Here is a 114,444-nt window from a genome sequence, read left to right as displayed (position 1 = left end):
CCTTCGGCACCCGGCTGATCGCGTACGACCCCTACATCCAGCCGGCCCGCGCCGCGCAGCTGGGCGTCCGCCTGGTGGGGCTGGAGGAGCTGCTGCGGGAGAGCGACTTCATCTCTATCCACCTGCCCAAGACCCCGGAGACCGTGGGCCTGATCGGCGAGAAGGAGCTGGCGATCGTCAAGCCGGGCGTCCGGATCGTCAACGCCGCCCGCGGCGGCCTGGTCGACGAGCAGGCCCTGGCCGACGCGATCGCCGAGGGTCGGGTCGCCGGCGCCGGCGTCGACGTGTACGCGAAGGAGCCGTGCACCTCCTCGCCCCTGTTCGCCTTCGACAACGTGGTGGCCACCCCGCACCTGGGCGCCTCCACGAACGAGGCGCAGGACAAGGCCGGCCTGGCCGTGGCCAAGAGCGTCAAGCTTGCGCTCCAGGGCGAGTTCGTGCCGGACGCGGTGAACGTGCAGGCCGGCGGCGTGGTCGCCGAGGACGTCCGGCCGCTGCTGCCGCTGGCCGAGAAGCTCGGCCGGGCCTTCACCGCGGTGGCCGGCGGGGTGGCCGCCACCGTCACCGTCGAGGTGCGCGGCGAGATCGTCACGCACGACGTGTCGGTCCTCAAGCTCGCCGCCACCAAGGGGCTGTTCAGCTCCGTGGTGGAGGAGCAGGTCACCTACGTCAACGCGCCGCACCTGGCCGCCGCGCGCGGGGTCGAGGTGGCCCTTGCCACGCAAGCCGAGACGGTCGACCACCCCAGCCTGGTGACCGTGCGCGGCGCGCTGCCGGACGGCCGGACGGTCAGCGTCTCCGGCACGGTGACCCACACCGGCACCCGTGACGTCATCAAGCTGACCGAAGTGGACGGTTTCGACGTGGAGATCGGCGCGGAGGGCATCCTGGTCTTCCTGCGCTACGTCGACCGGCCGGGCGTGGTCGGCACCGTCGGCACCCTGCTCGGCGCGGCGGGGGTGAACATCGCCGCCATGCAGGTCGCCCGCCGGGAGGCCGGTGGCGAGACGCTGATGACGCTCACCGTCGACCAGGCCCTCGGCGCCGACCTGCTCAGCTCGGCCGCCGACTCGATCGGTGCGGTCTCGGCCAGCGCGGCCGACCTGCGCGACGAGTAGTCCACACACGACGAACCCGGGGCCCGGCCGCATGGCCGGGCCCCTCGTCGTGACCGCGCGGGATCAGGTCCGGACGCGGGTGGGCGGCGGGTAGACCGTGCCGTCCTGGGCGTCGTAGAGCATCAGGTCATGCTCGCCGGCCAGCCGCTCGATGTCGAGCAGCACCTGGTCCTCGCAGGTCGGGACAAGGTTCATCTCGACGTGGTCGCTGGCCGCGTGCAGTGGGGCGACTTCCCACGGGGTGCCCGGGCCGGCAGGCCGGTCGGGATACGCGGCGGTGATCGCCCGGTAGAAGCCGACCACCCTCGGGTCGGGGTGCCGCTCGCCGTGCCACCCCTCGCGGCACCGCTGCACCGCCGCCCGCACCTGGTCGGGTGTGGCCCCGGGGGGCAGGGCCCACACGCTCAAATCGAAACTCACGGCGGACAGCGTGCCATTCCCGGCACCGGTCCGTCATCTCTGCCCGCCGCAGGTCGACCGATCGACTGCGGATTCGGGGGCGGAGATGGTCCGCTGTGGAGACTCTTGCGTCGAGTTGCGTCGATTCGCTAGCGTACTCGTGCGGTCACTGGCTGAGTTGAGACTCCGGCCCGTCTTCGGGTGGCGCGGTCGGGCGTCCGGCCCGCCGGTCCGCACCCCTCGATTGCGCGAGCCACGCGCACTCGTCGCTGACCGGCCCTCACGGTCGTTGCCGAGACCGTGGGGGCCGATCGCGTCTTGCGTCCTCAGTCGAAGGTGGGGCGACGAGGGCGGGCCCAGGAGCTCACCGTCGACTCTGGGCGAAGATCACCCGGTAGTCCGAGCCGTTGCGGAACCAGGCCAGCCCGGCCGGCCCGGCGGCGTAGAGGGCGGTGGCGTAGGCGTCGGCCACCGCGAGGTCCGGGCCCACCACGGTGGCGGCGAGGAGTTGGTCGGCCGGCTCGCCGGTGTGCGGGTCGACCACGTGCCCGCGGCGTCCGGTCACCCCGGAGGTGCCCACCGCGCCGGCCGTCATGTCCAGCATCAGGGGCGCGCGGTGCGCGTCCGTCGGATGGTGCACGGCGACCCGCCACGGACCGCCGTGCGGCGCGTGGCCGCGCACGGTGAGGTCGGCGCCGCTGAGCAGGGCGTAGTTGTGGACACCGGCCGCGCGCAGCCGGGCCGCCGCCCGCTCCACGGCCCAGCCGCCGAGCAGGCCGCCCGGGTCGAAACCGCCCGGCACCGCCCAGGCGTCGAACCACCCGTCGGTCGCCGCCCGCATGGCGGCGCAGCGGTCCACCAGGTCGGCCAGCGGAGGGTACGACTCGGGGCTGATCTCGCCCCGGCGCAGCTTCGACACCAGGCTGTCCGGTTGGTTCGGCCCGTACGTGAGGTCGATGGCGCGCAGCTCGGCGACCGCGTCCCCCAGCGCCTCCCCGACGCCCCGACGCCCCAGCCAGTCGGGCGCGTTGAGCAGCAGCGAGTATTCGGCGGTCGAGGTGCGGATGGTGTGTCGGACGCTGATCCGGTCGACCGCGGTGCCGCCGGCCCGGTCCAGCCGGTGGCTGCGGGCGCCGAGGCGCAGGTCGGGGCGGCTGAGGAGGGAAGACTGGTTGATCCACCGGGTCCGGGGCTGCTCGTCGGCCCACCGGGCCCGTCGCCGCTCGTCGATCATTCTCCGACCCTAAGCAGTGGAGTTGACCGCACCATGAGTGCCACCTGGGAGCCTGCTGAGCATCCGAAATCCCGGATACTGGAAGACGCGTACCGGGGGGCGGGACGGCGGCGTACCGTTGCGCAGAACGACGAGGTTAGGAGCGCAGGTGGCACGGATCGCGGTGGTGGCCGGGGACGGGATCGGACCCGAGGTGGTCGGGCAGGCCCGCAAGGTCATCGACGCCGTGCTTCCCGGTGTGACCGCCACCGAGTACGACCTCGGCGCAGCCCGCTACCACCGTACCGGTGAGGTGCTGCCCGACTCGGTCCTCGACGAACTGGCCGGGCACGACGCCATCCTGCTCGGCGCGGTCGGCGACCCGACGGTGCCGCCGGGGGTGCTGGAGCGCGGCCTGCTGCTGAAGCTCCGCTTCGCGTTCGACCAGTATGTCAACCTGCGCCCGTCGCGCCTCTGGCCAGGCGTACCCGGGCCGCTGGCCATCGTGAAGCCGGGCGAGGTCGACCTGGTCGTGGTCCGCGAGGGGACCGAGGGCCTGTACGCCGGCGCCGGTGGCTCGCTGCACCGGGACACCCCGGCCGAGGTGGCCACCGAGGAGAGCCTGAACACCCGGCACGGCGTCGAGCGGGTGATCCGGGACGCCTTCGCCCGGGCCCGCCGTCGCGAGCGGCGCAAGGTAACCCTGGTGCACAAGACCAACGTGCTGACCCACGCCGGCTCGCTCTGGGCCCGTACCTTCGAGGCCGTCGCGGCCGAGCACCCCGACGTGGCCACCGAGTACCAGCACGTCGACGCCGCCGCGATGTTCCTGGTCACCCAGCCCCAGCGGTACGACGTGGTGGTCACCGACAATCTCTTCGGCGACATCCTCACCGACATCGCCGCGGCGGTGACCGGCGGCATCGGGTTGGCGGCCAGCGGCTGCATCAACCCCGAGGGGCGGTATCCGTCGATGTTCGAGCCGGTGCACGGCTCGGCGCCGGACATCGCCGGCCAGGGCGTCGCCGACCCGGTCGCCGCGGTGCTCTCCGCCGCGCTCCTGCTCGACCAGCTCGGCCACGCCGACGCCGCCGCGCGGGTCACCGACGCCGTCGCCACCGAGCTGGCCAGCCGTACGCCGGGGGCGCCGCTGCGCACCGAGGAGGTCGGCGATCGGCTCGCCGGCTACGCCGTAGCCTGACCAGGGCCGTCACCGCGGCCCGGAGATCGGGCCGCGCCAGAACCGCATCCGGGCCCGGTCCACCCGATCGCCCGCACCGCCATCGGATGTGTTCGATGTGTCGGGGCGGAGCTATCCGCTGAACGACCGTTCGGGGTAAGTTTCTGGCACCAATGACGTCGGCGTGCGGTGGCGCATGCCGTGGACCCGCAGGGAGGTCAGCGCGATGAGTGGTGGTGACAAGCTCGATTTCGAGATCCGTCCGAATCCCGTGCCGGTATCCGCCGCCGACCGGGCCGCCCTGCTGGCGAACCCCGGCTTCGGCCGGGTGTTCACCGACCACATGGTGACCATCCGGTACGCCGACGGCAAGGGCTGGTACGACGCCCGGGTGGAGGCGCGCGCGCCGATCCCGATGGACCCGGCCGCCGCCGTCCTGCACTACGCGCAGGAGATCTTCGAGGGGCTGAAGGCGTACCGGACCGCGGACGGGGGCGTGACCCTGTTCCGTCCGGAGGCGAACGCGGCCCGCTTCGTCGCGTCCGCCCGGCGGCTGGCGATGCCCGAGCTGCCGCCGGAGGCGTTCGTCGAGTCGCTGCGCCGACTGGTCGAGATCGACAAGGACTGGGTCCCGCAGGACGAGGAAGGCAGCCTCTACCTGCGGCCGTTCATGTTCGCCAGCGAGGTCTTCCTCGGCGTCCGGCCGGCCAACGAGTACCTCTACGCGGTCATCGCCTCCCCGGCCGGCGCCTACTTCACCGGCGGAGTCAAGCCGATCACGGTCTGGGCCTCCCCGGACTACACACGGGCGGCGCCGGGTGGCACCGGCGCGGCCAAGTGCGGCGGCAACTACGCCGCCTCCCTGGTCGCCCAGGCCGAGGCGATCGAGGCGGGCTGCGACCAGGTGGTCTTCCTGGACGCGGTGGAGCGGCGCTTCGTCGACGAGCTGGGCGGTATGAACGTCTTCTTCGTCTACGACGACAACACCCTGGTCACGCCGCCGCTGGCCGGCACTATCCTGCCCGGCATCACCCGGGACGCGGTCCTCACCCTGGCCGCCGAGTCCGGGCACCGGGTGGCGGAGCGGCCAGTCAGCTTCGCCGACTGGCAGGCGGACGCGGCCAGCGGCCGGCTGCGCGAGGTGTTCGCATGCGGCACCGCCGCCGTCATCACCCCGATCGGCGGGGTGCGCTTCCCCGACGGGGAGTTCCTCATCGGCGGCGGCGAGCCGGGACGCTCCACGATGGCCCTGCGGAAGCAGCTGGTCGACATCCAGCGCGGCCGCGCCGAGGACCCCCACGGCTGGGTGCACCGGGTGCTCTGATCTGAGCTGGGGTGGTCAGCGGCAGGGCGGGTTCCTGCACTGCGCCCCGATCCCACCACCCCGGTCCATTACTGGAGTCGGCTTCCCGACCTGGACCTGAGCAGTCGTAGCGTGCCGGCCCCGGCCAGATAGGCGATGAGCGCCGGGACTGGCACGCCGAGCGGTTCGGGGGCCGACTCCGGCGTGCGGGCGTTGATCGTCACGCCCAGTACGAGCAGACCGAAGCCGGTGACGGCGAACGTCATGGGCAGCGCGCGGGCGAGCCCCCAGCCGGGTGGCCCGCCCCCGCGCCGCGGCCGTCGGTGGCCGGACCGGGCCTCGACCGGTCCGAAGATCGCGACCAGCCCGGTCAGCACCACGATGAGCATGAGCAGCCAGGGCACCCGCCAGGCGAACCAGGCGAGGGAGGACACCGGCGGGGTGGGCAGCCGGTGCAGCGTGTCCAGGAGAGCGATCAGCAGCACGGCCGCGGTCAGGTGCCAGAGAAACACGGTGAGGACGACTGAGTTGACCGCGACCACCGCCTTCCAGAGGCGCCGCCGGCGCAGCCACCGCTCCGCCTGGTCCCGCAGCAGCAGGATCAACCCGAGTTGGGCGGTGGCGGCGGCGAGCAGCGCCACGGTGGGTGGGGAGGAGTTGTTCAGCCGCTCACCGGGCACCGCGAGCATGGCCACGGGGTACGGGCCGAGCAGGGTCAGCAGCGCCAGCGCGGCGAGCCCGCCGCCGAGGAACGCCAGGGCCGCCCGACGGGTCATCGGCAGCTGGCGTGTCCACAGCCCCCGTCGCTGTGGGGCGTCGTCGGGCCGGAGCCGGGTGTCGTACCAGGCGAAGCCGAGCTGGTGGATAGCCAGCCAGCCCAGCACGTAGTTCCCCTGTGCCAGGATGTCCCGCCCGGTCAGCCGAGCCACGTCACCGAGCGCCACGAGCGGGACCAGCGCCACCGCCACCGCGAGGCCGAACCGGCGGTGCAGCGCGTACATCGCCGGGGCCAGCGGGACCACGACGAGGTAGGCGCCGAGGAACCACAGTGGGATGGTGGCGAACCAGACCACGATCCGGATCTCCACCGGATCGGTGCCGTGCAGCCGGCCCGCCAGGGCGGTGCCGGCGAGCACCACCAGCAACACCGTGGTGGGCGGGACCAGGCGTGCGCTGCGGTCCAGCAGCCATCCGGTGACGGTTCCGCCGTGCCGCAACCGGCTGGTCAGCGACGCCGCGTTGGCGAAGCCGCCGACGAGGAAGAAGACCGGTATCACCTGCACCACCCAGGTGACCGGGTACGCCCAGGGCATGTCGGCGAGCGCCGAGTGCCCGGTGGGACGGCCGGCGGGGTCGTGGCCGATGACGGCAATCGCCCAGTGGCCGAGCACCACCGTGATGATCGCCAGGGCGCGGAGCAGATCGATGTAGCGTTCCCGCCCCGCCGGTGTCCGCTCGGCGAGCCGCTGCAGGCGGCGCATGAGATCACGTTACCGGGTCAAAGGGGCCCGGCCGGCACCGTCGACGACAGTGCCGGCCGTCACCTCTTGTCCCCGGGGAGCGCCTCGGCGGCTCAGTCGAGCAGGTGGGCGCGGAGGGCGGCCAGCTGGGCGTCGGTCACGCCGGCGTGGTGGAGGTAGGCCTCGACCGAGCCGTACCCCTCGCGCAGCTCGGTGAGGAAGAGGAGCATCGCCTCGGCGGGGGAGGCGAGGTACGGCGGCGGGAGTTCCGCGGCCTCGGGGGTGGTGGCCGCCACCCAGGCGCTGAAGCGTTCGGATGCCTCGGTGCTGAGCGCGTAGTCGGCGGCGATGTCGCCGTCGGCGACGCCGAGCACGGCCAGGGTGAGGCCGCAGACGATCCCGGTGCGGTCCTTGCCGGCCACGCAGTGCACCACCGCCGGGGCGTTCGCGCTGTCGGCGATCAGGCCGACCGCCTCGGCCAGCCCGGCGGTGCCGGTCCGCGCCAGATCGGCGTACCGGTCGGCGAGGTAGCGGGCCAGGCTGGTGCCCGGCAGGTACATCTGCTCGGCCCAGTCCTGGTGCTCCGGGTGGATGTGCCGGTAGGTCAGACCCGCGTAGGCGGGCACCCGGCCGTCCCGCGCCACCTCCGAGGGGCGGCGCAGGTCGATGACGGTACGGATGCCGAGGGCGGCGAACGCCGCCTGGTCGGTCTCGTCGATCCGGTGCAGCGAGTCGGAGCGGAAGAGCCGGCTCCGGCACACGGTCCGCCCATCGTGGCCGGTCAGGCCGCCGACGTCGCGGAAGTTGAACAGGGCGGGGAAGGGGTTCCGGTGAGGGGTGTCCGTGGCATCCACCCCTGACACGGTAACGGCCGGCGGGGCCCCGATGTGCCCCGCCGACCGTCAGCTGCGGGTGCCCTCCGTCACCGGGCGGTACCCGGCGGGATCGACGAATAGGTGTCGTCGTAGTACCCGCCGAGCTTGTCCCGGTACACCGGATCCGAGTCGGTGGACACGTCGTACTCGGGCGCGGCCTTGATCTGGTCCCTGCTCCGGTCGACGTGGACCTTCCGCTCGTCGTGGTCGACGTGGTTGACGGTGCCGGCCGGCAGCATGACCTTCTTGCCGAGGATCCACGGTCCGGTGTCGACCACCAGGTAACTGGAGTTCACCTCGTGGCTGGCCTGGTCCACCTTGCCGATACCGCCGTCGTTCGCCTGCACCTTGTAGCCGACCAGGTCGACGCCGGACACCCCGGCGTCGTCCCGGTAGCTCCACGGATAGAAGCGCCCCGCGGGGGTGCCACCCGCGAAGGCGCCCCGACCACCCGGGGTCAGCGGGTCCGGCGTCCCGTGGGTCGTTCGAGGGTCGAGTGGCTCCATGGCGTCCACTCCCTTTCTCGACTTCTCGGGGGATGTGTCCTGTCGACCCCTTCGTACCCGGCTGTGGGGATCGCTACACCGGCGGCTCAGGCCAGCGCGGCCTCCGCGTCGAGGGCCACCGCGGCGGCGTGCACGACGGCCGCGATTCGCAGCCCCTCGTGCACCTGCTCACGGCTGAACCCGGCGGCACGCAGGGTCTTCTCGTGCGACTCAAGGCAGACGCCGCAGCCGGTGATCGCCGAGACGGCGAGGCACCAGAGCTCGAAGTCGCCCTTGTCCACGCCCGGCCTGGCGATGATCTGCATCCGCAGCCGGGCCGGCAGCGACGCGTACTGCTCGTCGCCGATCAGGTGCTTGGCCCGGTAGTAGATGTTGTTCATCGCCATGATCGTGGCGGCGCCCTTGGCCGCCTCGATCGCCTCCGGCGTGAGGTGACCGGCCGCGTCGGCGGCGATCTCCCTCAACACCGACGGGTTGCGGGCCGCCACCGCGCAGGCCAGGGCGGTGCCCCAGGCCTGCTCCGGCCTGAGGGTCGAGGTGGCGATGGTGGAGCCGAGGTTGAGCTTGATGTCCTTGGCGTACCCGGGCAGCGCCGCCTTGACCGCGTCCAGGCCCACCGTCAGGCCCCGGTGCCGACGAGCAGCGCCTTGGCGTCCAGCGTCGCGCCGCCCTTGTTCCAGTTGCACGGGCAGAGTTCGTCGGTCTGGAGCGCGTCCAGCACCCGCAGCACCTCGGAGACGTTCCGGCCGACCGAGCCGGCGGTCACCATCGCGAACTGGATCTCGTTGCTCGGATCGACGATGAAGGTGGCCCGCTGGGCGACCCCGTCCTCGCCGAGCACGCCGCAGGCGGCGGTCAGCTCGCGCTTGATGTCGCTCAGCATCGGGAAGGGCAGCTCGCGCAGGTCCGGGTGGTCCTTGCGCCACGCGTAGTGGACGAACTCGTTGTCGACGGAGACGCCGAGGACCTGGGCGTCCCGGTCGGCGAACTCGTCGTTGAGGCGGCCGAACTCGGCGATCTCCGTCGGGCAGATGAAGGTGAAGTCCTTCGGCCAGAAGAAGACCACTCGCCACTTGCCCTCGTGGGACTTGTGGTTGATCGTCTCGAACGCCTTGTCGGCGTCGAGCGACACGCAGGCGGTGAGTTCGTACTCGGGGAAGCGGTCACCGACAGTGAGCACAGGTCCTCCTTGACAACGGCTCGTCAGCGGCGCGAGGCCGGTAACTGGATCAGTTCCAGATTCTTCCGCAGCGTTGTTTCCCCTCGTCGGCGGTCGGATGGCTTGTGAAGTTGATCACCGGGCGGCGTGTTCTGCCCCGACGCCTCCCCCGATCAGGTACTTCCACCCTCCGTCACCGTCCCGACATGTGGATTGTGCCTCCCAAAAGCGGGACCGGGGTGGCAGAGTACGGACCGTGACCAGCTTCGTCCTGATTATTGGCAACTAGCGCGCCGGCTTCCCTCTCGCCGAGCGCGCAGACCTCCCGCATCCGCGGGGGGTCTTTTTGTTGCTCCCCTCAAGGCTCGAGAAGAGGACTCCATGACCTTCCAGGTTTACGACACGACGCTGCGCGACGGCGCCCAGCGCGAGGGGCTCAGCTACTCGGTGGTCGACAAGCTGGCGGTGGCCCGCCTGCTCGACGACCTCGGGGTCGGCTTCATCGAGGGCGGCTGGCCGGGCGCGGTGCCCAAGGACACCGAGTTCTTCCAGCGTGCCGGTACCGAGCTGCGGCTCAAGCACGCGATCCTGGTCGCCTTCGGGGCCACCCGCAAGGCCGGGGTGGCGGTCGAGACCGACCCGCAGGTGCGCGGGCTGCTCGACGCCGAGACGCCGGCGGTGGCGCTGGTCGCCAAGGCGGACCTCCGGCACGTCGAGCGGGCGCTGCGCACCACCGCCGGCGAGAACCTCGCGATGATCCACGACACGGTGCGGTTCCTGGTCGCCGAGGGGCGGCGGGTCTTCGTCGACGGGGAGCACTTCTTCGACGGCTACCGGCACGACCCCGCGTACACCGCGGCGGTGCTGGAGACGGCGCTGGCCGCGGGAGCCGAGCGGTTCGTGCTCTGCGACACCAACGGCGGGATGCTGCCGTCCCAGGTCACCGCCGCCATCGCCGACGTCACCGCGCGCACCGGTGTGGCGCCGGAACTGCTCGGCATCCACTGCCAGAACGACACCGCCTGCGCGGTGGCCAACACCATCGCCGCCGTCGAGGCCGGCGTCCGGCATTTCCAGGGCACCGCCAACGGGTACGGCGAGCGCCCCGGCAACGCCGACCTCTTCGCGGTCGTCGCCAACCTTCAGCTCAAGCTCGGGCTGCCCGTCCTGCCGGAGGGCTGCCTGGAACAGATGGTGCGGGTCTCGCACGCCATCGCCGAGATCGCCAACATCGCCCCCGACACCCACCAGGCGTACGTCGGGGCCGCCGCCTTCGCCCACAAGGCCGGGCTGCACGCGAGCGCGATCAAGGTCGACCCGTTGCTCTACAACCACGTGGACCCGTCGGTGGTGGGCAACGACATGCGGATCCTGGTGACCGAGATGGCCGGGCGGGCCAGCGTCGAGCTCAAGAGCCGCGAGCTGGGCCTGGACCTGTCCGGCCATCCGGAGGCCCTGTCCACGGTCACCAGGCGGGTCAAGGAGCTGGAGGCCGGCGGCTGGTCGTTCGAGGCCGCCGACGCCTCGTTCGAGCTGCTCGTCCGCTCCGAGCTGCCGGGCCGGGCCGCACCCAGGCCGTTCGCGCTGGAGTCGTACCGGGTGCTGGTCGAGCACCGCGAGGACGGCGCGGTGGTCTCCGAGGCCACCGTCAAGATCCGGGTACGCGGCGAGCGGGTGATCGCCACCGCCGAGGGGAACGGCCCGGTCAACGCCCTGGACGAGGCGCTGCGGGTGGCGCTCGTCCGGCACTACCCGGAGCTGCGCGACTTCGAGCTGGCCGACTACAAGGTCCGCATCCTGGAAGGCAGCCACGGCACCGGCGCGGTGACCCGGGTGCTGGTGGAGACGGCCGGCGCGGGCCGCGACTGGACCACAGTCGGCGTCCACCCGAACGTGGTCGAGGCGAGCTGGCACGCCCTCGTCGACGCCCTCACCTACGGCCTCTCCCGGGCCCGGGTGTAAGGAGGGGCCCCTTGTTAACACCCGTCTGTTAACAAGGGGCCCCTCCTTACACGGCGGGCAGGCGTAGTTCGGCGAGGACGGCCCGGTGGTCGCTGCGGGGCAACGGGTACACGGCCACCGAGCGGACCGCGATGCGCCGGTCGGCCAGCACGTGGTCGATGGTGACCGGCGGGATCAGGTCGCCGTCGTACGGGCCCCAGGTGCCGAGGAGCCCGGCGCCGGCCGCGTCGGCGGCGTCGACGTACCCGGTGGCGATCAGGTCGCGCAGCGGGGCGTGGTCGAGGGTGGCGTTGAAATCCCCGGCCAGGATGCTCAGCCGCCCCCGCGGGGTGGCCGGCGGCTGCCCGCGTAGATCGGTCCGCCAGTCCGGCACCACGTCGACGGAGTATGGGGCGGCCGGATGCGCCGACTCCACCCGCACGGGTGGCGCGCCCGGCACCGCCAGCGTCCCGTACGCCTGGGTGAAGAGGAAGCCCTGGTTGCGCCGGAACCCGCCGTCGCTCAGCGGAAAGCGCGCGTACACCCCGGAGCCGGTGGTGCCGACCTCCGGGTTCAGCACCCGGTACGGCAGCAGGTCGGCCAGCCCGTGGCGGTCCAGCTCGGCCGCGATCTCCGGGGTGAACTCCTGCACCGTCAGCACCTCCACGCGCTGGTCGCGGACCAGGGCGATCAGCCGGCTCGGGGCGGCGCCGCCCTTGAGCAGGTTGGCGGTGAGCAGCCGCAGCATCGGGCCGTCGGCCGCCGGCTGCGCGGCGGCGACCGCGCGGGGCGCCACCGCACCGACCAGCACCAGCGCGGCGACCGCCGCGACCACCGCCGCCCCGCGCCGCCGCAGGGCGAGCGCCAGCACCAGCGGCACCAGGGAACCAGCGGCTACGTACGGCGTGAAGGCGACCGCCTGCACCATCGGTCCCCGGTCCGACCCGGCCAGCCGGAGCACCACCCAGGCTGCCGCGGGCGCGACGGCGAGCCAGCACACGACCGCCGTGATTTGGTTTGCCCGGGTGCCGGTCAGTCCCTCGCCCGTCGTCGTGGTCACGGCCGTCACCGTATCGCCCGGCGGCCGTGGCGATGCCCGCCATGGCCTTTTGTGAATGTCCGTCGACTCGCATTTCACAATTTCCGGAGGCGCCATGACCAGGCAAAACGCAAATCAGAGCTATTGACCGGCTGCTTTTTGCGGTGCTACCAACCACGTGACTGGTCAGGTGTTCGTCGGCGGGTCGGCTTGACCTGGGGCGTTCGAGTTGGATCATGGTTGGGTGTCCGGAACGCCGTCCATCGTGGAGCTTCTTGAGCGGCTTGCGCGTTTGGAGGCCCGGGTCGCTGATCTTGAGCAGGACAACGTCAGGCTGCGGCAGGACAATGCGAGGCTGCGGCAGGAGAACGCGGTGTTGCGGGCGGAGAACGCGGATCTGCGGGCTCGGCTGGGGCAGGACTCGTCGAACTCGTCGCGGCCACCGTCGTCGGATGGGCTGGCCAAGCCGCCGGCGCCGAAGTCGTTGCGGACACGTTCGGGTCGGCGGCCTGGTGGGCAGCCTGGTCATGAGGGCCGCACGCTTCGGCAGGTGGATGACCCGCAGGAGCGGTTCGAGCACGAACCAGCCGGTTGTGGCGGGTGCGGCGAGGATCTGACCGGTGCGGTGGTGGCCGGGGTGGCGGTGCGGCAGGTGTTCGACCTGCCGGACATCGGTGTGCGGGTGACGGAGCATCGGATCGTGTCGCGTCGGTGCCGGTGTGGGCAGGTCACCGCCGGTCGGGCTCCGGACGGGGTCGATGCCCCGGTGCAGTACGGGCCGAGGGCTCAGGCTGCGGCGGTGTATCTGCAGCAGGCGTTGTTCGGGGCGCAGGCGCGGACCGCGCAGGCGATGACGGATCTGTTCGGGGTGCCGATGTCGGCCGGCGGGGTCGCCGCCGCGCACGCCCGCGCCGGTGACGCCCTGGCCGATTCGGAGTTCGTGGATCAGGTTCGTGACGTGTTGACCGACGCGAGCGTGGTGCACGTCGACGAGTCCGGGTTGCGGGTCGCCGGCAGGCTGCACTGGGTGCACGTGGCCACCACCGGGAAGCACACCCTCGTGTGGGTGCACCCGAAACGTGGCCGGGCCGGCATCGACGCCGGGCAGGTGATGGCCTCGATGACCGGGATCGCGGTGCACGACGCGTGGGCCCCGTACGACACCTACACCCCGGCCGGACACCAGTTGTGCTGCGCTCACCTGTTGCGCGAGCTTGCCGCCGCCACCGAACTGGCACCGCAAGCGGTGTGGCCACGGCAGGCGGCCGACGCGTTGCTGGCCCTCAAGACCGCCGCGGACACCGCCCGTTCCCACGGGGCATCCGGGATCGACCCCGGCCTGCTCGGCGAGCAGACCAGCCTGTTCCGCCAAGCCGCCCTCGTCGCGGTCAAGGACCACCAGCACGACACGTCCAAGACCGGCCGGAAACTGACCGCCCTCGCACGCCGGATGCGGGACCGGACCGGCGACTACCTGCGCTTCACGGTCGATCTGCGGTCCCCGTTCGACAACAACCGCGCCGAACAGCAGATCCGCATGGTCAAGATCCGGCAGAAAGTATCCGGGAGCTTACGCACCCTCGACGGAGCCCAGCAATTCGCGCTGATCCGCTCCTACCTCGCCACCGCGACCGCCCACGGCCGCAACATCATGACTGCCCTCACCGAACTCGCCGCCGGCCGACCCTGGCTACCCACCGCCGAAGCGACCACCTGACCAGTCACCCAACCACCTGGTTGCGACGTCTCAACTCTCTGTAGTAATCCCAGCTCAAGCCGGGTTCTCGTGGTGCATAGACAAGCCGATCCCCGATGGTCCGCTGTTCTTTTGCCCGGCTCTCCTGCGAAGTGAACCGACCCGTGTGTCGCGGGCCGGCCGTATCAGCACGGTCACAAAAGGGAGACCTGTAATGGCCACATTCGTCAGACGCAAGGCGACGGCGGTAGCACTCGGCGTCCTGACCCTCACCCTGGCCGGTGGGGGCATCGCGGCCGCCGCCCAACCGCCGGCGAAGGCTCCGATCGAGGCCGCCCAGCCCGCCGCTCGGCAGCCCGGCCACCAGCCTCCGGTGACCGCCGCCGAATCTCGGAAGGCGAAGGCCGAGATGCTGGCCACGCTCGCCGCGCCCGCCCCCGGCACGGTCGCCTGGGCCGTCGTCAGCAGCAACGGCACCCTGCTCCAGCACTCGGCCAACGTCACCGGCGCCTTCCGGTTCGCCAGCAACCTGCCGGGCCAGTTCGCGGGGCAGTATCAGGTGACGCTCAACTACGCCGCGAACCTCAAGGCGTACAACGCGACCATCGGCACGAACGACCAGAACAACGTCCCGCCGGGCGGCGAGATCTTTGTCGCGCCCCGTTACCTGATCTCCAGCGCCGTCTTCGTGCAGACCCGCAACTCCTCCGGCGGGTTCGCGGACAGGCCGTTCCACATCATCATCGCCAACTGATCCGCCCCGCCCCGCTGGCCCCCGCCTCGGCGGGGGCCAGCGTCATGCCCGCGTCAGGCGGGGCCCGGTCTGGGCCGGACTGCGTCGCTCGTACCCGTTGCCGCCCGGTCGAGGGAGTCGTCCCGGTCCGGCCCTGGAACGACCCGGCAGGGGCCCACAATCCGACGTTTGTCCGGCCGCCAGCACGGGAAGCAAGCACCGTGACGGACATCTCGGACACCCTGGCCAGCGTGCCCAGCCCGGTCGACGCCGACGCCGGCGGCGTCGAGCTGGAACAGACCCTATTCGAGGTGAAGCGCGTGATCGTGGGGCAGGACCGCCTCGTCGAACGCCTGCTCACCGCCCTGGTCGCCGACGGACACTGCCTGCTGGAGGGCGTGCCGGGAGTAGCCAAGACCCTCGCCGCGCAGACCCTCGCCAACGTCGTCGGCGGCACCTTTTCCCGCATCCAGTTCACCCCCGACCTGGTCCCCTCGGACATCGTCGGTACCCGCATCTACCGCGCCTCCACCGAAACGTTCGACGTCGAGCTGGGCCCGGTCATGGCGAACCTGGTGCTCGCCGACGAGATCAACCGCGCCCCGGCCAAGGTGCAGTCGGCGCTGCTGGAGGCGATGGCCGAACGGCAGGTCTCCATCGGCGGCCGGACCTGGCCGGTGCCCGAGCCGTTCCTGGTGCTCGCGACCCAGAACCCGATCGAGTCGGAGGGCGTCTACCAGCTCCCCGAGGCCCAGCGGGACCGGTTCCTCATGAAGATCGTCGTCGACTACCCGAGCGACGCCGACGAGCTGGCCATCCTCTACCGGATGAGCAGCGACCGGCCGACCCCGCGTCAGGTGCTCGACCCGGCCCGACTGCGCGAACTCCAGCGCCGCGCCAGTCAGGTCTTCGTCCACCACGCGCTTGCCGAGTACGTCGTCCGGCTCATCCTCGCCACCCGGGACCCGGGCCGGTTCGGGCTGCCCGAGATCGCGCCACTGCTGGCGTACGGGGCCAGCCCCCGGGCCACCCTCGGCCTGGTCGCCGCCGCCCGGGCCCAGGCGATGATCCGGGGCCGGGAGTACGTGCTCCCGGAGGACGTCCGGGACCTGGCGGTGGACGTGCTGTCCCACCGGCTGGTCCTCTCCTTCGACGCGGTGGCCGACGGGGTCTCCGCCGAAGCGGTGGTACGCCGGCTGGTCGAGGCGGTGCCGCCGCCCCGGGTCGCCGCCGGTCATCCCGAGACGGCGTCCGATCTGGCGGCGGCATGAGGCGCCGGGCCACCCCGATCCTGCCCGAGCCCGGCCTGGCGGATCTCGCCCCCGACCAGCGACTGCGTCGGCTCGAACTGGCCGTCACCCGTCGCCTGAACGGGCTGCTGCAGGGCCAGTACCACGGCCTGCTGCCCGGACCCGGCAGCGAGGTGTCCGGCAGCCGCGAGTACCGCCCCGGCGAGGACGAGGTACGCCGAATGGACTGGGCGGTCACCGCGCGGACCACCGTGCCGCACGTCCGCGAGGTCGACGCCGACCGGGAACTGACCACCTGGCTGCTCGTCGACGCCAGCCCCAGCATGGAGTACGGCACCGCCACACTGGACAAACGCGAACTCGCGGTGGCCGCCGTGGCGGCGGTCGGGTTCCTCACCGCGGGCACCGGCAACCGCCTCGGCGCGCAGGTGCTCGCCCCCGGGGGCGTACGCCGGTTCCCGGCCCGCGGCGGGCGGACCCACCTGCTCGGGCTGTTGCGCACCCTGCTCGGCGCGCCCCGGATCGGGGAGGCTGACGCCGCCGTCGCCCCGCCAACCCTCGTCGACGGGTTGGCCGGCGTGCAGCGGATGGCCATCCGGCGCGGTCTGGTGGTGGTCGTCTCCGACTTCCTCGACGGGCTGCCCGACGATCCGGACGCCGCCCCACCCTGGGAGCTGGCGCTGCGCCGGCTCGCCGTCCGGCATCAGGTGCTCGCGGTGGAGGTGACCGACCCGCGCGAGCTGGAACTGCCGGACGTCGGCCTGGTCACCCTGGTCGACCCGGAGACCGGCCGGCGCCGCGAGGTGTGGACCGGCGACCGGGCCCTGCGGGAGCGGTACGCCGAGGCCGCCGCCGCCCAGCGCGACCAGGTACGCCACGTGCTGCGCCGGACCGGGGCGACCCACCTGGCGCTGCGTACCGACCGGGACTGGACCGCCGACATCGTGCGGCACGTGCACCAGCAGCGACGGCTGGCCACCGCGCCCGCCTCGGCTCGGGGAGGTACCGCGTGACCTGGCAGTCGCCCGCCCGACTCTGGCTCCTGCTCGGCGTCGCCGCCCTCGTCTTCGGCTACCTGTCGATGCAACGCCGGCAGAGCCGGTACGCGGTTCGCTTCACCAACCTGCGTCTGCTGGACCGGGTCGCGCCGCACCGACCGGCCTGGCGCCGGCACGTGCCGGCGGGACTCTTCCTGGCCATGCTCGCGCTGCTGGTGGTCGGCTTCGCCCGGCCCAACGCCGAGGTACGGGTGCCCCGGGAACGGGCCACCGTGATGATGGCGGTGGATGTCTCCACCTCGATGCTCGCCACCGATGTCGACCCGGACCGGCTGACTGCCGCCAAACAGGCCGCCCGCCGGTTCGCCGACGGCCTGCCGAAGGAGTTCAACGTCGGCCTGGTCGCCTTCGCCGGCAGCGCGGCGGTGCTGGTCCCGCCGGGCACCGACCGGGACGCCCTGCACCAGGGGATCGGGCGGCTCGCCGAGGGCGTCACCGGCGTCCAGGGCACCGCGATCGGGGAGGCGATCAGCACCTGTCTGGGCGCGGTGAAGAGCCTGGACGCCAAGGCCGCCAAGGACCCGCCGCCGGCCCGGATCATCATCCTCTCCGACGGCGCGAACACCTCGGGGATGGACCCGATGGAGGCCGCCGCCCAGGCCGTGGCGGCCAAGGTCCCGCTGCACGCCATCTCGTTCGGCACTCCGTCCGGTTTCGTCGACCGGGGTGGGCGGGCCATCCAGGTGCCGGTCGACGGGCAGACGCTCAAGGCGGTGGCCGAGGAGACCGGGGGCCGCTTCCACGAGGCGACCAGCAGCGCCGAGCTGCGCGCCGTGTACGAGGACATCGGCACGTCCGTCGGCTACCGCAAGGAACGGCAGGACATCTCCGCCCGCTTCATCGGCCTGGGGCTGGTCTTCGCCATGGGCGCGGCCGCCGGATCCCTGCGGTGGTTCTCTCGACTGCCCTGAGCGCACCACCCACCCGGGATGTCGGCACGACACGTGAGGAGCCAGGTATGGCAGTGCAGACCGGACTAGGTGAGCCGCGCGGCCCGTGGTTCGTCTCGCCGGAGCTGGACCCGGACGGGCGCGGGCGCTGGGACGTACCCGGATCGCAGCCGGGCCCGGGGCGACGGAGCTGGCGCGGCCGGGTGCTCAGCGCGCTGGCGGTGGTGGCGCTCTCCACCCTGTCCGGGGCGGCGGCCGGCAGCTGGGTGGCCAGCCGCGACGCGCCCGATGCGGCAGCGGCCTCCGCGGGGCCGGTACCGGCGGAGCTGGTGACGGCCGCCGAGAAGACCGTGCCGGGGGTGGTCTCGGTGATGGTCGGCGGCAACGCCGCGTCGTCGGCCAGCGGCTCCGGCTTCGCCATCGACCGCGAGCAGCACATCGTCACCAACGACCACATCCTGGCCAAGGGCGGCTCCGGCCCGGTGACCGTGGAGACCTCCGACGGCCGCCGGTTCAACGCCGAGGTGGTGGGGCGGGAGCCGAACAGCGACCTGGCGGTGCTCAAGGTGCCCGCGTCGGCCGGGCTGTCGCCGCTGCCGCTGGCCAAGCCCAACGCCACCCGGGTCGGCGAGCCGGTGCTCGCGGTCGGTTCCCCGCTCGGGCTGGCGGGCACGGTGACCGCCGGTATCGTCAGCGCGCTCAACCGGCAGGTCCGCATCGGCAACGGCCGGCACACCGCGGTGCAGACCGACGCCTCGATCAACCCGGGCAACTCGGGTGGCCCGCTGGTCAACGCCCGGGGCGAGGTGGTCGGGGTGAACACGGCCATCGCCACGATCGACGGCAACGGCTCGATCGGCATCGGGTTCGCGATCCCGATCGACCAGGTGCAGCAGACCGCCGACACGATCATCGGCCGGGGCGGCTGACCGCCCGCCGCGGCGCTGGCCTGCGCGCCCCACCGGACCTTTCGGCTGGATCGGGTGAACTGTCGGATATCCGCCGTGGGACCATTGGGCAATGGAAATATTACGCTGAGTATGGATACTGGCGTGGGTGGAGCAAGCTGTCATCGCGGCCCTCCTCCTGGTGGGCCTGGTCATCGGCACCGCTGTCGGCGCGGCGTACGCCCGCGCGAAGCGTGGCTGGAAGGATTACCGAACCGCCCGGAACACCGTTCCCGGCGCCCGACGGACCGCCTGGCTGGCGACCCGCGCGGTCATCACCAAGGCGGGCGTGATCGCCCTGCTGCTCGTCGGCGCGGCCGCGTACGCGGCGGCCGGGTCGGACCACGAGCGGGCGGATCCCGCACCCACCCCGACCTCGACGCCCACCCCGAGCCACCCGGTCAGGCGCTAGCCTCTCCGCATGGACGACGGACTGCGGGTGACCGACCGGATCGTGGTTCCCGACGCCGAGCTGCGGGAACGCTTCTCCCGCTCGTCCGGACCGGGTGGGCAGGGCGTCAACACGGCCGACAGCCGGGTGGAACTCAGCTTCGACCTGGCCGGTTCGCCGAGCGTGCCCGAGCCGCTGCGCGCCCGCGCGCTGGAACGGCTCGCCGGCCGGCTGGTCGACGGCGTGCTGACCGTGGCCGCCAGCGAGCACCGGGCGCAACTGGCCAACCGGGAGGCCGCCCGCGACCGGCTGATCGCCCTGCTGCGCGAGGCGGTCGCCCCGCCGCCCAAACCCCGCCGTCCGACCCGCCCGTCCCGGGGGGCGAAGGAGCGCCGTCTGGCCGAGAAGAAACGCCAGTCCCAGCGCAAACGCGACCGGCGGGTGGACGGCGACTGACCGGCCGCGCCCGGAAAACGGTTTGTGGCCGACCCGGGCACCACCGACAATTCGCCCCGTGTCCGCCGACTTCTCCGTCAAGCCCACCCTCACCGGCGACCGGGTCATCCTCCGCCCGTTCGTCGACGACGACGTCGCCGCCTTCCAGGTCGCCATAGCCGATCCGGAGGTGGTCCGGCTGACCGGTAGCCCGCCGGGGGAGAAGTTCGACCTGAACCGCCTGCGGGCCTGGTACGGCAGCCGCAACAGCCAGACCGACCGGCTCGACCTGGCCGTGGTGGACAAGGCGACCGGGGAGTGCGTCGGCGAGGTGGTCCTCAACGAGTGGGACGGCCACAACCGCAGCTGCAACTTCCGTACGCTGATCGGCCCCGCCGGCCGCGACCGAGGGCTCGGCACCGAGGCGGTCCGGCTGATCGTCGGGTACGGCTTCGAGCAGCTCGGCCTGCACCGGACCTCGTTGGAGGTCTTCGCGTTCAACCCACGCGCCCGGCGGGTCTACGAGAAGGTCGGCTTCGTCGCCGAGGGGACGCTGCGCCAGGTGCTCCGCGACGGCGAGCGCTGGGTCCACGCCACCATCCCTCGGCGAGGTTTTCGGCCGGCCGTTCCCCGGACCGGTACCACGGTGGAACGACGCGGGCGCCTGGGAGAACGAACACTGGGCCACTGAGCACGAAACGCGTGCGGACATCCTGGATCTCTACCGGTCCGTCTGCGAACACTCGGATGCGACGATCAACGCCCTGCCCATCGACGCGCCTGGACACGTACCGTGGTGGCCAAGGCCAGACGTGAAGCTGTTCAACGTCATGATCCACATTCTCAACGAGGCCACCCGGCATGCAGGGCACGCCGATATCCTGCGCGAGCAGCTGGACGGCAGGACCGGGACGACGGCCGAGTACGAGAAACCGATCGACGCCGCGGCCCGCGAAGCCTACTGCGCGAAGGTCGAACAAGCCGTCCGGGCTGCTGACCCCTGCGCACCCGATCGCAGCTGCGCCTCGAGCTGAGCCAGCTCGAGGCGCCGCAATGACCAACTCCGTATGCGGCAACAGGTGGTCTCGCAGCCGGCAGTGACCACAACATGCCGCGCACGGAGTTGATCAAGAGGCATCGACTGGCACGAAAGGGCCGCCGCCGGGCCGAGCCCGATTCCTGGATTCCGCGCGCAGCCGGCCTCAGTCGAGCGCGGCGAGCAGCCGGGCCCGCAGCCCGGCAGCCCGCTCGGCGAAGCAGCGCTGGGCGGCGACGTATTCCGCCCGGCCCTCCGGGGTCTCCACCCGCACCGGCGGGTAGCCCAGGTCGGCCAGGTCGTAGGGCGAGGCGCGCATGTCCAACGCACGGATCTCGCGGGCCAGCGCGAAACCGTCCGCCACCAGCTCTGACGGCACCAGCGGAGAGAGCTTGTACGCCCACTTGTAGAGATCCATGTTGGCGTGCAGGCAGCCCGGCTGGTCCAACGCGTGCTGCGTCTCGCGGGTCGGGGTGAGCACGTTCAGCGGCCGGGCCGGCGCGGTGAAGAACCGGTACGCGTCGAAGTGGCTGCACCGTACGCCGCGCTCCTCGACGACGGCGGCGGTGGCCTCCGGGCCGAGCCGCAGCGGCCAGGCGTTGTGGCGTACCTCGTCCTGGGTCTGCCGGTAGACCATCGCCCACTCGTGCATCCCGAAACAGCCGAGGTGGGCCGGGCGGCCGGCGGTCGCCGCGAGCAGCGTACGGATCCAGGCGATCGACTCGGCGCGCCGCGCGCGTACCCGATCGGTGTCGAGGGTGAGCCCGGCGGTGGTGGCGCGGTAGTCCCGGCCGAACTCGGCGGGGTCCGCGTCGCGCAGCACCACTCCCGCACCCGGATGCCAGCGGCGTAGCTGGGCGGGGCGGTGCGAGTAGTAGGTGAAGAGGAAGTCCTCCACCGGGTGCTTCACGCCGCTGCGCCGGCGGGCCAGGTGTGGCGTCAGCCAGGCGTCCACCCGCTGCTCGTGGGCGCGCCGCCGGGCCTGCCAGTCGGCTGCGTCGAGCGCGGTGGCGGGGGCGAGGGCGACGGTCACGGACCCCAGGGTACGACCGCCGCCCCACCTCCGGTCAGGGCACGGTCACCCGGACGCCGGCGGAGAAGACGCCGCTGCGCAGCTCCAACTGCTTGGGCTGGTCGCTGCCGCGCACGGTGAAGACCAGCGGGAGGAGCACCCGGCTGCCCGCGGCGACCGGCTGGGCGAAGACGTCCCGCCCGAGGTTGGCGACCCGGGTGGCGTCCTCGTCGGCGGCGACCCAGTTGCCGCCCGGCAGGTACGCCCGTTGCAGCTGCCCGTGCCAGGTCTGTTCTTCCGACGTGAGGTTGCGCACCCCGACCGTGGCCAGGCACTGCCGGCCGCCCGCCGTGGCGGAGGGCAGTGCCCCGGCGCCGCAGGCCACGCGGTAGACGGTGAACTCGAACGCGGTCTCGCGCAGCGGGACGCCGACCGCACCGGTCACGCTCCGACCCATCCATGCGCCGCTGGTCGGCTGTTTGCCCGTGTCGATCGCGGCGACCCGCTGGGTGGCCGTCCACGCCCCCGCCCCGACCAGCCCGGCCAGCACCGCCGCGGCGACCGGGACCATCAGCCACACCGGCGGGGTGCGGCGCCGCCCGGCCCGGGCCGGCCGCGCCGGGCGCGGGTAGACCCTGCCGCGTTGCGCCGGGCCGGCCGTCCCACCGGCGATGGTCGGGGTGCCGGCGCTCGTCGCCGCCGTGCCGCTCGTCGCCGCCGTGCCGCTCGTCGCCGCCGTGCCGCTCGTCGCCGCCGTGCCGCCCGCCGCCGGGCCGGCCGTCGCCACGCCGGAGCGGCGCCGGCGGCGCCACCGCCACGTGAGCGTGCCGCCGGTGACAACCAGGAGCGCGGTCAGCGCGGCCGCCAGGATCGGCGGTCGCCGCCACACCGGTGGCGCCGCCGACACCTGCGTCGCGGGCGCCGCCGCGTCGGTCCAGGTCGCCGTCGCGCAGTCGTACGGCCGGGTGCCGTCGGTGCCGTACGCGCAGGCGGGTGCGGTCACGGACTGTCCCTGTGCGGCCGTGCTGAGGGCGGTGTTCAGGGTGGTGGTGCTGTGTGCCGGCAGCTTCAGCCGCCAGGTCACGTCGCCGGCCGTGGTCGAGCCGGACGCCGGAGTGGCCCGACCGCCGGCGGTCACCGTGGTCGCTTTCGACCCCGTCGGCAGCTCCTGCCGTACGATCGCCTCGACCACGTTGTTGCCGGCGTTGCGGATCTGGATCTGGTAGCCGGGCGCCGGGGTTTTCGCCGCGGTCATCGCCACGGTGACCGGCGGGGCCGACATCTGGATCGGTGCCGGTTTCCCGGGTGTCACCGCCGGTGGGGTCGCCGGAGTCCCGGTCGGGACGGGTGTGGCGTGTTCCACCGGGGCGGCCTGTGCCGCCGCCGGGGCCGGACTCGCGGGCGCGGCTGCCGCCCGGGGTGCCGCGGCGGGCAGGGCCGGTACGGCGGCGATGACCCCGAGGCAGTTCACGATCACGGCCAGGGACCTGTGGTGTCGCTTCGTTGCAGTCATAGGCCGAACCTCCCGGACCCGAAGCTATGGTCCCCGGCCCGCCGGGCGGGTACGAAGTGGGCATTCCCGCCACGGTCGGCGCGTGACGGCGTACCCTGGCGCGTCCGTGCCCGGCGATGACGTGGCGTGCCCGCGCAGGTCCGGGCGGGGCGGCGATAGATTGGCCGGGTGCGTATCGCTCGTTTCGCTCATGCCAAGGGAATGTCGTTCGGGGTCGTCGAGGGCGAGCCGGAGGCCGGGCCGCAGGGCCTGACCATCGCCGAGATCGAGGGGCACCCGTTCGGGCAGATCCAGTTCTCCGGCGCCCGCTGGGCGCTCTCCGACGTACGGCTGCTCTCGCCGATCCTGCCGAGCAAGGTGGTCTGCGTCGGCCGCAACTACGCCGAGCACGCTGCGGAACACGGCAGCGAGGTGCCCAAGGAACCGTTGCTCTTCCTCAAACCGTCCACCTCGGTGATCGGCCCACGGGACGCGATCCGTCTGCCGATCTTCTCCAAGCAGGTAGAGCACGAGGCGGAGCTGGCCGTGGTGATCGGGGCTCCGGGCGCGCGGCGCGCCGACCGGGCCGCCGCCGAACGGGCCATCTTCGGCTACACCTGCGCCAACGACGTCACCGCCCGGGACCTGCAGCGCTCCGACGGGCAGTGGACCCGCGCCAAGGGCTTCGACTCGTTCTGCCCGCTGGGTCCGTGGATCACCACCGGGCTGGACGTGGCCGATCTGGAGGTCCGGTGTGAGGTGGGTCGTAACCCGGAGGAGATGGAGGTACGCCAGCTCGGCCGGACCAAGGACATGGTCTTCGACGTGCCGGCCCTGGTGTCGTACATCTCTCACGTGATGACGCTGCTTCCCGGCGACGTGGTGCTGACCGGCACCCCGGCCGGGGTTAGTCCGCTCACCGACGGGGATACGGTCACCGTGCGGATCGAGGGGATCGGCGAACTCACCAACCCGGTGGTGCCGGTCGCCTGATGCGTCCTACGTCTCGTTTCCGCTGGTCAGGGGCGGTTCGAGGGATTGGATTTGGCCTGCCGGCACCGGGAGGGTAAAGTTCCTTCCTGGCGCCGCAAGGGGCCAATGGGGTATGGGGTAATTGGCAGCCCGACTGATTCTGGTTCAGTTAGTCTAGGTTCGAGTCCTGGTACCCCAGCGCAGCCGTGGATTCGCGAGAATCCCGGACGCTGGATTCTGGTGGAGTTCCGCTCCGCTCCTCCCGGTGAGGGGCGGCAAATGATCTCCGATAGAGTGCAGCTTCCTCGCCCTCGGCGAGGAAGCAGACAGTTCTGGCCCCGTCGTCTAGCGGCCCAGGACGCCGCCCTCTCAAGGCGGTAGCGCCGGTTCGAATCCGGTCGGGGCTACAGCGCGCACAGCCCGTCCCACCTGCTGGGGCGGGCTGTTTCGTGACCGTCCCACCACGTGGTCCGCGCCCGCCCGTCTTCAGAGCCCATTCCGCTCCTTGGTCTGCCGTCGGGCCGCCGTACCTGGGCGGCCGCGGGCATCCACCGGCTCGACCCCCGTCAGGAGGGCCGAGGGTGGTGCCGCTAGACTACTTCCGCACCGCTCGTCAGGGTGGTGAAGCAGGAAAAGTGCCTGGCCCCGTCGTCTAGCGGCCCAGGACGCCGCCCTCTCAAGGCGGTAGCGCCGGTTCGAATCCGGTCGGGGCTACCACTGAACGGCCCGTCCCACTTATGGGGCGGGCCGTTCGTCGTTCCCCACCCTCGACGCCCTGTGACCGGCTCCGGTTTGCGGCATGTGGCGGTGTCCGAGGTGCCGGACACCGCCACATGCGCGAATTGGAGCCAGAGCAATCACAGGCCGGAGAGGCGTTGGCCGGCCCGGACCACGGCCATGGCATGGCGCTCGCCGGGGCGGCGGCCGAGGCGTTCGATCGGGCCGGAGATGCTGATCGCCGCGATCACCCGGCCGGTGCGGTCACGGATCGGGGCCGAGACGCTCGCCACACCCGCCTCCCGCTCGGCGACGCTCTGCGCCCAGCCACGACGGCGTACCTCGGCCAGGGTGCGGCCGGTGAACTTCGACCGGGGCAGCAGCGGCATGACCGCCTCCGGCGGCTCCCAGGCGAGCAGGATCTGGGCCGCGGAACCCGCCGTCATGGGCAGCACCGAACCGATCGGCACGGTGTCGCGCAGGCCGCTGGCCCGCTCGGCGGCGGCCACGCAGATGCGCTCGTCGGCGCGGCGCAGGTAGAGCTGGGCGCTCTCGCCGGTGGCGTCGCGCAGCGCGGAGAGCAGTGGCTCGGCCGCGGTCAGCAGCACGTCCGGCGCGGCGTTGGCCAGTTCGCCGAGCCGGGGACCGGGGCGCCAGCGCCCCTGGGTGTCCCGGACCAGCATCCGGTGGATCTCCAGCGCCTGTGCCAGCCGGTGCGCGGTGGCCCGGGGCAGCTTGGTGCGTTCAACGAGTTCGGCCAGGCTGGCGCCGTCGACACAGGCGGCCAGGATGACCACCGCCTTGTCGAGAACGCCGACACCGCTCATACTGTGTCCCACAAGCCGAAACATACCTCCCAGAATTTAGGATGTCCAGATGGTGGGAGTCACTCAACCGAGGACCCTGGCCGAGAAGGTCTGGGACGCGCACGTCGTCCGCTCCGCCGCCGGCGAGCCGGACCTGCTCTTCATCGACCTGCACCTGCTCCACGAGGTCACCAGCCCGCAGGCGTTCGACGGGCTGCGCCTGGCCGGGCGCCGGGTCCGGCGCACCGACGTGACAGTCGCGACCGAGGACCACAACACCCCGACCGGGTACGACGACCCGGCGTTCCGGTCCCGGCGCGGCGACCTGCTCACGATCGCGGACCCCACCTCCCGCACCCAGATCGAGACGCTGCGCCGCAACTGCGCCGAGTTCGGCGTACGGCTGCACCCGCTGGGCGACGAGAACCAGGGCATCGTGCACGTCATCGGCCCGCAGCTGGGGCTCACCCAGCCGGGCATGACGATCGTCTGCGGCGACTCGCACACCGCCACCCACGGCGCGTTCGGCGCGCTCGCCTTCGGCATCGGCACCAGTGAGGTGGAGCACGTGCTGGCCACCCAGGCGCTGCCGCAGGCCCGGCCGAAGACCATGGCGGTGAACGTCACCGGCCGGCTCGCCCCGGGCGTCACCGCCAAGGACCTGGTGCTGGCGCTGATCGCGCAGGTGGGCACCGGCGGCGGGCGCGGCCACATCGTGGAGTACCGGGGCGAGGCGATCCGCGACCTCTCCATGGAGGGCCGGATGACCATCGCCAACATGTCCATCGAGTGGGGCGCCAAGGCCGGCATGATCGCGCCGGACGAGACCACCTTCGCGTACCTGAAGGGGCGGCCGAACGCGCCGCAGGGGGCGCAGTGGGACGCGGCGGTGGCGTACTGGAGGACGCTGCCCACCGACGAGGGGGCGACCTTTGACGCCGAGGTGACCCTGGACGCCAGCCGGATCACGCCGTTCGTCACCTGGGGCACCAACCCCGGCCAGGGGGCCCCGCTGGGCTCCGCCGTGCCGGACCCCGAGGAGTTCGTCAGCGAGCCGGAGCGGGCCGCCGCCCGCCGGGCCCTGGAGTACATGAACCTCACGCCCGGCACCCGGCTGCGCGACCTGGCCGTCGACGTGGTCTTCGTCGGCTCCTGCACCAACGGCCGACTGGAGGACCTCCGGGCCGCCGCCGACGTGCTGCGCGGCCACCAGGTCGCCGACGGCGTACGCATGCTGGTGGTGCCCGGGTCCGCCGCGGTGCGCGAGGCCGCGGAGGCGGAGGGGCTGGACAAGGTCTTCACCGACGCCGGCGCCGAGTGGCGCTTCGCCGGCTGCTCCATGTGTCTCGGGATGAACCCGGACACCCTGTCGCCGGGCCAGCGCTCGGCCTCGACCTCCAACCGCAACTTCGAGGGCCGCCAGGGCCGGGGCGGGCGTACCCACCTGGTGTCCCCGCCGGTCGCCGCCGCCACTGCCGTGGTCGGCCGGCTGGCCGCCCCCGCCGACCTGTAGAAGGGCAGCCGAGAGATGGACAAGTTCACCACCCACACCGGCACCGCCGTGCCGCTGCGCCATTCCAACGTGGACACCGATCAGATCATCCCCGCCGTGTACCTCAAGCGGGTGACCCGCACCGGTTTTGCCGACGGTCTCTTCAGCGCGTGGCGGGAGGATCCGTCGTTCGTTCTCAATGATCACTCCCATTCGGGGGCGTCGATTCTCATCGCCGGTCCCGAGTTCGGTACGGGTTCCTCCCGCGAGCACGCCGTCTGGGCGCTGCGGGACTGGGGCTTCCGGGTCGTGATCTCGCCCCGCTTCGGCGACATCTTCCGCGGCAACGCGCTCAAGGAAGGCCTCCTTCCGGTCGAGCTGGAATTGAAAGCCGTGGCGGAACTCTGGGATCTGGTGGAATCCGACCCGACCACCCCGATCACCGTCGACCTCACCGCCCGCCAGGTCCACGCCGGTGATGCCACCTGGGCTTTCCCGCTGGACGACCACAGTCGTTGGCGGCTGATGGAGGGCTTGGATGACATTGGACTCACCCTCCGCCACGAGGCCGAGATCGGCGCGTACGAGGCGTCCCGACCGTCGTTCCTGCCCTCGGTGGCATAGGCGTACGCCTGAGCCCACATCGCTTTTCGCCCCCACCGGTTCGCCGGTGGGGGCGAATCCGTTACGACACAAGGCCTTTTTTCCACCGAATGTTTGTGTCCCGGCAGCACAGGGCATACCGTGCGCGCAGAATGGCTCGCATCGAGTCAGTTGCACAATCGGGAGGAAGTCGTGAACAAGGCCGAGCTCATCGAGGCGCTCGCCGTTCGCCTGGGGGACCGGAAGACGGCGATGTCCGCGCTCGACGCGGTCCTCGCTGAGGTCCAGGCGGCGGTCACCAAGGGCGAGAAGGTGGCGATCACCGGTTTCGGAGCGTTCGAAAGGCGTATCCGGGGCGCCCGAACAGCGCGCAACCCGCGGACAGGCGAGGCGGTGAAGGTCAAGAAGACCTCCGTCCCGACCTTCCGCCCGGGTGCCGGGTTCAAGGAGATGGTGGCCAGCGGCAAGGTGCCGAAGGCCACCGCCGCTGCCAAGAAGATGACAGCGGCCGCCGCCAGGGCCACCGGCGCGAAGGCGACCGGGGCGAAGGCGACGGCGGCGAAGAAGACCGCTGCGGCCGGCGCCGCCAAGAAGACCACGGCGGCGAAGGCCACCAGGGCCGCCGGCGCCGCCAAGAAGGCCGCGCCGGCGAAGAAGGCTGCCGCGGCGAAGAAGGCCGCCCCGACCAAGAAGGCCGCCCCGACCAAGAAGGCTGCGGCGGCGAAGAAGACCACCGCCCCGGCCAAGAAGACCGCGGCGGCGAAGAGGACCACCGCGGCGGCCAAGAAGGCACCGGCGAAGAAGACCACGGCGGCCAAGAAGACCACTGCCGCCAAGAAAGCACCGGCGAAGAAAGCGCCGGCGAGGAAGACCGCCGCGCGGCGCTGACCGTACCGGCAGAAAGGGCGCCCACCGCTCGCGGTGGGCGCCCTTTTCGTGCCGTACGTCTTCGCGCCCGTGGCCGATCCGCTGTGGGGGGACGCGGTGCGGCCCCGCGCCCCGGGCACCCGCGGCGGTTAACAAGGGGCCCCTGCTCTACCGGAGGCGTTAAGAAGGGGCCCCTCCTTACAGGCGGTCGGCGGTGAGCAGGCGGTCGTCGGCGAAGGCGAGCAACCAGGCGCCGCCCTTGGGGGTGGTGAAGTCGTCCGCCCGGCCGGTCAGCCGTTCCAGCATGCCCGGGATCACCTTGCCCTGGCTGCACACCGCGACCGACTCGCCGGCGACGGCCAGGGCGGTGAGGCGGGCCGCTGCGGCGAGGGCGCACTCGTCCGGCTGCTGGCCGGGCTTCGGCTCGTCCAGGTCACCGGTCACCTCGATCGGCAGGTCCAGTAGGGCGGCCGCCGGATCCAGAGTCTGCACGCAGCGGCGGGCCGAGGCGGCGAGCAGCCGTACCGGGCGGACCAGGGCCACCAACTCGGCCAGCGCCCGCGCCTGGGCCAGGCCCTGCGCGTCCAGCGGTCGGCCGTTGTCCGGGCCGGTCCAGGTGCCCCGCTTGCCGGCGTGCGCGTGCCGGACCAGCAGCACGGTGTTGGTCACCGGCGGCAGCGCCGCGAACGCGGCGATCACCTCGGCGTCGTGCGGATAGCTGACCTGGCGTACCGCCTCGTCGACCCCGAGCCAGCGCACCTCGTCGACCTCGGTGTCCGGCTGGAAACCGCCGCTCGCGGCGGCCCGCATGGACCAGTAGTCGACCGCCTTCGGCCGCCCTTCGCTGCGGTACCGGACCGTGGGCAGGCGTACCTGGGGCACGGCCCGGACGTCGGTCTCCTCGGCGACCTCGCGGACGGCGGCCCGCAGCGGGTGTTCCCCGGTGTCCAGCTTGCCCTTGGGCAGCGACCAGTCGCCGTACCGGGGGCGGTGCACCAGGCAGACCTCGACGCCGTTCGGCCCGGGGCGCCAGGCCACCCCGCCCGCGGCCCGGATCCGCACCGGCTCCTCGTCCGTCATCCGCCCACCGTAAGCCCGGTCCGAACCGGCCGTCGCCCGCTCAGCCCGCCGTCCCGCCGATCCGGTGCAGCAGCAGGTCCTGCAGGTGGGTCAGCGGCTCGTCCTCGGTGCCGGTACGCCGGCTCCAACTGCCGTCTCCGGCCAGCTCGAACGCGTCCACCTCTGGGCCGAACGCGGCGGTCAGCACGTAGTCGAGCTCGGCCCGGGCCACCGGGTCGCTCACCTGCACCAGCGCCTCGACCCGGCGGTCCAGGTTGCGGTGCATCAGGTCGGACGAGCCCATCCAGAACTCGGCGTCGCCGTTGTTGCCGAACCGGAAGATGCGCGAATGCTCCAGGAACCGGCCGAGGATCGAGCGGACCCGGATGTTCTCCGACAGCCCCGGCACCCCGGGACGCAGCGTGCACATGCCCCGGATCAACAGGTCGATGTGCACGCCCGCCTGGGAGGCCCGGTAGAGCGCGTCGGTGATCTCCTCGTCCACCAGGGCGTTCACCTTGAACTGCACGAGGCCCGGCATGCCGAGCCGGACGTGGGTGATCTCCCGCTCAATCCGCTCGATCAGGCCGCTGCGGATGCCCTGCGGGGCCACCAGCAGCCGTCGGTACGCGGTCTGCCGGCTGTAGCCGGTGAGCACGTTGAACAGGTCGGTCAGGTCGGCGCCGATCTCCGGGTCGGCGGTGAGCATGCCGAAGTCCTCGTAGGTCCTGGCGGTTTTGGGGTGGTAGTTGCCGGTGCCGATGTGGCAGTAGCGGCGGATCTGGTTGCTCTCCTGGCGTACCACCAGGGCGGTCTTGCAGTGCGTCTTCAACCCGACCAGGCCGTAGACGACGTGGCAGCCGGCGCGCTCCAGGGTGCGGGCCCAGCCGATGTTCGCCACCTCGTCGAAGCGGGCCTTCAGCTCCACCAGCACCACCACCTGCTTGCCGGCGGCGGCCGCGTCGACCAGGGCGTCGACGATCGGGGAGTCCCCGCTGGTGCGGTACAGGGTCTGCTTGATGGCCAGCACGTCCGGGTCGGCGGCGGCCTGCTCGATGAAGCGCTGCGCGCTGGTGGCGAACGAGTGGTACGGGTGGTGCACCAGCACGTCGCCGTCCCGCAGGGTGGCGAAGACGCTGCGCGGCACCTCGCCCTCGGTGAGGCGCGGGTGGGTGGCCGGCACGAACGGCGGGTCCTTCAGCTCGGGGCGGTCGGCCTCGCCGTACACCTGCAAGAGCGCGGAGAGGTCCAGCAGGCCGGGCACCCGCAGCACCTCCTGGTCGTGCATGTCCAGCTCGCGGACGAGCAGCTCCAGCATGTGGTCGGTGATCGAGGCGGCGACCTCCAGCCGGACCGGCGGGCCGAAGCGGCGCCGGGCCAGCTCCCGTTCCAGGGCTTGGAGCAGGTCCTCGTCGCGGTCCTCGTCCACCTCGACCTCGGCGTTGCGGGTGACCCGGAACAGGTGGCACTCCACCACCTGCATCCCGGAGAAGAGCTGCCCGAGGTGCACCGAGATGAGGTCCTCCACCGGGATGAACCGGATGCCGGGGGCGTCCCGGGACACCCGGACGAAGCGCGGCACGTTGTTGGGTACCTTCACCCGGGCGAACAGCTCCGAACCGCCGTCCGGGTCGCGCACCGAGACGGCGAGGTTCAACGACCGACCCGAGATGTACGGGAACGGGTGCGCCGGGTCCACCGCGAGCGGGGTGAGCACCGGGAAGATGTGCTCCCGGAACCAGGTGCGCAGCCGCTCCCGTTCCGGGCCGTCCAGCTCGCTCCAGCGCAGGATCCGGACGTCCTCCTCGGCCAGCCTCGGCAACACGTCGTCGACGAAGCAGGCGGCGTGCCGGGCCACCAGGTCGGCGGCCTTCTCCGCGATCAGTTCCAGCTGGGTACGCAGCGGCAGCCGGTCCCCACCGCGTACCGGCAGCCCGGCGGAGAGCCGGCGCTTCAGGCCGGCCACCCGCACCATGTAGAACTCGTCCAGGTTGCTGGCGAAGATGGCCAGGAACTTCACCCGCTCCAGCAGCGGGGTACGCGGATCCTCGGCCAGCGCCAGCACCCGGGCGTTGAAGTCGAGCCAGGAGAGTTCCCGGTTGAGGAACCGGTCCTCTGGCAGCCGCTGCCCTGCCGCGCGCTCGGCGTACGGGCCCGGGCCCTCGACCGGGTCGAGTGATTCCTCGAGGCCGGCGGAGGCAGCCGCGACGTCCAGGTCGGCCGGGTCGACGGCGAGGTCCTCCTCGGGCGCGCGGACCCGACGGAACCGGCCGTCGGTGCCCCGGGGCCGGACGCCGTTGCGGGGCGCCCCGGGGCCGGGGAGGTGCTGGGTGCTCTCGGGCTGCTCGCGAGGGGTGCTCACCACCTCATGATTCCCCGATTCCGGTGAACGGAAAATGAACTCGGGCCAGGTTGCTCAGGCCATCGTCGGCAACGTCACGCGGACGATCTCACCCGCGGCGTCCCGCTCGACCCGGACCCGCTGGCCGAGCCGGAGCAGCCGCAGCCCGGACGCGTCGAAGGCGCGGGCCGGGAAGGGCAGCTCGGTGCCGTCGTCGAGCAGCAGCATCCCGCTGCGGGTCGACGCGTCGTAGGTGGCCACCGTGCCCTGCATGCCAGCACCGTACCCGACGCCTCCGTCGAGCAGCGCCGCCGTGCGCGGACCCGGACCCAGCCGCACGGCGGCGGCCAGGTCGGCGGCGGTGTCCACGTCCCGGCGCAGGGTCGGCCAGTCGCCGCGTAGCGGCATTGCCCCGTGCGCCGCGTGCGCCGCCGCCGAGCCCACCCCGAACCGCGGGTCCAGCGGCACGTTGGCCGGCGCGGCGAGCAGCACGGTGCCGCTGCCCGGGGCGTCGGCCACGAACCCGCGTACCCCCGGCGGACCGGCCGGGACGGCCCGGAGCGCCGCGGCCAGCTCGGCCGGGCGCAGCGCCGGCAGGTCGGCGGTGAGGCCGGCCACGGCGGCGCGCGGGCCGGCGACCGCCGCGCCGCGCCGGAACGCGCCGTTCAGCCCTTCGGCCGGGTCCGGCACAGTCCGTGCGCCGGCCGCCGTCGCCTCCGCCGCCACCCGCGGGTCGTCGCTGACCACGAGAATCTCGCCCACGGCCGGGCAGGCCCGCACCGCGCGGACCGTATCGGCCGCCAGAGCCAGCGCCAGCTCCTCATGGGGTACGCCGGGCAGCGCGCCCCGCAGGCGGCTCTTCGCCGCCCCGAGGCGCTTCACCGGCACCACCACGGTCCAGGTCGGCTCGGGCACGTGACCATCCTGCCAGTCGGACGGCGGTACCCTCACTGGCCGGACCCAGGGCGAGCAGGCATGATTTCGTCGCGGGCGTGGGTGTGGTCGCGAGGAGGAGACAAGGTGGCGGGGCGCAAGGTGGGGTTCTGGCCACGGTTGGCCGTGGTGCTGGTCAAGCCGGTGCTTTGGGTCTGGACGCGGCGCACCTGGCGGGGGATGGAGCACCTGCGTCGGGACGGCGGCATCATCATCGTGCCGAACCACATCTCGCACGCTGACCCGTTGGTCTCCGCGCACTTCATCTACGACTCCGGGCGCTGGCCGCAGTTCCTCGGCAAGGCCAGCCTGTTCCGGGTGCCGGTGATCGGCTGGATCCTGCACCGGTGCCGGCAGATCCCGGTGGAGCGCGGCACGGTCGAGGCGGCCCGGTCACTGGACAAGCTGGTCGCGGCCGTACGCGAGGGCGGCGCGGTGGTGATCTACCCGGAGGGGACCACCACCCGCGAACCGGACCTCTGGCCGATGAAGGGCAAGACCGGGGCGGCCCGGCTGGCGCTGGCCACCGGCGCGCCGGTGATCCCGGTCGCCATGTGGGGGCCGGAGAAGCTGTTCGACCCGCGCACCACCCGGCTCGGGCTGCGCCCGCGGATCCCGGTGACCGTGGTCGCCGGGCCGCCGGTCGATCTGAGCCGGTGGGCGGGCGCCACGCCGACCCGGGCCGTCTTCGAGGAGATGACCGACGAGATCATGCTGCGGATCCGCGACATGGTCGCCGAGATCCGCGGCGGCACCCCACCACCGCTGTGGGAGCGCCCCGCCCGGAACCGTACCCGTAGCCGCGAGGCTGGAGAATGAGCGAGCGTAGCGAGCGAATCAGCCAGCTCAGCGCGCTGGTGTCTCATGGCGTCGCCGACCATAGGGAGGCGACGGCGTGAGCGGGCATGTCGCGGTGCTGGGGGCGGGATCGTGGGGGACCACGTTCGCCAAGATCCTCGCGGACGCCGGCCGGGACGTGACGATCCTGGCCCGGCGGTCGTCAGTGGCCAAGGCGATCCGGACCGAGCGCCGCAATCCGGACTACCTGCCGGAGGTACGACTGCCCGACCGGGTCACCGCGACCGGGGACGCCGAGGAGGCGATCACCGGGGCGGAGGTGGTGGTGCTCTCCGTGCCGTCGCAGACGCTGCGCGGCAACCTCGCCGCGTGGACCCCGTACCTGCACCCCGACGCCACGCTGGTCTCCCTGATGAAGGGCATCGAGCTGGGCACCACCAAGCGGATGAGCCAGGTGATCATGGAAGCCGCGGGGGTGCCGGCCGACCGGGTGGTGGTCGTCTCCGGGCCGAACCTGGCCCCCGAGATCGCCGCCGAGCAGCCCGCCGCGACCGTGGTCGCCGGCACCGACAGCCGCCGGGCCACCCTGGTCCAGTCGTCGATCCGGACGTCCTACTTCCGCCCGTACACGAACGACGACGTGATCGGCTGTGAGCTGGGCGGGGCGGTGAAGAACGTGATCGCCCTGGCGTACGGGATCGCCACCGCGATGGGCTTCGGCGACAACACCCGGGCCATGCTGATGACGCGCGGCCTGGCCGAGACCGCCCGGCTGGGCGTGGCGCTCGGCGCCGACCCGATCACCTTCGCCGGTCTGGCCGGCATGGGCGACCTGGTCGCCTCCTGCTCCTCCCCACTGGCCCGCAACCGCACCTTCGGCGAGCACCTGGGCCGGGGGGAGACGCTGGAACAGGCGCAGGCGGCCACCCGGCAGACCGCCGAGGGTGTGAAGAGCTGTCTGGCCATCCGGGACCTGGCCCGGGCGCACGGGGTGGAGATGCCGATCACCGAGCAGATCGAGCGGATCTGCCACGAGGGGATGGATCCGCGGCTCGCCGTGGACGCCCTGATGAGCCGGACCGCGAAGCCCGAGTCGTACGAGTGAGGCGGCCATGAGCGAGCGGAGCGAGCGAATCATCGGGCACTGTGCGGTCGAGCCTCAGGCGGCCGCCGAGCGAGCGAGGCGGCTGCATGAGCGACTGGGGTGACGGCACCCGCAGCGTGCACGCCGGGCTGCCCGCGCCGGCACCGGGGGAGCCGTTCCTGCCCGGGCCGGTCTTCGCCGCGCCGTACCACCTGGACCCGTGGCAGGGGCCGGCGGCGACGCCCAACGGGTACGGCCGGCCGGACAACCCGACCCGGCGGCTGCTGGAGGCGGCCGTCGGTGAGCTGGAGGGCGGGGACTGTCGGGTCTTCGCCAGTGGTCAGGCGGCCATCACCGGGCTGCTGCTGGCGCTGCTGCGCCCCGGCGACACGGTGCTGCTCCCCGCCGACGGCTACTTCCCGGTGCGCGCGTTCGCCACCGACACCCTGGCCCGCATCGGGGTACGCGTCGGCTTCGTGCCGACCGCCGGCCCGTACCCGTCGTTCTCCGGTGTCCGGCTGGTGCTGCTGGAGACCCCGGCGAACCCCGGCCTGGACGTGGCCGACGTGCCGGCGTTGGCCGCCGCGGCGCACGCCGCCGGGGCCCTCGTTGCGGTCGACAACACCACCGCCACTCCGCTCGGGCAGCGCCCGCTGGACCTCGGCGCCGACGTGGTGGTGGCCTCCGGCACCAAGGCGCTCACCGGCCACTCCGACCTGCTGCTCGGATACGTGGCGGCCCGCTCCGCCGAGCTGCTCGACCCGTTGACCACCTGGCGGACCACCACCGGCGGGGTGCCCGGGCCGTTCGACTGCTGGCTGGCCCACCGCTCGCTGGCCACCCTGGACCTGCGGCTGACCCGGCAGACCACCAACGCCGAAGCACTCGCCCGGCTGCTCGCCGGCCGCGCCGACGTCGCCGGCCTGCGCTGGCCCGGGCTGCCGGAGGACCCGGCGTACCCGGTCGCCTCGGTCCAGATGCGACGGATGCCCGGGGTGCTCTCGTTCGACCTGGGCGACGCCGACCGGGTGGCCCGGTTCCTCGACGCGTCCCGCCTTGTCGCCGCCGCCACCTCGTTCGGTGGGGTGCACACCACCGCCGACCGGCGGGCCCAGTGGGGCGACGACACCGTCCCCGGCTTCGTCCGGCTCTCCTGCGGCATCGAGGACACCGCCGACCTGGTGGCCGACGTCGCCGCCGCGCTGGACGCCAGCACGGACTGAGCCAGCCAGGGCGGCATCGGCTCGGCTATCGTGTCGGGCAGCCATAAGCTATGGGGCTACGAGAAGGAATTGAAGGGGCAGTCCTGGCCGCGGGGGATGGTTGGTGAAGGTCACGCGTATCGCGTATTCGACCGCTTTGAATCCGGGTAAGTACGCCGCCCTGCAGGAGCAGGCTCGTCGGTTGGGTCGGGTGCGTGGTGAGGTGTGGCAGCGGTACGGGTCGATCGGCGGTGTCGGGTCCGGACTGCGGCACCGGCAGGTGCGGGATCGGTGGCTGGCCGAGGACACGCATTCGCGGTTCGGTGTGTTGGCGAACGCGTGGAAGGAAACCGTCCGCGACGCGATCGGCGACATCACCGCGAACCGGGAGGCGGCCAAGGTGCAGGTGCGGCGGGCCATCGTCCGGCGCACCGACGATCCGATACAGCGGAAGCGGATGTTCGACGTGTTGAAGGCCGACCGGTGGGCGGACGACCCGTTCCTGGCTCGGCAGATGCGCAAGTACTGGAAGCGTGGGAAGAATCGCACGCACGATCAGATTGTGGTGCGAGCCGACAACTACAACACGATCATCGACGGGCGTGGAGGACTGTGGCTCGCGGTCCCGGGCCTGCAACCCCGCAAGATGATCAGCATCCCGCTGTCCACCACGGTCGCGCCGACGGGCACGCTGCGGCTGATCCTGCGCGGCGGCCGGGTCGAGGTGCACTACCAGATCGACGCAGCACACATGCGCTCATCGCAGCGGCCCCACGGTGACCAGACCCTGGGCGTGGACAAGGGCTACACCGAAGCCCTCACCGACTCCGACGGCGACCCCCACGGTGAACGACTCGGCGAGCTGCTCACCAGCGAGTCGGACCGACTGAAGGAACGCAACCGGCGCCGGGCGAAGCTGCGCTCGATAGCCAACACCGCAGCCGCCCGTGGTAACCACGCGAAGGCGCACCGAATCGCGCGCAACAATCTCGGCACCGCCAAACGGGACCGGCAGGCCACCCGCCACCGGGCCCGGGTGCGGACGGAGATCTTCACCGCCGTGCACGAGGTCGTCGACAAGGCCGCCACCATCGTGGCCGAGGACCTCACCAAACGCTTCGCCGCCCGCAAGAAGCTCGGCAAGAACATGAATCGGCGTCTCGCCGCGTGGACCAAGGGAGTCACCGCCGAGGCGCTGAAGAACGTGTCGGAGCGCAGAGGTTCTGCGCTCGTTCCCGTCAACGCCGCCTACACCTCACAAACCTGTCACCGCTGCGGCGCCTTCGGCTCCCGCAGCGGGGACCGGTTTCACTGCACTCGGTGCGGGGTGGTGTGGCAGGCCGACGTGAACGCCGCGATCAACATCCTGCAAAGAGCCGACGACCCCGACATCGCCCTGCACACCCCACACCACGTGGTGAAGCAGATCCTGCAGGACCGGGCCGATCGCCACCGGACCAGACTGCCGGTCCAGGACTCCAGCCCGACCACCACGGCCAGGCGGAGAGCGAACCATCCGAACCGCTCAACAATGAGCGACTAGTAGGAAGCAGGTGAGTCCGATCCACCAAACCGCTCCCCTCCGCGTCCGCGTCGCTCACAGGTAGGCGACGCCGGGAGCGCCGACGAGCGTTCCCGAAAGGCATGCCATGGCACCGTTCCACCCCGACCGTCCCGCCCTCGTCGCCCGGCTGCGCGCCGCCGGCTGTGTCTTCGCCGAGGACGAGGCGGACCTGCTGATCGCCGCAGCCGACTCGACCGAGGCGCTGACCGACCTGGTCGACCGCCGGGTCGCCGGTCTGCCGCTGGAGCACCTGCTCGGCTGGGCCGAGTTCTGTGGCCTGCGGGTCGCCGTCGACCCCGGGGTCTTCGTGCCCCGGGCGCGTACCGCCCTGCTGGTGTCCGCCGCCGCGGTGGTGGCCGGGCCGGCGCCCGCCCTGCTGGACCTCTGCTGCGGCTCGGGTGCCGCCGCGATGGTGCTGCACGGCCGGCTCAACCCCCGTTGGCTGGCCGCCGCCGACCTCGATCCGGCCGCCGTGGCCTGTGCCCGGCGCAATCTCGCCCCGCTCGGCGTGCCGGTCTACCAGGGCGACCTGTTCGGGCCCATCCCGCCCGAATGGCGGGGACGGCTGGACCTGGTGGTGGCGAACGCCCCGTACGTGCCGAGCGACTCGCTGGCCCTGATGCCGGCGGAGGCGCGGCTGCACGAGGCGCCGATGGCGCTGGATGGCGGCGCGGACGGGCTGGCCGTGCTGCGCCGGGTGGCGGCCGGCGCGGTCGGTTGGCTCGCCCCCGGCGGGCACCTGGCGGTCGAGGTCAGCGCCGGCCAGGCCGAGCCGCTCTGCGGGGTGCTGACCGACGCGGGCCTGGTGCCGACCGTGGTGCACGACGAGGACCTGGACGCCACGGCCGTCACCGCCCGCCGGCCCGGCTGAGCGTCGCACCGCCGGCCGACCCGGCGCTGTCTGGTCGCCGGCTGACCCGCGCGGGTCAGCCGTGCGGCGGTGCGCCGGTGAAGGCCGTCCAGGCGGCCGGGGAGAAGACCAGCACCGGGCCGGCCGGGTCCTTGGAGTCGCGGACCGCGACCGCCTCCGGCAGCAGCGCCATCTCGACGCACGCGCCCTCGTCGCCACTGCGGCTGCTCTTGCGCCAGCCGGTGGCCGGCGGGCGGCTGCTCGTGCCGTTCATCGTTTCTACCTCTCGTCCAGGAGGCGGAGGAGCTGGTTCCGACTGGCCGCCGGGCTCAACGCCACGGTCCGCAGGTGCTCCATGATCTTGGTGCAGGTACGCAGGTCGCCCGGCCGGTCCAGGACCATCTGCCCGGCGACCGTCTCCACCGAGGCGATGATCGGGTCCTCCGGGTCGGCGAACTCCAGGATGTGCAGCGAGCCCCGGGTGCCCCGGTGGTAGCCGGCCGAGAGTGGAATCACCTGCACGGTGATGTTGGGCAGCTCGCCCATCTTCAGCAGATGCCGCAGCTGGCCCTCCATCACGGACCGATCGCATACCGGGCGCAGCAACGCGCCCTCGTCGATGATGGCGTCGAGGATCGGTGGATCGTCACCCGTGAGCCGCTGCTGCCGGTCGAGTCGCAGCTGGACCCGCTGCTCCACCTGCTCGTCGCTGAGCGTGTGCGGTCCGCCGCGCATCACGCCCCGGATGTAGTCGGCGGTCTGGAGCAGGCCGGGCACCACGGAGGGTTCGAAGTTGGCGATCCCGGTCGCCTCCGCCTCCAGCGCGATGAAGTCGATGGTCCGCCGATCCAGCAGGTACGAGTAGGAGACCCACCAGCCGGGCTTGCGGGCGTCCTTGGCCAGTTGCACCGCTGCGGCGATCTCGTCCGGGCCCACGCCGTAGAGGGTGAGCAGGGCGCGCACGGTGGCCGGGCTGATCAGGGTCTGCGCGTTCTCGTACCGCGACAGGGTGCTCCGGGTGCTGTTGATCTCGTCGGCTGCGGCCTCGAGGGTCAGGCCGGCGGCCTCCCGGTGGGTACGCAGGGCGATGCCGAGCCGTCGGGCCCGGGCGGTTTTCGGCGCCATGCATCGATGGTCGCACATTCGACGGGAGGATGGGCATGAGAGAATGCCGATGAGAATTGCATTCACGCGTATCCACCTGTCAATCTGTCACCACGTCCTCACCGTCGGTTGTCGTGGCGACGGCGGCGGTGAGCGACCGGAGGGGATGGGGCGCGCGGTGGTCGGGTTGAATCTCCCCCCACGACCTGATCGCCGCGTGCCCCTGCCGGGCAGGCCGGGCGGGGAGGGGATCGCATGACGGCGCGCTTTGTCCGGTGCCGCCGGTTCCGCTACCGGTTCCGGCCGCTGACGGGCTGCCGCCCACCGGACGGCGGTGGACGGGCATGACCCACTTCCTCGTGGTCCTCACCGACGTCCGGCCCCTGGACGGCGTGGCGCGCAACGAGCGGACGAGCCCGGAGCGCCGCCGGCAGGTGGTCGGGGCGAGCAGCCGGGAGGCGGCGGACCGGATCGCCGGAGCCTTCATGGCGCTGGGCATGGTCCGCGCCGGACGGCAGCGCGTCAAGGTCATCGCTGTCGGGCATCGCCCCGGCGATCCGGCGCACCGGAACTGAGTCCGCCCGCAGCGGCCTGCGCCGGACGCCCGCCTCCCCGGGTATCGGCTACCCGTGCTCGCCACGCACAGTAAGGTCAACCGAGTGAGCGCCACCGGCGAGCACGGCCAGCCGCAGTCGCGACCGAAGAGGTGACCACCAGTGACCACCCATGGCAAGATCCGTGTGGCGATCGTCTTCGGTGGCCGCAGCCCCGAGCACGGCATCTCCTGCGTCAGCGCGGGCAGCGTGCTGGGCGCGCTGGACCCGGACGAGTTCGAGGTGGTGCCGGTCGGCATCACCCGGCAGGGCCAGTGGGTGCTGGCCAGCGGCGACCCGAGCCAGCTCGCGATCCAGGATCGCAAGCTGCCGGAGATCACCCCCGGTTCCGGGGCCGAGCTGGTGCTGCGCGCGGACCCGGCGGCGGGCGGCCTGATGGTGCTCGACCCGACGCAGGGCCCCCGGGCCCTCGCGGACGTGGACCTGGTCTTCCCGGTGCTGCACGGCGCGTACGGCGAGGACGGCACCATCCAGGGAATGCTGGAGATGGCCGGCATCCCCTACGTCGGGGCGAACGTCTTCGCCTCCGCCGCCGCCATGGACAAGGAGTTCACCAAGAAGCTCTGCGTCGCCGAGGGCATCCCGGTCGGCCCGTACGTGGTGCTGCGCAACGGGATGACCATGACCGAGGAGGACAAGGAGCGGCTGGGCCTGCCGGTGTTCGTCAAGCCGTCCCGGGCCGGCTCCTCCTTCGGCATCACCAAGGTCGACGACTGGTCCCAGCTCGACGCCGCGGTCGCCACCGCCCGCGAGATCGACACCAAGGTGCTGGTCGAGGGCGCGATCGTCGGCCGCGAGATCGAGTGCGGGGTGCTGGAGGGCGAGGCCGGCGGCGCCCCCGAGGCGTCGGTGCTGGCCGAGGTACGGGTGATCTCCGGCCACGACTGGTACGACTTCGAGGCCAAGTACATCGACGACGCCTGCGAGTACGACATCCCGGCGAACCTGCCCGAGCGGGTCACCCGCCAGGTGCAGGAGTACGCCGCCCGCGCGTTCACCGCGCTGGACTGCTCCGGACTGGCCCGGGCCGACTTCTTTGTCACCCCCGAGTTGGACGTCTACCTCAACGAGATCAACACCATGCCGGGCTTCACCTCGACGTCGATGTTCCCGCGCATGTGGGCGGCCAGCGGCCTGGAGTATCCCAAGCTGGTCAACCGCCTCATCCGCACCGCCCTCCGCCGCGCCGGCCGCTGACCAACCGGCCTGCCCACCCGAGACCCGCGAGGGATCAGTGATGGGCCGGTCAGGGGGTGCGGCAGCCGGAGGGGGCGGTCTTGGCGGACGGGACCGACTGGACGATCGCGTTGGAGATCGGGGCGACCCACTGGAGCGGCTGCTCGTACGCCTTTGGCAGCCGGACCCGGACCGGAACCTCCCGGTCGACGGCGGTCAGCACGGCGCCGTCGGCCTTCTCCACCGTGTACCAGCAGACCCCGTTGACCCGCCACACGTCGCCGGTCGCCGGGATGCAGCCGTCGGCCGGTTGATCGGTCGACGCGCCCGGGGCGGCCGACGGGCACAGCTCGAGCTGCGGGGTACCGCCGCAGGAGACCGTCAGCGCCGGGTCGCCGTACGCGACGTTCTGCTCGGCACCGGCGGTGACCGGCCGCTGCCGCAGGTCGTGGACGCTCGCCGGGAGCTGCGACACCAGGGCGCGGCACACCGTCGCCGGCCGCTCCGCCAAGGCCGGGGCCGGCAGCTCGACCGGGGTGGTCGACTGCGGCCGGACGACGGTCGCCGACGCGCTCGGCGTTCCGTCCGGCTCCGCGGGGGAGAGCTTGGCGAAGGTGAACCCGGCCACCGCCACGGTGACCGGCAGCGCGACCAGCGTCGCCCAGAGCGCCGCCCGGCGGGTGGTGGGATCGCGACGCGGGGCCGGCTCGGCCGGGCGGGACTCGTCGGGAGCGGGAGAGGAAGTGATCTCGTCCACTTACAGGCGCACCACCGAACACGTGAGGGTGCGGGTGATACCGGGCACCATCTGCACCTTGCTGACGATGAGTTTGCCGAGCTCGTCGACGGTGTTCGCCTCGGTCAGCACGACCACGTCGTACGGCCCGGTGACGGCGTCGACCCGTACCACGCCGGTAAGGTCCGCGATCTGACCGGCCACGTCACGCGCCCGACCGACCTCGGTCTGGATGAGGATGTACGCCTGTACCACGACTCGACCTCCGTCCGTCGCCGACTGGGGCGACCCGAAGGGTGAAACTACCCTACGGAGCAGCCCTGATCCCTATCGGTGGCCAGCTGGACGCGGTGAGCGAGGACACGCCGGGGCGTGGTGCGGGAATGCGGAAACGGAAGAGCACGGCGAGGGGACAGCATGACGGTCGCGGGTGTCGGGGAGTTCGGGCTGATCGATCGGGTGACCGCCCGGCTGGCGCACGGGGAGAGCTGCCTGCTCGGCCCGGGTGACGACGCGGCGGTGGTGGCGGCCCCGGACCGGCGGGTGGTGGCCTCCACCGATGTGCTGGTCGAGGGGCGGCACTTCCGCCGGGACTGGGCCGGGGCGCGGGACATCGGACACCGGGCGGCGGCGGCCAACCTGGCCGACATCGCGGCCATGGGCGCCACCCCGACCGCGCTGCTGGTCGCCCTCTGCATCCCGGCGGAGCTGGACACGAGCTGGGCGGAGGAACTGGCCGACGGGCTGGGCGCAGAGGCGGGCCTGGTCGGGGCGGGCGTGGTCGGCGGCGACATGTCGGCCAGCCCCATCATCACGATCGCGGTCACCGCCCTGGGCGACCTGGGCGGCCGGCCACCGGTGGTCCGCTCGGGAGCCCGCCCGGGCGACGTGGTGGCGCTGGCCGGACGGACCGGCTGGGCGGCGGCCGGCTACACCGTCCTCTCCCGTGGCTTCCGGACGCCCCGGCTGCTGGTCGAGGCGTACCGCCGCCCCGAGGTGCCGTACGCGGCCGGCCCGGAGGCGGCCCGACACGGCGCCACCGCCATGATCGACGTCTCGGACGGGCTTCTCGCCGATCTGGGGCACGTGGCGAAGGCCAGCGGGGTGGCGATCGACGTGACCCGGGACGCGTTCGAGGTGCCCCGGCAGATGCGCGACGCGGCCCAGGCGTTGGGCGTCGACCCGTACTCCTGGATCCTGGCCGGCGGCGAGGACCACGCCCTGGTGGCGGCCTTCCCGGCGACGGCGGCGCTGCCGTCCGGGTGGCGGCCGATCGGGCGGGTGGCCGAGGGCGCCGGGGTAACCGTGGACGGCGCGGCGTACGCGGGCCCCGCCGGCTGGGACCACTTCCGCCGGGCGGAGTGATCTGCGACCGATGTGCGCCGGTCGGCCCCGCGCGGCCCGGACTCGGGTCGTACTTTCCTGATGTGAGCGAGATCGAGATCCGGGTGCGGCGCTTCGACGCGCCCGAGTCCCAGGCGTTGATCCGGGCGGCCCTGGCCGACCTCGGCCAGCGGTACGGCGGCAGCGGTGACGACACGCCGGTCGACGCGGCGGAGTTCGAGCCGCCGGCCGGCACCTTCCTGGTCGCCTACCTCGACGGGCAGCCGGTGGGCTGCGGCGGCTGGCGCAGCCACGGCGACGACGGCGGGACGGCCGAACTGAAGCGGATGTACACCGCGCCGGCAGCCCGGGGGCGGGGCATCGCCCGGTCGGTGCTCGCGGCGGTCGAGCGGTCGGCGCGCGGGCAGGGCCGCAAGCGGATCGTCCTGGAGTGCGGCGACAGGCAGCCCGAGGCGATCGCCATGTACACCTCGGCCGGCTACGAGCGGATCCCGAATTTCGGCTTCTACCAGGACGCGCCGGGCTGCCTGTCGTTCGGTCGTACCCTCTGACCGCCGCCGCCCGGCCACGACAGAAGCCGGCGGACCCGTTCGGGTCCGCCGGCTTCCGACGATTTTCGGGTGACGCTACCGCGTCAGGCGCGGGTGACCTTGCCGGCCTTGATGCACGAGGTGCAGACCTGCAACTTCTTGGTGGTGCCGCCACCGGCCGGGGTACGCACCGACTGGATGTTCGGGTTCCAGCGGCGGTTGGTCCGCCGGTGCGAGTGGGACACGTTGTGGCCGAAGCCCGGCCCCTTGCCACAGACGTCGCACACGCTAGCCACGGGATACTCCTGGGTTTGAAACGTTCATGAGGTCGCCGCCAGGCGCTGCCCGGGCAACCTGGCCAGGTTACCCGATGCCTGGCCGGTACGCCCAACCGGCCCCGTCGGCGACGGCTCCCGGTCCCCGGGCGGCGGCAGATACGGCGAGCTGGAGTTGTCGGACGCGGAACCCAGCGTATCGGCGGTTCCGGCGGGTTCCGGCGTGCGGCCCTCGCCGGAGCGTGCGGGCGGACGGCCGGCGGACACGCCGACGTGGTCCGGGCGAGCCCGGCGCGCGTCGGTGCGCGCAAGTAGGCTTCCGGTCGTGCTGGACACCCTCGACGCCGCCGCGGTACGCCGGTGGTGCGCGAGCGGGCTGGCCGCCCTCAAACGGCACCAGGGTGAGATCGACGACCTCAACGTCTACCCGGTCCCGGACGGGGACACCGGCACCAACCTGGTGCTGACCCTCACCTCCGCGCAGCAGGCGCTCGCCATGGACCTGGGCACCCTTCCCGACGACGGGCACACCCCGCACGGCCACGCGCTGCGGCTCATGGCCCAGGGTGCCCTGCTCGGGGCGCGAGGCAACTCCGGGGTGATCCTGTCGCAGATCCTGCGCGGCTTCGCCGACGCGCTCGCCGCCGTCCCGGCCATCCGTGGCCGGCAACTCGCCGCCGCGCTGGCCGAGGCCGCCACCGCCGCGTACGCCGCGGTCGCCCACCCGGTCGAGGGCACCCTGCTCACCGTGGCCGCCGCCGCGGCGCGCGCAGCCGAGCAGGCGGACAGCGACGATCTGCGCACGGTGACCCGGGCCGCCGCGGGTGCGGCGGCGCGGGCGCTGGCGCGTACCCCGGAGCAGTTGCCCGCGCTGGCCCGCGCCGGCGTGGTGGACGCCGGCGGGCGCGGCCTCTGCCTGCTGCTGGACGCCTTGGTCGAGGTGGCCACCGGAGAGAGCCCGAGGCCGGCGCCACCCGCGCCGCCCGCGGTGCGCCCGCCCGCCACGACCGTCCGGGAGACCGGCTCCCCGGCGTACGCCTACGAGGTGCAGTACCTGCTCGACGGCACCGACGAGGCGGTGGCCCGGCTGCGCGCCGAGCTGGACGCGCTCGGCGACTCGCTCGTCATCGTCGGTGACGGCGGTTCAGGCGTCGGGACCTGGAACGTGCACGTGCACGTCAACGACGTCGGCGCGGCGATCGAGGCGGGAGTCGTCGCCGGCCGTCCGCACCGGATCACGGTGACCCGGTTCGCCGACCAGCTGGCCCCGCCGCAGGCCCCGTTGTCGGGCGGCCGGGCAGCCGTGGTGGTGGCCGCCGGCGCCGGCATCGCCGAGCTGTTCGCCGCCGAGGGGGCCAGCGTGGTGCCGGCCAACCCGTCCACGGGTGAGCTGCTCGACGCGATCCGCGCCACCGGGGCGGCCCGGGTGGTGGTGTTACCCAACGACCCCAACACCCAGTCGGTGGCGAGCGCCGCCGCGCAGGAGGCGCACGGGCTCGGGGTGAAGGTGAGCGTGGTGCCCACCCGCTCCCCGGTGCAGGCCCTCGCCGCCCTCGCCGTCCGCGACGCGTCCCGCCGCTTCTCCGACGATGTCATCGCCATGGCCGAGGCGGCCGGTGCCTGCCGGTACGCGGAGGTCGGCCACGCCGGCAAGGAGGCGCTGACGGTGGCCGGGCCGTGCCGGCCGGGCGACGTGCTGGCGCTGGTCGAGGGGGAGGTGCACCTGATCGGCGCCGACCTCCTCGACACCTGCAGCGCCGTGGTCGACCGGATGCTCGGCGGCGGCGGCGAGCTGGTCACCCTGCTCTGCGGGGCGGACGCCCCGGCCGGGTTGGCCGACCGGGTACGCGAACACGTCGAGCGGTCCTGGCCGTTCGTGGAGGTGCAGGCGTACGAGGGCGGGCAGCCGCACTATCCGCTCCTGGTGGGGGTCGAATGACGAGCGAACCGTCCACGGTGGACACGCCGCTGAAGAAGCTGGTCGGGGAGAAGACCGCCAAGGCCCTGGCCAGCCACCTCGACCTGCACACCGCCGGCGACCTGATCTACCACTTCCCCCGCCGCTACGACGAGCGCGGCGAGCACACCGACATCCGCTCGCTGGACGTGGGGGAGCAGGTCACCGTGCTGGCCCAGGTGCAGCGCACCGCCGTGCGGCCGATGCGCCAGCGCCGGGGCAACCTGCTGGAGGTGACCGTCGGCGACGGCTCCGGCGGGGTGCTCACCCTCACCTTCTTCGGCAACCAGGCGTGGCGGGAGCGGGAGCTGCGCCCCGGCCGGTGGGGGCTGTTCGCCGGCAAGGTCACCGAATTCCGGGGCAAGCGGCAGCTCAACGGCCCGGAGTACGTCCTGCTCGGCGAGGGCGGTGACGGCGAGGCGGCGGCCAACGAGGAGGTCGAGGAGTTCGCCGGAGCGCTGATCCCGGTCTACCCGGCCGCGGCGGCGGTGCCGACCTGGGTGATCGCGCGCTGCGTCCGGGTGGTGCTGGACACCTTCACCCCGCCGGAGGATCCGCTGCCCGCCAACGTCCGGGCCAGCCGCAACCTGGTCGGCATCGGCACCGCGCTGCGGGAGATCCACCGGCCGTCCAGCAAGGAGGAGCTGTATCGGTCCCGGCGCCGGCTCAAGTGGGACGAGGCGTTCGCCGTGCAGCTCACCCTGGTGCAGCGCAAGCACCGGGCGGCGGCCTGGCCGGCGCAGGCTCGCCCCGCCAAGCCGGGCGGTTTGCTGGACGCGTTCGACGCCCGGCTGCCGTACGAGCTGACCCCCGGCCAGCAGGTCGTCGGCCGGGAGGTCGCCGCGGACCTGGCCACCGCGCACCCGATGCACCGGCTGCTGCAGGGCGAGGTCGGTTCGGGCAAGGCACAACCACTCGACGCTCAAGTGCTAACGCCTACCGGTTTCCGCTTCATGGGCGAGTTGGCGGTCGGTGATGAAGTGGTCGTGGCCGACGGCGAAACGACAACGGTTGTTGCTGTCTACCCGCAAGGAGAACGCGACGTCTATAGACTGAATCTGTCCGACGGATCTTCGGTCGAGTGTGATCTTGAGCATCTGTGGGCGGTCAACACCACTGTCCGAAGAGACCGCGGAAATCCACTAAAGGCTCTCACGACCGGCGAGATTGCGGCCGATTTGAAGTCGGCAAACGGATCCTCCAAATGGCACCTGCCGATGATTGCACCGCCCGAACTCGACTGTTTCGTCGAGCGTCCACTTGACCCGTACCTTCTCGGCGTGCTTATCGGCGATGGCTGTCTGCGGAATGGCCGGGTGATGGTCACTACGGCCGATGCGGAGATCGTTTGTGAAACTATTGCCCGCCTGCCCGGTGGTTGCCACCTCATCAAGCCTAGCTACGGCCGGAAGTATGACTGGTTCATTTTGGGGTGCCGACGTGGCAAGAACCCGGTTATTGAGATTCTCACGTCCCTCGGCCTCATGGGCCACGGCGCCCATGACAAGTTCATCCCGACTGCCTATCTTGTCGCTCCTGTCGCGGCACGACATCTCCTTCTACAAGGCATCCTGGACACGGACGGCACCTTAGACCGAAGGTCAGGATCGAACATTTCCTTCCTGACTGCCTCTGAGCGGCTTGCCTCAGATGTCCGATGGCTTGTCCAGTCGTTGGGCGGGACATGCCGTACCCATTCCGTAACGAAGGTCGGGCGGCAGTATTTTCAGGCGAGCATTCGACTTCCGAACGAGCTTCCCCCGTTTCGGCTCCAGCGCAAGGCGGCTCTCGTTCGGACAAGAACCAAGTACGCCAAGCCGGTGCGCGCAATCCGATCGGTCGAATATGTTGGCAAAAAGCAGATGCAGTGCATATCCATCGCGCACCCCAGTCAGCTGTATGTGACCGATGGCTTCGTCGTCACGCACAACACGGTGGTGGCGCTGCGGGCCATGCTCCAGGTGGTCGACGCCGGCGGGCAGGCGGCCCTGCTCGCCCCGACCGAGGTGCTCGCCGCCCAGCACCACCGGGGCATGCTCGACCTGCTCGGCCCGCTCGCCCACGCCGGCGAGCTGGGCGCGGCCGACGAGGCGACCCGGGTGGAGTTGGTCACCGGTTCGCTCGGCGCGGCGGCCCGCCGGCGGGCGCTCGCCGAGGTGGCCGAGGGCCGGGCCGGCATCGTGCTCGGCACCCACGCCCTGCTCTACGAGGGGGTCGACTTCCACGACCTGGGCCTGGTGGTGGTTGACGAGCAGCACCGGTTCGGCGTGGAGCAGCGGGACGCGTTGCGGGCCAAGGCCGACCAGCCACCGCACGTGCTGGTGATGACGGCCACCCCGATCCCGCGCACGGTGGCCATGACCGTCTACGGCGACCTGGAGGTGTCCACCCTCTCCGAGCTGCCGCAGGGCCGCTCGCCGATCGCCTCGCACGTGGTGCCGGCCGCCGAGAAGCCGGCGTTCCTCGACCGGGCCTGGCGCCGGCTGCGCGAGGAGGTCGCCAACGGCCACCAGGCGTACGTGGTCTGCCCGCGGATCGGTGAGGGGCCGGTCAGCGACGAGGAGGCCCCGCGCGAGGACGACAACGGCCGTCGACCGCCCCTCGCCGTGACCGAAGTGGCGCCGCTGCTCGCCGAGGGACCGCTGCACGGGCTGCGGATCGGGGTGCTGCACGGGCGGCTGCCGGCCGACGAGAAGGACGCGGTGATGCGCTCCTTCGCCGCCGGCGACCTGGACGTGCTGGTGGCGACCACGGTGGTCGAGGTGGGCGTGAACGTGCCCAACGCCACCGTGATGATCGTGCTGGACGCCGACCGGTTCGGCGTCTCTCAGCTGCACCAGTTGCGCGGCCGGGTGGGTCGGGGCTCGGCGGCCGGCCTCTGCCTGCTGGTCAGCGAGGCGGTGGAGGGCTCGTCGGCCCGGGAGCGCCTCGACGCGGTCGCCTCCACCACCGACGGCTTCAAGCTCGCCGAGCTGGACCTGGAGCAGCGCCGCGAGGGCGACGTGCTGGGGGCGACCCAGTCCGGCCGCCGGTCCCACCTGCGGCTGCTGTCACTGTTGCGGGACACCGACCTGATCCGGGACGCCCGGGCCGAGGCGATCGCCCTGGTCGAGGAGGACCCGGAGCTGGACCGGCATCCGGCCCTGGCCGCCTCGGTCGCCGCCCTGGTCGACGAGGAACGCGCGGAGTACCTCCAAAAGGGATGATCCGCCGTAGCGGGCTAGAAAGTGTCCCGACCAGGGATTGTTGCATTTGCATCTGTTGTGCGACTCTCTTGCCAATGCTGCCAGCGTCGGCGCCTCACCCCCGGCCTCACGCTGGCAGCGGGGAAGCCAGGGAGAGGATTTCACGTGACGCGGAGACGTCGCCAACTGCTGGCAGGGATCGTGGTCGCGGTGCTCGCGATCTCGTCCGGCGTGGTCGCCACATACTGGGCGGGCGAATCAGAAGAGTACGAGGTAGAAGCCGAGGAGATGCCGGGCGCGCTGGGTCGGCACCTGGAGAAGTTGCGCGAGGCGATTCCCGGACAGCAGGGCATGTCCGAGGAAGGCCCCGGGTCCGGTGCCGACGCCGCATTCGCCGAGCGGGCCTATCCAGCCGAGACGATCACAGTGGCGCAGATGAACCGAGCCCGGTCGTCGTTCAGCTCCGCCAAGGGCCGCCCGTTCCCGAAGGGCAAGGGGCAGAAGGGCACCTGGGTGACGGTGGGGCCGAAGGAGGCCCGCTACCCGGCCACTCCGTACCGGGACTGGTCCAGCTACGTGCCGAACGAATACATCGCCGGCGGTCGTACCACCTCGATCGCGATCAGCCCCACCTGTGTCCCGGGCAGCTGCAAGATGTGGATCACGCCGGCCGGCGGCGGTGTCTGGCGCACGGACAACGCGCTCGCAGACGTCCCGAGCTGGCGCTACCTCGGCGGTCCGCTCGGCACCAACGCCGCCGGTACGGTGACCGTCGACCGTAACGACGCCACCGGCAACACCATCTACCTCGGCACCGGCGAGGCGAACATCTGCGCCTCCGGCTGCGTGGCCGGCGTCGGCCTCTACAAGTCAAGCGACGGTGGCAACACCTGGACCGGCCCCCTGGGCCAGGCCGAACTCGGCGGGAAGGGCATCGGCGAGATCGCGGTCAAGCCGGGCGACCCGAAGACGATCTATGTCGGCACCACCTCCGCGCTGCGCGGCATGTCGAGCGTCTGCTGCTCCGGCATCACCCGCCCGGTGCCCGACGCGGCCAAGTGGGGCCTCTACAAGTCGACCGACGGTGGCGCCACCTGGGCGTTCATCCACAACGGTACGGCCGACGCCACGCAGTGCACCGGCAGCGAGGCGGAGTTCAACAACCAGAGCGCCTGCTCGCCGCGGGGCGTCCGGGACATCGAGCTCGACCCGGTGGACCCGAACATCGTCTACGCCTCGTCCTACGCGCGGGGCATCTGGCGGTCCTCGGACGGCGGCACCACCTGGGCACAGATCAAGACCTCGCTCAACTCCGGTGTCATCCAGACCTGGGCCGCGTTCGCCGCGACCCGGCTCGCCAACGGCAAGACCCGGATGTACGTCTTCGAGGGCAACACCGGCAACCCGTACTCCCGGCTGTTCCGGAGCGACGACGTGGCCGCCGGTACCCCCACGTTCACGGACCTGACCAGCACCAACGCCGCTGACACCGGCTTTGCCTGGTTCGACCTGTGTGGCGGGCAGTGCTGGTACGACATGTTCGTCTACACGCCGGACGGGCACCCCGACATGGTCTACGCCGGTGGTTCCTACGCCTACGGCGAGAGCATCGCCAACAAGCGGGCCGTGGTGCTGTCCACGGACGCCGGCGTCACCGGCACGGACATGACCTACGACGGGACCGACGAGGAACACCCGAACGGCCTGCACCCGGACCAGCACGCCATCGTCACCAACCCCAACAACCCATTCCAGTTCTTCGAGACCAACGACGGCGGCGTGATGCGCTCCAGCGGGAACCTCGTGGACCGTTCGTCGTGGTGCGACAACGCTGAACGGCGGCTGAAGGGCGCGCGGCTGGAGCGGTGCCGGCAGATGCTGTCGCGCATCCCGGAGCGGTTGCAGGGCGTCAACAAGGGGCTGACCACCCTGCAGTTCCAGAGCCTGTCGGTCAGCCCGCACAACAGCAACCTGCTGCAGGGTGGGACGCAGGACAACGGCACGTGGGAGAACGGCGGCAGCCCGAGCCTGTGGACCAACACCATGATCGGCGACGGTGGGCAGTCCGGCTTCGACGTGGCGCGGCCGGAGTTCCGGTTCCACAACTTCTACGACGCCAGCACCGAGGTCAACTTCAACAACGGCGACATCGCGGACTGGATCTGGACCGCCGACCCGATCTACGGGCAGGCCAACACGCAGTTCTACGCGCCGGTGATCAGCGACCCGAAGGTCAGCCGGACGATGTTCGTCGGTACCGGGCGGACCGTCTACCGCACCAAGACCTCCGGTCTCGGCAACCGGTCGCTCCAGGAGGCCAACCGGATCTGCAACAGCTGGAACGGCACCTACGAGGCACAGTGCGGCGACTGGGTGGAGCTCGGGACCAAGCGGCTCACCGCGACGGGCTGGGGCGACCGGGCCGGTGGCGCCGTGGCGGCGGTCGAGCGGACCACCGCCGACACCACCACGGCCTGGGCGGCGACGACCACCGGACGGGTCTTCATCTCCCGGAACGTCAACGCGGAGCCGGCGAGTTCGGTGTCGTGGACGCGGCTGGACGAGGCGACGACCCCCAACCGGTTCGTCAGCAGCATTCACGTGGACCCGGCCGACGGTAACCACGCGTGGATCTCGTACAGCGGCTTCGAATCGATCACGCCGAACACCAAGGGGCACGTCTTCGAGGTCCGGTACGACCCGGCGACCGAAAGGGCCACCTGGACCGACCGGTCGTACGACTTCGGTGACGTGCCGGTCACCGACCTCGTGCGGGACGACAAGACCGGGGACCTCTACGCGGCCACCGACTTCGGTGTGCTCCGGCTGGCGGCCGGCAGCACCACGTGGACCGATGCCGCTCCTGGCCTGCCGAATGTGGAGGTGGCCGGTCTGACCATCCTGTCGGGCCAGCGGATCCTCTACGCCGCGTCGCACGGTCTTGGCGCCTGGCGGCTCAATCTCAACTGAGGACCATTCGGAGAATCCGGGCGAGGGGCCGCGCCAGCGGCCCCTCGCCGTACCCGCCGAAGGGCCCTTGATCGACTCGGTGTGCGGCATTCTGTGGTTTCCGCCGCCGCGGATGCACCGATGTGCCGCATGCGGAGTTGATCATCCCGCCGTTCGGGCCGGAGAACCGGGCCGGATGCGCCGAGGGCGCGCCGACCGGGTGGTCGACGCGCCCTCGGTTCAGTTCAGCGTGAGTGATTCAGCTCAGCGCGGGTCAGGCGGTGAAGCGGAGCCGACGACGGCGAGCCATCACGAAGAGCACCGCGCCGGCGGCGAGCAGCACGGCCGCCCCACCGGCGATGGCGCCGGCGGCCGGACCGGTGACCGGCAGACCGCCACCCTGGCCGTTGTCGCAGTCGGCCGGCTTCTCCCAGGCGATCGGCGACGTGTCATCGAGGCCCTCGGCCGTCGGGGTGACGGTCAGGCCCTTGAAGGCCTTGAACTTCGCGGTCTTGGTCTCGCCCGGCTTCACGACCAGCGTCTGCGCCTCGCCCTTGTTCGGGGTGAGGGTCAGCTCGACGGTCTCGCCGTCCTTGGGGTTCTCGATCTGGAAGATCAGCTCGTCGCAGGTGGACAGGTAGCTGCCCGAGGGCTCGCCCGGCTTGACGCAGTCCTTGGCCTCCGCAGGCTTGTCGTCGAAGAGCGGCCGCTCCTGGCCGGCCTCAGTGACCTTGATCTTGCTGGCGTTCTTGGCCGGAACCGTGATCGTCTTGTCCTTGCCCGGCTCGACGGTCGCCTTCTCGGTGAAGCCGTCGGTGCCGGTGACGGTGAACGAGGCCTCCTTGGTCGCCTCGGCGCCGTTCTCCAGCTTCACCGCGACGTCACCGGTGCAGTCGGAGGTCACCGTGGCCTTGGGGTTGGCCTGGGCGGGCGGCGGGGTGACCACCTTGGCGCAGCTCTCGCTGAACTTGATGGAGCCGCTCTTGTCGCTTTCCTCCTGGTACTTGTTGTCCCACTGGGCGCGGACGGTCAGCGACGCCTCAGTGACATCACCCGCAAGGCGGGCGGTGCCCACCAGCGGCTGAGTAACCGGGTGCGGGAACTTGGCGTCCTCGGTGGCCTGAATGCCGTCGATGGTGAACGGAGTGCTGGTCTCGCCAGCCTTGCTCGTGGCCTCGGCCTTGGTGAGCTTGAAGTTGTTCACCCCTTCCGGCGCGTAGGTCTGCACGGTCCAGGTGGTGATCCACTCGCCCGCGGCAGTGTCGCACTGGGCAGTGACCTTGACCTCGCTGTGGTGGGCGCTGGCGGGGGAAGCCACCACAGCGACGCCGGCGAGGCCGATCAGCGCGCCGGCGGTGACCGCCATGGCACGCCGGAGGTTCAGACGGTTCACGTCTACTCCTGATGAGGGGAAACGGAGGGATTGCCGGGCGGACTGAAGCCTCTCGCGCGGCAACCGGGCAGACGGTAGCGAAATCGACACGGCGTGCGTTACCTCGATCGAGGTGCCACACGGGATCCGTTATGAAGTTGAGATCATTGATCTACGGCGGGGGTCAGCCGGGTCGCCTCGTCGTGCGGGCCGGGCCGGCCGGGCCGTCGCGTAGCGTCAACGGCATGTGTGGGAGCAGACGGTGACCCGGATCGTGGCCGGGACGCTCGGCGGTCGGCGGATCGTCGCGCCGCCCGGCGCCGGCACCCGGCCGACCTCCGACCGGGTCCGGGAGGCGCTGTTCAGCGCGGTGCAGGCCGAACTCGACCTCGACGGCGCGCGCGTCGCCGACCTCTACGCCGGCTCGGGGGCGGTCGGGCTGGAGGCGCTGTCCCGGGGCGCCGCGCACGTGCTGCTGGTCGAGTCCGACGCCCGGGCGGCCCGGGTGATCCGGGAGAACATCGCCGCGCTGGAGGCCGCCCCGGCCGCCCGCCTGGTCACCGGCAAGGTGGCCACCGTGCTCGCGGCCGGGCCCGACGATGGGCCGTACGACGTGGTCTTCGCCGACCCGCCGTACGCTGTACCCGACCGGGAGGTCACCGCGATGCTGGCCGCGCTGGTCGGCGGCTGGCTGGCCACGGACGCCCTGGTGATCGTGGAGCGGTCCAGCCGGACCGGGCCGGTCACCTGGGTGGAAGGCATCACGGCCGAGCGCAGTCGCCGCTACGGCGAGACCACCCTTTGGTACGGTCGCCGATCATGAGACGTGCGGTATGTCCGGGCTCCTTCGACCCGGTCACCAACGGACACCTCGACATCATCGGCCGGGCCAGCCGCCTGTTCGACGAGGTGATCGTCGGCGTGCTGGTCAACCAGTCGAAGCAGGGGCTGTTCACCGTCGAGGAGCGGATCAAGATGCTCCGCGAGGTGACCTCCTCGTACGACAACGTGCGGGTCGAGTCGTTCCGCGGGCTGCTGGTGGACTTCTGCCGGGCGCAGCAGGCGAGTGTGCTGATCAAGGGCCTGCGGGCGGTCAGCGACTTCGACTACGAGCTCCAGATGGCCCAGATGAACATCGGCCTGGCCGGCGTCGAGACCCTCTTCATGCCGACCAACCCGCTCTACTCCTTCCTCTCCTCCAGCTTGGTCAAGGACGTGGCCAAGTGGGGGGGCGACATCTCCGCCCACGTCCCCGACGTCGTCCGCGAGCAACTAGTGGCCCGCCTCACCCCCAACCCCCGCCCCTGACCCCCGCGCCCTCCCCTGGCCGCGCGATCTTGCACTTACGGTCGGGGATTCGTCCCTGGGCGGGTGGAATGCCGGGGCCGAAAGTGCAAGATCGGTGAGCGGAGGGCGGGGCGACGCGCCGGGCAGGGGTGAAAGAGTGCTGGTGGAGTGGGCGCGACATGATGTGTGCAGCGCCGAACCCGGGCGCAGGCCGCATCATGTAGGTGGCCAACGAGGACAGGAGTGAGGTACCGGTGGACCCGCTCGATCGCATCGACGAACTGATCGCCATGGTGGAGCAGGCGCGCTCCGTCCCGATGTCGCGCAACAACTGCATGGTCGACCGGGGTGAGACGATCGCAGCTCTCGACGAGCTGCGCGCGGAGCTGCCCGCCGACCTGCGCCGGGCCGCCGCGCTGCTCGAGGAGCGGGACAAGATCATGGAGGCCGGCAAGCGCGAGGCCGACCGGATCATCAGCGAGGGTGAGGCGGAACACGCCCGCCTGGTCTCGGTGAACGAGATCACGGTCTCCGCCGAGCACGAGGGCGCCCGGATCGTCGCCGAGGCCCGCGCCGAGGCGCAGCGCCTTCGGGACGAGGTGGACGACTACGTCGATACCGCCCTGGCCAACTTCGAGCAGTTCCTCACCCGGGCGCTCGCCTCGATAGAGCGTGGCCGGGACAAGATGCACGCGCTGCGCGAGATCGGCACCTTCGCCGGTGAAGAGGCCGATCGCCCGCTACCCTTCTGAGCGCCCCCTAGCCGGCGGCCGACAGCCGGCACCCGACGGGCCGGGGTGCGCCGTGCCCCCGGTTCGACGGTCGGGCGGCCGCCCAGGTAACCTTTTTTGTCGGCCTCTCACCGGCCGGAGTCTAACTATGCCCAAACACTCGCCATCTCCACTCGACCCCAGGTCGCCGCTGGTCCTCGACACGAGAGACCTGCCGCGTCGGCCTGGCGCGTTGCGTACGGTCAAGCGGGTCGTGCCGGCACCGGAGGACCTCGGCGTGGAGTTGATCGGCGTGCCGCAGGGCGCGGACCTCGACCTCGACCTGAGGTTGGAGTCGGTGTCTGAGGGCGTGCTCGTCTCCGGGGCCGTCACCGGCCCCGTCAAGGGCGAGTGCGGCCGCTGCCTGCGCGAGATCGACGACTCGGTGGTCGTGAAGATCCAGGAGCTGTACGCGTGCGAGAACAGCACCACGGACGACACGACCGACGAGGACGAGGTGGGCCGGATGCAGGGCGATCTGATCGACCTGGAGCCGGCGTTGCGGGACGCGGTGGTGCTAGCGCTGCCGACCAACCCGCTCTGCCGGGAGGACTGCCCAGGCTTGTGCCCCGACTGCGGGGTGCACTGGGACGATCTGCCGGCCGACCACAGCCATCAGCAGATCGACCCGCGTTGGGCGGGCCTGTCGCAACTGACCCGTACAGAGGAGTAAGAACCGTGGCCGTCCCCAAGCGCAAGATGTCGCGCAGCAACACCCGGGCCCGTCGGGCGCAGTGGAAGGCCGCGGCGGTCGCGACCGTGGCCTGCCCGCAGTGCAAGTCGCCCAAGCTGCCGCACGCCGCCTGCTCCGTCTGCGGCACCTACAACGGCCGCCAGGTCCTCGAGGTCTGACCTGGACGCCGAGTGACGTCCCCGACTACCGGTCGGGTGGCGCGCGCACCCTGGCTCTCGCCCGGTGTCCCGGCTCCTTCCACCGTCGGCCGACCCTCGGCCAGTGTCCCGACGGAGCCGGGCACCGCGCGGATCGCCGTCGACCTCCTCGGCGGGGACGATGCTCCCGCCGTCGTGGTTGACGGCGCTCTGCGGGCGGTGCGTACCGACCCTGACCTGCATCTGCTGCTCGTCGGACCGACCGAGGTCGCCGACGCGCTGACCGGTGCGCTCGCCCCGGAGCAACGAGCCCGGATCACGGTCCGCCCGGCGCGGGCCGTCGTCGGCATGGCCGACCATCCCACCGCCGCGCGCGCCGAGAGCACGGTCCGCGCAGCGGTCACCGCCGTCCGCGACGGGCTCGCCGACGCGGTCGTCTCCGCCGGCTCGACCGGCGCCACCGTCACCGCCGCCGCGCTCGGCCTCGGCCGATGGAGCGGCGTACGCCGTCCGGCCCTGGTGGCCACCCTGCCCGCCGTCGCCGGCCCGGTGGTGCTGCTGGACGTCGGCGGCACGCTGGAATCCGGCCCCGACACCCTCGCCCGGCACGCCGTGCTCGGCGCCGCGTACGCCGCTGTGGCGCACGCCGTCGCCGCGCCCCGGGTCGGGCTGCTCTCCGTCGGCACCGAGGCGGGCAAGGGTGACCGGCTGCGCCGCGCCGCCGGCCCCGCCCTCGCCACCGTGCCGCTGCCGTGCGGCGCCCGCTACGTGGGGCTCGTCGAGGGGTTCGACATCTCCCTCGGCGCGCGCGCCGACGTCGTGGTCACCGACGGGTTCACCGGTAACGTGCTGCTCAAGGCGATCGAGGGCGCGTACGCGATGGCCGGCGGACCGCCGGCGAGCGGCGGCGCCCCGCGCGCCGCGGCCCTGCTCGGCGTGGCCGGCACGGTGGTGGTCTGCCACGGCGCGGCCCGCCCCGACGACGTCGCCGCCGGCATCGCCCTCGCCGCCCACCTGTGGCGGCGGCGTGCCACCGACACCGTTTCCACCCTGCTCACCGGCCTGCCAGAAGATCCCGCACCCATCGACACCGAGGTAGCACCATGACCAACGACAAGCGGCGACGCGCTCCCGTCGGCCATCTGGAGGCGGCCTTCGGGGTGTCGCTCGATCCGGAACTGCTGGAACGCGCGCTGACCCACCGTTCCTACGCGTACGAGAACGGCGGCCTGCCCACCAACGAGCGGCTGGAGTTCCTGGGCGACTCGGTCCTCGGCGTGGTGATCACCACGGCGTTGTTCCACAACCATCCCGACCTGCCCGAGGGTCAGCTCGCCAAGCTGCGGGCCAGCGTGGTGAACATGCGCGCCCTCGCCGACGTGGCGCGGGGGCTCGGCCCGGCGGGGCTCGGCGCGTACCTGCTGCTGGGCAAGGGGGAGGAAACCACCGGCGGCCGCGACAAGGCCAGCATCCTCGCCGACACCCTGGAGGCGCTGCTCGGCGCGATTTACCTCCAGTACGGCCTGGACACCGCGGCCAAGGTGATCCACCGGCTCTTCGACCCGCTGATGGCCGAGTCGGCCGGCCGGGGCGCCGCGCTGGACTGGAAGACCAGCCTGCAGGAGCTGACCGCCGCGCTGGGGCTGGGCGTGCCGGAATACCGGATCGAGGGCACCGGCCCGGACCATCTGAAGACCTTCACCGCCTGGGTGGTGGTGGCGGGCAACCGGTACGGCGGCGCCGAGGGGCGCAGCAAGAAGGAGGCCGAGCAGCGGGCCGCCGAGTCGGCCTGGCGGACGCTGACCGAGCAGGCCGAGCAGGAGCAGGGCGCGCTGACCGGGGACGAGGCCGACGAGCAGGCCGCCGAGGCGGGCACCGCCCGTGCCTGAGCTGCCCGAGGTCGAGACGGTCCGGCAGGGCCTCGCCCAGTGGGTCATCGGGCGGACGATCAGCGCCGTCGAGGTGTGCCACCCTCGGGCCGTACGCCGCCATCAGCCGGGCGCGGCGCACTTCACCGACGTGCTGGCCGGCCGGACGATCACCGATGTCCGGCGCCGGGGCAAGTACCTGTGGCTGCCGCTGGACAGCGGGGATGCCCTGATCGGGCACCTCGGCATGTCCGGCCAGCTGCTGCTCCAGCCGGTCGGGACGGCCGACGAGCTGCATCTGCGGGTCCGGTTCCGGTTCGCCGACGACGGCCCGGAGTTGCGCTTCGTCGACCAGCGCACGTTCGGCGGGCTGTCGGTCTCCTCCGGCGGGGCGGAGCTGCCGCAGGAGATCGCGCACATCGCCCGGGATCCGATGGACCCGGAGTTCTCCGACACCGACTTCGTGGCCGCGCTGCGCCGGCGGCGTACCGAGGTGAAGCGGGCGCTGCTCGACCAGGCCCTGGTCTCCGGGGTCGGCAACATCTACGCCGACGAGGCGCTGTGGCGGGCGAAGCTGCACGGCACCCGCCCGACGGACGCGCTCACCCGCCCGGCGGTCACCCGGCTGCTCGGGCACGTCCGGGACGTGCTCGGTGAGGCGATCAAGCAGGGCGGCACCAGCTTCGACGAGCTGTACGTCGACGTCAACGGCGAGAGCGGCTACTTCGACCGGTCGCTCAACGCGTACGGCCGGGAGGGGGAACCCTGCCCGCGCTGCGGTGCGCCGATCCGGCGCGAGGCGTTCATGAACCGCTCGTCGTACAGTTGCCCGCGTTGCCAGCCCCGTCCCCGGGCCGCCCTCCGGGGATGACCCCGAGGCGGTTCGGGGTTGCGCCGGTGTGCCGTGCCCGGCGATTCGCGGCGGGTCCCCCGGGTCGTACCCTGAAAATCCCGTTTCGTCCGGTTGGCTGAGCCGGTTCGGGCCGGTCGGCCGGGACCGGCCGGATCCGGGACGAGCCGGGGCCGTACCCGGATGTCCGCGCGTCGCCCGCACCCTAGCGTCAGCACCGTCGGTAGCGGACCGACGTGTGGAGGGGGAACCCAGGCATGGGCAGACGACCGGTGACGGTGCGATTGGCACGGTGGAGTGCGGAGCATCCGTGGCGGGCCATCGCGCTGTGGGCGGTGTTCGTGGCGGTGTGCTTCGTCGGCGGCAACGCCGCCGGCCTGACCGAGGCGACCAACGCCGACCAGGCGACCGGCGAGTTCGGACGGGCCGAGCTGATCGTCGACAGTGGCGGCTTCCACGAGCCGGCGATGGAGAACGTACTGATCACGCCCCGGTCGGGGATGCTCGACCAGGCCGCGGCGAAGGCCGCCGCCGGCGACGCGGCGGCCCGGCTGCGCCAGGTCGACGGGGTGGCCTCGGTGGGTACGCCGCTACCGTCCCGCGACGGCGGCGCGCTGCTGCTGCCGATCACCATGTCCGGGGACCCGAAGACCGCGTCGGACCGGGTGCAGCCGCTGCGGGACGCCACCGCCCAGGTCCAGGAGGCGCACCCGGCGTTGCGGATCGAGGAGGTCGGCGGCCCCTCCATCAACAAGGCGCTCGACGACACCCTGGGCAAGGACTTCCAACGGGCGGAGCTGCTCAGCCTGCCGGTCACCCTGGCCATCCTGATCATCGCGTTCGGCGCGCTGATCGCGGCCGGCGTGCCGGTGCTGCTCGCGCTCTCCTCGGTGGCCGCGGCGATGGGACTCTCCACCCTGGCATCCCACCTGGTGCCGGCCAACGACACCACGGCCAGCGTCATCCTGCTGATCGGCATGGCGGTCGGCGTCGACTACTCGCTGTTCTACGTCCGCCGGGAGCGTGAGGAACGGGCAAAGGGGCGGTCCGGGCTCGACGCGGTGGAGATCGCGGCGGAGACCTCCGGGCACGCCGTGGTGGTCTCCGGCACCGCCGTGATCATCTCGATGGCCGGGCTGCTCCTCGCCCAGGACGCCATCTTCTCGTCCCTCGCGGTCGGCTCGATCCTGGTGGTCGCGGTCGCGGTGCTCGGCTCGCTGACCGTGCTGCCGGCGCTGCTCGCCAAGCTCGGCCGCTGGGTCGACCGGCCCCGGGTGCCGTTGCTGTGGCGGCTCACCGCGCCGCGTACCGGCCGGCACGGCCAGCGGCCCCGGTTCTGGCCGGCCGTGCTGAAGCCCGCGCTGAGGGCGCCACGGACCACCCTGATCGTCTCGGTCGGGCTGCTGCTCGCCCTGGCCGCCCCGGCGCTGAGCATGAAGCTGAACTTCCCCGGCATGGAGGACGTGCCGCGCAGCACGCCGGCCATGCAGGCGTACGACCGGCTCACCGCCGCCTTCCCGAGCAACGGCACCAGCCACACGGTGGCGGTGCGGGCGCCGGCCGCACAGGCCGACCGGGTGCACGCCGCGCTGACCGACCTGGCCGGGCGGGCCGCCGCCGACCCGCTCTTCGCGCCGGCCGAGGGGGACGGCCCGAAGATCGAGGTGTCGGCCGACCGCCGGGTGTCCGTGCTGGAGGTGGCCACCCCGTACGCCAGCCGCACCGACGAGGCGTCGCGGTCGCTGCACGAGCTGCGTGAGGACCTGGTCCCGGCCACCCTGCGCGGCATCCCCGGGGTCGAGTACGCGGTCGGCGGCGGCGTGGCCGCCAACGAGGACTACGCGCAGCACATCCGGGAGAAGCTGCCCGTCGTGGCCGCCTTCGTGCTGGCGCTGACCTTCCTGGTGATGGCCTGGACGTTCCGGTCGGTGGTGATCGCGCTCACCTCGATCCTGTTGAACCTGCTCTCCGCCGGCGCCGCGTACGGCCTGCTGGTGCTGGTCTTCCAGAACGACTGGGCGGAGGGATTGCTCGGCTTCACCTCGATGGGGGCGATCGTCACCTGGCTGCCACTGTTCCTGTTCGTGGTCCTCTTCGGGCTCTCCATGGACTACCACGTCTTCGTGGTCAGCCGGATCCGCGAGGGCGTCCGTGACGGCCTGCCCAACCGGGACGCGGTGGCGTACGGCATCACCTCGTCGGCGGGCGTGGTGACCAGCGCGGCGATCGTCATGGTCGGGGTCTTCTCGATCTTCGCGACGCTGAGCACCATCGACATGAAGCAGCTCGGCATCGGGCTGGCCGCGGCGATCCTGCTGGACGCCACGATCATCCGGGCCGTGGTGCTGCCGTCCCTGATGACCCTGCTCGGCGACGCGAACTGGTGGGCCCCGCGCTTCCTGCGCCGTCGGGCGGCCACCCCGCCCGCTCCGGCCCCGGAGCTCGTCGGCGCCCACTGACCACCGGCGCCACCGGAGGGCCGGGCCGTACCCGCGGCCCGGCCCTCCGCCCGAGGCGGGTCACGGCAGGGGGCAGGGGTCGCGCCAGGCGTCCAGCTTCCGGTCCTTGAGCATCGAGGCGAAGCCGTAGCCGATGGTGGTGACACAGAAGGCACCCGGGTCGCCGGCGTACTCGACGTGGAAGACCGGCTTGTGCGCGTCGGCGAAGGGCAGCAGCTTGGCGCACTCCCGCCGGCGTACGCACTCCTGGTTGACGGCGAAGTCGAAGTCGGGCGCCAGTGCGGCCACCTGCGGCACGTCGTCGACCAGCCCGGGCGAGAGGTCGAGCCGGCGGGCCAGGGCGGCGAGCCGGCGGTTGAACAGCAGCTGGTCGTCGAAGTCGAGCGGAAGGCCGGGCTGGTGCCGGTAGCCGTCGGCGTCGTCGATCGCCACGGCCCCGAAGCCCTTGCCCCGGCACAGCCGGAACCGGTCGGCGAGCACCGGCTCGAGCGCGTTCCATCGGCGTACGTCCAGCCACCGGCTGTCCGGTCGGCCCGTCACCGCCGCCCCGCGTACGTCCGTCGGGAAGCGGCTCGCGTCCGGGTCGGTCGGCGCCCACGTCCCGACGCGTACCTGGCAGACCAGCCGGCGGTCCCGGGCGCGCAGCGCGGCGGTCTCGGCGGAGGTGGTGTGGACCGGGTCGAGCAGGAAGACGGCGGCGTCGACCGTGACGTCCACCGGGCCGGTGAGCTGCCACTGCCACTGCCAGCGGTGGGCCAGCTCGGCCGGCCACGAGGTGGGTGCCCCGGGCGGGACGATCGGCCGGCGGCAGCCGGGCACCGGGGCGAGCAGTAGCACCGTCAGGACGGCCGCCACGCCCCGGCGCGGCCCGCGGGGGAGGACGCGGGCCGGCCGGGCGCGCGGCGCGGCCGACGCCGGCCGGATCCGCATCGTCAGCTCCCGGGTCGCGGGCGGCACTCCACCGCCCCTGCCGGTACGCCGGCCCGGTCGGTGTGATCAGCCGGCCGCGGCGTACCTCACCCGGTCAAACGAGCGCGGACCCGGTCACGACGCGCCGGTCAGCGCGGTGTGCCGAAGTCCTGTGTCCAGTACGGCCCGTTGCTCCGCGCCACACCCACGCCGATCTCGGTGAACGAGCAGTTCAGGATGTTGGCCCGGTGGCCCGGGCTGTTCATCCAGGCGTCCATCACCGCGGCCGGGCTCTGCTGGTTCCAGGCGACGTTCTCGCCGTATGCCCGCCACGCGTAGCCGACCCGGTCGAGCCGCGCGCCGGCGTCGCTGCCGTCGCTGCCGTCGTGCGTCATCGTCTGGTGGTCGGCCTGGTCCTGGCTGTGCCGCTGGGCGGCCAGCGTCAGCTTGTCGTCGACGGTCACTGCCTTGCAGCCGGCCTTCGCCCGCTCCTGGTTGACCAGGTCGACCACCTGCCGAAGTTCGGCGCTGAGCCCGGTCGTCGAGGCGGTCCGGGTAGAGGTGGTGGCGCTGCTGCTCGGCGTGGCGGTGCGCTGGAGCTGGCGGGAGGGGGCGGTGGAACGGTTGGGCTTCGGCGTGACCGTCCGGGTCGGGCTCGGCCGGGCGCTGCTCGGGGCGGTGCTGGGGGAGGCGGTCGGCGTGGTGGTGGGCGAGGCGGGGGTGAGGGCGTCGGTGGGGGCGTCGGTGGCGTCGGGCGCGACGGCCACCACCCCGTCGGCCGCGGACGGCTCGGTCTGCCGGTCGTCGCCAGGCAGCGCGAGGGCGGCCACTCCCAGGCTCACCACCAGGGTCGACGCGGCGGCGGCGCCGCCGACCAGGAGGGGGCGCGGGAACCGACGCGGCTGGCGGTGCCGTCCCGGCTTTTCGGGCGAGTCGTCGGTGACCGGCCCCCAGGTGGCCGTCGGCTGCTGCCCCTCGGCCGGCCAGCCACCGGTCGAAGCGGCCTGCCACTGCTCGTGCGGAGCGCCGGCCTGCCACTGCTCGTGCGGGTGCCACTGCTCGTGCGGGGCGGCGGCCTGCCAGCCGTTGATCTCGATGTCGGCCGGGTCCGCGCCCGGCTGCTCCGGCTCGTCCCCGAAGAGGTACGCCGACCGCGGTTCCGGCTGGTCGGTGAGCCAGGCCGGCCCGTCGGCGGCCGGTGGCTCCGAATTTCGGGCAACGCCGTCCGGTTCGATCGGGTCGGTCCAGCGGTACACGCCTGTCCCCTCCACGGGTCGGTTGCGGGCCGCGCTGACGCTACGGGCGCGCCGCGAGCTGCGGCAACGTCGCTAAGAAAGAGTTAAGGGGAACTCGACGGCGAGGGTGAGGTGTTCACGTATTCCCGGGCGTACAGTTATGTCGTCCGGACAGAGCGTGTCCGCGCCTCATGGCAGCCCCCCGACAAGTGGACAGGTCGACGTAAAGATGATCTACGGCCTGCGAGAACTTGACGAAGGAGGGGGTTGCGGCTCAATATGTAGGTGTCGCCAGTCGCGCCCAGCCATGCCCGCATTTTGCTGGGATGGCAGCCGCGAACATGATGGGCGCGCGTTGGCCGGCCTTTCCGGCAGCGCATATCAAGGAGTCAGTATGGCGAAGGCCCTCTACGGCCACGTTGGTGCAGCGTCCGACCGGCGCCTGCTCGACGAGGTCACCCGACTGCGTGCCAGGGTTCAGGCACTGGAGTTCGAGATCACGCGTCTGCGCGCCGAGAATGATCGGCTCGCGGCGGCAGCGGCGGAGGCTGACGACCTCCTCCGGCTGGCCGAGCCGGCGCTGACCTGATCCCCGGTCGTCGGAAAACTGAATCGCACCACACGAAAAGCGCGCCGACACCTCAGTGCCGGCGCGCAGCTTTGTGCGTACGTCTTTTGTTTTTCGCGCCGCATCGTCCCCGATCGGGTGAGCCCGGAATTGCGTGGCGCTGACCAAGCTCCAATAGGACCTGCGGGTTTTCGCGCCGTGCCGGTACGCGCCGAAACCGGACACGACGGGCCCTGCGGTGGGTCGCTTACGGTGGCCTCCCCGGCCCCGGGTTAGTCTGCGGGTCAACCAGGTCCGCGTAGCCGGCGACGGTACGGCGGCCACCGGACGAGGATCGAGAAGGTGTATCTCAAGAGCCTGACGGTGAGGGGCTTCAAGTCCTTCGCCTCCGCGACGACGCTGAAGCTGGAGCCCGGGATCACCTGCGTGGTCGGCCCGAACGGCTCCGGCAAGTCCAACGTCGTCGACGCCATCGCCTGGGTGCTCGGCGAGCAGGGCGCCAAGGCGCTGCGTGGCGGCAAGATGGAGGACGTCATCTTCGCCGGCACCGCCGGCCGGGCGCCGCTGGGCCGCGCCGAGGTCACCCTCACCATCGACAACACCGACGGCGCGCTGCCGATCGAGTACACCGAGGTCTCCATCACCCGCCGGATGTTCCGCTCCGGCGAGAGCGAGTACGAGATCAACGGTGACTCCTGCCGACTGCTCGACATCCAGGAGCTGCTGTCGGACTCCGGCATCGGCCGGGAGATGCACATCATCGTCGGGCAGGGCCGGCTCGACGGCATGCTGCACGCCAAGCCGGAGGATCGGCGGGCGTTCATCGAGGAGGCGGCCGGCGTCCTCAAGCACCGCAAGCGCAAGGAGAAGGCGCTGCGGAAGCTCGACGCGATGCAGACCAACCTCAACCGGCTCACCGACCTCACCGCCGAGCTGCGCCGCCAGCTGAAGCCGCTGGGCCGGCAGGCCGAGGTGGCCCGCCGGGCCGCCGCCATCCAGGCCAACCTGCGCGACGCCCGGCTGCGGTTGCTCGCCGACGACCTGCACACCCTGCGCACCACGCTCGACAAGGAGATCGCCGACGAGACCGCGCTGCGCGAGCGGCGGGAACAGATCGAGGCGGAGCACACCGAGGTGCAGGCCCGCCTCGGCGAACTGGAGTCCGCCCTCGCCGAGGACGCCCCGCTGCTCGCCGCCGCCCAGGACACCTGGTACAAGCTCTCCGCGCTGCAGGAGCGGTTCCGCTCCATCGAGCAGCTCGCCCGGGAACGGCTGCGCCACCTCAGCGCCACCCCCGACGACGAGCGCCCCGGCCGCGATCCCGACCAGCTGGAAGCGGAGTCGCAGCGGGTCCGCGAGCAGGAGGAGGAGCTGCGCGCGGCGCTCACCGAGGACCAGATCCGGCTGGCCGAGGCGGTCGAGCACCGGCAGGAGCTGGAACGGCAGCTCGCCGCCGCCGAGCGGGAACTGGTCGCGGCGGCCAAGGCCATCGCCGACCGACGGGAGGGGCTGGCCCGACTGGCCGGCCAGGTCAACTCGGCCCGGGCCCGCACCACCAGCGCCGGCGAGGAGATCGAACGGCTCGCCGCCGCGCACGGCGACGCGCTGGCCCGGGCCGAGAAGGCACAGGCCGAGCTGGACGCGGTCGCCGAGCAGTCCACCGAGGCCGACCGGGACAACGCTGACCTGGATGCCCGGCACGCCGAGGCGGTGGCCGTCCACGAGCAGGCCCAGGCCGCGGTCCGCAGCCTCGCCGACGCCGAGCGCGCCGCCGAGAAGGACGCGGCCACCTGGAAGGCCCGCGAGGAGGCGCTCGCTCTCGGCCTGCGCCGCAAGGACGGCGCGGGGGCGCTGCTGGCCCGCGCCGACCAGGTGCCGGGCCTGCTCGGCAGCCTCTCCGGGCTGCTGACCGTCGCACCCGGCCACGAGGCAGCGCTCGCCGCTGCCCTGGGCGGGCTCGCCGACGCGGTCGCGGTCACCGGCGTCGACGAGGCCGTCGAGGCGATGCGGCTGCTCAAGATCTCCGATGCCGGGCGGGCCGGCCTGCTCATCGGCAGCCCCGCCGGCCCTGGCATGGACGGCCACGCCGACGTGCTGCGCCCGAAGCTGCCGGACGGCGCCCGCTGGGCTCCCGACCTGGTGGAGTGCTCGGCCGAGATCCGGCCGGCGGTCTATCGGGCGCTGCGTGACGTGGCGCTGGTCGACGACCTCGCCGCCGCGGCCGAGTTGGTCGCCGGCAACCCGGAGCTGCAGGCGGTCACCCCGGACGGTGACCTCGTCGGGGCGTACGCGGCGGCCGGTGGATCGGCCAAGGCGCCCAGCTTCATCGAGGTGCAGGCGGCCGTCGAGGAGGCCCGGGCCAACCGGCTCGCCGCCGAGCGGACCAGCGCCGAGCTGCGCGAGCAGCTGGTCGAGGCGCGGGCCGAGGTGGCCGCCGCGAAGGAGGCCGTGCAGCACGCCGCCGCCGCCAAGCGCGAGGCGGAGAGCCACCGTAACGCCGCCGCCCGCCGGCTGGCCGAGCTGGGCGCCGCCGCGCGGTCGGCCAAGGCCGAGACCGACCGGCTCGGCGAGTCCCGGGCGCGCGCCGAGGCGGCCCGGGAACGCGACCTGCAGGCGCTAGAAGAGCTGGCGGAGCGGCTGCGGTTGGCCGAGACCACCCCGGTCGACGCGGAACCGTCCACCGAGGAGCGTGACCAGCTCGCCGCGATGGTGCCGCAGGCCCGGCAGAACGAGATGGAGGTCCGGCTCGCGGTGCGTACCGCCGAGGAGCGGGTCTCCTCGATCGCCGGCCGGGCCGACTCCCTCATGCGGCAGGCGAACGCCGAGCGGGCCGCGCGGGAGCGCGCGGCGGCCCGCCGCGCGGCCCGTACCCGTGGCGCGGAGATCGCCCGGGCCGTGGTCGGCGGCGCCCGGGAGGCGCTGACCCGGCTGACCGTCTCCATGGCCCGGGCCGAGGAGCATCGCGACGCCGTGGCCCGCGAGCGCGCCGCCCGCGAGGCCGAGCTGTCCGAGGTACGCGGCGCGGCGAAGCGCCTCGGCACTGAGCTGGAGCGGTTGACCAGTCAGGTGCACCGGGACGAGGTGGCCCGCGCCGAGCAGCGGCTGCGTATCGAGCAACTGGAGGCCAAGGCCGCCGAGGACTTCGGCCTCGACGTGGCGACGCTGATCGCCGAGTACGGCCCGGACCAGCTCGTCCCGCCCACCCAGGCGGACGTGGCGGCCGCCGAGAAGGAAGGCGAGCCGGTGCCCGAGCCGGTCCGCTACGAGCGGCCGGTGCAGGAGAAGCGGGCCGCCAAGGCGGAACGGGAGCTGGCCCTGCTCGGCAAGGTCAACCCGCTCGCGCTGGAGGAGTTCGCCGCGCTGGAGGAGCGCTACAAGTTCCTCTCCGAGCAGCTGGAGGATCTCAAGGACACCCGCCGGGACCTGCTCACCGTGGTCAAGGACGTCGACGACCGGATCCTGGAGGTCTTCGCCAGCGCGTTCGAGGACACCGCGCGGGAGTTCGAGCAGGTCTTCACGGTGCTCTTCCCCGGTGGTGAGGGGCGCCTGGTGCTCACCGACCCGGAGGACCTGCTCACCACCGGCGTCGAGGTGGAGGCCAGGCCGCCGGGCAAGAAGATCAAGCGGCTCTCGCTGCTCTCCGGCGGGGAGCGGTCGCTGACCGCGGTGGCCATGCTGGTGGCGATCTTCCGCGCCCGGCCCAGCCCGTTCTACATCATGGACGAGGTGGAGGCGGCCCTCGACGACGTGAACCTGGGCCGCCTGATCACGCTGCTGGCGCAGCTGCGGGAGAAGAGCCAGCTCATCGTGATCACCCACCAGAAGCGGACCATGGAGATCGCCGACGCGCTGTACGGCGTGACCATGCGCAGCGGGGTCACCCAGGTGATCAGCCAACGGCTCAACCGGGCCGACGACAACGGGCAGGAGCAGGACGAGTGAGTCGGGAACGCGCGACGGCGCTGCTGGTGGACTTCGACGGCGTGCTGCGCCGCTGGGATCCGGCGGTGACCGTCGCCGTTGAGCGGGAGTACGGGCTCACCGAGGGTGTCCTGGGCGAGATCGCCATGTCGTGGGGCCTGCTCCAGCCGGTGCTCACCGGCCAGGTCAGCCACGCCCAGTGGATGACCAGCGTGGCCGACGCGCTCGCCCCCTCGGTGGGCGACCCGGCCCGGGCCCGCGCGGCGGTGGACGAGTGGCAGCGCTACCGGGGCGAGGTCGACCCGGACGTGCTCGCGTTCATCCGCGAGGTGCGGGCCGCCGGCGTACGGGTGGGGCTGGGCACCAACGCCACCGACCTGCTCGACGCCGACCTCGCCGCGCTGGGCCTGACTGACGAGCTGGACGCGGTGGTCAACTCCTCGGTCGTCGGGGCGAACAAGCCGGCGAAGGAGTACTTCCAGGCGGCCTGCGAGGCGCTGGAGACGCCCCCCGCTCGGGTGCTCTTCGTCGACGATGAGGACCGGAACATCGCGGGTGCCCGGGTGGCCGGGCTGTCGGCGCACCGCTGGACCGGCCCGGGCGACCTGCGCTACCTGCGTGCCGCGCTGGCGTACTGACGCCGCTGGACGGCCGTGAGATGCGGAATGTCGCGGTGTCCCGGACCTGGGAGGCCGCGACATTCCGCATCTCGTGGGCGGATCAGGCCCCGGTGACGCCGTCGACTCGTTCCCGGATGAGGTCGGCGTGGCCGTTGAGCCGGGCGTACTCCTCGATCATGTGGACGCACACCCAGCGGATGTTGATGTCGTCGGTGCTGCCGTCCCGGCCGCTGCGGCTGAACGTCTGGTCCAGCGAGAGGCCGGCGGCGGCCTGCCGGGCCGCCTCGACCTCGGCGGCGTAGGTGGCGAAGTCGGCCTCCGCGTCGGCGTCGGCCACGTCGTCGAAGTCCCCGTCGGGCGAGGCGTCGGGGCAGTAGAGGCTGTCGAGCTGCTGGCCGGCGGCCCGAATGCGGAACCACCAGCGCTCCACCTCGGCCATGTGCCGGACCAGGCCGAGCAGGGTCAGGTTGGACGGCTCGACGCTCGGGGTCTTGAGCTGGGCCGGGGTCAGGCCGGCGCACTTGAGCAGCAGAGTGTCGCGGTGGTAGTCGAGCCAGCCTTCGAGCATGGTGCGCTCGTCGCCGACGTAGGGCTCGTTCTTCCGGCTGATGTCCGGTGCTCTCCAGGCCATCCGGCGATGTTAGGAGGGGGCCCGGGTACAACGCGAGGCGTTAACAGGGGGCCCCTCCTTGCGCTCAGGGCACCACCACGACGGGCCAGCGGCCGGTGCGGACCAGGCGGGTGGCGACCGAGCCGACCAGGCGGTGCCCGGCCTGTTCGGAGGCCCCGACCACCACCAGGTCCGCGCGGAACTCGTCGGCCGCCGCGCACAACTCGGCGTACGCGTCCCCGCGCCGGCACAGGAAGGTGACCGGCAGGCCCAGCTCCTCCGCGCCGCGCCGGCACTCGTCGCGCAGCTCGGCGGCCAGCTCGTCGTGGGTCTGCTGGACCGCCCCGGCCACCACGCCGGACATGATGCCCGCGTACGGGGCCGGGGAGCTGACGAACACCACCACCAGGCCGGAGCGTTGCCGGCGGGCCAGCCCGGCCGCGTACGCGGCGGCCCGCAGCGAGGTGCGGCTGCCGTCCACCCCGACCAGCACCACGCGGGGCCCGTCCGTGCCGCGTTCGAACGGTGGCGGGCGGGACTCCGGGCCGTACCTCTCACGTTCGGCTGAGGTGCTCATCGGGTCAGTCCCGGCTGCCGGTGCGTACCACGGGAATGCCCCCGCCGGCCGTCACGGTCGACTCCCGCTCGACCTCGGCGGAGATCGCTTCGCCGGTGTGCCGGCGCAGCGGCACCTCCTTGATGAGGACGACCGCGATCAGGGCGATCAGCCCGAACGGGGCGGCGGCCAGGAAGATGTCCCCGGCACCGTGCCCGTACGCGGACTCGACCACCATGCGGATCGGGGCGGGCAGGGTGTGCACGTTCGGCAGGGTGCCGCCCCCGCCGGAGCTGGACGCCGGGATGCCGAGCCCGGCCAGTCCCTCGGCCAGGTAGTCCTTGACCTTGTGGCCGAGCACCGCGCCGAGGGCGCTCACGCCGATCGCGCCGCCGAGGCTGCGGAAGAACGCGACCGTCGAGCTGGCCGCTCCGAGTTCGTGCACGCCGACGGTGTTCTGCACGGCGAGGACCAGGTTCTGCATGGTCATGCCCAGCCCGAGGCCGATCAGCGCCATGAAGATGGCGAGCCGCCAGTACGGGGTGTCCGCGCGCAGCGTGCCCATCAGCGCGAAGCCGGCCGTGAGCAGGGCCGATCCGGCGACCAGGTAGCGCTTCCAGCGGCCGGTGCTGGTGATGATCCGGCCGACCACCGTGGAGGCGACCAGCAGGCCGCCGATCATCGGCAGGGTCATCAGGCCGGACATGGTCGGGCTCTCGCCGCGGCTGATCTGGAAGTACTGGCCGAGGAAGACCGAGGCGCCGAACATGCCCACGCCGACCGCGATGCTGGCGACCACGGCCAGCGTGATGGTGCGGCTGCGGAACAGGCGCGGCGGGATCATCGGCTCGTCGGCCCGCTGCTCCACCCGGATGGCGAGCGCGCCGAGCAGCACCGCCCCGGCCACCATGACGGCGGTCTGCCAGGAGATCCAGGCGTACCGGTCGCCGGCGAGGGTGACCCAGATCAGCAGCAGCGACACGGCCGCGGTGATCAGCGTGGCACCCCACCAGTCGATCTTCGCCGGGTGCCGGACCACCGGCAGGCGCAGGGTCTTCTGGAGTACGACCAGGGCGAGAGCCGCGAACGGCACGCCGACGTAGAAGCACCAGCGCCAGCCGAGCCAGTCGGTGTCGACGATGACGCCACCGATCAGCGGGCCGCCGATGGTGCCGACGGCCATCACCGCACCGAGGTAGCCGCTGTAGCGGCCGCGCTCGCGCGGGGAGATCATCGTGGCCATGATCACCTGGGCGAGGGCGGTCAGGCCGCCCGCGCCGACGCCCTGGAGCACCCGGCAGGCGATCAGCTCGCCGGTGGACTGGGAGAGCCCGGCCAGCACCGAGCCCAGTACGAAGATTCCGAGCGCGAGCTGGACCAGGAGCTTCTTGCTGGTCAGGTCGGCGAGCTTGCCCCAGATCGGGGTGGTCGCGGTGGTCGCCAGCAGCGTCGAGGTGACCACCCAGGTGTACGCGGACTGGCCGCCGTGCAGCTCCGTGATGATCCGCGGCAGCGCGTTGGAGACGACCGTGGAGGAGAGGATCGCGACGAACATGCCCAGCAGCAGGCCGGAGAGTGCCTCCAGGATCTGCCGGTGGGTCATGCCGACGGCGGTCGCCCGGGCGGGCGCTGTCGCCTGCGTCATCGTGTAGTGCCTCCGGGGAGAAGACGTTATCCGTGGGGATTGGTTGCCTCAAGCAACAACTGGAGGTGGTGCGGCTCTTATTCCCGGGCGATCGGGCTCAGAAGGTCTCGTTGAACCGGTGCAACAGGCGGGCGAAGTCCTCGACGTCCCGTTTCGGCCAGTTCTTCATCGTGCGGCGGATCTGTCCGAGCCGGGCCGCCCGCGCCGCGTCGAACCGGCGGGTGCCCTCCTCGGTAAGGCTGAGCTGTGCGGCCCGCCGGTCGGTCGGGTCCGGGTCGCGGCGGACCAGGCCCAGCCCTTCCAGGCCGGCGATCTGCCGGCTGAGCGTGCCCTTGCCGACGCCCAGCCGCGTAGCCAGGTCGGTCAGCCGGATCGAGCCGGACCGGCGCAGCCAGAGCAGCAGGCCGTAGGCGTTCGGCTCCAGGTTGGGGTGGACCTCCCGGGCGACCTCCCAGGACAGCGCCCGGCCGCGGCGCAGCAGCGCGGCCAGCTCGTCCTCCACCGCGCGCAGGGCTTCCGGCAGGTGATCGTCCACGGGCAGAGCGTACTCACGCCGCGGGAGTGTTGGTCTCCACCCAGGTTGGTCTCCCGCGTGCCCACGACCCGTCGCAGCAACGGGCCGATGAGCAGGCCGGAGCTGGCCACGGGGTGCCTCCGAGGGAGTTTTCTACCCGGGTCGGCGCATCCGGCACGCCTGGCTCGGCGAGCGTACCCCCGCAGCTCGCTCGCCGACGCAGGCGGTGAGTGGGACGCCGCCGCCGCCATCTGACAGGATTTCGGGCATGAAGGAATACCTCCTCATCATCATCGCCGTGCTCGGCGTGCTGATCCTCGGCGGCCTCAGCCTCGTGGTGCCCCGGCTCCGCCGGCGCCCCACGCCGCCGTCGGAGACGGGGGTCGAGACCCGGGTCGAGGAGAAGCCGACCGCTCCGCCGGTCGAAGCGGCGCCGGAGGTCTCCACCGGGGTGCTGGTCGAGCCGCCGCCGGTGGTCGAGGCCCCGGCGATCACCATCGAGGTTCCCGAGCCCACCGCCGGCCGGCTGGTCCGGCTGCGCTCCCGGCTGTCCCGCTCGCAGAACGTCTTCGGCAAGGGCCTGCTCGGCCTGCTCAGCCGGGAGCATCTGGACGAGGACGCCTGGGAGGAGATCGAGGACAGCCTGATCACCGCCGACGTCGGCATCGACGCCACCCGGGAGATCGTCGACCGGCTCCGCGAGCGGACCCGGGTGCTCGGCACCCGCACCGCCGGGGAGCTGCGCGCGCTGCTCGCCGCCGAACTGGTCAACGCCCTCGACCCGGCCCTGGACCGGTCGCTGAAGACCGCGCCGAAGGTGGACGTGCCGGCGGTGCTGCTGGTCGTCGGGGTCAACGGCGCCGGCAAGACCACCACCTGCGGCAAGATCGCCCGGGTGCTCATCGCCGACGGGAGGACCGTGCTGCTCGGCGCGGCCGACACCTTCCGGGCCGCCGCCGCCGACCAGCTGGAGACCTGGGGCGGCCGCGTCGGCGCGGAGACGGTCCGCGGGCCGGAGGCCGCAGACCCGGCCAGCGTCGCCTTCGACGCGGTCAAGCGGGGCATCGACACCAGGGTCGACACCGTGCTGGTCGACACCGCCGGCCGGCTGCAGAACAAGGTCGGCCTGATGGACGAGCTGGGCAAGGTCAAGCGGGTGGTGGAGAAGCACGGCCCGATCGACGAGACCCTGCTGGTGCTCGACGCCACCACCGGCCAGAACGGCCTGGAGCAGGCCCGGGTCTTCACCGAGGTGGTCAACGTGACCGGCGTGGTGCTGACCAAGCTCGACGGGACCGCCAAGGGCGGCATCGTGATCGCCGTGCAGCGCAAGCTCGGTATTCCGGTCAAGCTGGTCGGCCTCGGCGAGGGCCCGGACGACCTGGCTCCGTTCGACCCGGCGCAGTTCGTCGACGCGTTGCTCGGCACCGAGCCGCTCGCCCGGGACGCGTAGCCTCGACGTGACGACTGACGATCGCGCCTACGCGGGGTGGCGCGACCATCGCGCGTACGCGGGGTGGCGCGACCCCAGCCACCACCCGGCGCCGCGCCTCGGGAGACCGTACGTGACCTCACAGGAGATCCCGCTGCACGGCGGGAACGTCAGCACCGTGGTCCGGGTGGGCGACACGGTCCGGCGCAACGCCGGCCCGTGGACCCCCGCGGTGCACGCGCTGCTGCGGCACCTGGAGTACGTCGGGTTCACCGGCGCTCCCCGTGCGCTCGGCATGGACGAGCGCAACCGGGAGGTCCTGTCGTACCTGGAGGGGGAGTGCGGCGAGTATCCGCTGGCCCCGCACTGGGTGACCGACGAGGCGCTGGTGACCGTGGCCACCATGCTGCGGATGTTCCACGACGCCCAGTACGGCTTCACCCCGTTGCCGGGGGCGGTCTGGCGCTCGTTCGGCCCGCCCCCGCCGGACACCGAGGTCATCTGCCACCATGACGCCGCCCCGCACAACGTGATCTGGCGGCCGGACGGCACCCTCGGCCTGATCGACTTCGACCTGGCCTCGCCGGGCGCGCGGATCTACGACGTGGCGTACGCGGCCTGGACCTGGGTGCCGATCTTCTCCGACCGGGACTCGATCACCCTCGGCTGGAAGCGCCCGGACCGGCCGCGCCGGCTGCGGCTGTTCGCCGACGCGTACGGGCTGATCCCGCGCGACCGGCACCGGCTGATCCGGACCATCCGGAAGCGGATCGTGGACCACGTGGAGGGCATCCGCCGGATGGCCGCGGCCGGGGAGCCGGCCTTCGTCCGGATCGTGCACAAGGGCCACCTCCGCCGCCCCATGCGCGACCTCCGCCTCCTCGACTACGAGCGCCACGCCCTGGAGTACGCCCTGCGCTGATCTTCACGCCTGCCTCAGCGGGGTTTCTTCACACGGCGGAAACAATCCGTCACGAGGTGGAAATCGCGCGGGGCCGGTGGCGGAAACAGCCGGCGAGCAAGCTGCCGCGCAGCCGGCTGACGGGCGACGCTGCCCAGTCCTCAGCCGGAGGGAGGACATCCACATCGGGAGGAGGCAGCGTGGAGATCAACACCGGCAACACCGCCTGGTTGCTCCTGTCGTCTGCGCTCGTGCTGCTCATGACGCCGGGTCTCGCCCTGTTCTACGGCGGGTTGAACCGGTCCAAGGGCGTACTCAACATGATGATGATGAGTTTCTCGTCCATCGGGCTCATCAGCATCCTTTGGCTTTTCTACGGGTTCACCGTGGCGTTCGGTGAGGGTGGCAGGTTCTGGGGCGACCTGGGCCAGTACCTGGGCACCAAGACGTTCGTCGGGGAGAGCGACCTGTGGGGCGAGACCGGGATCCCGCTCTACGTGTTCATCGCCTTCCAGATGATGTTCGCTGTCATCACCGTGGCCCTGATCAGCGGGGCGCTCTCCGACCGGACCAGGTTCGCCGGCTGGCTGGTGTTCGCCTTCGGCTGGGCCACCCTGGTCTACTTCCCGGTCGCGCACATGGTGTGGGGCGGCGGTCTGATCGGCGGGGACATCGGTGCCCTGGACTTCGCCGGCGGTACGGCGGTGCACATCAACGCCGGTGCCGCGGCGCTCGCGCTGGTGCTGGTCCTCGGCAGGCGGGTCGGCTGGCCGCGGGAGAACGCCAAGCCGCACAACGTCCCGCTGGTCGCGCTCGGCGCCGGGCTGCTGTGGTTCGGCTGGTTCGGCTTCAACGCCGGCTCCGAGTTGACCGCCGACGGGGTCACCGCGCTGGCCTTCATCAACACCCAGGTGGCCACGGCCGCCGCGCTGCTCGGCTGGCTCGCGGTGGAGTGGGTACGCGACGGCAGGCCGACCCTGGTCGGCGCCTCGTCCGGTGCGGTGGCCGGCCTGGTCGCGATCACCCCGGCGTGCGCGTTCATCACCCCGGCCGCGTCGGTGCTGCTGGGTCTGGTCGCCGGTGCGGCCTGCGCCCTCGCGGTGGGCCTGAAGTACCGGTTCGGCTACGACGACTCCCTCGACGTGGTCGGCGTGCACTTCGTCGGCGGGTGGATCGGCTGCCTGTGGATCGGCCTCTTCGGCACGGCCTCGGTCAGCTCGCTGGTGAGCAGCGACGGCCTGCTGGTCGGCGGCGACGCCACCCTGCTCGGCAGGCAGGCGCTGGGTGCGCTGATCGTGACGGTCTACTCCTTCGCGGTCGCCTTCGCCCTCGGCTTCGTGATCGACAAGACGATCGGGTTCCGGGTCTCCCGCGAGGCCGAGATCGACGGCATCGACGTGGCCGAGCACGCGGAGAGCGCGTACGACCTGTCGACGACCACGGGCGGCGGCGCCGGCGGCGCGTTCGCGATGGCCGGGATCGGCGCCGCCAGGCCGGTCCCGACCGCCACCGACGAGGTGGACGAGCCCGCCGAGCCGGTCAGCGAGAAGGTCGCCGGTTAACGTTCCTGGGATGGAGAGGATGGACATGAAGCTGGTGACCGCGGTCATCAAGCCGTACCAGCTGGACGCGGTGAAGGAGGCGCTGCACGCCCTCGGCGTGGCCGGCCTGACCGTCAGCGAGGTCCAGGGCTACGGGCGGCAGAAGGGGCACACCGAGGTCTACCGGGGTGCCGAGTACACGGTCGAGTTCCTGCCCAAGATCCGGGTCGAGGTGCTCACCGACGAGGTGGACGTGGACAAGATCGTCGACGCCATCGTGGCCGCCGCGCGGACCGGCAAGATCGGCGACGGCAAGGTGTGGGTGACCGCTGTCGAGGAGGTCGTCCGGGTCCGTACCGGCGAGCGCGGCCTGGACGCCGTCTGACCGGGAACGCCTCGATGACCTCGTTGATCAAGGAGAATGCGTCCGGGCACCCCGGCAACGGAGACGCGAACTCCTTGATCAACGAGGTCGTGGGCGTACCGGGCGGGGTCGGGGCGGACGCGCGGCGGGCGCGGGCGGAGGCGATCGACGGCTGGTTGCGGTCGGTGTTTCCCCGCCGGGCGGGGATCGCGCTGGTGGCGGTCGGCGGGCTGGGGCGGCGGGAGTGCGCGCCGTACGGGGACCTGGACCTGATCCTGCTGCACGCCGGGGTGCCCGGCATCGAGGAACTGGCCGGCTCGCTCTGGTATCCGATCTGGGACGCCGGGCTGCGGCTCGACCACTCGGTCCGCACCGTCGCCGAGGCGCTCTCCGTCGCCCGGGACGACGTGAAGGTCGCCCTCGGCCTGCTCGACGCCCGTTACCTCGCCGGGGACCGGTCGCTCGCCGACCAGCTCACCCGTACCGCCACCGATCAGTGGCGGCGGACCGCCGTGCGACAGCTCACGCGGCTGCGGGAGATCACCACCGCCCGCTGGGCGGCCCACGGCGAACTGGCCTTCCTGCTCGAAGGCGACCTGAAGGAGGCCGCCGGCGGGCTGCGCGACGTGGGTATCCTGCGCGCCATAGCCACCGCCGGTGTCACCGACTCCCTGCGGCCGGCCGTACGCGCCGCCCACCGGCGACTGCTCGACACCCGCGACGCCCTGCACCAGCAGGCCGGCCGCCGGGTGGACCGCCTCGTCGCCCAGGAACGCGACGGCGTCGCCAAGCAGCTCGGGCTGCGACAACTCCAGCTCGGCGCGTCTGACGCCGCGCAACTGCGACAACTCCAGCTCGGCGCGTCTGACGCCGCGCAACGACCTGAAGCCGTCGCTGGAGCCGTCGGCGCTGGGGCCGTCGTGCGCGGATTCCCGCTCGGCGGCGGGGGTGACGAGCCGCTGCGTGGCGGTGCGGACGGTGACGTGTTGCTGCGGCGGGTCGCCGGGGACGCGCGGACGGTCAGCCACGCCCTGGACGACGCCTGGCGGGCCGCCGACCGGCTTCGCTCGGGCCGACGGCGCGGGGCCGACGGCCGGCCGCTGCGCCGGCCCGTCGCCCGGGACGTGGTCGAGCACGACGGAGAACTGGTGCTCGCCCGCACCGCCATCGGGGCCCGCCCCGACCCGAGCCTGTCGCTGCGGGTCGCCGCCGCCGCGGCCACCACCGGGCTGCCGATCGCCCGGGCCACCTGCGAATGGCTGGCCACGTACTGCCCGCCGCTGCCCGCACCATGGCCGCCGGCGGCCCGCGCCGCGCTGATCACCCTGCTCGGCGCGGGTACCGGGCTGGTGTCCGCCTGGGAGACCTGCGACCGGTACGGCCTGGTCGACGGCTGGTTGCCCGAGTGGACCCGGCTGCGCAGCCTGCCCCAGCACAACCCCGTGCACCGGTTCACCCTCGACCGGCACCTGGTGCAGTCCGCGTACGAGGCGAGCCGGCACACCCGCGAGGTGGACCGGCCCGACCTGCTGCTGCTCGGCGCGCTGCTGCACGACGTCGGCAAGGGCCTGCCCGGCGAAGGCTCCACCGGGCGGGCCGGCGGGCCCGACGCCGCCGTCGCGGACCACAGCACGGCCGGAGCGCCGATCGCCGAGGCGGTCGCCGCCCGGATCGGGCTGCCCGAGGCCGACGCCACCCTGATCGGAAAGCTCGTCCGGCTGCACCTGCTCCTGCCCGACGTGGCCACCCGACGCGACCTGTCCGACCCGAAGACCATCGCCGGGGTCGCCGAGCTGGTCAACGACACCACCACCCTGGACCTGCTGCACGCGCTGGTCCGCGCCGACGCCGCCGCCACCGGTCCGGCCGCCTGGTCCGACTGGAAGGGACGGCTGATCGCCGAGCTCGTCGACCGGGTGCGTACCGCCCTGGACACCGGCGCCCTGCCCGCGCCCCCGGCCCCGGACCCGGCCCTGGTGGCGGGGCCGCTGCCGGTCGTACGCCTGGCCGACGACCGGGTGTCGGTGGCCGCCGCGGACCGGCGGGGGCTGCTCGCGACGGTGGCCGGGTGCCTGGCGCTGCACCGGCTGGAGGTGATCTCCGCGGACGCCGCCACGGTCTACGGCCGGGCCCTGGTCGAGTGCCGGGTGCAGCCCCGCTACGGCCTCGCGCCCGACCCCGTCGCGCTCACCGCCGACCTGCGCCGCGCGGTGGCCGGCGACGTCTCGGTCACCCAGCGGCTGCGCCGTCGGGCCTCCGCCGCCCGCCACCAGGGCGCCGCGCCCCGCGTGGTCTGGCACCGCGAGGCGGCCACCGACGCGGTGCTGCTGGAGCTGCGCGCCGCCGACGCGGCCGGGCTGCTCTACCGGGTCGCCTGCGCGCTCGACGAGGCCGGCGCACAGGTGCGGGCGGCCCGGATCTCCACCCTCGGTGGCGACGTGGTCGACGCGTTCTACCTGGTCGGCGCCGGGCCCTCGGCGGCCGACCGGGCCCGCATCGAGGCCGCCGTCCTCGCCGCCGTGTGAGGAGGGGGCCTTGTTGACCCATCCGGTAGAGGAGAGGCCCCTTCTTGACATCGGCCCCGGGGTACGTCCCGGAGCGTAGGCGAGGTGTCGCTCGCGGGGCGACGATGCGCGCCACGGCGAGCGGCACGCTCGGGGCATGAACCTGCCAGTGCACACCGAAGGGCTGACCAAGCGGTACGGCCCACTGACCGCCGTCGAGGATCTCCACCTGACCGTCCACCCCGGCGAGGTGTACGGCTTCCTCGGCCCGAACGGTGCCGGCAAGACCACCACCCTGCGCATGTTGCTCGGGCTGGTCCGCCCCACCGCTGGCACGGTACGACTGCTCGGCCGGCCGCCCGGCACCGGCCGGCTCACCGGGGTCGGGGCGCTGATCGAGGGACCGGCCTTCTATCCGTACCTGTCCGGACGGGACAACCTGTGCGTGCTCGCCCGCTACGCCGGGGTCGGCGCGGACCGGGTGGCGCTGGTGCTCGACCTGGTCGACCTCACCGACCGGGCCGGCGACCGGTACGCCGGCTACTCGTTGGGCATGAAGCAGCGGCTCGGCGTGGCCGCGGCCCTGCTCAAGGACCCGCGCCTGCTAATCCTCGACGAGCCGACCAACGGCCTCGACCCGGCCGGCATGGCGGACATGCGCATCCTCATCCGCCGGCTCGGCGCGGGCGGGTGCACCGTACTGGTCTCCAGCCATCTGCTCGGCGAGGTCGAGCAGTTCTGCGACCGGGTCGGGGTGATCTCCCGGGGGCGGTTGATCGCCGAGGGCAGCGTCGCCGACCTGCGTGGCGCGGCCGTGCTGCGGGTGCTCGCCGACCCGCTCGACCAGGCGGCGGCGCGGGCCCGGGAACTGGTCGGCGTCGAGCGGGTCCGGGTGGTGGACGGCGGGCTGGAGCTCTCCGTCGAGCCGGACCGGGCCGCCTGGGTCAACGCCGAGATGGTCGGCGTCGGGGTGGCGGTGCGGGAGCTGCGCCCCCGAGAGCGGGATCTGGAACAGGTTTTCTTCGACCTTATCGAGAAGGGAACGGCCGATGTCGCGTAGCTTCCGGGCCGAGGCGGCCAAGCTGGTCCGCCGGCCGGCGTCCTGGCTGCTGCTGGCCATCACGCTGGTGCTCACGCTGATCTTCACCTACGTCTTTCCGTACGCGAGCATCGCCGGCGGCACGACCGGCCCGAACAGCGACCGCACGCTGCCGATGCTCCTGCCCGACCGGCTGGTCGGGAACTCACTCGGTGGGTTGCCGGTCTTCCTGGGCGCGATCGTGCTGATCCTGGGCGTGCTCACGGTCGGCGGCGAGTACGCCTGGGGCACCTGGAAGACCGTGCTCACCCAGGGCCCCACCCGGCTGGAGGTGTACGCGGGCAAGCTGCTCGTCCTGGCGGCCGCCGCCCTGGCCGTGGTGCTCTCGGTCTTCGCCGTCGGCGCGGTGGCGAGCGCCCTGATCGCGGTCGCCGAGTCGAAGCCGGTCCACTGGCCGTCGGCCGGTGACCTGCTGACCGGCATCGGCGGGGGGTGGCTGATCGCCACGATGTGGGCCATGCTCGGTGCGGTGCTCGCGGTCGCGTTGCGCGCGGTGGCGCTGCCCGTCGGGCTGGGGCTGGTCTGGATGCTCGCGGTGCAGAACCTGCTCGCCGCGCTCGCCGCACCCCTGCTCGACTGGGTGGCGCAGGTGCAGAAGGGGCTGCCCGGCCCTAACGCCGGATCGCTGGCGGCGGCGCTGGGTGCCCCTGGGGACACGCCCGGGGTCGCGTCGACCGTCGGCGGCGGGCAGGCGGCGCTGGTGGTGGCGGCTTATCTCGTCGCGTTCGCGGCGATCGGCGGGGCGCTGCTGCGGCGGCGGGACATCGGCTGAGCCATGCGGGGGAGGGACGGCGTGGATCGGAACCGGACCGGGTGGGGCGACGGCGTCTTCGACGCCCTCCTCGCCCTGGCCCTGCTCGCGATCGGGCTGCTGGGCACTGGGCCGGCGGGCCTCAAACAAGGGATGAGCACCGGCCCGGCGACCTATCCGCTGGTCGTGGTGGCCGCGTTGGCCCTGGCCGGGCGGCGGAGGTGGCCGCTGGCCGTCCTCACGGTGGTCACCGTGGCGACCACGGCGTACCTGGTGCTCGGCTACCCGTACGGGCCGATCCTGTTCTCGTTCCTCCTCGTGGTGTACACGGTGGCCGCGTACCGGCCGCTGCGGACCGCGGCGCTGGCGTGCGGCCTCGCCCTGGCCGTGCTGCTGGTCCACGTCTTCGTCGGGGCACGCCCGACGGGCCTGCTCGGTCTGATGCCCGCCGCTGCGTTGGTGGCGGTGCCGTTCGCGATCGGGACCACGGTGCGGCTGGTCCGGGAGAACACGGCCCGCAGCCGGGTGGACGAGGCCCGCCGGCTGGCCGATGCGGAGCGGCTGCGGGTGGCCCGGGAGGTGCACGACGTGGTCGGGCACGGCCTCGCCGCCATCCACATGCAGGCGGAGATCGCGCTGCACCTGCTGGCCAAGCGGCCGGAGCAGGCCGAGGCGGCGCTGACCGCGATCAGCCGGACCAGCAAGGAGGCGCTGGACGAACTGCGGGTCACCCTCACCGTCGTCCGGCGCGACGAGGCGGTCGACGAGCGGGCGCCGGCTCCCGGGCTGGCCCAGGTCCCGCAGTTGCGCGAGCGGCTGGCCGGTGCCGGGGTGCCGGTGACCGTCGAGGTCGAGGGGGAGCCGCGGGTGCTGCCGGTGGCGGTGGATCTGGCCGCGTACCGGGTGGTGCAGGAGGCGCTGACCAACGTGCTGCGCCACGCCGGACCGGCCACCGCCACCGTCCGGCTCCGGTACGCGCCCACCGAGGTCACCGTCGAGGTCACCGACACCGGCCGCGCCGCGGCCGCCCCGCCGCCCGGACCCAACGGGTACGGCCTCGCCGGCATGCGGGAGCGGGTCACCGCGCTGGGCGGCTCGTTCACCGCCGGCCCCGCCTCCACCGGCGGCTTCCGGGTGTACGCCACACTTCCGCTGGAGGAGACCGAATGATCACCGTATTGCTCGCGGACGACCAGGATCTGGTCCGGATCGGGCTGCGCGCCCTGGTGGAGAGCGAGGACGACCTCGCGGTGGTGGGCGAGGCGGCCGACGGACTCGGTGCGGTCGAGCTGGCCCGGCGGGAGCGCCCCGACGTGGTGCTGATGGACGTCCGGATGCCGGGCGTCGACGGCATCGAGGCGACCCGGCGGATCGTCGCCGACTCCGGGCTGGCCGGCACCCGGGTGATCGTGCTGACCACCTTCGAGCTGGACGAGTACGTCTTCGACGCGCTCCGCCACGGAGCCAGCGGCTTTCTGACCAAGGACACCCGTCCGGCCGAGCTGCTGCGGGCGATCCGCCTGGTCGCCGAAGGGGAGGCGCTGTTGTCGCCGTCGGTGACCCGGCGGGTGGTCCGGGAGTTCGCCATCCGGCCGGCCCGGGTGCCCCGGCCGCACCCGCAGCTCGATGCGCTGACCGACCGGGAGCGGGAGGTGGTGGGGCTGGTCGGCGAGGGGCTGAGCAACGCCGAGATCGCCGAGCGGCTGGTGGTGAGCCCGGCCACCGCGCGTACCCACGTCAGCCGGGCCATGGTCAAGCTGGGTGCCCGGGACCGGGCGCAGTTGGTGGTCTTCGCGTACCAGTCGGGGCTGGTCGTGTCGTGACCTCCCGCTGAGCTGAACGGTCTACCAGGACCTGGCCATCTGGCGGTGCGGTGGCGGCACGTCCAGCCGGCGAACGCCGGGGTGAATTACCGCAAAACGGTGCATTCCGCGCCGGCTTTGGCGAACGTGACGTATCCGAAGCGAGCCTTTCGCGTTCACCTTTGTGTGCGCTGGGCGGATGGCACGGGGATGTGCTGTTTGCCCATCTTCTGAGCAGTCGGCATAGCACGTGCCGCTGAAGGGAACGTCTCACATGCGTGACCGGCACGGCTTGTCCTCGCGCGCCACGGAGGACACCGAGGGTGTCCTGTACCTACCGCAGCCGCCGACGGACCAGGAGAAGTACAGCTATTTCCAGAAGCCGAAGCCGTGGATCTTCGCGTGGATCTTCGTCAGCGCCCTCGGCATCCTGTATGGCTACGTGATGGTGGCCCTCAAGGCGCCGTGGACCACGCCCGCCCTGCTCTTCCTGCCCATCATGATCATGCCGGTGCTGGTGAACTTCTGGTTGCGCAGCCACCGTCCGCGGCTGACCCTGCCGAAGCACCAGGCGATCGTCTCGCAGTACCGCCCGGATCCGGCGGACACGGTCGACATCTGGGTGCCGATCTGCGGTGAACCCATGGCCGTGCTGGAGAACACGTGCCGGGCGGTCGCCGCGATCGAGTGGCACGCGCCGGTCATGCGGTACCTGCTCGACGACGGTGACCGGCGACCCGAGGTCGAGCAACTCGCCATCAAGCACGGCTTCGTCTACATGCGACGCAGGGATCCGGTGCCCGGCCGCCCGCCGCAGGAGGGTGAGCGTGGCTGGTTGAAGAAGGCGGGCAATATGATCAACGCCTTTGAGTACTCGATCGGCCGCTTCGGTGCGGTGTTCGACGCGGACTTCGCGCCCCGCCCGGACTTCCTGTACGAGACTGTGCCGTACATGCAGGCCGAACCGCGGATCGGCATAGTGCAGACCGCCCAGTACTTCGACGTCGAACCGTGGATGAACTACGTCCAGCGAGGCGCCGGCAGTCTCCAGGAGATCTTCTTTCGTTGGATCCAGCCGGCCCGGGATGTCTGGCGGGCGGCCATCTGTGCCGGCACCAACGTGGTCTACCGGCGGGAGGCGGTGGAGGCGGTGGGCGGATTCGCCCGGGTTCCCCTGGGCGAGGACGTGAACTCCGGCGTGAAGCTGTGGACCGGCGGTTGGGAGACCCGGTACCTGCCGCTCGCGCTGGCCAAGGGTGTCGCGCCCGACACCTGGGCGGCGATCACCAACCAGCAGCAGCGGTGGTGCCGCTCATCGATGCTGCTGATGACGGAGAAGCATTTCCGCGACGCCAAGTTCAACTGGCAGCAACGAACTGCGTTCTGGGCCGCCTTCCTGTACTACATGGCGTCGGCAGGCCTGTTGATCACCGGGCCGTTCCCCACCCTGACCATGCTCTGGTTCTTCCCGGACCGGGTCCTACCGCGCAACTACCTGCCGATGGTGCCCGCCGTGCTGGCCACCCTGCTCGTCTTCCCGATGATGGCCCGTGGCTGGCGGCCGTCCATCTTCCGGCTCTGCCTCATCAACTCCGCCTGTCACGTCATCGCCATCTGCGATGCGCTCCGGGCCAAGGTGCAGGAGTGGGTGCCGACCGGTGCCGCCGGCCGGATGCCCAAGGCGAAGAAGAAGGGTGCGCCGGAGCGGGTCTCCCGGCTGATCCGCACCTGGATCGTCGCGGTGCAGTTGCTGCTCTGGGCTGGCCTCGCGCTCCGATTCCCGCAGTACGGCATCGGTCCGCTGTGGACGACGGCACTCCTCGCCGGCGTGCAGCTGTACATGGTGGCGCCGCTGCTCACCCCCTCGTACGGCATCCGGCCGAGCTTCCCGCCCACCCCGCCCCCGATCCCGGTCTCCCCGGCTCCCGCTCCCGCCCGGCTGGACTCGGCTGCGCGAGTGGACGTGCCTCGCGTACCCGTGGGACCGGTTTCTGTACAGGTCGCGCCGGGTCACGTCCCGGTCGCGGCGTCCGCGTCGCGGGTCGCCGGGCCGGCCGCCGCCTGGATGCCGACGGCCGTCTGGGTGGCCCGGAACCGCCAGGATCCGGTGCGGCCACAGCCACCGGCGTCTCCCCGGGCGCATTCGCGGCCGGCAGCGCAGGCGGGGCCGTCCTACCAGCCGAGGCACCTCGGCCACGACCAGAACCGGCACGGCCATGGCACCAGCCGGTACCCGGCGGAACGAGCCGGGCACGACCGGGGCGAGCAGCCCGAGCGCCCCGCCTCCCCGCGGCACGCGCTGGTGCAGCCGCCCACCGTGGGGGGAAGGCGGTGAGTGACATGGCATTCCGCCGGAGGCGACTGCTGGCGGCCACGGTGGTGCTCGCGGCGCTGGTTCCGCTCGCGGCGTGCGGCGGCGACACGGACCGGGGCGCCCCCCGGAATCTGTCGGGTTCCCAGGCCCCGTCGGCCGGCTCCACCCCGCAAGCAGACGGTCCCGTGGTGGCGGACGTGGACGAGTTGCTGGGCGACCAGGTCCTCTTCGGCATCACGACGCACGACCCCGCGGATGCCGCTCTGGCTGACGTCGCGCTGAAGCTGAAATGCCGGCCCTCGGTGGTGCAGCTGTTCGCCTCGGTGGAGAAGGGGATCTCGGCAAAGCGGCTCGCCGAGGTGCCGGGAACCCCGTTGCTGGCAATGGAACCGTGGCACAACACGTCAGGGCGTACGCAGCCGGCGTGGACGCTGGCAAGCACCATCGACGGGCGATGGGACGAGCGCTACGCGGCCATCGCCCGGGCGGTGGTCGCCTACGGCAAGCCGATCCTCATCCGGTTCGGTCACGAGATGAACGGCCACTGGTACCCGTGGGGGACGCGCAACGGGAACCGCTGGGGTGAGTTCATCACGGCCTGACGGCACGTCGTGGACATCTTCCGGACCGCGGGCGCCACCAACGCGCTGTGGGTGTGGTCGCCGAACATTCTGCGTGGCGCAGACAGCCGCACGATCAAGGAGTTCTGGCCCGGTGACAAGTACGTGGACATCGTCGGCGTGACCGGATACGGGGTGCGGGAGACCACGCCGGAGACCACCTACCGGGCGACGTTGAAGCAGGTGTACGCGCTGACCCGGAAGAAGATCCTGCTGACCGAGGTGGGGGTGCAGCCGGGGCCGGAGAAGGAGACCTGGCTCAGACGCTTCGGCCCCTGGCTGCGGGACAACCCTCGCGTCGCCGGCTTCATCTGGTACCAGGTCGTCCGGCAGGGCGACTGGCGGTTCGACGACACCCCCGCGAACCTCGCCGCGTTCAAGTCCGGCCTGGCGGCGGCGAATCCGGCATGCTGACGAACGAGAACGCCGCCCGGCCGCGTCCCCGATCCGACGCGGTGACCGAGGTCCTGCCGAGGACGACCGCGGGCACGGTCATCATGCCCCGGGTGACGCGGCCCATTCCGCCGGCCAGGGAGAATGCGCCGACTGTCGTGGAGCGGTCCGTCCGCTACCCGTCCTGGCAACAGGCGCTGATCTTCCTGCTGCCGGCCTCGCTCACGCTCGCCATCGGCGCGCGGGGCATCGCTGATCGACAGTTGTGGAACGACGAGTACGCCACCTGGCACGCCGCCAACCTCGACTGGACGGAATTGTCGAGACTGCTCGACCACGTGGACCGGGTGCTCGGGCTGTACTACGTGCTGATGCACGGCTGGGTGTCGCTGGTGGGGGATGACCCCAGCATGCTCCGGCTGCCCTCGCTCGTGGCGATGAGCTGCGCGGCCGGCTGCACGGCACTGGTCGGCCAGCGGCTGTTCGACTGGTACGCCGGGCTGGCCGCGGGCGTCATCTTCGGGCTCGTGCCGTCGGTCAGCCGGTACGCGCAGGAGGCCAGGCCGTACGCGCTGTCCATAGCCGCCGTCACCCTCGGTACCGCGCTGCTGCTGGTCTCGCTGGAGCGACCGCGGTGGCCGTGGTGGTTCGCCTACAGCTTCAGCATGGTGCTGGCCTGTGCCTTCCACCTCGTCGCCGGGCTGGTCCTCGCCGCGCACGCGATCATCTTCTGGCTGCGCTATCAGCGGTCCGAGCGGGACGTGCGGTTGTGGAAGTACCTGGGGGCGCTGGCGCTGATCGCTGCCGTGGCGCTGCCGTTGATCCACTCCGGCTCGGACCAGTCCGGTTCCATACACTGGATCAAGGCGGACGGAGCGACGGTCGTCGAGCTGCCCGAGCGGCTGTTCGGCTCGTATCGGGCAGCAGCAGCGGTCTGCGCTCTCGGGTTGCTCGGCCTCCTCGCGCTGCCGTTCGTCCGGCGCCGGGGAACATTGGTCGCCCTGCTCGTCTGGGCACTGTTTCCGCCGCTGTTCACGTTCGTCACGTTTCCGCTGCTGCACCTCTTCCTCTACCGGTACTTCCTGTTCACCCTCCCGGCGTGGGCGCTGCTGGCGGCGGGCGGCCTCCATGCCATGACCCGGCTGGTCTTTCGCCGGTCGTGGCCGCAACTGCTGGTGGCGGTCGCGGCGTTGCCCGGATTGATCCTGCTGGCTCTTCCGGGGCAACGCGAGGTACGCGAGCCGGTCGTCGAGTGGGAGCCCGACTTCCGGTCCGCCGCCCGGATGATCGCCCCCAACGTGCGTCCCGGGGACGCGATCGCCTACGCCGGGCTGGCCCGACCGCCCCGGTTGGCCATGGCCTACGAACTGCGCGACGGTGGCCTTCCGGCGGACATCTTCCTGGCTCGGTCGCCCGCCGAGCGAGGCAGCTTCGCGGGGCAGGAGTGCGACGTCGCCCTCAGCTGTCTCGGTGATCACAAACGGATCTGGCTGGTGAGTACCAGTGCCAGGCAGCAGCCCTGGTCGGAGATGCCGCAGGACCGGGCGGCGACGCTGAGCAAGCTGTTTCAGATCGTGCAGGAAGAGCGGTTTCAGCACGTGCAGGTGTACCTGCTGGTGCCCAAGCCCAAGCCCAAGCCCAAGCCCAAGCCCAAGCCCAAGCACTGAGCGATACCCAGCTGCGCCATGGCACCGCCGCGGGCGCGGGTGCCCGTGATGGGCGGGCCGCGCCGGCGGGAAGCATCGGGGAGGTGGGACCGTTACCCTTGCGGGTAGCCGGCCGTGTGCGCGCTGGCTGATTGTGCCCGCCGAAGACGACAAACGGGATGTTCGTGTGTTTGACACCTTGAGTGACCGCCTGTCCGGGATCTTCACCAAGCTCCGCGGCAAAGGCAGGCTCACCGACGCCGACATCGACGCCACCGCGCGCGAGATCCGCATGGCGCTGCTGGAGGCCGACGTCGCCCTGCCGGTGGTCAAGGGCTTCATCGCGAACGTCAAGGAGCGGGCCCGGAGCGCCGAGGTCTCCCAGGCCCTCAACCCGGCCCAGCAGATCATCAAGATCGTCAACGAGGAGCTGGTCGCCGTCCTCGGCGGCGAGGGGCGGCGACTCCAGTTCGCCAAGCACCCGCCGACCGTGATCATGCTGGCCGGTCTCCAGGGTTCCGGTAAGACCACCCTCGCCGGCAAGCTGGCCCGCTGGCTCAAGACCCAGGGGCACCAGCCGCTGCTGGTCGCCGCCGACCTGCAGCGCCCCAACGCCGTCGGGCAGCTCCAGGTCCTCGGCGGCCGGGCCGGCGTGGAGGTGTACGCCCCGGAGCCCGGCAACGGCGTCGGCGACCCGGTGCAGGTGGCGCGCGACTCGATCGAGCACGCCAAGCGAGCCGCCCGGGACATCGTGATCGTCGACACCGCCGGTCGGCTCGGTATCGACGCCGAGATGATGCAGCAGGCCGCCGACATCCGTGACGCGGTCCAACCCGACGAGGTCATCTTCGTCATCGACGCGATGGTCGGGCAGGACGCGGTGCGCACCGCCGAGGCGTTCCGCGACGGCGTGGGCATCAGCGGTGTGGTCCTCTCCAAGCTCGACGGCGACGCCCGCGGTGGTGCCGCGCTGTCGGTCCGGGAGGTCACCGGCCAGCCGATCCTCTTCGCCTCCACCGGCGAGAAGCTGGAGGACTTCGACGTCTTCCACCCCGACCGGATGGCCAGCCGGATCCTCGGCATGGGCGACGTCCTCACGCTGATCGAGCAGGCCGAGGCGGCCTTCGACACCGATCAGAAGGAGAAGATGACCGCCAAGCTGATGGGCGGGGAGACCTTCACCCTGGAGGACTTCCTCGATCAGCTCATCGCGGTCCGGCGGATGGGTCCGATCGCCAACGTGCTGGCCATGATGCCCGGCATGGGCCAGATGAAGGACCAGCTCGCCGAGCTGGACGACAAGCACTTCGACCGGGTCACCGCGATCATCCGGTCGATGACCCCGGCCGAGCGCACCAACCCGAAGATCATCAACGGGTCCCGGCGGGCCCGGATCGCCAACGGCTCCGGCGTCGCGGTGATGGACGTCAACCAGCTGCTCAACCGCTTCGCCGACGCGCAGAAGATGATGAAGCAGATGGGCGGCATGATGGGCCTGCCCGGAGGCGGTCGGCGCAAGGCGACCAAGTCGCCGAAGAACAAGCGCAAGGGCACCAAGGGCGGCGGCCGGCCGCGTACCGGCGCCGGCCTGCCGGGCGGCTTCCCGGGCGGCATGCCGCAGCTCCCGCCGGGCCTGGACCCGGGGGACCTGGCCGGTGGCCAGGGCCTGCCGCCGGGCTTCAAGCTCCCGAAGATCGACTTCAACAAGCTCGGCAAGGGCGGGGACAAGAACCCTCGCTGACCGCGGTCACCGACCTCCGACGGCCCCGTCACACCGGTGGTGGCGGGGCCGTCGTCGTGCCCGCCCGTACCACCCGGCACGGCGACCTGCTCGCCACGAACGGGGAGTGATCGGGTAGGACTGTGCACATGGCTCTGCATGTGCGCGGTGTGCTCCTGCCGGACGACGAGGTCCGGGATCTCTGGCTGATCGGCGACCGGGTCACCTTCGAGCCGGTGCCGGGCGCGGAGACCGTCGCCGACGGCGGCTTCGTGCTCCCCGGCCTGACCGACGCCCACTGCCACATCGGCATCGCCCGGGGCGGCGCCCCGATCACCTCCCTCGACCAGGCCCGGGAGCAGGCCCGTATCGACCGGGACGCCGGGGTGCTGGCCATCCGGGACGCCGGCTCGCCGTACCCGTACCCGGAGCTCGACGACGACCCGGAGCTGCCGCGACTGGCCCGCGCCGGCCGGCACGTCGCGCCACCGAAGCGCTATCTGCGGGACATCGGGGTGGAGGTCGGCGCGGCCGAGGTGGCCGCGGTGGTGGCCGAGCAGGCCGCCGCCGGCAACGGCTGGGTCAAGCTGGTCGGCGACTGGATCGACCGTGGCGTGGGCGACCTCGCGCCGGCCTGGGACGCCGACACCATGACCGCCGCCGTCGCCACCGCGCACGCCGCCGGAGTACGCGCCGCGGTTCACACGTTCTCCGAGTCAGCCGTGGAGATCATGGTCCGGGCCGGGGTGGACTCGGTGGAGCACGGCACCGGCCTCAGCCTCGACCTGATCGACCTGATGGCCCGCCAGGGCACCGCGCTGATCCCCACGATGATCAACATTCAGACCTTCGGTCACATCGCCGACCAGGCCCGCTCGAAGTTCCCGGGGTACGCCGACCACATGGTCGCCCTGCGTGACCGCTTCCCCGACGTCGTCCGGGCCGCGTACGAGGCGGGCGTACCGATCTACGTCGGCACCGACGCGGGCGGGGGCATCAACCACGGGCTGGCCGCCGAGGAGATGCTGCTGCTGCACGAGCGGGCCGGCCTGTCCACCGAGGATGTTCTCGCCGCCGCCTCCTGGCGCGCCCGGGAGTGGCTCGGCTTCCCCGGCCTGGTCGAGGGCGGCCTCGCCGACCTGGTCGTCTATCCCGAGGATCCGCGCCGCGACCTCCGGGTGGTCCGCACCCCGTCCCGCATCGTCCTCCGCGGCCGCATCCTCCGCTGACCGCGGGCGACACGGCGGGTGCGGGCTCCCGGGCGCGCCGAGGGCGGGGGCGGGGCATAGGATGTGCGGTCATGGCACGCGTGCTCACTCCCCGTGCGGAGGATTTCCCCCGCTGGTACCAGGACCTGATCGCCAAGGCCAAGCTGGCCGACAACGGCCCGGTGCGGGGCACCATGGTCATCCGACCGGCGGGCTACGCCATCTGGGAGCGGATGCAGGCCGAGATGGACGCCCGGATCAAGGCGGCTGGCGCGGAGAACGCGTACTTCCCGCTCTTCATCCCGGAGAGCTACCTCAAGCGCGAGGCCGAGCACGTCGAGGGCTTCTCGCCGGAGCTGGCGGTGGTCACCCACGGTGGCGGCAAGCAGCTCGCCGAGCCGGTGGTGGTACGACCCACCAGCGAGACGGTGATCGGCGAGTTCATGGCCAAGTGGGTCGACTCGTACCGGGACCTGCCGCTGCTGCTCAACCAGTGGGCGAACGTGGTCCGCTGGGAGCTGCGCCCCCGGATCTTCCTGCGTACCAGCGAGTTCCTCTGGCAGGAGGGGCACACCGCGCACGCCACCCGCGAGGACGCCCGCGCCTACGCCCGCCGGATCCTGCACGAGGCGTACGAGGACCTGATGGTCAACGTGCTCGGCATCCCGGTGGTGGTCGGCCTGAAGACCGCCCGCGAGCGGTTCGCCGGCGCGACCGCCACCTACACCTGCGAAGGCATGATGGGCGACGGCAAGGCGCTCCAGCTGGGCACCAGCCACGAGCTGGGCCAGAACTTCGCCAAGGCGTTCGACATCAGCTTCTCCTCGGCCGAGGGTGGCCGGGAACTCGCCTGGACCACCTCCTGGGGCACCTCGACCCGGATGCTCGGCGGTCTGATCATGTGCCACGGCGACGACAACGGCCTGCGGGTGCCGCCGAAGCTGGCGCCGGTCCAGGCGTACGTGATGATCGTCAAGGACGGCGAGGGCGTCAGTGAGGCGGCGGCCAAGCTCCGCGACGCGCTGCGCGACGCCGGGATCCGGGTCGCGCTGGACGACCGGACCGACACCGCGTTCGGCCGCCGGGCGGTCGACGCTGAACTGCGCGGCTACCCGATCCGCGTCGAGGTCGGCCCCCGCGACCTGGTCGCCGGCAACGCGGTGGTGGTCCGGCGTACGGACGGCTCGAAGGCCGCGACGCCGCTGGCCGACGTGGTCGGCGCGGTCCTCGCCGCGCTCGAGGCCGACCAGCAGGCGCTGCACGACCAGGCGCTCGCGGTCCGGCAGTCCCGCACCACCGACGTCGCCACCCTGGCCGAGGCGATCGAGGTGGCGGCCACCGGCTGGGCCCGGGTGCCGTGGGCGGCGGTCGGCGTCGAGGGTGAGGCCGAGGCGAACGGCCAGGGCGTCACCGTCCGCTGCCTGCTCCGGGCCGACGGCTCGGTGCCGGATTCCGAGGACGAGCCCGACCTGGTCGCCATCCTCGCCCGCGCCTACTGAGAGGTAAGGAAGGGCCCCTTCTTAACGCCTTCGGTAGAGGAGGGGCCCCCTACTAACAGCCTGGGGTGGTGACATGGGCTTCGAGCCAGGCCGGTTGATCATGCACCGGAACGTGCGGCGCGGCCGGATCGGTTGGGTGCGGCCAGCGCGGGTGGTCCTCGACGACGAGCGGGGCCTGCTGCTCTGGGTCGCCCGGGACACCCCGGTCGCGCACGAGGTCACCGAGGCGGGGCTGGGCATGCGGGCGATGCCCTTCGCCGAGTGGATCACGTCGCACCACCGGCTGGCGCAGGGGCTGTGGACCGGGCCGCCAGTGCTGAAGTTCCTGCCGACCGGCGCGGCCCACTCCGTCTGGTGGTTCCGCGACGGCGAGGGCGGGTTCCGCAACTGGTACGTCAACCTGGAGGAGCCCGGCGTCCGCTGGGACGACGGCGCGGTGGCCGGGGTCGACATGGTGGACCAGGACCTCGACGTGGTGGTGCACCCGGACCTCGGCTGGGAGTGGAAGGACGAGGACGAGTTCGTCGAGCGCCTCGACTTCCCGGACCACTACTGGGTGGCCGACGAGAAGGCGGTCCGCGCCGAGGGGGAGCGGGTGATCCGCATCGCCGAGGCCGGGGAGTTCCCCTTCGACGGCACCTGGTGCGACTTCACTCCGCCGGCCGACTGGGACGTACCGGATGAGCTGCCGCCCGGTTGGGACCGGCCGCCGGTCCGTTGAGCGTGTCGTTCGTCACGACGAGGCTGACCCGGGTGACCTGTCCGGGTCCGGTGTGAGAGATCCGGGTGGGATCTGGCAGAATGGGTCGCTGGTATCCGGCGCGCGTCCGGCGCCCTCTAACCCGGGCGCGTCGCCAGTTGACCGAGCAGTCTCCGGCCCAACCCCACTGTGCCGGTCGGCGCTCACCCGCCACACCGCCCCTACCGGGCCGGTGAGATCGCAACAGGAGCGAAACAACTGTGGCCGTAAAGATCCGGCTCCTGCGGATGGGCAAGATCCGCAACCCGCAGTACCGCATCGTCGTCGCCGACTCGCGTACCAAGCGCGACGGCCGGGCGATCGAGTTCGTCGGTGTGTACCAGCCGAAGGAGGACCCTTCGGTGATCGAGGTCAGGTCGGAGCGGGTCCAGTACTGGCTGTCCGTCGGCGCGCAGCCGAGCGAGGCGGTGCAGCGCCTGCTGGAGCTGACCGGTGACTGGCAGAAGTTCAAGGGCCTGCCGGCGCCGGCGCCGCTGAAGGTCGCCCCGGAGCGGGCCGACCGCAAGGCGGCGTACGAGGCCGAGGCGAAGGCCGCCGCCGGCGTGGCGGAGACCCCGGCCAAGCCGGCCAAGAAGGCCGCGAAGCCGGAAGCCGCGAAGCCGGAGGCCGAGGCGCCGAAGGCCGAGGAGCAGACCGGTGCCGAGTCCGGCGAGCAGGCCTGACATGGCGCTGCGTCCCGCCCTGGAGCACCTGGTCAAGGGGATCGTCGACCACCCGGACGACGTCCGGGTGCGGCTGGTCGACTCCCGCCGGGGCAAGCGGCTCGAGGTCCGCGTGCACCCGGAGGACCTCGGCACGGTGATCGGGCGGTCCGGCCGGACCGCCAAGGCGCTGCGCCAGGTGATCGGCTCCATCGGCGGGCGCGGGGTACGCGTCGACATCGTCGACTCGTACTGATGCTTCTCGTCGTCGGCAGGATCGGCAAGCCGCACGGGATCCGCGGTGAGGTCACCGTGGAGGTGCGGACCGACGAGCCCGAAGCACGTTTCGCCCCCGGTATGGTGCTGCGCACCATGCCGGGGGCGGTCGCGCCCGCAGCGGCCGGGGCCTACCAGGTGCCGGCGAAGCTGACCGTCGAGTCCGCGCGCTGGCACCAGGGCCGAATGCTGGTTGCCTTCGAGGGCGTGCTGGACCGCGACGTCGCCGAGGCGCTGCGCGGCACCCTGGTCGGGGTGGACAGCGCGGACGTCGCGCCGCCGGAGGACCCGGAGGAGTTCCACGATCATCAGCTGGTCGGCCTCGCCGTGGTGACCTCGGCCGGTGAGCGGCTGGGCGAGGTGGCCCGGATCGACCACGCCCCCGCCTCCGACATGCTGGTGTTGCGGCGCCCCGAGGGCCGTACCGCGCTGATCCCGTTCGTCAAGGCGATCGTGCCCGAGGTGGATCTCGCCGGTGGGCGAGTCGTCGTCGACCCGCCCGGTGGCCTGCTCGACCTTTAATTGGAGTCAGCCCCCAATGCGCGTCGACATCGTGTCGATCTTTCCCGAGTACTTCGCCCCGCTGGACCTGTCGCTGGTCGGCAAGGCGCGGGCGAACGGCACCCTGCGGCTGGCCGTACACGATCTGCGGACCTGGACGCACGACGTGCACCGCACGGTCGACGACACGCCCTACGGCGGCGGGCCCGGCATGGTGATGCGGCCGGAACCCTGGGGTGCGGCCCTGGACGCCCTTGCGCCGGTGGAGGCACCCCCGCCTCGGCTGCTGGTGCCGTCGCCGGCCGGCGCCCGGTTCACCCAGGCCATGGCGCACGAGCTGGCCGCCGAGCCGCACCTGCTTTTCGCCTGCGGCCGGTACGAGGGCATCGACCAGCGGGTGCTCGACCACGCGGCGACCCGGATGCGGGTGACCGAGGTCTCCCTCGGCGACTACGTGCTCTTCGGCGGCGAGGTGGCCGTGCTGGTGATCCTGGAGGCGGTCACCCGGCTGCTGCCCGGTGTGCTCGGCAACGCCGGCTCGCTGGATGAGGAGTCGCACGCCCACGGGCTGCTGGAGGCACCGATGTACACCAAGCCGGCGAGCTGGCGCGGGCACGAGGTGCCGGAGGTGCTCCGTTCCGGCGATCACGGGAAGATCGCCCGCTGGCGGCGCGACGAGTCGCTGCTGCGTACCGCCGCCCGCCGCCCCGACATGCTCGCCGCGGTGCCGCCGGAGAGCCTGGACAAGCGGGACCGGGCGGCGTTGGACCGGGGTGGATTTCAGCTGCCGCCGGGGGATGTGGCAAAGTAGGGGGGTTGCCGCATCTGTCCACGCCGTGGGCGGCTGCGAGGGCCCTCGATCGGGGTTGGCATCGCCGGCCACCACCCGGGGGTCAGTATCACCCATTCGCGCATCGACTGACGATGCGCCGTGAGCCTCACGAGGACGCAGCGATGAACATCCTGGACGCCCTTGACGCCCAGTCGAAGCGTGTCGACATCCCCGACTTCCGCGCCGGTGACACCGTCAAGGTGCACGCGCGGGTCGTCGAGGGAAACCGGTCCCGGGTCCAGATCTTCCAGGGCGTCGTCATCCGCCGCCAGGGTGACGGTCTGCGCGAGACCTTCTCGGTCCGCAAGGTCAGCTTCGGTGTGGGTGTGGAGCGGACCTACCCGGTGAACAGCCCGGCGATCGACCGGATCGAGGTCGTGACCCGCGGTGACGTGCGGCGCGCCAAGCTCTACTACCTGCGCGAGCTGCGCGGCAAGAAGGCCAAGATCAAGGAGCTGCGCGAGAAGCAGCCGGCGAGCTGAATTCTCGTTCGCCACACCGCCTGACCCGCGCGGATGTCGTATCGATCGGAGCGCATTACCCTGGTCGTACGGGCGCAGGGGAACGGCGCGCCGCGCTCGCGCGCGACGGCACAACGGTCCACTACCGCCCGTGGGGTCTCTGGCGAGACTCCCGGGCGGTAGTGTCGTTTCCGCGGACCGGAGAGTGGCATGGTGCAGATGCTTGACGAGGACGGCACCGTTGACCCGTGGCGCCGGCGGACTCGGCGTTCCCGCCGGCCGATGCCCCTCTGGCAGGAGTTGCCCCTGCTCCTGGTCGTCGCCTTCGGCCTGGCGGTGCTGATCCGCACCTTCCTGCTCCAGGCGTTCTTCATCCCCTCCGGCTCGATGGAGAACACTCTCCTCATCGGCGACCGGGTGCTGGTCAACAAGGTCGTCTACGACGTCCGCGATCCGGCCCGGGGCGAGATTGTGGTCTTCCGGGGCACCGACAAGTGGGTGGCCCAGGAGGCGCCGGCGCCGCCGACCAACTTCGCCGGCCAGGTCGGCCGCACCCTCGGCGACCTGGTGGGGATCAGCCGCCCCGGCGAGAAGGACTTCATCAAGCGGGTCATCGGCGTACCGGGCGATCGGATCTGGTGCTGCGACGAGGGCCGGGTCGTGGTCAACGGGGTGCCCCTGGACGAGCGGGCGTACGTGTCGGAGGACTCGCCGGACAAGCTGCCCCCGAACCCGAAGGAGTGCCGCTCCCGGCAGTTCACCGAGGTGGTCGTGCCGCCGGGGCAGATCTTCGTGATGGGCGACCACCGGCTGGTCTCCCAGGACGCCCGGTGCCAGGGCCCGGTGCCGATCGACAACGTGGTCGGTCGGGCCTTCATGATCGTGTGGCCGTCGCAGCGGTGGACCAGCCTGTCCGTCCCGCGGGCCTTCGCCGGCCTGCCGCAACCCGAAGCGGCGCCGGCCCGCCCGGTCCCGGTGGATTCCGACCCGGTGGGCGGTGTGGTCCTGGTCATCCCGGTCACGGCCGCAGTCTCGGTTCTCGCGCGTTCGGGGCGACCGCGTCGTACCCGGCAACGTAGGCTCCTCCCGTGATCGACGAGCAGACCGAAAAGCCGCGTAGCTCCTTCTGGAAGGAGCTGCCCATCCTCCTGGGCGTGGCGATCCTGGTAGCAGTGCTGGTACGTGCCTTCGTGCTGCAGACCTTCTTCATCCCGTCCCCGTCCATGGAGAACACTCTCAAGATCGATGATCGGGTGCTGGTCAACAAACTGGTCTACGATTTCCGCTCGCCGCACCGGGGCGAGGTGATCGTCTTCAAGGCCCCCACCTCGTGGAGCGGCAACCCCGCCGGCGAGGACTTCATCAAGCGGGTGATCGGCGTCGGCGGCGACCACGTGGTCTGCTGCGATCGCAGCGGCCCGGAGGAGCGGCTGATCATCAACGGCAAGCCGATCGACGAGCCGTTCATCTTCCCCGGCAACAAGCCGGCCAGCCAGGATTTCGACGTCACCGTGCCGCAGAGGCGGCTCTGGGTGATGGGCGACCACCGGGAGGCCTCCGGCGACTCCCTCGAGCACTGGCAGCAGTCCCGCGAGGACATCAACGAGGCCACCATCCCCGAGGATCAGGTGGTCGGCCGGGCCTTCACGATCTTCTGGCCGCCCAACCGGGCGACCTGGCTCACCGTGCCGAAGCAGTTCGACGGTATCCCCAATCCCTGACGGCGGAGGGCGTGGGCGTTCGTCGGACGCGTCTGGCAGGCTGAGGCGGTGAGCGTCTACACCCCTCGCCGCGCGGCCCGTGTGCTGCTCGTCGACGCGTCCGACCGGGTGCTGCTCTTCGCCGGCACCGACCCGGGTCGGCCGGGGCACGCCTACTGGTTCACCCCGGGCGGCGGCCTGAATCCCGGGGAGAGCCCTGCCGAGGGTGCCGCCCGCGAACTGGCCGAGGAGACCGGGCTGCGGCTGGCCCCGGCCGAGCTGGGCGCGCGGGTCTGGTCCGAGACGATCGAGTTCCCGTTCGACGGCGTCTGGTATCGCCAGGAGCAGGAGTTCTTCCTGTTCCGGGTGCCCGCCTGGGAGGTCGACACGGCGGGGTTCGACGAGATCGAGCGGGCCAGCGTCTCCGGCCACCGGTGGTGGTCGGCGGCGGAGTTGGTCGCGACCGCCGAGCGCTATTACCCGCCGGACCTGCCGGAGCGGCTCACCCGCGCGCTCGCCGGGAGTGCCCCGTGCTGACGCCCCCGCGCACCGTGGTGCGCCGCGACGGCGGCCTCTACGCCCTGGAGCGGGCCCTGCAACGGCGGGGCTTCCGGCACGTGGCCGGCGCCGACGAGGCCGGCCGGGGGGCCTGTGCCGGCCCGCTGGTGGCCGCCGCTGCGGTGCTGCCCGAGGGGCGGCGCGGCGAGATCGAGGGGCTGGCCGACTCCAAGCTGCTCACCCCGGCCAGCCGGGAGCGGATCCACGACGAGGTGGTGGCGCGGGCTCTGGCGTACGCGGTGGTGGTCATCCCCGCCGACGAGGTCGACGCGCGCGGGCTGCACGTGTGCAACCTGGCGGCGATGCGCCGCGCGCTGGCCTCGCTGACCACCCGCCCCGAGTACGTGCTGACCGACGGCTTCGGCGTCGACGGTCTGGACGTGCCGGGGCTGGCGGTCTGGAAGGGGGACCGGGTGGCCGCCTGCGTGGCGGCGGCAAGCGTGCTGGCCAAGGTCACCCGGGATCGGATCATGGTCGACCTGGACGAGCGGTACCCGGGCTACGGTTTCGCCGAGCACAAGGGCTACATCACGCCCGAGCACACCGCCGCGCTGCGGGAGCTCGGGCCGTGCCGGGAGCACCGCTTCTCGTACGTGAACGTGGCCACCGTCTCCGGGCGCGACGGTCAGCCGCCGCGCTCCCGGCGCCCGGCGGCCGGCGGCCCGGAGGACGCGCTTTTCGGTGACCTGGGCGAGCCGCGCTTCGGCGGCCCGGGCGACACGCTCCTCGGCGGGCCGGGCGACGCGCTCCTCGGCGGCCCGGACGAGCCGATGGAGCGCTCCGGCGCGTCAGGGGGTACCGTCGGCGTGGCGTTGGGCGAGCAGCCGCGACCTCCGGCGCCGGTGGGGGAAGATGTGGTCATGGAAGGCGGAGAGCGATGAGCGCCGAAGATCTCGAAAAGTACGAGACCGAGATGGAGCTGCAGCTCTACCGGGAGTACCGCGACATTGTCCGCCAGTTCTCCTACGTGGTGGAGACCGAGCGCCGCTTCTACCTGGCCAATCAGGTCGACCTGCACGTGCGTAACTCTGACGGCGAGGTCTACTTCGAGGTCGAGATGCACGACGCGTGGGTGTGGGACATGTACCGCCCTGCCCGGTTCGTCAAGAATGTCCGCGTAATGACGTTCAAGGACGTCAATGTGGAAGAGCTGGAAAAGCCGGACATCTCGCTTCCCGCAGATTCTGGATTCGGCGGCTGACCCGGCCGGGCGGCGGGACAGCCCGGCAGGCCGCCCGCCGCCCGCGGCGGATCACTCCGCCGGCACCACCACCTCGACCCGCTGCACCAGGTTGTTCGCGAAGCCACCCCGGTTCCACGGCTGCTCGACCGGCTGGGTCCGCCCCGAGGCGTCCGTCGCCCGGGCACCCAGCACGTGGCGCCCCGGCGTCGGGTGCCACTCGACGTGCCAGCGCCGCCAGGCCCACGCACCGCCGGCCGGCTCGTCGAGGGTCGCCGGCACCCAGGTCGTACCGCCGTCGAAGGTCACCTCCACGGCTGTGACCGGCGCGTACCCCGACCAGGCCCGGCCGTCCACCGTGCACGGCCCTGGCCGCAGCACCCGCGTACGCGACATGAAGTCCGGGAAGCCCGGCGGGCGCACCAGGGCGCGGGGCTCGATCCGGGTCACCGGCACACCCGGATCGTCGGCGTCCTGCCGCAGCCGGTACGCCACCGCGTTCTGGTAGCCCTCGAACGACTCGGTCAGCACCCGGATGCTCCGCAGCCACTTCACGTGCGCCATGCCGTACCAGCCGGGCACGATCAGCCGCAGCGGCGCACCGTGCTGCGGCAGCAGGGGAGCGCCGTTCATCTCGTACGCGAGCAGCACCTCCTCGCGTAACGCGTCCGCGACCGGCAGCGCCCGCTGGTAGTCCTGCTCCACGCCGCGCTCGACCCCGTGATCGGCACCGGTGAAGACCACGTCCACGGCGTCGGCCGCGAGCCCGGCCTCGCGCAGCAGCGGCGCCAGCGGGGTGCCGGTCCACTCGGCGTTGCCGACCGCCTCCACCAGCCAGGGCTGGCTGACCGGGCGGGGGTGCAGCAGCGCCCGGCCGTTGCCGGCGCACTCGAGCGTCACCCGGTGGGTGACCCGGGGCCGCTCCCGCAGCGCGGCCAGGTCGAGACCGAGCGGCCGCTCCACCGCGCCGTCGACGGTCAGCGTGTGCGCCGCCGGGTCGACGTCCGGGATGTCGTAGTGGATGAGCAGGTAGTGCAGGCCGGCCGGGGTGACGTCGTAGCGGAGCGCCTCCAGGGGGATCCCGTGGTTGCGCGCGGCCAGTTGGAGTTCCTCGGCGCTGATCGCCTCGTCCGGCCCGGCGACCCGGGAGGGTCGGCTGATGTCGTCCACAGTGGTCATGGTGCTCCCTCGGGCTGGTCAGGGATGGGTGCGGCGGTCGTAGCCGACGAACTGGAACATCGTCACGCCGGGCGGCAGCGGGCGGGGCGTCCCGGTGAACCGGTGCACCCCGATGCCGACCCCGTCGGCCGGGCTGCTCACCGCGACCGGGGTGAAGCCCTCCTCGGCGAACCAGGCGCAGATGGTGGGGACCAGGTCGGGTTCGCGCCGGTGCCGGGTCCAGAAGACCGTGCCGCCGGTGGCGCAGAGCGCGGCGCAGTGCCGGACGGTGGCCCGCACGTCCTCGTCGACGATGTTGCCGAACACCCCGCAGACCAGGACCAGGTCCGCCGGCACGAGATCGGCGTGCCGGTCGGTGAGCGCGGCGTCGTCGACCACCACCTCGACCCCGGTGAGTCCGGCCTCGGCGGCGGCCTTGCGGGCCACCTCGGCGTTGCGCGGGTCCAGCTCGACGAGGCGGGCGGTGACATCGTCCCGCCGGGGATGGGCGGCGAGCACCGGGATCAGGTCGTGCCCCTGGCCGGCGCAGAGGCTGACCGCCCGCAGCGGGCCTGCGGGCGCCTGGTCCAACGCCTGCCGGATCCGTTCCCGCACCTCGGCGAGGCGCCGGGACAGGGCCGAGCCGGACCGGTCGTAGTCGGCGTGCCAGGCGTACCAGTCCCTCGTCACGCGGTCAGCATAGGCGTCGCGCCCGTATCAGATCATTTCCGTGCACGGGGGCCGTCCACAGCCGGGCCGTCATCCACAGTGCCCGGCTCCGGCGGTGGCCGGCACCCGGTTCTCGACGGCAGGGTGTACGGCATGTCGTTCCTGCTGCGACGGGCCCTGCCGGCCCTCGGCCTCCTGCTGCTGGTCGTCCCGGTCGCCGTCCGGCCCGGCTCGGCCGTGGCCGCTGCCCACGCCGCCGGCCCCCGGCCTCCGGCCGATCCGGTGGCGGGCCGGTGGGTGTCCACCGACCCGCCCGGCGCCGCGCGGTTCGGCTGGCCGCTGGCCGGCACACCCCGACCGGTACGCCGGTTCGACCCGCCGCCGCAGCCGTGGCTGCCCGGCCATCGGGGCGTCGACCTGGCCGCCGTCCCGGGCGTCGAGGTCCGCGCCGCCGGCACCGGGACCGTGCTCTTCGCGGGCATGGTGGCCGGGCGCCCGGTGGTGACCGTCGGGCACGCCGACGGGTTGCGCACCACCTACGAACCGGTACGCCCCGGGCTGCAGGTCGGCGCGCAGGTCGCGGCCGGCACGCCGATCGGCGCTCTCCTCGCCGGTCACCCCGGTTGCCCGGCCGAGGCGTGCCTGCACTGGGGGCTGCGCCGGGGCGAGGAGTACCTGGACCCGCTCGCCCTGCTTGGCCTCGGCGCGGTGCGCCTGCTCCCGGTCGACGCCCCGGCCGCTGACGCCGCTCAGCCCTGGGCGAGCAGCGTGGGGAGGCGGACGGCCAACCGGTCGTACTCGTCCGCGGTGTTGTAGACCTGGCCGCAGAGACGCAGCCAGCCCCGTCCGTTCCAGGCCGCCACCGCCACCGCGGCGGCGAGCCGGTCCCCGATCCGGGCCTGCAGCGCCCGCGCCGCGTCCAGCGTCGTGGCGACGCCGGGCGGCAGCGGGATGAGTCGCATGGCCACCATCGGCCCGCCGGGCTCCGGCAGGTGGGACGGCGCCACCGCGAGCGCGTCCCCGACCACCCGCTGCCCGTACGCGGCCAGCGCGGCGTTGTGCGCGCGTACCCGGTCCAGGCCGAGGTTGCGCAGGGTGAACAGGCCCACCGGGGCGGCCAGCCACGGTGTGTAGTCCAGCGTCGCCTGCCACTCGACCCGGGTGGGGAAGCCGGTGTCCTGCTCCCACGACACGACCAGCGGTTGGATCCGCTCCCGCCACGGCTCGGCAACCACCAGCGCGGCGGTGCCCCGCGGCGCGTACGCCCACTTGTGCAGGTTGCCGACCCAGAAGTCGGCGCCGATCGACGCCACTGTGGCCGGCAGCATGCCCGGCGCGTGCGCCCCGTCGACCAGCACCGGCACCCCATGCTCCCGGGCCACCCCGACGATCGCCGCCGTCGGGAAGAGCCGGGCGGTGGGCGAGGTGATCTGGTCGACGATCAGCAGTCGGGTACGCCCCGGACGCAACCCGGACCGGACGATCTCGACCACCTCCTCGTCGGTGGCGTTCAGCGGCACCGGCAGCGTCCGGGATACCGCCCCGGTCCGCCGGCACTCCCGCGCCACCGAGAAGGCGACCGCCCCGTACCCGTGATCGGTGGTCAGCACCTCCTCGCCGGGCCGCAGTCCGAGCGACTGGAGCACCACCGCCGCGCCGGTGGTCGCGTTGCCCACCAGCGCGGTGCCGTCCGGGTCGGCCCCGAGGAACGTGGCGAGGTGCCGCCGGGTGTGGGCGATCCGCTCGACCAGACCCTGGGTGAAGAAGCGGAGAGGATTCGCCTCCATCTCGTCACGCAGGCGTTGCTGGGCCCGCTGCACACCGATCGGGACCGCGCCGAACGATCCATGGTTGAGGTGGCTGACCGACGGGTCGAGTGAGAAGAGCAGCCGAGCCCCGGGGATGGGCTCGGGCGGCTGCGGGACCGTCATTCGCTGATCGTAGCCGCCGTGGATCATCAACTCGCGGTTCTTCCGCCCCGGTTCAAGCTCGCGGGTGTGCCTGCCGGTATGCCGCCCGCAGCCGCTCTACCGACACGTGCGTGTAGATCTGGGTGCTGGCCAGCGAGGAGTGGCCGAGCAACTCCTGCACGGCGCGCAGGTCCGCGCCGCCTTCCAGCAGGTGGGTGGCCGCGGAGTGCCGCAGCGCGTGCGGAGTCGTGCGGGGCAGGCCGACGGTCTCGGCGTACCCGGCGACGATCCGACGGGCCGTGGTCGGGTTGAGCCGCCCGCCCCGGGCGCCGAGCAGCAGCGCCGCCCCCGATCCGCGGCCGGCCAGGGCGGGCCTGCCCCGGCCCAGCCAGGCGTCCAGCGCGCGCTGCGCCGGCACCCCGTACGGCACCGCCCGTTCCCGCCCGCCCTTGCCCAGGACCCGGACCACGCGGCGAGCGTGGTCGACATCGGCGACGTCCAGCCCGCACGCCTCGCTGATCCGTACGCCGGTGCCGTACAACAGTTCGAGCAGCACCCGATCCCGTAGCAGCACGGCGTCATCGGTGCCGGCCTGGTTCGCCGCCTGCCCGGTGGCCTGGCGCGGGGCGTCCATCAGGGCGGCGGCCTGGTCGGCACGCAGGACCGTGGGCAGCTCCCGGTGCGCCCGGGGACTGGCCAACGGGCCCGCCACGTCGGTGGTGAGCAGGCCGGCCCGGTGCGCCCACGCGCTGAACGTGCGGGCGGAGGCAGCCCGGCGGGCCAGCGACGTGCGTGCCGCACCCATCGTCCGCTGCTTCGCCAACCAGCTCCGCAGCACGGACAGGTCCAGCTCCGACGGGTCGGCGCAGCCCAACCGTACGGCGTGGTCGAGCAGGGAGACCAGGTCGGTCACGTACGCCCGCACCGTGTGCGCGGACCGGTTGCGTACCCCGGCCAGGTGCTCGGCGAACGCGTCCACCGCCTCCCGCATCTCCGGTGGCAGCGCCTCGTGAACCGTCCGGGTGCCGCGGCGCCGGGGAGGCATCTCGCGGCCGACGCGGATGCTGTGGTCGGCGGACACCCGCCCAGCCTACGGGCGCGACCGGCCAACAGCAGGCCACCGCATTGCCCTGACGCCGCGCCGCGTCACGCTCGGGTGCCCGTGACGCTGCCCTTGGCGGGTGGCGGCGCGAGGGCGTAGCCGTCGTCGCGGCGTACCACCAGGGCCAGCTCCTCCAACATGGACAGTTTGCGCATGGCGGTGCGCAGGTCCACCCCGGCGCGGGCCGCGACGGTGTCGAGGGGCAGTGCGCCGGGGTAGCACCTCCAGGACCTGCGTCGCCTCGTCGTCGAGCTGGTCGCGGAGCCGTTCGGGGGCCCGGACCGGTGGTGCCAGGTCGTCACCGATGCGCCCCACCTCCTCAAGTACGTGTGCGACGCCGGTGACCAGCCGAGCCTTGGATTCCTCGCGCAGCAGCTCGTGCGCGCCCACCGACATCGCCGAGGTGACCGGACCCGGCACCACCATCCCCGGCCGGCACACCCCGATCGCCCGGTTCAGGGTCTGGGTGGCGCCGCTGCGGGCTGCCGCCTCCACCAGCACCGTGCCAAGCGTGCCGGCCGTGTCCTCTTCGCGGGCTCCGGTCACAACCCGGTTCCGCACCCTCTGCCGCGGGAAGTCCCCGCCGGGGTGCGCCCGCCGGTTCCGTCAGCCTTTCCACGCAACATCGATAGTCGACGGATCGAAGTAAGAGCTTCCAGGTGCCCAGCCGCGCGGCCGGCCCTTCCGGGTTCGCTGGATGGTCACCGTCATCAGCGTGTCGACGACCGCGCGGCGCCGGTGCAGGTCGAGCCCTTCCCATGCCTCGCCCGGATCCGTGGCCCCGATCAGGCCGGCCAGTGCGTCACCACGGCCGGCGGCGGCCATCTGCTCGTCCACCTCGGCGAGCCGGGCGCGTAGCCGCTCGGAGCCCTCGCGCAGCTGTCGGACGTCGATAGCGCCATCGGCATACGCGGCGGCCAGCCCGTCGAGCCGCTCGCGTAGCGCCGTCGCGTCCAGTTGCAGCGCGCCGGCGTTGGGCCGGCCCGGTCCGGCGAGCAACTCGGCGACGTCCGGGCGGGACAGCCGCTCGACCACGACCGCGCCGACGTACACGTCAAGCTCTTCGGCGTTCCGGCTCACGCACTTGCCGGTCTTGCAGGTGTACGACGGCACCGATCGGCTACTGCTCGCGGCGAGCGTGGCGCGTACCGGGGTGCCGCACACGCCGCACAGCGCCAGCCCGGAAAGCAGCCACCGGCGGGCCGACGACCACTGCGTACGCCGTCCAGGGTGGGTCAGCACCGACACCAGCGCCCGCCACCGGTCTTCGTCGACGAGCGGCGGCCACGCGGCCGTCCCGACTACCTCTCCGCGATGCTCCCGCAGACCGGCGTTCCGGGGGCGTAGCAGCACCTTGCGTAGTTCGTTCGCTGTCCACGGGCGTCCGGTCGACGTGACCAGGCCGCGGGCGCTCATCTCGGCTGCCTGACCGCGCAAGCTGGCCCCGGACAGGATCGCGTCGGTGGCTTCAGCGAGCGCCCGCGCCTCGTCCGAACGCAGGCTGACGCCGTCTGCCTCGTACCCGTACGGGCGCCGGCCACCGCCCCACCGGCCATCTGCCGCGGCTTGCTGCTTCGCACGTTGCTGCCGCTCGACCTGGTGCTCAACCTCGTATTGGGCGACCGCGCCGAGTTGCCGCGCCACCATGCGCCCGCTGGGCGTGCTCAGGTCGAGCGGGCCGGCCTTGACGGTGTACGTGGGTACGCCGCGCGGCTCGCACGCCGAGATGTACTCCTCCAGCTCCGTCGGCGAGCGGTGTAGCCGGTCGGTATGCCAGGCCAGCACGGCGTCGATACGGGCGGCGGCGATGTCGTCGAGCATGCGCCGATAGGACGGGCGCGGCTTGCCGCTGTATGCGGATAGGTCGTTGTCGCTGTACACCTGCGCTACCGCCAGCCCGTGCCGCGCGGCCAATTCCCGGCAGTCGTCTGCCTGGCGGGCTACGCCAAGCCCGCCGCCCTCGCGGTCGCGGGAGATCCGGACATAGATAGCGGCTCGCGTCATGGCGCTGAGTATGGCATAGCTTGACGTTGGCCTGACCGAACACCGACCCGTACTTCGGCAGAGTGGCCGGGAGCAGGTTGAGGGTGATCCGGCGGTTCGACAACTTCTAGCCGGAGTTGACGATGGCCGCGCGGACCCGGTCCCGGGCCTCGTGCAGTGCCGTGTCGTGTCGGGCAGGGCCGGCGGCGGAGAGCCGTACCGCCAGGATGTCGAAGCGAAGCTCGTCGGCGGTGGTGCCCGTCTCGGCCAGCCAGCGGGCGGCGAGGCCTCGCAGCCGGCGCGCCTTCGCCGGCACGATCGCCTCCGCCGAGGTGCCGAAATCCTCCGTACGGCGGGTCTTCACCTCGCAGAAGGCGAGCACCGCGCCCTCCCAGGCGATGAGGTCGATCTCCCCGTCGGGGCAGCGCCAGTTCCGGGCGACCGGGCGCAGCCCCGCCTCGATCAGGTGCCGGACGGCGCACCGTTCCCCGTACGCGCCGACGGCCTGGTTCCGCTTCGTCATGCCAGTCACCGTGCGCGCCGGGCGGCGCGCGGTGGGGCCGCGCCCGGCGCCCTGTGGACGACGGAGCGCCCTGTGGACGGGCGGACGATCATGCTCCGGCTGTGCTAATGGGCGGGCGCATGGCGCGCACGGTGCCGGTCGCATACGGTGCCGGTCCGCGCCGCTGGCCGTCGGGGAGCGGCCCGCCGCGTCCGCGACCGAGGCGGTGGGCGGCCCGGTACCGCACCCGCTGGACAGGTCGACCGGCCCCGCCGTCGGTGATGATCCACTCCCGCTGCGGCATGTGGTGGTATCCGAGGCACCGGAAACCGCCACCTAGCGCAAAGCGGACTGGGTGCGGCTGTGCCTGCACCCCAGGACCGGCGTACGGGGGAAGGGCGTACACTGGTCGACTGGCGACCGCCTCGCGCGGTCGACCTCGCGTGCCCTCTCCACGGACACCTCGTGGGGCGCCGGCCTCCCTGGTCCCGATCATGATCGGGTCCGCCACGGCTGGCGACCGGGCGCCAGGCCGCCCGGCCGCCGGTCGGGCGGGACAACCAGGGATCGCAAGGAGTTTTTCATCATGGCCGTCGTGACCATGCGTCAGCTGCTGGAGAGCGGTGTCCACTTCGGGCACCAGACCCGGCGCTGGAACCCGAAGATGAAGCGCTTCATCTTCACCGAGCGCAACGGTATCTACATCATCGACCTGCGCCAGACCCTCGACTACATCGAGAAGGCGTATGACTTTGTGCGCAACACCGTCGCCGAGGGTGGCAGCATCCTCTTCGTCGGCACCAAGAAGCAGGCCCAGGAGGCCATCTCCGAGCAGGCGACCCGGGTCGGCCAGCCGTACGTGAACCACCGCTGGCTCGGCGGCATGCTGACCAACTTCCAGACGGTGTACAAGCGGCTCCAGCGGATGAAGGAGCTGGAGGCCCTGGGTGACCTGAGCGGCACCGCCGCCGGTTACACCAAGAAGGAGACCCTGCAGCTCTCCCGCGAGAAGGTCAAGCTGTCCCGCACCCTCGGCGGTCTGCGGGACATGCAGAAGCTTCCGGCCGCGGTCTGGGTGGTCGACACCAAGAAGGAGCACATCGCCGTCGATGAGGCCCGCAAGCTGGGCATCCCGGTGATCGCCGTGCTCGACACCAACTGCGACCCGGACGAGGTCGACTTCCCGATCCCGGGCAACGACGACGCCATCCGCTCGGCCGAGCTGCTGACCAAGGTCGTCGCCTCCGCTGTCGCGGACGGCCTGATCGCCCGCTCCGGCCGCCGCCGTGGCACCGACGAGAAGCCCGAGCCGGGCCAGGTCGGCGCCGACGAGCCGCTGGCCGAGTGGGAGCGCGAGCTGCTCGAGGAGCCGAAGAAGGGCGACGAGCAGCCGGCGACCACCGCCGCGGAGTGATTGAGCCGTCGCGTCCCCACCGTCCGATTTTCCGGTCGGTGGGGCGCGGCGGGTCTCCCGGGCACAACCGGCCCGGATCCGGGTAACCGGCACCCAGACCATCCCACCGCAGTCTCAAGACCCGAAGAGAGAGTCATGTCCAACTTCACCGCCGCGGACGTCAAGAAGCTCCGCGACCTCACCGGCGCCGGCATGATGGACTGCAAGAAGGCGCTGACCGAGGCCGAGGGCGACTTCGACAAGGCCGTCGAGATCCTGCGTGTCAAGGGCGCCAAGGACGTCGGCAAGCGGGCCGGCCGTACCGCCGCCAACGGCCTCGTCGCGCACGCCGGCCAGGCGCTGCTCGAGCTCAACTGCGAGACCGACTTCGTCGCCAAGAACGAGGCCTTCATCGCGCTGGCCCAGCAGCTGGTCGAGCACGGCGTGGCCAGCGGTGTGAGCAATGCCGAGGAGCTGCTCGCCAGCACCATCGACGGCAAGAGCGTCGCTGATCTGGTCCAGGAGCAGTCCGCCAAGATCGGTGAGAAGCTGGTCCTCAACCGCTTCGGCAAGCTCGACGGCACCACCGCTGTCTACCTGCACCGCAAGAGCCAGGATCTGCCGCCGGCCGTCGGCGTGCTGGTGCAGTACACCGGCAAGAGCGACGAGGCCGCTGACGCGGACGCCCGCGGCGTGGCCATGCAGATCGCCGCCATGCGGCCGAGGTACCTCACCCGTGACGAGGTCCCGGCCGAGGTCGTCGAGTCGGAGCGGCGCGTCGCCGCGCAGACCGCCCGGGAGGAGAACAAGCCCGAGGCCGCGCTGCCGAAGATCGTCGAGGGCCGGGTCAACGCCTTCTTCAAGGACTTCGTCCTGCTGGAGCAGGCCGCGGTCGCCGACAACAAGAAGACGGTGAAGCAGGTGCTGGCCGAGGCCGGCATCGAGGCGACCGGCTTCCTGCGGTTCGAGGTCGGCCAGGCCTGAGCTGCCGCCTCGGGCGCAGGACGCGCTCGTGGCCAGGGAAACGTCGACGAGGAGGCCGCCGGTGTACGTGACGGGCACCGCGGCCTCCTCGTCGCATAAGGTCGGCAGCGGCAGATACGCGGTAGGCGGTACGCACACCCGGGTGCGCGACGGAAGGGGCGGGGCGGATGACGCAGGTTGTGAGTGACCGGAGCCTGGCGGCGGATGATCCGACCGCCCCACCACCCGGCCGGGCCCGCCGGGTGGTGCTGAAGCTCTCCGGCGAGGTCTTCGGTGGCGGCGCGATCGGTGTCGACCCGGACGTCGTGCAGGGCATCGCCCGGCAGATCGCCACCGTGGTCCGCCGCAGCGTGCAGGTCTCCGTGGTGGTCGGCGGCGGCAACTTCTTCCGTGGCGCCGAGCTGCAGAAGCGCGGCATGGACCGGGCTCGGGCCGACTACATGGGCATGCTCGGCACGGTGATGAACTGCCTCGCCCTCCAGGACTTCCTGGAGAAGGAGGGCATCGAGACCCGGGTGCAGAGCGCGATCACCATGGCCCAGGTCGCCGAGCCGTACATTCCGCTGCGGGCGATCCGGCATCTGGAGAAGGGCCGGGTGGTCATCTTCGGTGCCGGCGCCGGTATGCCTTACTTCTCCACCGACACGGTCGCCGCGCAGCGGGCGCTGGAGATCCGCGCCGACGTGGTGCTGATGAGCAAGAACGGCGTGGATGCGGTCTACACCGCCGACCCCCGGATCGACCCGACCGCGAGCAAGCTCGACTCGATCACCTTCTCCGAGGTGCTGCGCCGCAACCTGCGGGTGGCCGACGCCGCGGCGTTCAGCCTCTGCATGGAGAACGGCCTGCCGATGCTGGTCTTCGGCGCCCAGGGCGACGACACGATCGTCCGCGCCGTCGGCGGCGAGAAGATCGGCACCCTGATCACCGCCTGAGCGGCCCGCCGAGCCGCAGCGGCCCTCCGATTCGACAGCAGCACTCACGACGAGCAACAGAAGGAGGCGAGGAGACCGGTGATCGACGACACCCTCCTCGAGGCCGAGGAGAAGATGGAGCGTGCCATCGAGCACGCCAAGGAGGAGTTCGGCGGCATCCGCACCGGTCGCGCCAACGCCGCCATGTTCTCCCGGATCGTCATCGACTACTACGGCAGCCCGACGCCGCTGCCCCAGATGGCGTCCATCGCGGTCCCCGAGCCGCGCATGGTGATCATCAAGCCGTACGACAACTCGCAGCTGGGCGCCATGGAAAAGGCGATCCGCGACTCCGACCTCGGGGTGAATCCCAACAACGAGGGCAACCAGCTGCGCATCCTGCTCCCGCAGATGACCGAGGAGCGCCGCCGCGAGATGATCAAGGTTGCCCGGCACAAGGGCGAGGAAGCCAAGGTGGCCGTCCGCAACATCCGCCGCAAGGGCAAGGAAGAGCTGGACCGCCTGGTCAAGGACGGCGAGGTCGGCGAGGACGAGGGTCGGCGCGCCGAGAAGGAGCTGGACGACCTGACCCAGCGGTTCGTCGCCACCATCGACGAGCTGATCAAGCACAAGGAGAACGAGCTGCTCGAGGTTTGAACGGCCCGCCACCCGTCACGGCACCGGCGTGCCGCCGCCCGTTTACGACAACTCCAGCTCGGCGCGTCTGACGCGCGACCTGGAGCCGTCGCGGGCGGCGGGCCCGGTGCCGTCCTCGTCGGTGGCCATCGTCCCCCGTCCCGGATTCCCTGGTGCAGTAGGCTCGGCACGATTCCCGACCACCACGAGGTGAACGGCGGGGGTCTCCCGGCCGTCGGGTCGGTCAATCGCAACAGTCACGCCGGTAGGGGATGGTCTTGGTCTTGCGTCATGTGGTGGCTCTCGTACCGCTTCCGCTCGGTACGTGATGTCCCGCCCCGACCCCTACAGCGCCGCCGAGCCGCGCGGCTGGGACCAGCCAGCCCCGCTGCCGTGGCCCGAGACCGACCTCGAACCGCAGCCCTGGCACCGTCCGGGCCGCCCGGAGGCGTACGCGGAGTCGTCCGGCCGTACCCGCCCCGCCGCTGATCCCTACGCCCGGCCCTGGCCCGATGACGACCGGTCCGACGCGCCGCGCGACGGCCGGGGGTGCGAGGATCACCCGGGTCGTGGCCGGGACGGCCGGGGGTACGAGGACCATCCGGGTCGTGGCCGGGACGGTCGGGCGTACCGCGAGGCGGACCGCGGCTGGCGCGACCAGGCCGGCTACCGCGACGACCTGGGCCACGCGGATTCGGGCCGTGGCGAGCGCGACCACTGGGACGCCGGCCCGGCCTACCGCGACGAGCGCGACGGCTGGGATGCTCCGGCCTACCCCGAGCCGGGCGCGGGTCACCGGGACGATCCCCGCTACCGGGACGGGGGCCGCGACCCGCGGGACCGAGGCTACGACCAGCCGGTTCGGGGTGGCCGCCCTGACCTGCCGGACGACGAGTACCCCACTGCCCAGATCGCCCCGGTTCGGGACGAATCCACCGCGCAGCTCGCCGCGTTGCGGGACGAACCGACCGGCCAGTTGCCGACGGTAGGAACCGAGCCGGCGCCCGAGCGGCCCCCGGGCCGGCGTGGGCGGGGCCGTCGCCGGGCCAGCGTCGATCGGCCGGCGACCGCCCAGCCGGCGGCGAGCCGGGCGGGCCGCAACCTGCCGGCCGCGATCGGGGTCGGGCTGGCCCTCGGCGCGGCGATCGTGGTGCCGCTCATCTTCTACCCGCTGGCGTTCCTCGCCGTGATCGCCGCCGCGGTGGCGATCGGGACCTGGGAGATGGCCCGGGCGGTCCGTCGCGGCGGGGCTCACCCACCGCTGGTGCCGTTGATCGCCGGTGGCGTGATCACCGTCGGCTTGGGCTGGTTCGCCGGCCCGGACGCCCAGAGTCTCGGACTGCTGGTCACGGTGCTCGGCACGATGATCTGGCGGTTGGGCGACGGCCCTGGCAACTACCAGCGCGACCTGACCGCCGCCACCCTGATCGCGGTCTACGTGCCCTTCCTCGGCGGCTTCGCCGCCCTGCTCGCGGCCGCCCCCGACGACGGGCACCTGCGGGTGCTGGTCACCCTGGTCGCCGTGGTGCTCTCCGACACCGGCGGCTACGCGGCCGGCGTCGCCTTCGGCAAGCACCCGATGGCCCCCACGGTCAGCCCGAAGAAGTCCTGGGAGGGCTTCGCCGGGTCGGTGACCGCCGCCGCCGCGGGCAGCGCCCTGCTGCTCTGGCTGCTCTTCCACGTGGCCCCCTGGTGGGGCGCGCTGTTCGGGGTGGCGATCGCCTGCGCGGCGGTCCTCGGCGACCTTGCCGAGTCGATGATCAAGCGGGATCTCGGGGTCAAGGACATGAGCAACCTGCTCCCCGGGCACGGTGGCCTGATGGACCGGCTCGACTCGATCCTGTTCGCGGTGCCGACGGCGTACCTGCTGCTGGCGGTCCTGGTGCCGGGGGTGGGCTGAGGGATGGATCACGTGGGTGGGCGCGCATCCACCGGCCGGTCGGGTTCGATTCGGCCCCTACGGACGGGTGCGCCCCGCCTCAGGCGTGTCAGACTGGACGCGCCATGACGAGTCTCCCCCTGATCTCCGTAGACCCCGACGCCCGCGGTCGCCGGCCCGCGCTGCCGCCTCGCCACCTCGCCGACCTGGACCTGCCGGGCCGGCAGGCGCTCGTCGCCGAGCTGGGAGAGCCGACCTTCCGCGCCAAGCAGGTCTCCAACCACTACTTCGGCCGCCTGGTCCGCGACCCCGCCCGGATGACCGACCTGCCGGCGGCCACCCGGGAGCGGCTGGCCGGGGCGCTGCTGCCCACCCTGCTCACCCCGGTACGCGAGCTGGCCTGCGACGACGGCGCCACCCGCAAGGCCCTGTGGCGGCTGCACGACGGTTCGCTGGTGGAGAGCGTGCTGATGGGCTACCCGGATCGGGTCACCGTGTGCATCTCCAGCCAGGCCGGCTGCGGCATGGCCTGCCCGTTCTGTGCCACCGGCCAGGCCGGGCTGACCCGTAACCTGTCGACCGCGGAGATCGTCGACCAGGCCGTCTACCTCGCCGGGGTGGCAGCCTCGGGGGCGGTGGCCGGCTCCCCGCCGCGGCTGTCGCACGTCGTCTTCATGGGCATGGGCGAGCCGCTGGCCAACTATTCGCGGGTGGTCGCGGCGATCCGCCGGCTGGTCGCGCCGGCCCCGGAGGGGCTCGGCCTGTCCCAGCGGCACATCACCGTCTCCACGGTCGGCCTGGTACCGGCCATCCGCCGGCTGGCCAGCGAAGACCTCTCGGTGACCCTTGCGCTGTCGCTGCACGCCCCTGATGATGAGCTTCGCGACGAACTCGTGCCGGTGAACCAGCGCTGGAAGGTGTCCGAGGTGCTGGGCGCGGCGTGGGACTACGCGGCCACGACGGGGCGTCGCGTGTCAATCGAGTACGCGATGATCAAGGACGTGAACGACCAGCCGTGGAGAGCCGATCTGCTTGGGCGGCTGCTGGCCGGCAAGCTGGCCCACGTGAACCTCATCCCGCTCAACCCGACTCCGGGCAGCCGCTGGGACGCCAGCCCGAAGCCGGTCGAGCGGGAGTTCGTCCGGCGGTTGCGCGACGCCGGGGTGTCGACCACGGTGCGGGACACCCGGGGGCGCGAGATCGACGGCGCGTGTGGGCAGCTCGCCGCCGCCGTGGACAAAGACAGCGATCCACCGCGCGAAGCAACGGTGTGACCGGGCGTAGCGAACGAGACCAGGAGACATAGTGGCGAGTCAGGGTCAGCGTTTCCGGCGTAAGGCGCTTCGCCGGGGATACAAGGTCGACGAGGTGGACGCCTTCCTGGACCGGGTGGAGGCGACGCTCGCCGGTCAGCCGGTCGGCGCGCCCGTGGCCTCCCAGGAGGTCCACGACGTCGTCTTCAGGGTCCGGTTCAACGGCTACGACGAGTGGCAGGTCGACCTGCACCTCGACCGGGTGGAGCGGCAGTTGGCCGAGCTGGAGGAGCGCGGCGGCGCCCCGGGCGGGCGCGGTGCCGATCCCCGGATGGCCGACCGGCTCGGCCCGCCGATGCGCGACGACCGCGGCCTCTCGCCCGTGCCGCAGCCGTCGATGCCGCCCCGGCAGATGCCCGCGCCGCCCGGCCCGCCCGCCGACCGCTACGGCAGCCGCTACGACGACCCGGCCGCCGGCAGCCGCTATGACGAGCCGGTCGGTGGGCGCTACGACGACCCGGCCGGTGGGCGCTATGACGAGCCGGTCGGTGGGCGCTACGACGATCCGACCGGTGGGCGCTACGACGATCCGACCGCCGGCAGCCGCTATGACGAGCCGGCCGGTGGGCGCTACGACGACCCGGCCGGTGGGCGCTATGACGAGCCGACCGGGGCCTTCGCCGGGGGCTACGACGGCCCGCGCGGCGGGTACGACGTGCCCCGCGGCCCGGCCGGCCCCGGCCCGATGGGTCCCGGCGCCCCGATGGGTCCCGGCGCCCCGATGGGTCCCGGCGTCCCGATGGGTCCCGGCGTCCCGCCGTCGCGCAGCCTGCCCCCGGGCCCCAGCGGCTACGGCCCCGACGACCGGTTCGACGGTTTCGAGGCCGGCCGGCGTGGCCGTCCCGACATGACCGCCGAGATCCGGATGCCTGAGCGTGACCAGCGCGGCCGTGGCCCGGCCGGTCCGCCGTCCCTGCCCCAGCAGGGCTTCGGGGGGCCACCGCCGATGGCCGGCCCGCCCGTTGCGGGCCCGCCGATGGGCGGCCCGCCGA

The 114,444-nt window shown here is 72.3% G+C and carries 104 protein-coding genes, 3 tRNA genes and 7 pseudogenes (1 of these 114 only partly in view); 81 read left to right on the top strand and 33 right to left on the bottom strand.

The annotated features are described in order from the left end of the window. Positions 1-1,118: the 3' portion of a phosphoglycerate dehydrogenase gene (gene serA, locus ACNAW0_RS05195; RefSeq protein WP_416286546.1), read on the top strand. 481 nt of this gene lie to the left of the window's left edge; only the last 1,118 of its 1,599 coding nucleotides appear in the window; the start codon falls outside the window, past its left edge; it ends in the stop codon at positions 1,116-1,118. A gap of 63 nt (positions 1,119-1,181) precedes the next feature. Here serA and ACNAW0_RS05190 read toward each other — a convergent pair whose 3' ends face one another. Both ACNAW0_RS05190 and ACNAW0_RS05185 read right to left on the bottom strand, forming a co-directional pair. Further along, positions 1,182-1,538 (bottom strand): hypothetical protein, encoded by a 357-nt coding sequence (locus ACNAW0_RS05190; RefSeq protein WP_416286545.1) that lies wholly within the window; start codon positions 1,536-1,538, stop codon positions 1,182-1,184. A gap of 343 nt (positions 1,539-1,881) precedes the next feature. After that, a complete protein-coding gene (locus ACNAW0_RS05185) occupies positions 1,882-2,751 on the bottom strand; it encodes an FAD:protein FMN transferase (RefSeq protein ID WP_416286544.1) in 870 nt (289 codons plus the stop codon). A 148-nt stretch (positions 2,752-2,899) separates the two neighbouring features. Here ACNAW0_RS05185 and ACNAW0_RS05180 point away from each other — a divergent pair, with 148 nt between their 5' ends. After that, on the top strand, positions 2,900-3,931 hold the full coding sequence (locus ACNAW0_RS05180) for a 3-isopropylmalate dehydrogenase (RefSeq protein WP_416286543.1): 1,032 nt from the start codon (positions 2,900-2,902) through the stop codon (positions 3,929-3,931). A 205-nt stretch (positions 3,932-4,136) separates the two neighbouring features. Further along, complete coding sequence (locus ACNAW0_RS05175; protein WP_416286542.1) at positions 4,137-5,234, top strand: branched-chain amino acid aminotransferase; 1,098 nt, start codon at positions 4,137-4,139, stop codon at positions 5,232-5,234. Between the two features lie 68 nt (positions 5,235-5,302). Here the strand turns inward: ACNAW0_RS05175 and ACNAW0_RS05170 are convergent, their stop codons facing one another. The 5 genes from ACNAW0_RS05170 to ACNAW0_RS05150 all read right to left on the bottom strand — a co-directional run bounded on the left by ACNAW0_RS05170 (position 5,303) and on the right by ACNAW0_RS05150 (position 9,234). Next, positions 5,303-6,694, bottom strand: coding sequence for an acyltransferase family protein (locus tag ACNAW0_RS05170; RefSeq protein ID WP_416286541.1), 1,392 nt, complete (start codon positions 6,692-6,694; stop codon positions 5,303-5,305). A 92-nt stretch (positions 6,695-6,786) separates the two neighbouring features. After that, the gene (locus tag ACNAW0_RS05165; RefSeq protein ID WP_416286540.1) at positions 6,787-7,536 is read right to left on the bottom strand and encodes a tyrosine-protein phosphatase; all 750 of its coding nucleotides are present in this window, start codon (positions 7,534-7,536) and stop codon (positions 6,787-6,789) included. 59 nt (positions 7,537-7,595) lie between these two features. Further along, positions 7,596-8,054, bottom strand: coding sequence for a PRC-barrel domain-containing protein (locus tag ACNAW0_RS05160; protein ID WP_416286539.1), 459 nt, complete (start codon positions 8,052-8,054; stop codon positions 7,596-7,598). Positions 8,055-8,140: 86 nt separating this feature from the next. Then, on the bottom strand, positions 8,141-8,671 hold the full coding sequence (locus ACNAW0_RS05155) for a carboxymuconolactone decarboxylase family protein (RefSeq protein WP_416286538.1): 531 nt from the start codon (positions 8,669-8,671) through the stop codon (positions 8,141-8,143). Positions 8,672-8,673: 2 nt separating this feature from the next. Beyond that, positions 8,674-9,234 (bottom strand): peroxiredoxin, encoded by a 561-nt coding sequence (locus ACNAW0_RS05150; protein WP_416286537.1) that lies wholly within the window; start codon positions 9,232-9,234, stop codon positions 8,674-8,676. Between the two features lie 360 nt (positions 9,235-9,594). Here ACNAW0_RS05150 and cimA point away from each other — a divergent pair, with 360 nt between their 5' ends. Further along, positions 9,595-11,175: a citramalate synthase gene (gene cimA, locus ACNAW0_RS05145; protein ID WP_416286536.1), complete on the top strand. Its 1,581-nt coding sequence runs from the start codon at positions 9,595-9,597 to the stop codon at positions 11,173-11,175. 46 nt (positions 11,176-11,221) lie between these two features. Here cimA and ACNAW0_RS05140 read toward each other — a convergent pair whose 3' ends face one another. Continuing rightward, on the bottom strand, positions 11,222-12,190 hold the full coding sequence (locus ACNAW0_RS05140; RefSeq protein WP_416286571.1) for an endonuclease/exonuclease/phosphatase family protein: 969 nt from the start codon (positions 12,188-12,190) through the stop codon (positions 11,222-11,224). 247 nt (positions 12,191-12,437) lie between these two features. On the opposite strand from ACNAW0_RS05140, the gene tnpC reads away from it, so the two are divergent. The 10 genes and pseudogenes from tnpC to ACNAW0_RS05090 form a co-directional block, all read left to right on the top strand. Beyond that, on the top strand, positions 12,438-13,910 hold the full coding sequence (gene tnpC / locus ACNAW0_RS05135) for an IS66 family transposase (protein ID WP_416286535.1): 1,473 nt from the start codon (positions 12,438-12,440) through the stop codon (positions 13,908-13,910). A gap of 193 nt (positions 13,911-14,103) precedes the next feature. Further along, the gene (locus ACNAW0_RS05130) at positions 14,104-14,643 is read left to right on the top strand and encodes a hypothetical protein (RefSeq protein WP_416286534.1); all 540 of its coding nucleotides are present in this window, start codon (positions 14,104-14,106) and stop codon (positions 14,641-14,643) included. A 200-nt stretch (positions 14,644-14,843) separates the two neighbouring features. Further along, positions 14,844-15,893 (top strand): AAA family ATPase, encoded by a 1,050-nt coding sequence (locus tag ACNAW0_RS05125; RefSeq protein ID WP_416286533.1) that lies wholly within the window; start codon positions 14,844-14,846, stop codon positions 15,891-15,893. After that, positions 15,890-16,885, top strand: a complete 996-nt coding sequence (locus ACNAW0_RS05120; protein WP_416286532.1) for a DUF58 domain-containing protein — start codon at positions 15,890-15,892, stop codon at positions 16,883-16,885. Before ACNAW0_RS05125 ends, ACNAW0_RS05120 begins: the two co-directional genes overlap by 4 nt. Further along, positions 16,882-17,841, top strand: a complete 960-nt coding sequence (locus ACNAW0_RS05115) for a VWA domain-containing protein (RefSeq protein ID WP_416286531.1) — start codon at positions 16,882-16,884, stop codon at positions 17,839-17,841. The genes ACNAW0_RS05120 and ACNAW0_RS05115 overlap by 4 nt, the downstream gene beginning before the upstream one ends. A gap of 47 nt (positions 17,842-17,888) precedes the next feature. Then, positions 17,889-18,749, top strand: coding sequence for a S1C family serine protease (locus ACNAW0_RS05110; RefSeq protein ID WP_416286530.1), 861 nt, complete (start codon positions 17,889-17,891; stop codon positions 18,747-18,749). A gap of 127 nt (positions 18,750-18,876) precedes the next feature. Continuing rightward, on the top strand, positions 18,877-19,179 hold the full coding sequence (locus ACNAW0_RS05105) for a hypothetical protein (RefSeq protein ID WP_416286529.1): 303 nt from the start codon (positions 18,877-18,879) through the stop codon (positions 19,177-19,179). Positions 19,180-19,188: 9 nt separating this feature from the next. Then, complete coding sequence (arfB, locus tag ACNAW0_RS05100; RefSeq protein WP_416286528.1) at positions 19,189-19,614, top strand: alternative ribosome rescue aminoacyl-tRNA hydrolase ArfB; 426 nt, start codon at positions 19,189-19,191, stop codon at positions 19,612-19,614. Between the two features lie 58 nt (positions 19,615-19,672). Next, positions 19,673-20,284 carry a GNAT family N-acetyltransferase gene (locus ACNAW0_RS05095; RefSeq protein WP_416286527.1) on the top strand — a complete coding sequence of 204 codons (612 nt, stop codon included), beginning with the start codon at positions 19,673-19,675 and terminating at the stop codon, positions 20,282-20,284. Further along, positions 20,262-20,627 (top strand): annotated as a pseudogene (locus ACNAW0_RS05090) (DUF664 domain-containing protein); the annotation flags it as partial. The gene ACNAW0_RS05095 and the pseudogene ACNAW0_RS05090, both read left to right, overlap by 23 nt. Positions 20,628-20,795: 168 nt before the next feature. Here ACNAW0_RS05090 and ACNAW0_RS05085 read toward each other — a convergent pair. Together ACNAW0_RS05085 and ACNAW0_RS05080 are read right to left on the bottom strand one after the other, a co-directional pair. Continuing rightward, on the bottom strand, positions 20,796-21,662 hold the full coding sequence (locus ACNAW0_RS05085) for a 3-methyladenine DNA glycosylase (RefSeq protein WP_416286526.1): 867 nt from the start codon (positions 21,660-21,662) through the stop codon (positions 20,796-20,798). A gap of 34 nt (positions 21,663-21,696) precedes the next feature. Continuing rightward, on the bottom strand, positions 21,697-23,154 hold the full coding sequence (locus ACNAW0_RS05080) for a hypothetical protein (protein WP_416286525.1): 1,458 nt from the start codon (positions 23,152-23,154) through the stop codon (positions 21,697-21,699). A 168-nt stretch (positions 23,155-23,322) separates the two neighbouring features. Here ACNAW0_RS05080 and ACNAW0_RS05075 point away from each other — a divergent pair, with 168 nt between their 5' ends. The 4 genes from ACNAW0_RS05075 to ACNAW0_RS05060 all read left to right on the top strand — a co-directional run bounded on the left by ACNAW0_RS05075 (position 23,323) and on the right by ACNAW0_RS05060 (position 24,822). Beyond that, positions 23,323-24,126 (top strand): fumarylacetoacetate hydrolase family protein, encoded by an 804-nt coding sequence (locus ACNAW0_RS05075; RefSeq protein ID WP_416286524.1) that lies wholly within the window; start codon positions 23,323-23,325, stop codon positions 24,124-24,126. A 106-nt stretch (positions 24,127-24,232) separates the two neighbouring features. Further along, positions 24,233-24,304: transfer RNA gene (locus tag ACNAW0_RS05070), tRNA-Gln, on the top strand. 135 nt (positions 24,305-24,439) lie between these two features. Then, a tRNA-Glu gene (locus tag ACNAW0_RS05065) sits at positions 24,440-24,512 on the top strand. Between the two features lie 234 nt (positions 24,513-24,746). After that, positions 24,747-24,822 (top strand) — tRNA-Glu (locus ACNAW0_RS05060). A 140-nt stretch (positions 24,823-24,962) separates the two neighbouring features. On the opposite strand, the gene ACNAW0_RS05055 is transcribed toward ACNAW0_RS05060, so the two are convergent. Then, positions 24,963-25,649 carry an IclR family transcriptional regulator gene (locus ACNAW0_RS05055; RefSeq protein WP_416286523.1) on the bottom strand — a complete coding sequence of 229 codons (687 nt, stop codon included), beginning with the start codon at positions 25,647-25,649 and terminating at the stop codon, positions 24,963-24,965. Positions 25,650-25,698: 49 nt separating this feature from the next. Here ACNAW0_RS05055 and leuC point away from each other — a divergent pair, with 49 nt between their 5' ends. From leuC to ACNAW0_RS05040, 3 genes are all read left to right on the top strand, one after another. Then, positions 25,699-27,141, top strand: a complete 1,443-nt coding sequence (gene leuC / locus ACNAW0_RS05050) for a 3-isopropylmalate dehydratase large subunit (RefSeq protein WP_416286522.1) — start codon at positions 25,699-25,701, stop codon at positions 27,139-27,141. A 15-nt stretch (positions 27,142-27,156) separates the two neighbouring features. Next, positions 27,157-27,744: a 3-isopropylmalate dehydratase small subunit gene (gene leuD, locus ACNAW0_RS05045; RefSeq protein ID WP_416286521.1), complete on the top strand. Its 588-nt coding sequence runs from the start codon at positions 27,157-27,159 to the stop codon at positions 27,742-27,744. A gap of 171 nt (positions 27,745-27,915) precedes the next feature. Beyond that, complete coding sequence (locus tag ACNAW0_RS05040) at positions 27,916-28,611, top strand: HU family DNA-binding protein (RefSeq protein WP_416286520.1); 696 nt, start codon at positions 27,916-27,918, stop codon at positions 28,609-28,611. 177 nt (positions 28,612-28,788) lie between these two features. Here the strand turns inward: ACNAW0_RS05040 and ACNAW0_RS05035 are convergent, their stop codons facing one another. The 3 genes and pseudogenes from ACNAW0_RS05035 to cofC all read right to left on the bottom strand — a co-directional run. Further along, a complete protein-coding gene (locus ACNAW0_RS05035; RefSeq protein WP_416286519.1) occupies positions 28,789-29,670 on the bottom strand; it encodes an NUDIX hydrolase in 882 nt (293 codons plus the stop codon). A gap of 40 nt (positions 29,671-29,710) precedes the next feature. After that, positions 29,711-32,011 carry an RNA degradosome polyphosphate kinase gene (locus ACNAW0_RS05030; RefSeq protein WP_416286518.1) on the bottom strand — a complete coding sequence of 767 codons (2,301 nt, stop codon included), beginning with the start codon at positions 32,009-32,011 and terminating at the stop codon, positions 29,711-29,713. Between the two features lie 282 nt (positions 32,012-32,293). Continuing rightward, positions 32,294-32,905: pseudogene (gene cofC / locus ACNAW0_RS05025) on the bottom strand (2-phospho-L-lactate guanylyltransferase); the annotation flags it as partial. 105 nt (positions 32,906-33,010) lie between these two features. On the opposite strand from cofC, the gene ACNAW0_RS05020 reads away from it, so the two are divergent. The 5 genes from ACNAW0_RS05020 (at position 33,011) to ACNAW0_RS05000 (ending at position 38,442) form a co-directional block, all read left to right on the top strand. Beyond that, positions 33,011-33,742 (top strand): lysophospholipid acyltransferase family protein, encoded by a 732-nt coding sequence (locus ACNAW0_RS05020; protein ID WP_416286517.1) that lies wholly within the window; start codon positions 33,011-33,013, stop codon positions 33,740-33,742. A 76-nt stretch (positions 33,743-33,818) separates the two neighbouring features. Next, a complete protein-coding gene (locus ACNAW0_RS05015) occupies positions 33,819-34,826 on the top strand; it encodes an NAD(P)H-dependent glycerol-3-phosphate dehydrogenase (RefSeq protein ID WP_416286516.1) in 1,008 nt (335 codons plus the stop codon). A gap of 86 nt (positions 34,827-34,912) precedes the next feature. After that, positions 34,913-36,028 carry a cystathionine gamma-lyase gene (locus ACNAW0_RS05010; RefSeq protein ID WP_416286515.1) on the top strand — a complete coding sequence of 372 codons (1,116 nt, stop codon included), beginning with the start codon at positions 34,913-34,915 and terminating at the stop codon, positions 36,026-36,028. A gap of 103 nt (positions 36,029-36,131) precedes the next feature. After that, entirely contained in the window at positions 36,132-37,550 is a 1,419-nt protein-coding gene (locus tag ACNAW0_RS05005) for an RNA-guided endonuclease InsQ/TnpB family protein (protein ID WP_416286514.1), read from the top strand. A 106-nt stretch (positions 37,551-37,656) separates the two neighbouring features. After that, positions 37,657-38,442 (top strand): putative protein N(5)-glutamine methyltransferase, encoded by a 786-nt coding sequence (locus ACNAW0_RS05000; RefSeq protein WP_416286513.1) that lies wholly within the window; start codon positions 37,657-37,659, stop codon positions 38,440-38,442. Between the two features lie 55 nt (positions 38,443-38,497). Here the strand turns inward: ACNAW0_RS05000 and ACNAW0_RS04995 are convergent, their stop codons facing one another. Both ACNAW0_RS04995 and ACNAW0_RS04990 read right to left on the bottom strand, forming a co-directional pair. Further along, on the bottom strand, positions 38,498-38,695 hold the full coding sequence (locus ACNAW0_RS04995) for a DUF397 domain-containing protein (protein ID WP_416286512.1): 198 nt from the start codon (positions 38,693-38,695) through the stop codon (positions 38,498-38,500). Positions 38,696-38,700: 5 nt separating this feature from the next. After that, the gene (locus tag ACNAW0_RS04990; RefSeq protein WP_416286511.1) at positions 38,701-39,546 is read right to left on the bottom strand and encodes a helix-turn-helix domain-containing protein; all 846 of its coding nucleotides are present in this window, start codon (positions 39,544-39,546) and stop codon (positions 38,701-38,703) included. Between the two features lie 323 nt (positions 39,547-39,869). Between ACNAW0_RS04990 and ACNAW0_RS04985 the strand changes: the two genes are divergently transcribed. Together ACNAW0_RS04985 and ACNAW0_RS04980 are read left to right on the top strand one after the other, a co-directional pair. Then, a complete protein-coding gene (locus ACNAW0_RS04985) occupies positions 39,870-40,100 on the top strand; it encodes a hypothetical protein (RefSeq protein WP_416286510.1) in 231 nt (76 codons plus the stop codon). A gap of 141 nt (positions 40,101-40,241) precedes the next feature. Continuing rightward, positions 40,242-41,336 carry a D-alanine--D-alanine ligase family protein gene (locus tag ACNAW0_RS04980; RefSeq protein ID WP_416286509.1) on the top strand — a complete coding sequence of 365 codons (1,095 nt, stop codon included), beginning with the start codon at positions 40,242-40,244 and terminating at the stop codon, positions 41,334-41,336. Positions 41,337-41,385: 49 nt separating this feature from the next. Here ACNAW0_RS04980 and ACNAW0_RS04975 read toward each other — a convergent pair whose 3' ends face one another. Then, entirely contained in the window at positions 41,386-42,072 is a 687-nt protein-coding gene (locus ACNAW0_RS04975) for a DUF3515 family protein (RefSeq protein ID WP_416286508.1), read from the bottom strand. After that, positions 42,073-42,306 carry an Lrp/AsnC ligand binding domain-containing protein gene (locus ACNAW0_RS04970; protein ID WP_148797835.1) on the bottom strand — a complete coding sequence of 78 codons (234 nt, stop codon included), beginning with the start codon at positions 42,304-42,306 and terminating at the stop codon, positions 42,073-42,075. A 162-nt stretch (positions 42,307-42,468) separates the two neighbouring features. On the opposite strand from ACNAW0_RS04970, the gene ACNAW0_RS04965 reads away from it, so the two are divergent. Both ACNAW0_RS04965 and ACNAW0_RS04960 read left to right on the top strand, forming a co-directional pair. Beyond that, positions 42,469-43,416 carry a thiamine-phosphate kinase gene (locus tag ACNAW0_RS04965; RefSeq protein ID WP_416286507.1) on the top strand — a complete coding sequence of 316 codons (948 nt, stop codon included), beginning with the start codon at positions 42,469-42,471 and terminating at the stop codon, positions 43,414-43,416. A 62-nt stretch (positions 43,417-43,478) separates the two neighbouring features. Continuing rightward, positions 43,479-43,946, top strand: a complete 468-nt coding sequence (locus ACNAW0_RS04960; RefSeq protein ID WP_416286506.1) for a GNAT family N-acetyltransferase — start codon at positions 43,479-43,481, stop codon at positions 43,944-43,946. Between the two features lie 83 nt (positions 43,947-44,029). Here ACNAW0_RS04960 and rpmB read toward each other — a convergent pair whose 3' ends face one another. Beyond that, on the bottom strand, positions 44,030-44,221 hold the full coding sequence (gene rpmB / locus ACNAW0_RS04955) for a 50S ribosomal protein L28 (protein WP_013284551.1): 192 nt from the start codon (positions 44,219-44,221) through the stop codon (positions 44,030-44,032). Positions 44,222-44,525: 304 nt separating this feature from the next. Here rpmB and ACNAW0_RS04950 point away from each other — a divergent pair, with 304 nt between their 5' ends. From ACNAW0_RS04950 to ACNAW0_RS04935, 4 genes and pseudogenes are all read left to right on the top strand, one after another. Beyond that, positions 44,526-46,139, top strand: a complete 1,614-nt coding sequence (locus ACNAW0_RS04950; protein ID WP_416286505.1) for a DAK2 domain-containing protein — start codon at positions 44,526-44,528, stop codon at positions 46,137-46,139. Then, positions 46,136-47,062, top strand: a pseudogene (locus ACNAW0_RS04945) (ATP-dependent DNA helicase RecG); the annotation flags it as partial. The gene ACNAW0_RS04950 and the pseudogene ACNAW0_RS04945, both read left to right, overlap by 4 nt. Before the next feature lie 966 nt (positions 47,063-48,028). Next, positions 48,029-49,363: pseudogene (locus tag ACNAW0_RS04940) on the top strand (ATP-dependent DNA helicase RecG); the annotation flags it as partial. A gap of 144 nt (positions 49,364-49,507) precedes the next feature. After that, positions 49,508-52,312 carry an exo-alpha-sialidase gene (locus ACNAW0_RS04935; protein WP_416286504.1) on the top strand — a complete coding sequence of 935 codons (2,805 nt, stop codon included), beginning with the start codon at positions 49,508-49,510 and terminating at the stop codon, positions 52,310-52,312. Between the two features lie 253 nt (positions 52,313-52,565). Here the strand turns inward: ACNAW0_RS04935 and ACNAW0_RS04930 are convergent, their stop codons facing one another. Continuing rightward, positions 52,566-53,684 carry a cell wall anchor protein gene (locus ACNAW0_RS04930; RefSeq protein ID WP_416286503.1) on the bottom strand — a complete coding sequence of 373 codons (1,119 nt, stop codon included), beginning with the start codon at positions 53,682-53,684 and terminating at the stop codon, positions 52,566-52,568. Between the two features lie 241 nt (positions 53,685-53,925). On the opposite strand from ACNAW0_RS04930, the gene rsmD reads away from it, so the two are divergent. From rsmD to ACNAW0_RS04885, 9 genes are all read left to right on the top strand, one after another. Further along, positions 53,926-54,486 carry a 16S rRNA (guanine(966)-N(2))-methyltransferase RsmD gene (rsmD, locus tag ACNAW0_RS04925; RefSeq protein ID WP_416286502.1) on the top strand — a complete coding sequence of 187 codons (561 nt, stop codon included), beginning with the start codon at positions 53,926-53,928 and terminating at the stop codon, positions 54,484-54,486. Further along, positions 54,483-54,971: a pantetheine-phosphate adenylyltransferase gene (gene coaD, locus ACNAW0_RS04920; RefSeq protein ID WP_416286501.1), complete on the top strand. Its 489-nt coding sequence runs from the start codon at positions 54,483-54,485 to the stop codon at positions 54,969-54,971. Before rsmD ends, coaD begins: the two co-directional genes overlap by 4 nt. Before the next feature lie 233 nt (positions 54,972-55,204). Continuing rightward, on the top strand, positions 55,205-55,702 hold the full coding sequence (locus ACNAW0_RS04915) for a hypothetical protein (RefSeq protein WP_416286500.1): 498 nt from the start codon (positions 55,205-55,207) through the stop codon (positions 55,700-55,702). A gap of 127 nt (positions 55,703-55,829) precedes the next feature. After that, positions 55,830-56,393 carry a YceD family protein gene (locus ACNAW0_RS04910; protein ID WP_416286499.1) on the top strand — a complete coding sequence of 188 codons (564 nt, stop codon included), beginning with the start codon at positions 55,830-55,832 and terminating at the stop codon, positions 56,391-56,393. Positions 56,394-56,398: 5 nt separating this feature from the next. Continuing rightward, the gene (gene rpmF / locus ACNAW0_RS04905; RefSeq protein ID WP_073832497.1) at positions 56,399-56,572 is read left to right on the top strand and encodes a 50S ribosomal protein L32; all 174 of its coding nucleotides are present in this window, start codon (positions 56,399-56,401) and stop codon (positions 56,570-56,572) included. Between the two features lie 132 nt (positions 56,573-56,704). Next, a complete protein-coding gene (locus tag ACNAW0_RS04900; protein ID WP_416286570.1) occupies positions 56,705-57,658 on the top strand; it encodes a phosphate acyltransferase PlsX in 954 nt (317 codons plus the stop codon). Next, entirely contained in the window at positions 57,655-58,440 is a 786-nt protein-coding gene (gene rnc, locus ACNAW0_RS04895) for a ribonuclease III (RefSeq protein WP_416286498.1), read from the top strand. Before ACNAW0_RS04900 ends, rnc begins: the two co-directional genes overlap by 4 nt. Continuing rightward, a complete protein-coding gene (mutM, locus tag ACNAW0_RS04890) occupies positions 58,433-59,290 on the top strand; it encodes a bifunctional DNA-formamidopyrimidine glycosylase/DNA-(apurinic or apyrimidinic site) lyase (protein WP_416286497.1) in 858 nt (285 codons plus the stop codon). Before rnc ends, mutM begins: the two co-directional genes overlap by 8 nt. Before the next feature lie 236 nt (positions 59,291-59,526). Beyond that, positions 59,527-61,728: an MMPL family transporter gene (locus ACNAW0_RS04885; RefSeq protein ID WP_416286496.1), complete on the top strand. Its 2,202-nt coding sequence runs from the start codon at positions 59,527-59,529 to the stop codon at positions 61,726-61,728. A 60-nt stretch (positions 61,729-61,788) separates the two neighbouring features. Here the strand turns inward: ACNAW0_RS04885 and ACNAW0_RS04880 are convergent, their stop codons facing one another. Together ACNAW0_RS04880 and ACNAW0_RS04875 are read right to left on the bottom strand one after the other, a co-directional pair. Beyond that, positions 61,789-62,658, bottom strand: a complete 870-nt coding sequence (locus tag ACNAW0_RS04880) for an endo alpha-1,4 polygalactosaminidase (protein WP_416286495.1) — start codon at positions 62,656-62,658, stop codon at positions 61,789-61,791. A 128-nt stretch (positions 62,659-62,786) separates the two neighbouring features. Then, entirely contained in the window at positions 62,787-63,893 is a 1,107-nt protein-coding gene (locus ACNAW0_RS04875; protein ID WP_416286494.1) for a CAP domain-containing protein, read from the bottom strand. Positions 63,894-64,266: 373 nt separating this feature from the next. On the opposite strand from ACNAW0_RS04875, the gene ACNAW0_RS04870 reads away from it, so the two are divergent. The 3 genes from ACNAW0_RS04870 (at position 64,267) to ACNAW0_RS04860 (ending at position 68,999) form a co-directional block, all read left to right on the top strand. Then, positions 64,267-64,461: a hypothetical protein gene (locus tag ACNAW0_RS04870; protein WP_107156252.1), complete on the top strand. Its 195-nt coding sequence runs from the start codon at positions 64,267-64,269 to the stop codon at positions 64,459-64,461. A gap of 321 nt (positions 64,462-64,782) precedes the next feature. Further along, a complete protein-coding gene (smc, locus tag ACNAW0_RS04865) occupies positions 64,783-68,382 on the top strand; it encodes a chromosome segregation protein SMC (protein WP_416286493.1) in 3,600 nt (1,199 codons plus the stop codon). Beyond that, positions 68,379-68,999 carry an HAD family hydrolase gene (locus ACNAW0_RS04860; RefSeq protein ID WP_416286492.1) on the top strand — a complete coding sequence of 207 codons (621 nt, stop codon included), beginning with the start codon at positions 68,379-68,381 and terminating at the stop codon, positions 68,997-68,999. The genes smc and ACNAW0_RS04860 overlap by 4 nt, the downstream gene beginning before the upstream one ends. Positions 69,000-69,081: 82 nt before the next feature. Here ACNAW0_RS04860 and ACNAW0_RS04855 read toward each other — a convergent pair whose 3' ends face one another. The 4 genes from ACNAW0_RS04855 to ACNAW0_RS04840 all read right to left on the bottom strand — a co-directional run bounded on the left by ACNAW0_RS04855 (position 69,082) and on the right by ACNAW0_RS04840 (position 72,327). Beyond that, on the bottom strand, positions 69,082-69,612 hold the full coding sequence (locus ACNAW0_RS04855) for a DinB family protein (RefSeq protein ID WP_416286491.1): 531 nt from the start codon (positions 69,610-69,612) through the stop codon (positions 69,082-69,084). A 64-nt stretch (positions 69,613-69,676) separates the two neighbouring features. Further along, positions 69,677-70,168, bottom strand: coding sequence for a universal stress protein (locus ACNAW0_RS04850; RefSeq protein ID WP_416286490.1), 492 nt, complete (start codon positions 70,166-70,168; stop codon positions 69,677-69,679). A 4-nt stretch (positions 70,169-70,172) separates the two neighbouring features. Beyond that, on the bottom strand, positions 70,173-71,792 hold the full coding sequence (locus ACNAW0_RS04845) for an MDR family MFS transporter (RefSeq protein WP_416286489.1): 1,620 nt from the start codon (positions 71,790-71,792) through the stop codon (positions 70,173-70,175). Positions 71,793-71,889: 97 nt separating this feature from the next. Then, complete coding sequence (locus ACNAW0_RS04840) at positions 71,890-72,327, bottom strand: MarR family winged helix-turn-helix transcriptional regulator (protein ID WP_416286488.1); 438 nt, start codon at positions 72,325-72,327, stop codon at positions 71,890-71,892. Positions 72,328-72,574: 247 nt separating this feature from the next. On the opposite strand from ACNAW0_RS04840, the gene ftsY reads away from it, so the two are divergent. The 27 genes and pseudogenes from ftsY to ACNAW0_RS04705 all read left to right on the top strand — a co-directional run bounded on the left by ftsY (position 72,575) and on the right by ACNAW0_RS04705 (position 99,030). Further along, positions 72,575-73,759: a signal recognition particle-docking protein FtsY gene (ftsY, locus tag ACNAW0_RS04835; RefSeq protein ID WP_416286487.1), complete on the top strand. Its 1,185-nt coding sequence runs from the start codon at positions 72,575-72,577 to the stop codon at positions 73,757-73,759. Positions 73,760-73,766: 7 nt separating this feature from the next. After that, entirely contained in the window at positions 73,767-74,660 is an 894-nt protein-coding gene (locus tag ACNAW0_RS04830; RefSeq protein ID WP_416286486.1) for an aminoglycoside phosphotransferase family protein, read from the top strand. Between the two features lie 179 nt (positions 74,661-74,839). After that, a complete protein-coding gene (locus ACNAW0_RS04825; protein WP_416286485.1) occupies positions 74,840-76,201 on the top strand; it encodes an ammonium transporter in 1,362 nt (453 codons plus the stop codon). 25 nt (positions 76,202-76,226) lie between these two features. After that, a complete protein-coding gene (locus tag ACNAW0_RS04820; RefSeq protein ID WP_416286569.1) occupies positions 76,227-76,565 on the top strand; it encodes a P-II family nitrogen regulator in 339 nt (112 codons plus the stop codon). 107 nt (positions 76,566-76,672) lie between these two features. Next, a pseudogene (locus tag ACNAW0_RS04815) lies at positions 76,673-79,069 on the top strand (HD domain-containing protein); the annotation flags it as partial. Between the two features lie 136 nt (positions 79,070-79,205). Beyond that, complete coding sequence (locus tag ACNAW0_RS04810; protein WP_416286484.1) at positions 79,206-80,108, top strand: ABC transporter ATP-binding protein; 903 nt, start codon at positions 79,206-79,208, stop codon at positions 80,106-80,108. Then, complete coding sequence (locus ACNAW0_RS04805; protein ID WP_416286483.1) at positions 80,098-80,919, top strand: ABC transporter permease; 822 nt, start codon at positions 80,098-80,100, stop codon at positions 80,917-80,919. The genes ACNAW0_RS04810 and ACNAW0_RS04805 overlap by 11 nt, the downstream gene beginning before the upstream one ends. A gap of 21 nt (positions 80,920-80,940) precedes the next feature. Then, a complete protein-coding gene (locus ACNAW0_RS04800; RefSeq protein WP_416286482.1) occupies positions 80,941-82,068 on the top strand; it encodes a sensor histidine kinase in 1,128 nt (375 codons plus the stop codon). Continuing rightward, positions 82,065-82,721, top strand: coding sequence for a response regulator transcription factor (locus tag ACNAW0_RS04795; protein ID WP_416286481.1), 657 nt, complete (start codon positions 82,065-82,067; stop codon positions 82,719-82,721). Before ACNAW0_RS04800 ends, ACNAW0_RS04795 begins: the two co-directional genes overlap by 4 nt. 253 nt (positions 82,722-82,974) lie before the next feature. Next, entirely contained in the window at positions 82,975-85,035 is a 2,061-nt protein-coding gene (locus ACNAW0_RS04790; RefSeq protein ID WP_416286480.1) for a glycosyltransferase family 2 protein, read from the top strand. Between the two features lie 5 nt (positions 85,036-85,040). Then, complete coding sequence (locus ACNAW0_RS04785; RefSeq protein WP_416286479.1) at positions 85,041-85,616, top strand: hypothetical protein; 576 nt, start codon at positions 85,041-85,043, stop codon at positions 85,614-85,616. Positions 85,617-85,625: 9 nt separating this feature from the next. Beyond that, entirely contained in the window at positions 85,626-86,048 is a 423-nt protein-coding gene (locus ACNAW0_RS04780) for a glycosyl hydrolase (protein ID WP_416286478.1), read from the top strand. After that, the gene (locus tag ACNAW0_RS04775; protein ID WP_416286477.1) at positions 86,042-87,694 is read left to right on the top strand and encodes a glycosyltransferase family 39 protein; all 1,653 of its coding nucleotides are present in this window, start codon (positions 86,042-86,044) and stop codon (positions 87,692-87,694) included. Before ACNAW0_RS04780 ends, ACNAW0_RS04775 begins: the two co-directional genes overlap by 7 nt. Before the next feature lie 166 nt (positions 87,695-87,860). Next, the gene (gene ffh / locus ACNAW0_RS04770) at positions 87,861-89,414 is read left to right on the top strand and encodes a signal recognition particle protein (RefSeq protein WP_416286476.1); all 1,554 of its coding nucleotides are present in this window, start codon (positions 87,861-87,863) and stop codon (positions 89,412-89,414) included. 128 nt (positions 89,415-89,542) lie between these two features. Then, entirely contained in the window at positions 89,543-90,622 is a 1,080-nt protein-coding gene (locus tag ACNAW0_RS04765; RefSeq protein WP_416286475.1) for an amidohydrolase family protein, read from the top strand. Positions 90,623-90,693: 71 nt separating this feature from the next. Beyond that, entirely contained in the window at positions 90,694-92,100 is a 1,407-nt protein-coding gene (proS, locus tag ACNAW0_RS04760) for a proline--tRNA ligase (protein WP_416286474.1), read from the top strand. A gap of 73 nt (positions 92,101-92,173) precedes the next feature. Further along, positions 92,174-92,821 carry a DUF402 domain-containing protein gene (locus ACNAW0_RS04755; RefSeq protein WP_416286473.1) on the top strand — a complete coding sequence of 216 codons (648 nt, stop codon included), beginning with the start codon at positions 92,174-92,176 and terminating at the stop codon, positions 92,819-92,821. A gap of 239 nt (positions 92,822-93,060) precedes the next feature. Then, a complete protein-coding gene (rpsP, locus tag ACNAW0_RS04750; protein WP_416286472.1) occupies positions 93,061-93,522 on the top strand; it encodes a 30S ribosomal protein S16 in 462 nt (153 codons plus the stop codon). Then, positions 93,497-93,757, top strand: coding sequence for an RNA-binding protein (locus ACNAW0_RS04745; RefSeq protein WP_172836435.1), 261 nt, complete (start codon positions 93,497-93,499; stop codon positions 93,755-93,757). Before rpsP ends, ACNAW0_RS04745 begins: the two co-directional genes overlap by 26 nt. After that, positions 93,757-94,299, top strand: coding sequence for a ribosome maturation factor RimM (gene rimM / locus ACNAW0_RS04740; RefSeq protein WP_416286471.1), 543 nt, complete (start codon positions 93,757-93,759; stop codon positions 94,297-94,299). The genes ACNAW0_RS04745 and rimM overlap by 1 nt, the downstream gene beginning before the upstream one ends. 16 nt (positions 94,300-94,315) lie before the next feature. Continuing rightward, positions 94,316-95,089: a tRNA (guanosine(37)-N1)-methyltransferase TrmD gene (gene trmD, locus ACNAW0_RS04735; RefSeq protein ID WP_416286470.1), complete on the top strand. Its 774-nt coding sequence runs from the start codon at positions 94,316-94,318 to the stop codon at positions 95,087-95,089. 143 nt (positions 95,090-95,232) lie between these two features. Then, complete coding sequence (gene rplS, locus ACNAW0_RS04730; protein ID WP_357433696.1) at positions 95,233-95,592, top strand: 50S ribosomal protein L19; 360 nt, start codon at positions 95,233-95,235, stop codon at positions 95,590-95,592. A gap of 189 nt (positions 95,593-95,781) precedes the next feature. After that, positions 95,782-96,650: pseudogene (gene lepB / locus ACNAW0_RS04725) on the top strand (signal peptidase I). A gap of 9 nt (positions 96,651-96,659) precedes the next feature. Beyond that, positions 96,660-97,292 (top strand): signal peptidase I, encoded by a 633-nt coding sequence (lepB, locus tag ACNAW0_RS04720; RefSeq protein WP_416286469.1) that lies wholly within the window; start codon positions 96,660-96,662, stop codon positions 97,290-97,292. A 48-nt stretch (positions 97,293-97,340) separates the two neighbouring features. Then, positions 97,341-97,808: an NUDIX hydrolase gene (locus tag ACNAW0_RS04715; RefSeq protein WP_416286468.1), complete on the top strand. Its 468-nt coding sequence runs from the start codon at positions 97,341-97,343 to the stop codon at positions 97,806-97,808. Further along, positions 97,802-98,710 carry a ribonuclease HII gene (locus ACNAW0_RS04710; protein WP_416286467.1) on the top strand — a complete coding sequence of 303 codons (909 nt, stop codon included), beginning with the start codon at positions 97,802-97,804 and terminating at the stop codon, positions 98,708-98,710. Before ACNAW0_RS04715 ends, ACNAW0_RS04710 begins: the two co-directional genes overlap by 7 nt. Further along, entirely contained in the window at positions 98,707-99,030 is a 324-nt protein-coding gene (locus tag ACNAW0_RS04705; RefSeq protein WP_007075222.1) for a DUF2469 domain-containing protein, read from the top strand. Before ACNAW0_RS04710 ends, ACNAW0_RS04705 begins: the two co-directional genes overlap by 4 nt. Before the next feature lie 51 nt (positions 99,031-99,081). Here the strand turns inward: ACNAW0_RS04705 and ACNAW0_RS04700 are convergent, their stop codons facing one another. Beyond that, a complete protein-coding gene (locus tag ACNAW0_RS04700; protein ID WP_416286466.1) occupies positions 99,082-100,188 on the bottom strand; it encodes a sulfite oxidase in 1,107 nt (368 codons plus the stop codon). An 18-nt stretch (positions 100,189-100,206) separates the two neighbouring features. Next, a complete protein-coding gene (locus tag ACNAW0_RS04695; protein WP_416286465.1) occupies positions 100,207-100,857 on the bottom strand; it encodes a class I SAM-dependent methyltransferase in 651 nt (216 codons plus the stop codon). A gap of 132 nt (positions 100,858-100,989) precedes the next feature. On the opposite strand from ACNAW0_RS04695, the gene ACNAW0_RS04690 reads away from it, so the two are divergent. Next, positions 100,990-101,652, top strand: a complete 663-nt coding sequence (locus tag ACNAW0_RS04690; protein ID WP_416286464.1) for a murein hydrolase activator EnvC family protein — start codon at positions 100,990-100,992, stop codon at positions 101,650-101,652. Here ACNAW0_RS04690 and ACNAW0_RS04685 read toward each other — a convergent pair. From ACNAW0_RS04685 to ACNAW0_RS04665, 5 genes and pseudogenes are all read right to left on the bottom strand, one after another. Beyond that, complete coding sequence (locus ACNAW0_RS04685; RefSeq protein WP_416286463.1) at positions 101,586-102,767, bottom strand: aminotransferase class V-fold PLP-dependent enzyme; 1,182 nt, start codon at positions 102,765-102,767, stop codon at positions 101,586-101,588. The two genes, ACNAW0_RS04690 and ACNAW0_RS04685, sit on opposite strands and share 67 nt — an antisense overlap. 52 nt (positions 102,768-102,819) lie before the next feature. Further along, positions 102,820-103,791, bottom strand: coding sequence for a tyrosine recombinase XerC (locus ACNAW0_RS04680; protein WP_416286568.1), 972 nt, complete (start codon positions 103,789-103,791; stop codon positions 102,820-102,822). 101 nt (positions 103,792-103,892) lie between these two features. Continuing rightward, positions 103,893-104,436, bottom strand: a pseudogene (locus ACNAW0_RS04675) (DNA-processing protein DprA); the annotation flags it as partial. 18 nt (positions 104,437-104,454) lie between these two features. Next, on the bottom strand, positions 104,455-105,852 hold the full coding sequence (locus tag ACNAW0_RS04670) for a recombinase family protein (RefSeq protein WP_416286462.1): 1,398 nt from the start codon (positions 105,850-105,852) through the stop codon (positions 104,455-104,457). A gap of 106 nt (positions 105,853-105,958) precedes the next feature. After that, positions 105,959-106,354 carry a YraN family protein gene (locus tag ACNAW0_RS04665; protein ID WP_416286461.1) on the bottom strand — a complete coding sequence of 132 codons (396 nt, stop codon included), beginning with the start codon at positions 106,352-106,354 and terminating at the stop codon, positions 105,959-105,961. A 565-nt stretch (positions 106,355-106,919) separates the two neighbouring features. Between ACNAW0_RS04665 and rpsB the strand changes: the two genes are divergently transcribed. The 7 genes from rpsB to ACNAW0_RS04630 form a co-directional block, all read left to right on the top strand. Next, a complete protein-coding gene (rpsB, locus tag ACNAW0_RS04660) occupies positions 106,920-107,747 on the top strand; it encodes a 30S ribosomal protein S2 (RefSeq protein WP_416286460.1) in 828 nt (275 codons plus the stop codon). A gap of 135 nt (positions 107,748-107,882) precedes the next feature. Then, on the top strand, positions 107,883-108,710 hold the full coding sequence (gene tsf, locus ACNAW0_RS04655) for a translation elongation factor Ts (RefSeq protein ID WP_416286459.1): 828 nt from the start codon (positions 107,883-107,885) through the stop codon (positions 108,708-108,710). Positions 108,711-108,877: 167 nt separating this feature from the next. Further along, a complete protein-coding gene (pyrH, locus tag ACNAW0_RS04650) occupies positions 108,878-109,645 on the top strand; it encodes a UMP kinase (RefSeq protein WP_416286458.1) in 768 nt (255 codons plus the stop codon). 78 nt (positions 109,646-109,723) lie between these two features. After that, positions 109,724-110,281: a ribosome recycling factor gene (gene frr / locus ACNAW0_RS04645; RefSeq protein WP_416286457.1), complete on the top strand. Its 558-nt coding sequence runs from the start codon at positions 109,724-109,726 to the stop codon at positions 110,279-110,281. 307 nt (positions 110,282-110,588) lie between these two features. After that, entirely contained in the window at positions 110,589-112,160 is a 1,572-nt protein-coding gene (locus ACNAW0_RS04640; RefSeq protein WP_416286567.1) for a phosphatidate cytidylyltransferase, read from the top strand. 104 nt (positions 112,161-112,264) lie between these two features. Next, the gene (rlmN, locus tag ACNAW0_RS04635; protein WP_416286456.1) at positions 112,265-113,413 is read left to right on the top strand and encodes a 23S rRNA (adenine(2503)-C(2))-methyltransferase RlmN; all 1,149 of its coding nucleotides are present in this window, start codon (positions 112,265-112,267) and stop codon (positions 113,411-113,413) included. Positions 113,414-113,444: 31 nt separating this feature from the next. After that, the coding region (locus tag ACNAW0_RS04630) for a DivIVA domain-containing protein (RefSeq protein ID WP_416286455.1) at positions 113,445-114,444 on the top strand (1,000 nt) is incomplete at its 3' end.

This window comes from Micromonospora sp. SL1-18, from assembly GCF_047921505.1.
Lineage (GTDB): Bacteria > Actinomycetota > Actinomycetes > Mycobacteriales > Micromonosporaceae > Micromonospora.
Note: the sequence above shows the minus strand (reverse complement) of the source record. Positions and strands in the feature narration are given on the sequence as shown.

What these genes read in the sequence shown, in the direction of transcription:
- ACNAW0_RS04870 (WP_107156252.1), top strand. Translation starts at nt 64,267, where the DNA reads ATGGCGAAGGCCCTCTACGGCCACGTTGGTGCAGCGTCCGACCGGCGC.
- tsf (WP_416286459.1), top strand. Translation starts at nt 107,883, where the DNA reads ATGTCCAACTTCACCGCCGCGGACGTCAAGAAGCTCCGCGACCTCACC.
- ACNAW0_RS04820 (WP_416286569.1), top strand. Translation starts at nt 76,227, where the DNA reads ATGAAGCTGGTGACCGCGGTCATCAAGCCGTACCAGCTGGACGCGGTG.
- ACNAW0_RS04995 (WP_416286512.1), bottom strand. Translation starts at nt 38,695, where the DNA reads ATGAACGGCACGAGCAGCCGCCCGCCGGCCACCGGCTGGCGCAAGAGC.
- rimM (WP_416286471.1), top strand. Translation starts at nt 93,757, where the DNA reads ATGCTTCTCGTCGTCGGCAGGATCGGCAAGCCGCACGGGATCCGCGGT.
- ACNAW0_RS05035 (WP_416286519.1), bottom strand. Translation starts at nt 29,670, where the DNA reads ATGACGGACGAGGAGCCGGTGCGGATCCGGGCCGCGGGCGGGGTGGCC.
- ACNAW0_RS04855 (WP_416286491.1), bottom strand. Translation starts at nt 69,612, where the DNA reads ATGGCCTGGAGAGCACCGGACATCAGCCGGAAGAACGAGCCCTACGTC.
- ACNAW0_RS05110 (WP_416286530.1), top strand. Translation starts at nt 17,889, where the DNA reads ATGGCAGTGCAGACCGGACTAGGTGAGCCGCGCGGCCCGTGGTTCGTC.
- rpsB (WP_416286460.1), top strand. Translation starts at nt 106,920, where the DNA reads ATGGCCGTCGTGACCATGCGTCAGCTGCTGGAGAGCGGTGTCCACTTC.
- ACNAW0_RS05010 (WP_416286515.1), top strand. Translation starts at nt 34,913, where the DNA reads ATGAGCGACTGGGGTGACGGCACCCGCAGCGTGCACGCCGGGCTGCCC.
- ACNAW0_RS05120 (WP_416286532.1), top strand. Translation starts at nt 15,890, where the DNA reads ATGAGGCGCCGGGCCACCCCGATCCTGCCCGAGCCCGGCCTGGCGGAT.
- ACNAW0_RS04805 (WP_416286483.1), top strand. Translation starts at nt 80,098, where the DNA reads ATGTCGCGTAGCTTCCGGGCCGAGGCGGCCAAGCTGGTCCGCCGGCCG.
- ACNAW0_RS04845 (WP_416286489.1), bottom strand. Translation starts at nt 71,792, where the DNA reads ATGACGCAGGCGACAGCGCCCGCCCGGGCGACCGCCGTCGGCATGACC.
- ACNAW0_RS05170 (WP_416286541.1), bottom strand. Translation starts at nt 6,694, where the DNA reads ATGCGCCGCCTGCAGCGGCTCGCCGAGCGGACACCGGCGGGGCGGGAA.
- ACNAW0_RS04665 (WP_416286461.1), bottom strand. Translation starts at nt 106,354, where the DNA reads ATGACGAAGCGGAACCAGGCCGTCGGCGCGTACGGGGAACGGTGCGCC.
- pyrH (WP_416286458.1), top strand. Translation starts at nt 108,878, where the DNA reads ATGACGCAGGTTGTGAGTGACCGGAGCCTGGCGGCGGATGATCCGACC.
- ACNAW0_RS04910 (WP_416286499.1), top strand. Translation starts at nt 55,830, where the DNA reads ATGCCCAAACACTCGCCATCTCCACTCGACCCCAGGTCGCCGCTGGTC.
- ACNAW0_RS04810 (WP_416286484.1), top strand. Translation starts at nt 79,206, where the DNA reads ATGAACCTGCCAGTGCACACCGAAGGGCTGACCAAGCGGTACGGCCCA.
- rplS (WP_357433696.1), top strand. Translation starts at nt 95,233, where the DNA reads ATGAACATCCTGGACGCCCTTGACGCCCAGTCGAAGCGTGTCGACATC.
- ACNAW0_RS04775 (WP_416286477.1), top strand. Translation starts at nt 86,042, where the DNA reads ATGCTGACGAACGAGAACGCCGCCCGGCCGCGTCCCCGATCCGACGCG.
- trmD (WP_416286470.1), top strand. Translation starts at nt 94,316, where the DNA reads ATGCGCGTCGACATCGTGTCGATCTTTCCCGAGTACTTCGCCCCGCTG.
- leuC (WP_416286522.1), top strand. Translation starts at nt 25,699, where the DNA reads ATGGTGGGAGTCACTCAACCGAGGACCCTGGCCGAGAAGGTCTGGGAC.
- ACNAW0_RS04705 (WP_007075222.1), top strand. Translation starts at nt 98,707, where the DNA reads ATGAGCGCCGAAGATCTCGAAAAGTACGAGACCGAGATGGAGCTGCAG.
- ACNAW0_RS04965 (WP_416286507.1), top strand. Translation starts at nt 42,469, where the DNA reads ATGACGGTCGCGGGTGTCGGGGAGTTCGGGCTGATCGATCGGGTGACC.
- ACNAW0_RS05130 (WP_416286534.1), top strand. Translation starts at nt 14,104, where the DNA reads ATGGCCACATTCGTCAGACGCAAGGCGACGGCGGTAGCACTCGGCGTC.
- rnc (WP_416286498.1), top strand. Translation starts at nt 57,655, where the DNA reads ATGACCAACGACAAGCGGCGACGCGCTCCCGTCGGCCATCTGGAGGCG.
- leuD (WP_416286521.1), top strand. Translation starts at nt 27,157, where the DNA reads ATGGACAAGTTCACCACCCACACCGGCACCGCCGTGCCGCTGCGCCAT.
- proS (WP_416286474.1), top strand. Translation starts at nt 90,694, where the DNA reads ATGGCACGCGTGCTCACTCCCCGTGCGGAGGATTTCCCCCGCTGGTAC.
- ACNAW0_RS04885 (WP_416286496.1), top strand. Translation starts at nt 59,527, where the DNA reads ATGGGCAGACGACCGGTGACGGTGCGATTGGCACGGTGGAGTGCGGAG.
- ACNAW0_RS05055 (WP_416286523.1), bottom strand. Translation starts at nt 25,649, where the DNA reads ATGAGCGGTGTCGGCGTTCTCGACAAGGCGGTGGTCATCCTGGCCGCC.
- coaD (WP_416286501.1), top strand. Translation starts at nt 54,483, where the DNA reads ATGAGACGTGCGGTATGTCCGGGCTCCTTCGACCCGGTCACCAACGGA.
- rlmN (WP_416286456.1), top strand. Translation starts at nt 112,265, where the DNA reads ATGACGAGTCTCCCCCTGATCTCCGTAGACCCCGACGCCCGCGGTCGC.
- ACNAW0_RS05080 (WP_416286525.1), bottom strand. Translation starts at nt 23,154, where the DNA reads ATGACTGCAACGAAGCGACACCACAGGTCCCTGGCCGTGATCGTGAAC.
- ACNAW0_RS05160 (WP_416286539.1), bottom strand. Translation starts at nt 8,054, where the DNA reads ATGGAGCCACTCGACCCTCGAACGACCCACGGGACGCCGGACCCGCTG.
- ACNAW0_RS04680 (WP_416286568.1), bottom strand. Translation starts at nt 103,791, where the DNA reads ATGCCTCCCCGGCGCCGCGGCACCCGGACGGTTCACGAGGCGCTGCCA.
- ACNAW0_RS04765 (WP_416286475.1), top strand. Translation starts at nt 89,543, where the DNA reads ATGGCTCTGCATGTGCGCGGTGTGCTCCTGCCGGACGACGAGGTCCGG.
- ACNAW0_RS04795 (WP_416286481.1), top strand. Translation starts at nt 82,065, where the DNA reads ATGATCACCGTATTGCTCGCGGACGACCAGGATCTGGTCCGGATCGGG.
- ACNAW0_RS05185 (WP_416286544.1), bottom strand. Translation starts at nt 2,751, where the DNA reads ATGATCGACGAGCGGCGACGGGCCCGGTGGGCCGACGAGCAGCCCCGG.
- ACNAW0_RS04790 (WP_416286480.1), top strand. Translation starts at nt 82,975, where the DNA reads ATGCGTGACCGGCACGGCTTGTCCTCGCGCGCCACGGAGGACACCGAG.
- ACNAW0_RS04755 (WP_416286473.1), top strand. Translation starts at nt 92,174, where the DNA reads ATGGGCTTCGAGCCAGGCCGGTTGATCATGCACCGGAACGTGCGGCGC.
- ftsY (WP_416286487.1), top strand. Translation starts at nt 72,575, where the DNA reads ATGAAGGAATACCTCCTCATCATCATCGCCGTGCTCGGCGTGCTGATC.
- ACNAW0_RS04690 (WP_416286464.1), top strand. Translation starts at nt 100,990, where the DNA reads ATGTCGTTCCTGCTGCGACGGGCCCTGCCGGCCCTCGGCCTCCTGCTG.
- ACNAW0_RS05000 (WP_416286513.1), top strand. Translation starts at nt 37,657, where the DNA reads ATGGCACCGTTCCACCCCGACCGTCCCGCCCTCGTCGCCCGGCTGCGC.
- ACNAW0_RS04670 (WP_416286462.1), bottom strand. Translation starts at nt 105,852, where the DNA reads ATGACGCGAGCCGCTATCTATGTCCGGATCTCCCGCGACCGCGAGGGC.
- arfB (WP_416286528.1), top strand. Translation starts at nt 19,189, where the DNA reads ATGGACGACGGACTGCGGGTGACCGACCGGATCGTGGTTCCCGACGCC.
- ACNAW0_RS04685 (WP_416286463.1), bottom strand. Translation starts at nt 102,767, where the DNA reads ATGACGGTCCCGCAGCCGCCCGAGCCCATCCCCGGGGCTCGGCTGCTC.
- ACNAW0_RS04985 (WP_416286510.1), top strand. Translation starts at nt 39,870, where the DNA reads ATGACCCACTTCCTCGTGGTCCTCACCGACGTCCGGCCCCTGGACGGC.
- ACNAW0_RS04990 (WP_416286511.1), bottom strand. Translation starts at nt 39,546, where the DNA reads ATGGCGCCGAAAACCGCCCGGGCCCGACGGCTCGGCATCGCCCTGCGT.
- ACNAW0_RS04850 (WP_416286490.1), bottom strand. Translation starts at nt 70,168, where the DNA reads ATGAGCACCTCAGCCGAACGTGAGAGGTACGGCCCGGAGTCCCGCCCG.
- cimA (WP_416286536.1), top strand. Translation starts at nt 9,595, where the DNA reads ATGACCTTCCAGGTTTACGACACGACGCTGCGCGACGGCGCCCAGCGC.
- ACNAW0_RS04880 (WP_416286495.1), bottom strand. Translation starts at nt 62,658, where the DNA reads ATGCGGATCCGGCCGGCGTCGGCCGCGCCGCGCGCCCGGCCGGCCCGC.
- ACNAW0_RS04640 (WP_416286567.1), top strand. Translation starts at nt 110,589, where the DNA reads ATGTCCCGCCCCGACCCCTACAGCGCCGCCGAGCCGCGCGGCTGGGAC.
- ACNAW0_RS04700 (WP_416286466.1), bottom strand. Translation starts at nt 100,188, where the DNA reads ATGACCACTGTGGACGACATCAGCCGACCCTCCCGGGTCGCCGGGCCG.
- ACNAW0_RS04785 (WP_416286479.1), top strand. Translation starts at nt 85,041, where the DNA reads ATGGCATTCCGCCGGAGGCGACTGCTGGCGGCCACGGTGGTGCTCGCG.
- ACNAW0_RS05175 (WP_416286542.1), top strand. Translation starts at nt 4,137, where the DNA reads ATGAGTGGTGGTGACAAGCTCGATTTCGAGATCCGTCCGAATCCCGTG.